We start from the raw sequence: 114,813 nt of genomic DNA on the forward strand, positions 1-114,813 counted from the left end.
CCGAATCGAAGTACATCGCGCTCGACGCCGACTGGCAGGCCAGCGACGCGCTGGGCATCAAGGTCCAGGCCGGCACCACCCGCGGCCGCGGCCAGAGCCCGACCCAGGACGTGATCGAGACCGGCGTGGCCGGCAACGCCGGCGCCAGCTGGCAGATGCACGGTCTGGGCCACCCGATCGACTGGTCGCTGGGCGGCGACAACACCAGCGGCACGCACCTGCCGCAGTTCGGCTGGATCTTCGGCGGCCAGGCAATCGACGTGCGCGACGACGAGGACTGGTTCTCTGCCGATGGCGAGCTCTACGTCGGCCGCGTGCTGTCGTCGCTGGACTTCGGTGTGCGCCACGCCGAACACGAACGCCGCAACGACCGTCAGATCGGCCAGGGCCCGAACTGGGCCAGCGACTGGCAGAACTTCGACGCCTACCCGGCGCCGGGCGGGCATTTCCCCGGCGATTTCGGCAACGGCATCGGAGGCAGCGTGCCCGGCGGCATCTGGTACTACACGCCCCAGCAGCTGGCCGAGCTCAACGCCAACTTCGCCAACCGCGATCCGGTGGGCCGCTTCGACTTCTCCGGTGTCTACGGCGTCAAGGAACGCGTGCGCGCCGCATACGTGCAGGCCAACTTCGAAGGCGATCGCTGGAGCGGCAACATCGGCCTGCGCTACGTCAAGACCGATACCGACGTGAGCTACAACCAGTCGGTGGCCTCGCCCGACGATGTCCCCGGCGCGATCACCGGCTCGGACTTCGGTGCCTACCTGCCAGTGCGCGACGAGAACAACTACAGCAAGCTGCTGCCGAGCCTGAACCTCAAGCTCGACATCACCGACGATGTGGTCGCGCGCTTCGCGGCCTCGCGCACGATGACCCGTCCGGACTTCTCGGCGCTGTCGGGCACGCTGGCGCTCGACGACCTGACCCACACCGGCAGCGGCGGCAACCCCTACCTGTCGCCGATCGTCTCGACCAATCTCGATCTGTCGCTGGAGTGGTACTTCGCGCCGCGCGCGCTGCTCGCCGCCAGCCTGTTCCGGATGGACCTGGACGACTACGTCAACTTCGGTACCACCACGATCCAGTACAAGGACCAGGCGGCCAGCGTCGAGGCCGGCCGGGACGTGTACGCCGACTACCTGGTCTCGATGCCGATCAACAGCAACGGCAAGGTCAAGGGCGTGGAGCTGACGTACGAGCAGCCGATCGGCGAGCACTTCGGCGTGGCAGCCAACTACACCTACGCCGACGGCTATGCCGAAGGCGGCCGCCCGCTCAACGGCACGTCCGAGAACACCTACAACCTGTCGGGCTACTTCGAGAACGAGCGCTTCAACGCACGCGTGAGCTACACCTTCCGCGATGCGTTCTACGCCGGCGTCAGCCGCACCGACGCGTTCTTCCAGGACGACTTCGGCACGCTGTCGGCCTCGCTCGGCTTCAAGGCCAGCGACTGGCTCACCGTCACGCTCGAGGGCCTCAACCTCAACAATCCCGACCACAAGTACTACACGCAGACCACCGCCGGTTACCTGCCGTACGCGTTCTACTCCAACGGCCGGCAGTACTACCTCAACTTCCGCTTCAAGTTCTGAGCGCGCAGGCGCGCCGCGTCCAGCTCTGGGGCACGGCGCGCCCGCATCGCCTGCGGGCCGATCGGTCCGCACCGGCGGCGCCGCGTTCGTGCGGCGCCGCGCATTTGTGATGGAATACCGCGTATGCCTGTTCGCTTGATTCCGCGCCTGCCCGCCGTGGCGCTCGGCCTGGCCGCTGCCACCTTGCTCGCAGCCTGCGCCCCGCGCCCGCAACGGCCGCATGAAGTCGTCGTGGCCCCGGCCCTGATTCCCGCGCCTGCCCGGCTCGTCGCCGGCGACGGCGGTTTCGATCTCGATGCGGCGACGCCGCTGTACGCCGACGGCCTGGCCGGGCAACAGGCGGCGCACCGGTTCGCCGCACTGGCCGCTGCCTCCAACGGCCTGCGCCTGGCGGCGCCGAGGGCCGGCGGCCCGACGCCCGGCGCGATCGCGTTCGTGCGCGATCCGGCGGTCTCGTCCGAGGCGCCCGAAGGCTATGCGCTGGAGATCGCGCCGAGCGGCATCGTGGTGCGCGCCGCCGATGCACGCGGCCTGTTCCACGGCGCGACGACGCTGTGGCAACTCGTCGCGCAAGCGCAGGGCGAGGCGATGACGCTGCCGGTGCTGCGCATCGAGGACGCTCCGCGCTTTGGCTGGCGCGGGCTCATGCTCGATTCGGCGCGGCATTTCCAGAGCGTCGACGAGATCAAGCGCGTGCTCGACGCGATGGCGATGCACAAGCTCAACGTCTTCCACTGGCACCTGACCGACGACCAGGGCTGGCGCATCGAGATCAAGCGCTATCCGCGACTGACCGAGATCGGCGGTTGCCGCATTCCGGCCGGCGATGGCGGCATCGATCCTGCGACCGGCGCGCCGGTGCCCTACTGCGGCTACTACACCCAGGACCAGATCCGCGAGATCGTCGCCTATGCTGCGGCGCTGCACATCGAGGTCGTGCCGGAGATCAACGGCCCCGGGCACGCACAGGCCGCGGTCTCGGCCTATCCCGAGCTCGGTGTGCTCGACACACCGGTGCCGGTGCTCGCCGAATGGGGCGTCAACCGCACGCTGTTCAATGTCGAGGAATCGACCTTCACGTTTCTGGAAAACGTACTGGCCGAGGTGGTCGACCTGTTCCCGGGCCGCTACGTGCACGTGGGCGGCGATGAAGCGGTCAAGGACCAGTGGCAGGCCTCGCCGCGGGTGCAACAGCGCATGCGCGAACTCGGCGTGCGCGACGAGGCGCAGTTGCAGAGCCATTTCATCGGCCGGATGGAACGCTACCTGTCCACGCACGGCCGGCGCCTGATCGGCTGGGACGAGATCCTCGAGGGCGGCCTGCCGCCGGAGGCGACGGTGATGTCGTGGCGCGGGATCGAGGGCGGCATCGCCGCTGCCGCGCTCGGCCACGACGTGGTCATGAGCCCGGTCTCGGACCTGTACCTGGACTACCTGCAGACCGACGCGCCGGGCGAGCCGCCGGGCCGGCCGTCGATGGTCACGCTCGAGCAGGTCTACACGTTCGAACCGGTGCCCGCCGCGCTGCCGGCCGCACAACGCCATCACATCCTCGGCGTGCAGGCGAACATGTGGACCGAGCACACACGCAGCTTCGCGCGCCTGCAACACCATCTGTTCCCGCGCATGGCGGCACTGGCCGAGACCGCCTGGTCGCCGGTGGAGGCGCGCGACTACGCCGATTTCCTGGCGCGCCTGCCGGTACAACTGCGGCGTTACCGGGCGCTGGACATCGCCTACGCGCAAACGCCGTTCCAGGCGCTGGCGACGATCGACGGCGACCGCCGCGATGGCAGCGCGCGGGTGACGTTGCGCAATCCGCTCGGCTACCCGATCCACTACACCCTCAATGGCCGCGTGCCCCATGCCGGCTCGCCGCGCTACACCGCGCCGCTCGATCTGCGCCTGCCGGTGCAGCTGCGCGCGGCCGCGTTCGCCGCCGACGGCACGCCACTGGCGCCGGCCACGACCCATGCCGTCGATGCGACCTCGCTGCTGACCCGCCGCAACGCCGAGCTGGCGGTCTGCCCCGACGTCGGGCGCCTGCTGCTGCGGCTCGAGGACGATGGCCCGCTGACCGGCGAGCGCGCGATCTTCAACGTGACGATCTTCCACCCCTGCTGGCTGTGGCCGGCGGCGGACCTGGGCGACATCGACCGGTTGACGGTCCGCGCCGGGCGCATGCCCTACGCGTTCCAGTTGGCCCACGACGAGCCGCAGCGCACCTTCCTGCCGGCACGCAGCGCGCACGGCGAGCTGCAGGTGCAGGGCGAGGGCTGCGCCGGTCCGGTGCTGGCGACGGTGCCGCTGCCGGCCGCGCCCGATGCCGACGGGTTCGTCAGCCTCGACGTGCCGCTCGACACCGCCGCGCTGGCCTCGCGGCGTGCGACCGACCTGTGCCTGCGCTTCACCGGCGACACCCGGCCGACGATGTGGGTCGTCGACGCGGTCACGCTGCAACCGCGCTGAGATGCGCGGCGGGCGCTGGCCTACCGGCGCCCGCCGTCGATGCGCAGCAGCAGGTCGCGCAATGGCGTGAGCCGGGTCGCCAGGCCCGCGATCACGCCCAGCGTATTGGCCAGCGCATCGGCCGGGTCCTGCATGCGGGTCTGGGTCAGCGCGCCTTGCGCGAATTCCAGACCGATCCCCAGCAGCACCAGACCCAGGCCGGCGCCGAGCAGCGAGGGCCAGCGCGCGTAGAGCTGGACCGCGGCCGCGGCCAGCGCCGCGTAGGCCAGAAAATGGCCGAGCTTGTCGCCATCGGGCACATCGGGCATCGGCACCGAGGGCACCAGCGACAGCACCACGACCGTCGCGATCGCCGCGATCCACAGCCCGCACCACAGCGCCGGCCGGCGCAGCGGTTTGAGCGCGCTGCCTCGCGCGCGCGGCCCCGCGGCGCGGCTCACAGCCGGTGGCTCAGATCGCCGACGAGGAAGGCGTGTTCGAAGTCGACATCGCGGGCAAAGCCGATCGCCTGGAACGCCTCGCCCATACCGCCGGGCAGGGTCAGCTTCTTGACCTGCTGGCGTAGGGCATAGCGGGCGGCCTCGTCGGCGGCCTGCGCCTCGTGCGCGGCCAGGCGCGCATCCAGGCGGTTGCCCAGCAGCAGCGAGGCCTGGGTGCAGTAGCCGGCGAATTCGAAGCCGGCCCCGGTGCCCGCCTCGGCCAACGCGGTGAAGTCGACCGAGGCGGTCAGGTCCTGCAGCCCCGGCAGCGCGAACACATCCGGCGACACCCGGTGACGGTGGAAAGCGCGCAGGGTGCCGTCGCTGCGGTCGTCGCGGTAGTACTCACTGCGCGGGTAGCCGTAGTCGACGAACAGCATCGCGCCGCGTCGCAGGCCGCCGGCCACTGCCTGCACCCAGTAGGGCAACTGCGGCAGCAGTTCGGAGCGGTAGCCGTCTGGCAGCGGCGCGCCGCGCTGGCGCTCGATGTGCCGCACCGCCGGCGTGAGCAAGGCATCGGCCGGGCGCAGCGTGGTCGCAAAGCCGCCATCGTCGGCGACGACGACGTACTCCTCGTGCACCTCGCCGCCCTGCACCGCGAACCGCGGCGTGGGCAGCGCATCGACGACCTCGTTGGCGAACAGCACGCCGTTCCAGTCATCGGGCATCGGGCCATCGAGCCAATGCACGCGTGCGAACAGTGCGTCCGGCAGCCGCGCGGCCAGATGCGTGCGCTGGCGCTCGCGCAGGTCCGCGCTGGGCTCGAGGATCGCGTAGCGGGCCGGCACCGCGTCGAGCGCGGCCAGGTGCGCGAGCGCATCGGCGGCGAACGCGCCGCTGCCGCCACCGACCTCCAGCATCTGGGCGTCGCCGCCGATCTCGCGCAGCACCGGCGCGATCGCCTCGGCGATGCATTCGGCGAACAGACTGCCGAGCTCGGGCGCGGTGACGAAGTCGCCGGCCGCGCCGAACTTGGTCGCACCGGCGCTGTAGTAGCCCAGGCCCGGCGCGTACAACGCCAGTTCCATGAACTTCCAGAACGGGATCGCGCCGCCGGCTTCGGCGATCAGCGTGCGAATCGCCGCGCGCAGGCGTTCGCTGTGGGCAAGGGCATCGTCGGAGATAGGGGGAGCGGACATGAGTGGGGCTTGGCGGTCACAATGCACAGCATACCGAGCCTGCTGCACGCGGGCTGTCAGGAGCCCGCATGGACACCCCACGCCCCGTCGTGCTGATCACCGGTGCCGCGCGCCGCCTCGGCGCCGCGATCGCCCGTCATCTGCACGGCCATGGCCACGACGTCGCGCTGCATTGCCACGCCTCGCGCGCCGATGCCGACGCGCTGGCGGCCACGCTCGACGCCGAGCGCCCGGGCAGCGCCGCCGTGCTGCAGGCCGACCTGGCCGATGCCGACGCCACCGCCGCGCTCGTCGCCGCGACGGTGGCCCGATTCGGCCGGCTCGATGCCTTGGTCAACAACGCCGCAGCCTTTACGCCAGCGCCGCTGGAGGACAGCGACGCGGCCGCATTCGATGCGCTGATGGCCGTCAACGCCCGCGCGCCGTTCCTGCTCGCACGCGCCGCCGCGCCGCACTTGCGCCGCGCCAGCGGCGCGATCGTCAACATCATCGACCTCTATGCCGAACGCCCGCGTGCCGACCTGGTCGCCTATGCGGCGTCGAAGGCGGCGCTGCTCGGGCTGACCCGTGGCCTGGCAGTCGCGCTGGCGCCGCAGGTGCGGGTCAACGCGGTGGCGCCGGGCGCGATCCTGTGGCCGGAGGACGGCGGCGATCCCGAGGTGCGGGCGCGCATTCTCGAGGCGACCCCACTGCGCCGGCAGGGCCGGGTCGAGGACATCGCCGAGGCGGTCGGCTGGCTGCTGCGCAGCGCCGGCTTCAGCACCGGTGAGGTGCTCCACGTCGACGGCGGCCGCATGCTGTGAGCCGGCCCGGCCTGCGCACGCTGCTGTCGGTGTTGCTGGGTGCAGCGGCCTGGCTGCTGGCGGGCCTGGCCATGGCGGCGCCGCTGGTCGCGCTCGATGGCCGCTGGCAGGCCACGGACGCCCCCCAGGCGCAGGCATTCGATCCGCAACGCGGCCTGACCCTGCCGCGCACAGACGGGGCCCACACGGTGCAGTTGTGGCCACGCGACGGCCGCTGGCCGACCGGCCCCTGGGTGCTGGAGGTGCGACAGGCGGCGCTGCAGCACGTGACCCTGGACTGGCCGCCGGGCCAGTCGCAGACCCGCGCGCAGACGATCCACGTACCGGGGCAATGGCCGGGGCACGGCCGCCTGGGCTTCCACATCATGTCGCCGCCGCCCGACGGCGCCCCGCTGACGCTGCGCGTCGACGCGCATGGCAGCATGCCCGGCACACTGCTGTGGTCGGTGGTCTCGGACAGCGACTACCTGCAACGCGACGCGCGCTGGCTTGCGGTCGCCAGTGCGTGCCTGGCGACAATGCTGACGATGGCGGTGATGGCGGTGTTCTTCGCCTGGCGCCTGCGCGATGCGACATTCGCGTTCTATGCGGTCTATGTGGTGGCGTTCGCCCTGGTGATGGCGCTACAGACCGGCTACACGGTGCATCCGCTCGGCCAGCAGTGGCTGGGCGAGGCCACCCGCTTCTGGGGGCGGCTGGCGACTGCGACCGCGATCGTCGCCGCGATCCTGTTCCTCGACCGCTTCGCCGACCTGCCACGCCTGCTGCCGCGCGGCCGGCGCTGGCTGCGCGGGTATGCCGCGGTGGTCGCGTTGTGCGCAGTGCCGGCGTTGCTGCCGCTGCCCGCGCTCGAGGCGCTCGGCCGCACACTGATCAACCCGCTGCTGGCGCTGGGCGCGCCGCTGTTGCTGGGCGCCGCCGCACTCGCCGCGCGCCGCGGCTCGCGGTTGGCCGGCGTGTTCCTGATCGGCTGGACGCCGCTGCTGCTGGTCACCGCGCTGTCGAGCCTTGGGCTTGGCGAGCGGATCGGCATCGCCTGGGACGACGGCCTGGCGGCGCTGGCGACTGGCGCGTTCGAAGCGCTGGTGCTGGCACTGGGCCTGGCCGAGCGCAGCGCGGGATTGCGCGGCGAGCGCGACCTGGCGTTGCAGGAGGCGCATACCGACGGCCTGACCGGCCTGCTCAACCGGCGCAGCTGGGACTTGCGCTTGCAGGCGCTGCTGAGTGCGACGCCCGGCCCGCTGACGGTGATGTTCCTGGATCTGGATCACTTCAAGCGCATCAACGATGCGCTGGGCCATTCGGCCGGCGACCGCTGCCTGCGCGAAGTCGCGCGCGTGTTGCGGCTCGAACTCGACCCGGCCTGGCCGGTCGCGCGCTACGGCGGCGAGGAGTTCGTCGTCGCCCTGCCCGGCGTCGATGTCGCGACCGCACTGCAGGTGGCCGAGCGCATCCGCACGCGCTTTGCGACCGCGCTGACCGACTTCGACACGTTGCGCCCGACGGTCAGCATCGGCGTGGCCGCTCGCCAGACCGGCGACGATGCCGACACCCTGCTGCGACGGGCCGACCATGCGCTGTATCAGGCCAAGCAGGCCGGCCGCGACCGCGTGCAATTGGCACGCTGAGCGGGGACGCTACGGCGCCGTGTCGCCATCGCACTCGACCAGCTCGGCCAGCGGGTGCGCCGCCACACAGGCGCGCACCGCGGCCTGCAACGCCGGCAGACCGGCGAACAGCGACGGCTCGGCGAACGCACGGCGCACCGCGGCCTCGAGGCCGTCGAGATCGCGCAGCCACAGCGCCGCGCCGGCGTGCTGCAAGCGCGCGGCATGGTCGAACTGGTCGTAGTCCTGCGGGCAGACGATCGCCGGGCGTGCCTCGGCCAGACAGCGATAGAGGATGCCGGCACCGCCGTGATGCACGACGAGGTCGTAACGTCCGACCCAGCGCGCATAGTCGACATGGGCGAGCCGCTGGTAGTTGCCGCTGTGTTCGTGATGGCCGGCCGTGACATCGCCGTCGGTGAAATGGAATTCCAGCTCGGGCATCGCCGCGGCCAGCGCGCGCACCCGCGCATCGAACGCGTTCTTGGCCCAGCGCAGATGCGTGCCGAGGGTCACCAGCACATGCCGGCGTCCGGCGACGAACACCGGCGCCGCACGCGGTGGCAGCCACGGCGTGTCGCGGCCACTGACCGGCAACCGCGGCCCGACGAAGCGCAGCGCCGCCGGCCAGGTACACGGGAACTCCAGCGCCGCGACCCCGAGCGCCAGAATCCGCTCGGGCGAGTAGACCGCTTCGCTGCCGTCGCCGCGATACAGCTGCGGCAGACCGAGCGCGCGCATCCGCCTGCGATGCAGCCAGTGCACGCCGCGCTTGAAGCCACGCACCGCCCGGCGCGCCAGCGCCTGCCGAAGTCGCGCGCCGGCATGGGCCGCCGGCATCAGCCCACCCATGTAGGCCGGCGGCCCGTCGGGGGTCTCGATCACACACGGCGACGGCAGGCTGGTCCACCAGCGGATGCCCAGCGCCTGCGCGACGGTGCCGGCGACCGGCACGGTGAAATCGGCGATCACCAGCTCCGGCGGTGCTTGCGCGTATGCCGCGCGCAGCGCCTGCGCAAAGCGCGCCATGACCCCGAGCGCATCGCGCAGCTGGCGATGCATGCGCAGCGGATGGTTGCGCACCGCATGGCGCGGGTCGGAGATCGCATCGAGCACGCGCTCGGCGTCGGCATCGAGCAATGGCACGCCGGCCAGCCCGGCGCGTGCGACCTGCGCCATCGCCGACGGCGTCGACAGCACTCGCACCGCGTGTCGCGGCGCGAGCTCGCGCGCGATCGCCAGGATCGGATGCAGATGACCGCTGTAGGGCGGCGCGATCAGGTCGATGCGCATGGTGTCGCCGCGACGAAGTCCGCGCACAGCGCCCGCACCTCGGCGCTGCGCAGGTAGTCGAGATGGCCGCCGCCGACCGGCAGCGCGGGCCCGCGCCAGCCCAGGCGCGAGATCCAGTCGCCGCGGCCGCGCACGCACAGCAGCCGGGCCACGTCCGGCGCCCGCCGTGCCACCGGCCCATAGGCGAACACGTGCAGCCGTGCGGCGAGCCCCGCCGGCAACCGCAGGTTGGCCAGCAGTTCGAGCCCGCAACTGCCGGCCAGCACCACCACCGCGCCGCCACCGTCCAGCGCCGCGGCCACTGCCGCGCCATGGCGCCGGGCGAACGCAGGGCGACGCGCCCCGAGGTAGTCGCCGGCATTGCGCAGCGCGGCCAGCGGTAGCCACACCGGGGCGTGGCCGGCACGCGACGCCGCGTAAGGAAAATTGCACGCGAGCAGGTCGCGACCCGGTCCGCGCAGCGCATCGAGAAAGGCCGCCTGCTGCGGGCTGAGTGCGCAGCACGCCGGATCGCTGCGGCCGGTCAGGAACGCGATGCGCACGCCCCCGCCGGTGGCCTCAGGCGGCATGGAAGCGGCCATCGGCCTGTACCCGGTAGCGTCGGCTGCGCCAGCGCACCGTCCGCACGCAGGCGGCATGCAGCAGGTGCAGCGGCTGCAACAGTTCGGCCAGCAGCGACAACAGCGGCCGCGACGCAGACGCGACACCGAGCGCGCGCTGCAATGCCCACGGCGCCCAGGCCCGCAGCGCAAGCACACCCGCAACCGCCCCAGCACCCGCCAAGTCGGGGCGCCAGGCCAGCGCCATGAGCATCGCCCACAGCAACAGCGGCGGCAGCCCGTGCAGCAGCACGATCGCCGCCCGTGTGCGCGGCGGCTGGCGGCGCAGCAGCAAGGTGGCGAACAGCATCCAGCGATGCATCTGCCGCACGTAGTGCGCTGCACCGTCGAGGCTGGTGCGCACCGAAACCGGCGCGATCGTCTGCGCGATGCGGCCGCCGTGCGCGCGGACGTGATCGGCCATCGCCAGGTCGTCGGCCAGCGCGTGGCGCAGCGGCGAAAAGCCGCCGATCGCGCGCAGGCGCTCGGTGCGCAGCGCGTAACACATGCCGTTGATCGACACCGGCGGCGCCCAGGCCAACGGCGCGAGATAGGTCAGTGCGGCGTTGTCGTTGACGAAGCGTGCGAGCAGGCGGCCGGGCCAGCACTCGCCATCGTCGCGGTAGCCGGGCAGCGCGGTCGCCAGGTCGGCCGTATCGAGCGCGGCGACCAGGCGTGCGAGCGCATCGGCCGACAGTGTGGCGTCATCGTCGAGCACCAGACAGACCGGCGCCTCGACCTGCGGCAACGCCGCTTCGAGCTTGAAGGTCTTGGGATTGCAGCCATCGGGCGCCGGCGGCAACACCCACATGTCGATCGCAGCGCCCGGATGCGCTGCGCGCACGGCGGCGACCGCCGCATGTGCGTGTGCATCGTCGGCATCGAGCAGCCAGTGGAAGCGCGCCTGCGGCAACGCGCGCAGGGTCTCGTCGAGCACCTCGCCCAGCCGGGGGTCGCCGCCGAGGATCGGCTGCAGTACGGCAACGTCCTGCATCCGCCGCGCCGACGGGGGCACCGGACATGCGCGCTGGCGCCGCAGCTCGCGCCCGGCGCTGGCGCTACGCAGCGCCAGCAGCAGGGCGTAGGCGCACGCGCAGACGACCGTGGCGCTCACTGCATCCACTGCGCGCGCTGCCAGGCGACGAAGGCCTCGATGCCCTCGGTCAACGACACGCTCGGCGGCCCCAGGTCGGCGAGCATGCGCGCTGGATCGAAGGTCTTGGAATAGGCGAACACACCGACGCCGAAGCGTGTGATCGGCGGTTCGTCGCGCAGCCGCAGGCCACGCCACAGCCATTCGGCCACGGTGGCCGCACGCAGCGCTGTGCCGATGCGCACGCGCCGCGTCGGCGGTGGCAGGTCCAACCGTGCCAGCACGTCGAGCAACAGCGCCTGCAGGTCCACCGGCTCGGCGTTGGTCAGGTTGTAGCTCTGCGCCGGACGCGGCATCGTCGCGATCCGCAGCAGGTAGTCCGACAGCGTATCGATCTGCACCAGGTCGCCAATCACCGGTCGATCCTGGCCGACGAACCGTGGCAGCGCACCGCGCCGGGCCGCCTCGAGGATGCGCGGAAACAGCACCGTGTCACCGACGCCGAACACCGCGCGCGGCCGCACCACGACATGCTCGCCGGGATAGGCGCGCACCAGTTGCTCGCCGGCGTATTTCGTCTGCGCGTAGCGGTTGACGAAGTCCGGCCCGATCGGGCTGTCCTCGCGCAGGCCGAGTTGATGGGCCTCGCGATAGAACACCGAACTCGAGGACAGATAGATCAGCCGCGGCAAGCCGTGGCGCTTGCAGAACGCGATGACGTGCGCGGTCGCGTCGATGTTCTGCGCCTGGTATTGCGCACGCGTGCCCCAGGGCGAGGACCGCGCGGCGGCATGGATCACCACGTCCGGACGGAACGGCAGGTCGAACGGCCGGCTCAGGTCGCAGCGTACATAGCCCGGCAGGTCGGTGGCGCGGCGCCCGGTTCCCCACAGCGTCAGGTCGTCGCGCGCGGCGTGACGGCGCAGGAAGGCGCCGCCGACAAAGCCCGACGCACCGGTCACCAGGATGCGCATGCGCCAGCCTCCGGTCGGGGCGCAGACGTCTGCGCGCGGTAATGGTCCAGGCTCGCCTGGCAGTGCGAGGGCACGATCGCCACGTCCGGCGCCTCGCGTGCCAGCGTGTGCAACCGTGCGAGCGTATGCGTGTAGGCCCGCCAGTCGTGGGTCACCAGCCGCGCCGGCCATGCCGGCAACCGGCGCTCGCGGAACGCCAGATGCGACCAGCAGGCATCGGCGCACAGCAGCACCGCGCGGTCATGCGCATCGCGCAGGCACAGGCCGAGCTGCCGCGGCGCATGGCCCGGCAGCGCGACCGCGAACAGGCTGCCGTCGCCGAACAGGTCGTGCCCCTCGCCCAGCGCCTGCCAGGGCGCGGGCAGCGGCCTGGCGATGGCGTCGTCGGCATGGTGCCGGCGCGCATCGAAGTCCGGCGGCAGCAGGGCCGGCAGCCAGCCGTTGCGCAGCCCGCGCAGCCGGGGCATCGCGCGCAGGGTGTCCAGGTCCTCGCGCATGCACACGAAGCGGGCATTGGGCAGGTCGCGCAGGCCGGCGATGTGGTCGGCGTGGAAATGCGAGATCAGGCACCAGCGGATGTCGGCCGGGCGCAGCCCATGCGCGGCGAGCTGCGTCTCCAGCTGCTGCTCGGCCGGCAGCGCGACCGGCGTGGCCCAGCGGTAGAGGCGCTCGGGCAGCCGCGCGGTCGCATCCAGGAACCGCGGCGCGTAGCCGGTGTCGTAAAGAATCGCGCCCTCACGTGGATGCACGATCAGCGCGACCATCGACGGAAACGCGATGCTGGCCCAGCGCCCGCCGGCGAGCGTCACCCGCTCGCAGTGCCGGCACTGCCCGACGTCGAACAGGGTCAGAGCGAGACGCACGTCAGTACCGCAGCACCGCGCCGGCCAGCGACAGCCCGGCGCCGGTGCCCAGCAGCAGACAGGTCTGGCCGCGCTGCAGCCGGCCCTCCACGATCGCGTGGTGCAACGCATGCGGCAGCGAGGCCGCGACCTGGTTGCCGTGCTCGGCGAGGATCCGCACCACGCGCGCTTCGGGCAGCCGCAACGCACGCACGATCCGGTCCAGGCCGCCGCCGGAGGCCTGGTGCGGCACGACGCAGTCGATCGCGTCCAGGCCGACGCCGGCCGATGCCAGCAGGCGTTCGAGCAGGCGCGGCAACCGGCGCCCCGCCAACCGGAACGTTGCCGGGCCGTCCATCTCGAAGCGGTAGACATCCGGGTCGATGTCGCGATGCGTCGGATCGCCGGGCGCGATGCGCGTGCCGCCGCCGCGGATCCGGCAGGCGTCGGCGCTGTCGGCATAGGTCTCCATCCGCCAGGCCAGCAGCGCCGAGTCCTCGCCCGGCGCCGCGGCGCCCAGCACCAGCGCGGCGGCGCCGTCACCGAACAGTGGCGCGGTCAGCGGGTCGTCGGCGCGCAGTCCACGCGAGGGCAGCTCGCTGGCCACGACCAGCACCCGGCGGTAGCGGCCGCTGGCGATGCCGGCCGCAACCAGGTCCAGCGCGACCAGAAAGCCCAGGCAGGTCGCGTTGACATCGAAGGCCGGGATGCCCGAATCGCCGAGGCCGAGCGCGCGCTGGACCAGTGCCGCCTGGCACGGAATCGGCTGCTCCATGACCGCGCAGGTGGAGACGATTGCGTCCAGCGCATCGCCACCGATGCCGGCCGCCGACAGCGCCGCCTGCGCGGCGCGCGCGGCCATCCACGATGCGGTCTCGCCCGTGTCGGCAACGCCGCGCCAGGCCACGCCGGTCGCCGCCTCGCTGGTGCCGGGCGCCAGACCGAGCTGCGTGTCGAAGTCGCTGGACGGCAGCCGCCGCGCCGGGTGATGACAGCCGCTGCCCAGGATCCGCAGTGCGGGACCTGCGGCCTGCATCAGGCCGGGCATGCGGACAGCGCGTCGATGCGCGCGAACGCTGTGTCGTGGTCGGGATGGGCGGCCCACAGCTGCGCGAGCGTGCGGCCATCGACCGGGTGGCGCAGGTCGGGCGCGATCTCGGCCAGCGGCTTGAGCACAAAGGCATGGCGCAGTTCGTCGCGCGGGATGCGCAGGTTCCCGGCGCCGGTCAGTACCCGATCGTCGTAGAGCACGATGTCGATGTCCAGCGTGCGGTCGCTGTAGCGCGGGCCACTGCGATCGCGCCCGTGCGCATCTTCGAGCGCGTGCAGCCAGGCGTTGAGGGCGTCGGGCAGCAGGTCGGTCTCGATGGTCGCGGCCGCATTGAGGAAATCGGCGCCGTCGTAGCCCACCGCCGGAAAGCGGTAGGTCTGCGAGACGACGAGCGCGGGAAAGCGGGCGCGCAGCGCGTCCACTGCGGCGCGCAAGTGACGCTCGGGATCGAGGTTGCTGCCGAGGCTCAGGCAGGCGATGGCCATGGTGCGCTCCTGTGGGGAGCACCATGATCGCGCATCGTCCGCCCGCGGTCAGCGGGCGCGGGCATCCTCCAGCCCCGGCGCCGCACGCGCCGGGCCGCCGGCGGCACTCGACCCGCCCTGCAGGCGCACGTCCATCGGCGCGTCGCTGCGGGCCTGGAACACCCGCAGGTCGAACTCGGGCAGGATCGCCAGCAGGTGGTCGAAGATGTCCGACTGGATGCCCTCGTAGACGGCCCAGCGGGTGTCGGCGGTGAAGCAGTAGATCTCCAGCGGCAGGCCGGTCTCGGTGGGCTGGAGCTGGCGCACCAGCAAAGTCAGCTCCTGATTGATGCCGGCATGGTGGCGCAGGTAGTGCTCGACGTAGGCGCGGAAGGTGCCCAGGTTGGTGACCCGGCGGTGGTTCACCGGCTCGGCGCCGCGCGCGGCCAATGCGGTGTTCCAGTCCGACAGTTCCTGGTCCTTGCGGTCGAGATAGGCGTCGAGCAGCACGAAACGGCGGAAGCGCGCGATCTCGTCGGCCGCCAGGAACCGCACGCTGCGCTGGTCGAGATACAGCGCGCGCTTGATCCGGCGCCCACCGCCCTCCGACATCGGCCGCCAGTTCTTGAACGCGTCGCTGACCAGCTTCTTGGTCGGCACCGTGGTCACGGTGCGGTCCCAGTTGCGCACCGTGATGGTGTGCAGGGCGATGTCGATCACGTCGCCGTCGGCATTCTGGCTCGGCATCTCGATCCAGTCGCCGATGCGCACACGACCGTCGTTGCTGATCTGCACGCTGGCCACCAGCGACAGAATGGTGTCCTGGAAGATCAGCATCAGCACCGCGGTCATCGCGCCCAGGCCGGTGACGATGTGCAGGAACTTCGCACCGATCAGCGTGGCGATCACCGAGATGCCGACCAGCACGAACATCACGATCTTGGCGACCTGCAGGTAGCCCTTGATCGGCTTGTTGTGCGCGTCGGGGCGGCGCTCGTAGTTGCGGTTGACCACGTCGAGCGCGCGCGAGATGGCCAGCGCGATCGTCACCACGACGAAAATCTGGCACAGCCGCTCGACGATCAACACCAGTTGCGGCGGCAGGTCGGGCACGACCGCGATGCCGGCCGAGATCACCAGTGCCGGCACGATGTTGGCCAGCCGCGGGATCACGCGCAGGCGTACCTGCCGGTCGTGCTGCGCGCCACCCAGCGACGTGCGCTGCAATACGCTGCCCAGGCCGCGCAGCAGGATGCGCTTGGTGATGAAGTTCGCCAGCCATGCCAGCAAGCACAGAGCAGCCAGCACGATCGCGCTGTAGGCCCAGGGGTAGGGTGCCAGCAGGTCGCTGAGTCGTTCGAGATGGGGCTGCATCGTGCGGGAATCTCCTGTTGCGGCCGCATGGCTGCGGCGGCGCCAGGACCCGCGGATCAGTCCTGGCGACTGCGTTCGATGATCACGCCGACCGCGCGTGCACCACGCACCGCACCCGGCTTGCTGAGCTTCAATCGTACCCAACCGACATTGAACTCATCGATCACGAGCGCCGCGCAGCGCTCGGCCAGCGTTTCGACCAGGCCGAATTCCGACGCCCCAACGTAGTCGATCAGCCGTTTGCTGACGGCCTTGTAATCGAGCGTGCGCGCGATGTCGTCGCTCGCTGCAGGCACGCGGTTGTCGAACGCCATCTCGACATCGAACACCAGCGGCTGGCGGATGCGCCGCTCCCAGTCGTAGATGCCGATCAGCGCCTCGATCTCGAGGCCTTCGATGAAGACTTTGTCCATGGGGCGGGTGGAGTGATCCGTGGGATGGGAAGAAGTGAAGCGCAACAGCGGGCGACAGCTTAGCGAGTGTCGCGTCGCTGGGGCGCGACGCGCGCCGTCATCCCAAGTCTCGCATCACCATCACGAAGCAAGGCGCGCCAACGGCGGCAGCTGCGCCATGTCCCACCTCGGCACCACGCGCACCGCCGCGTCGCCGTGCTGGCCGGCCTGCAGACGCAAAGCGCCGGCGAAGGCGATCATCGCGCCGTTGTCGGTGCACAGCGCAGGGCGCGGGAAGCACACCCGACCGCCACGACGCGTGGCGTCGGCCTGCAGCTTCTCGCGCAGCCGCAGGTTCGCGCCGACGCCGCCGGCGACCACCAGCGTGGTGCATCCGGTCGCGTCGAGCGCGCGCGCGCATTTGATCGCCAGGGTATCGACGACCGCATCCTCGAAGCCACGCGCGATGTCGGCGCGGGTCGACGCACTGCGATCGCTGTTCTGCCAGGCCAGCAGCACCTGGGTCTTCAGGCCGCTGAAACTGAAGTCCAGGCCAGGCCGGTCGGTCATCGGCCGCGAGAAACGGAATGCGCCGGGCGTGCCGGTCTGCGCCAGCGCGGCCAACTGCGGGCCACCGGGATACGGCAGACCCATCAGCTTGGCGGTCTTGTCGAAGGCCTCGCCCGCGGCGTCGTCCAGGGTCTCGCCAAGCAGCCGGTAGGCGCCGATCGCATCGACCGCGACCAACTGCGTATGCCCGCCCGAGACCAGCAGCGCGACGAACGGCGGCGCCGGGGCGTCGTCCTCCATCAGCGGCGCCAACAGATGACCTTCCATGTGGTGCACGCCGATCGCCGGCACGTCGAGCGCCCAGGCCAGCGCGCGGGCGACACCCGCACCGACCAGCAGCGCGCCCACCAGACCGGGGCCGGCGGTGTAGGCAACGCCGTCGAGCGCCTCGACCTCGAGCCCGGCCTCGGCCAGGGTCTGGCGGATCAGCGGCAACAGCTTGCGCACATGGTCGCGGCTGGCCAGCTCCGGCACGACGCCGCCGTACTGCGCATGCAGCGCGATCTGGCTGTAGACCGCATGCGCACGCAGCCCGGCGGCACCGCCCAGGGCGGTGTCGTAGACGGCGACGCCGGTCTCGTCGCAGGAGGTTTCGATGCCGAGGACGTTCATGGGGCGCAGGACTGCCGGGAAGCGGACGGAGGACGCAGGCGCCTCGCAGCGCCCGTCGGGGCGGCTTGCGTCAGCTGCCGTGTCCTGGCTATGATACGCGGCTCGCCGGGAGCAGACCCTCGGCAGACCCGAATTCGTCAGATTCGATCCGGCCTTCGACGGTCGGGTGCCCAGATCCCCGGAGATTCCATGCCTAGCGTCAAAGTCCGCGAAAACGAGCCCTTCGAGTTTGCGCTGCGCCGTTTCAAGCGCACCTGCGAGAAGGCCGGCGTGCTCGCCGAAACCCGCAAGCGCGAGTTCTACGAGAAGCCGACCCAGGAGCGCAAGCGCAAGGCCGCTGCGGCCGTGAAGCGTCAGGCGCGTCGCGTCTCGCGCGACGTCACCAAGCGCCAGCGCCTGTACTGATCGACCCGCGTCGGGCACTGCCTGGCGCGATCGTGTACTGACGCAAGAGCCGGCCGCGCGCATGCGCTGCCGGCTTTTTGTCGTCCCTCGTTCCCGGACCTGACCGCACACGGCAGGCGCCGGCACCCGTCGCAGGGCAACCCTGCCCGTTCGTCACCGAAGAACCGCCATGACCCTCAAACAGCAACTCACCGAAGACATGAAGGCCGCGATGAAGGGCGGCGACAAGCACAGCCTGGGCGTGATCCGCCTGGTCAACGCCGCGATCAAGCAGCGCGAAGTCGACGAACGCATCGAGCTCGACGATGCCGCGGTGCTCGCCGTGCTGGAGAAGATGGTCAAGCAGCGCAAGGATTCGGTGACCCAGTACGCGGGCGCCGGACGCGAGGACCTGGCTCAGATCGAGCGCGACGAGATCGCGGTCATCGAGCGCTACCTGCCCGAGAAGCTCGGCGAGGCCGAGATCGTGGCGGCGATCGAGGCAGCAAAGGCCCAGACCGGCGCCAGCAGCCCGGCCGACATCGGCAAGCTGATGGGCGTGCTCAAGCCGCAGCTGGCCGGCAAGGCCGACATGGGCGAGGTCTCGCGCCTGGTCAAGCAGTCGCTGGGCTAAAGGCCGGTCGGCGGGCCGCCAACGGCTCCGCCCCCCCGCGCCATGCGCGTCGACCTCCCCCGCGTGCGGGAGAGGTGAGCTGTCTTGCCTTTCGCGTTCGCGGCGACACGCGCCTGCTCCCTCCCCCGCTTGCGGGGGAGGGTTGGGTGGGGGCGAACCGCCAAGCCCCCCACCCTCACCCGACGCGCTGTGCGCGCCGACCTCCCGCGCGCGCAGGGGAGGTGATCCGTCGCGCTTTCGTGTTTCGCGGCGATGCGCATCTGCTTCCCCCGCCTGCGCGGGGCATTGCGCCCTTCACGGGTGGAGGGCTGGGGTGGGGGCGGATGCTCGCGACCGACCCCGCCCGCGTCAGCGGCGCTGCAGCCAGGTCGTCGGATTGACCGGCTTGCCGTTCTGGCGCAATTCGAAGTACAGGCCGCTGCGGCCTTGGCCGCCGGAGTTGCCGACGCTGGCGATGGTGTCGCCGCGCTTCACCGCATCGCCGGTCTTGCGCAGCAGGGCATCGTTGTGTGCGTACAGGCTCATGTAGCCGTTGCCGTGGTCGACGATCAGCAGCATGCCGTAGCCGGTCATCCATTCGGCGAACACCACCGTGCCGTCGGCGACCGCCTTGACTGGGGTGCCTGCAGCCGCGCCGATCAGTACGCCGTTGCTGCTGCTGCCGTCGGGCAGTCTGCCGCCGAAGGCGGTCAGCAGCGCGCCGCTGATCGGCCAGCCCAGGCCGCCGACCTGCGGCGCCGGGGCGCGGGCGACCTGCGGCCGTGGCCGGGACGGCGCACGGGTGCCGCTCCCGCTCTGCCGGGCCTCCCGCGCCTCGCGCTCGCGCGCCGCGGCGGCCGCCGCGCGCCGCTCGGCCTCGGCCCGGCGTGCGGCCGCGCGCAGCTGCGCCAGCACGCGCTCGAGCGCGCGGGCGTCCTGGCCCAGGGCCTTTTCGCGGGCACTGCGATCGTTGAACTTCGCATCCAGCCCTTTGACCGCGTCGGCGCGCTTGCTGCGATCGGCCTCGACCTGCGCCAGCCGTGCCCGCTGCTCGGCGTGCGCGGCTTCGAGCGCGGCGCGGCGATCCTGGATTGCCGCCTCCATGCCGTCGAGCTCGGTCATTTCGGCCCGCAGCTCGGCGATGCGCTCGCTGCGCTGCTGCTGCAGGTAGCGGTGATAGACCAGTAGGCGGCCGGCGTCGGCGACCCGGTCCTGCGCCAGCATCAGCTTGAGCGCGGCCTCGTCGCCGATGGTGTAGGCCGCCCGCAGCAACGTCGCCAACTCGGCGCGACGCTGCTCGACGGTGGCGATGAGGGTCTGGCGGCGCGCCTGCAGGCGCTCGAGCTCGGCCTGCTCGGCCGCGAGCTTGATCCGGGTCTCGCGCAGCGCGGTGGTCGATGCCGCAACCTGTTCGTCGGCCTGGCGCAGCTCGCGTGCGGCGGCGCCGCGCTGGCCCTCGAGGCGACGGCGCTCGGCGGCAACGTCACGCAGCTCCTTGCGCACCCGCTCCAGGCGGCGTTCGGTCTCGCGACTGTTCTGGGCCGCGACCTCGAGCACCGGCAGCGCCGCGGCCAGCAGCGCGGTCAGCAGCAGCGCGGCGCCGGTCGCAGTCGCCCTGCCGGTCATGCTCAGCCGTCGGCCTGCAGCAGGCTGCGGCCGGTCATCTCGGCCGGCACCGGCAGGCCGAGCAGGTCGAGGATCGTCGGCGCCAGGTCGCGTAGCGCCCCGCCTCGGCGCAGCGGGCCGGGCCGGCTGCCGACGTAGACCAGATCGACCGGACCAACCGTGTGCGCGGTATGCGGCTCGCCGGTCTCGGGGTCGCGCATCATCTCGACGTTGCCGTGGTCGGCGGTGACCAGCAGCTCGCCGCCCTTCGCACGCACGATCTCGACGATCTCGCCGACCGCGCGGTCGACGGTCTCCACCGCCTTGATCGCCGCCTCGAGCACGCCGGTGTGCCCGACCATGTCGGGGTTGGCGAAGTTGCAGATCACGACATCGAAGCGGTCGTCGCGCACCGCCTGCACCAGTTGCGCGCAGACCTCGGGCGCGCTCATTTCCGGCTGCAGATCGTAGGTCGCAACCTTGGGGCTGGGCACCAGGATGCGGTCCTCGCCGGGGAACGGCGCCTCGCGGCCGCCGCTGAGGAAGAACGTGACGTGCGCGTACTTCTCGGTTTCGGCGATGCGCAACTGGGTCAGCCCCTGGGCGCCAAGCACTTCGCCCAGCGTGTTGGGCAGGTCGTCGGGCGCGAAGGCCAGCGGCGCGGGCAGCCGCGCGTCGTACTCGGTCAGGCAGACGAAGCGCGACAGCGCTGGGCGCCGCGCCTGGAACCCGGCGAAGGCCGGGTCGACGAACGCCGCGGTGAGCTGGCGGGCGCGGTCGGCGCGGAAGTTCATGAACACCACGGCATCGCCGTCAGCCATCGGCACCGCGCCGTCGATGACGGTCGGACGCACGAACTCGTCGTTCTCGTCGCGCGCATAGGCAGCCTGCAGGGCTGCGACTGCGTCGGGCGCGCGGTACGGCGAGGCCGCTTCGACGATCGCGTCCCAGGCCTGGCGCACGCGCTCCCAGCGCTGGTCGCGGTCCATCGCGTAGTAGCGGCCCGACACGCTGGCCACGTGCGCGTTGCCCAAGGCTGCGCAGCGCTCGTGCAGCGCGCGCAGGCTCGGTTCGGCCGAACGCGGCGGCATGTCGCGCCCATCGGTGAACGCGTGCACGGCCACGCGCGCCACGCCGCGGCGATGCGCCAGTTCGAGCATTGCGAACAGGTGCGCCTCGTGGCTGTGGACGCCGCCGGGCGAGAGCAGGCCCATCACGTGCAGCGTGCCGCCGTTGGCGCGCACCGCGTCGCAGGCCGCGCCCAACTCGGCGTTGGCGAAGAAGCTGCCGTCCTCGATCGCGGCATCGATGCGGGTCAGGTCCTGATAGACGACCCGGCCGGCACCGATGTTCATGTGGCCGACCTCCGAGTTGCCCATCTGCCCGTCCGGCAGGCCGACGTGGCGACCCTCGGTATGGATCAACGTGCTCGGATGCGCGGCGAGCAGACCGCGCCAGGTCGGAATGTTCGCGAGCGCGAGCGCGTTGTCGCGCGGGTCTTCGCGGTGTCCCCAGCCGTCGAGGATCAGCAGGACGACGGGGCGCGGACGGGAGGCGGGAGTGGCATGCGGCACGACGAACGGCCCAGTGACCAAAGACAGATGCGATTGTACCGACACGACGGCAAGCTACGGTCGACGGCGGGCTCCGCCCGCTCCGCCCTTCCTCGAGGTTCGCCATGTCCGCTGCCCGTCCGCACCGCCCCGTCCGCGCATTGCTCGCGTTCGCCCTCGCCCTGTCTGCCGGCGCCGCCTGTGCCCAGGCCGACGTCTCGAAGGTCAACGGCGGGATCACCGCCGAAGCCGGCCAGTCCTACGGCGACCTGTCGACAGTCAACGGCGGCATCCGCATCGGCGACGGCGTCCGCGCCAAGGACGTGGAGACCGTCAACGGCGGCATCCGCGGCGACGACGACATCCAGGCCGGCACCGTGGAGACCGTCAACGGTGGCATCACCCTGGGCGCGCGGGCGCGCACCCGCAGCCTGACCACCGTCAACGGCGGTGTCCGGCTGGGGCAGGACGCGCAGATCGCCGGCAGTATCGAGAGCGTCAGCGGTGGTGTGTTCGTCGATCGCGGCGGACGGGTCGACGGCAACGTGGTCACCGTCAACGGCGCGATCGGCCTGGTCGGCACCGAGGTGACCGGCGACGTGAAGACGGTCAATGGCGATGTCACCATCGGCGCCGCCTCGAAGGTGCGCGGCGGTCTGACGGTCGACAAGCCGTCCTCGAACTGGTTCCCGGTCACGATCAACCGCCGCAGCCCGCGGGTGATCATCGGCCCCAATGCGGTGATCGAAGGCCCGCTGACGTTCAAGCGCGAAGTCACGCTGTACGTCCACAGCAGCGCGCGCACCGGCCCGATCAGCGGCGCCACCGCGATCGCTTACGACGGCGCGCAGGCCCCGAAGGACTGAACGGGCCGGCGCGCATCGGCAGCTGAACGACCGTATAGTGCGGCGTCCACAGCTTGCAGGAGTGATCACCGGATGCGCAGACCCCACTTGATGCTGGCCCTGCCGGCCGCGCTCGTACTCGCGGCATGCGGCGCCCAGGACAAGGCGGCCGACACCGCAGCGACGTCCCCCACGTCCGACGCCGCGCACACGTTCTCGCCCGAGATCACCGGTGCGGACTTCGGCGAACTGGTCAAGACGCTGGCCTCCGATGAATTCGAGGGCCGCGCGCCGGGCACTGTCGGCGAAGAGCGCACGGTCGAGTACATCAGCGCCCAGTTCCAGCGCATCGGCCTGCAGCCGGGCGGCGACAACGACAGCTGGTACCAGACCGTGCCGATGGTCGAGACCACGGCCGACGAGTCGACCGTGCTCAAGCTCACCACCGCCAAGGGCGCGCGCGACCTGGCATTCGGCCGCGACATGGTGCTGGGCACGCGCACCGGCAAGCCGCAGATCGAAGTCGCCGACAGCGAACTGGTCTTTGTCGGCTACGGCGTCGACGCGCCCGAGCAGAACTGGAACGACTACGCCGGCCTCGACGTCAAGGGCAAGACTGTCGTCATCCTGGTCAACGATCCGGGCTTCCACGCCCAGGATGCGTCGCTGTTCGAAGGCGAGCGCATGACCTACTACGGCCGCTGGACCTACAAGTTCGAGGAAGCCGCACGCAAGGGCGCGGCCGCGGCGCTGATCGTGCACGACACCGCCGGCGCGTCCTACGGCTGGGACGTGGTCAAGAACTCGTGGTCGGGCGCGCAGTTCGACCTGCGCCCGCAGGACGATCCCGAGCCGCGCCTGCCCGCGCAGGGCTGGATCACCGGCGACGTCGCCCGCGCCCTGTTCGCCGACGCCGGCCTCGACCTCGACGCGCAGATCCAGGCCGCCAACCAGCGCGGCTTCAAGCCGGTGCCGCTCAATGCCAAGGTCTCTTTCGACCTCAAGAGCACGGTGGCCGAGAAGAGCTCGCGCAACGTCGTGGGCATCCTGCCCGGCACGCAAGCGCCGGACGAGGCGATCCTCTACCTCGCCCACTGGGACCACCTGGGCAAGCACGAGGGCGGGCAGTCCGATAACGGCGAGGACACGATCTACAACGGTGCGATCGACAACGCCACCGGCGTGGCCGGCATCATCGAGATCGCCGAGAAGTTCGCCACCGCCGAGCCCAAGCCGAAGCGCTCGCTGGTGTTTCTGGCGGTCACGCTCGAGGAATCGGGCCTGCTGGGCAGCAAGTACTACGTCGCCCAGCCGAGCATCGACCTGGCGCAGACGGTCGGCGTGATCAACCTCGATGCGATGAGCGTCGCCGGCCCCTCGCGCGACTTCGTGGTCACCGGCAAGGGCAGCTCGGAACTGGAGGACATCCTGCAGACCTACGCCGGCCAGCAGAACCGCACGCTGGTCGAGGAAGGCAATCCGGCCGGCGGTTACTACTTCCGCTCCGACCACTTCAACTTCGCCAAGGCCGGCGTGCCCGCGCTCTATGCCAAGGGCGGCAACGACCTGATCGAAGGCGGCACCGCCGCCGGCAAGGCAGCCAGCGACGACTACGCCACGCGCTATCACCAGCCCGGAGACGAGTACAACCCGGACTGGAACCTGGACGGGGTCGTGCAGGATCTCGAGGCGCTGTACGGCGTCGGCCGCACGCTCGCCGACGGCGACCGCTGGCCGAACTGGTACGACGGCAATCCGTTCAAGGCCGCACGCGACGCGGCGCGCGGCCAGGCCGGCACGCCGTAACCGTGGAGGCCGGTCGGACAGGCCGGCCATTGCGACACCTTATGAAGGGCGGCGGCGACGCCGCCCTTCGTGTTGGCGAGGACCGCCCGATGCCCGCCCCCATCACCCCGCAGATCGAACTGCCATCCGCCCGGATGGGGCCCGCAGACACGTCCGATCGCGCCGGTGATGCCGCTGCGCTGCCCGATCTGGCGCTGTTCGACTTCGACGGCACGATCACGACACGCGAGACCTTTCCCGACCTGCTCGTTGCCGCAACGCCACGTTGGCGACTGATCGCCGGGCGCGTGCTGTTGGCGCCGATCGTGATCGCCTACCGCCTGGGCCTGCTGTCGGGCAGCCGAACGCGCGCAGCACTCGTGCGCTACGCCTTCTCCGGATTGCCAGCCGCGCGTGTCGCCGCGGCCGGCGCAATGCTGGCGGCCACGCGCTTGCCCGCGCTGGTGCGCCCGCAGATGCAGGCACGGATCGACTGGCACCGGGCCCGCGGCGATACCGTGGTCGTGGTCTCGGGCAATCTCGACGTCCTGCTGACGCCCTGGTGCGCAGCCCAGGGCGTGGCCCTGCTGTGCTCGAGACTCGAACAGCTCGACGGCCGGCTCACCGGCCGCTACGCGGGCGCGCAATGCGCTGGCGACGAGAAGGCCCGACGGGTGCGCGATGCGTATCCGCGTCAGGCATTCGCGCAGGTCTACGCCTACGGCGACACCGACGAGGACCTCGCGCTGCTGCGCATCGCCGACCATGCGACCTGGCGCGGCGCGCCTTGGTGCGCGACGACGTAGACCGACCGGAGTGCAGGATCCACGGCGGGCCTTTCTGCGCAGCAAGGCCGGATCTGGCGCTTCACGATCAACGGCGGCGGCGTCGCGTCCTGGAGCGATGGCCTCGCGACCCGGCATTTCGGTTGCGCGGCCCGCGAGTGCGCATCGCTCGTGCTCATGCCGAGCGACGACACGGCGCCGGACTGATGACGCGACGCCACGCCTCGCGCGCAGCGCTCCCCGGGTGTCTATGTGCCCGGAGAGCATCCGGCGACGCGCTCAGAACCGCCATGCCCAGTTGAGCTGCGCGCCGAAGGCAGACGTGCCGCCACCGCGCTGTCCCTGCGCGGCGATGGACAGGCGCGCATTGGGCGCGGTGCTCACCGCCACGCCGACATCGACCAGTCCGCTGTTGCGGGCCAGTGGCGCGCCATCAATGGCGAACGCATCGCCACCGACGACGAACGCATGCCGTCCGGTCGGCGCCAGATCGCCGTCCGCGTGCTGCCAGGCGATGCCGCCGAACAGCGTCGCGTTGTCGACTGCGCCCACTGACAGCGGGCGACGCAGGCGCACGCCCAACGTGGCAGACGCGTGCTCGTCCTTGCGCTCGGCGATGCGCAACGCGGTCGCGTCCCCGGTCTCGACCGCCGCATCGGTGTCCAGGCACCGGTAGGCCAGCGTCAACGACGGCGTCAGCGCGAGCCGCCCCAGCGACACGGCCCAGCCGGCCTGCAGGAACGCGGCGGTCGCGCTGGCGTCGTAGCGCGATTCCACCGACTGCCCCATGCGCGGTCCGAGCGCGCCCTCGCGCCGCATCTTCACGCGGTAGTCTGCGTAGGTGACCCCGCCCGACAGTGACGCCGGCCCGATGTCGGAGGCCGCATACAGGCCGACGTGGTTGCCGTCGACATCGGCATGCGACGCCAGCGCCGGCATCCGCATCCGCTGTGCGTCGTGGCCGCCGGCGACGCCGACCAGCCAGCGTCCGGCGCTCCAGTCCACGCCGGCCTGCAGTCCTTGCCGGGTCGTGCGCACCTCCGACGCGTTGCCGTCGCCATCGGTGCGTTGCGATAGTCCGCCGCCGCCGGTCCACACGGTGGCGCCGGCCTCGCGCGTCTCCGCCAGCCGGCCTTCGAGCCGCTGACCGATGCCCGACCGCAGGAAGCGATCCTCGAGCAATTGCCCGCGCAGGCCGGCATGGGCTTCGCCCGACAGGTGGCCGAACGCCTGGCGCGCGCCGTCGGCATCGAACAACAGCAGCGTGTTGTACAACGCCAGCGCCTGACCCTGCTGCGGCAGGCCGTTGAGCGCGATCGCGGTGGCGTACTGGTTGGCCGTCTGTGCCACGCGTTGGAACACCTGCGGGGGCGGATTCGGTCCGACCGGACCGGGACCGGGACCGGGACCGGGCTCAGGTTCGGGCTCGGGCTCGGGTTCCGGCTCGGGGCCCGCGTCGTCGAGCAATGCGATCGACAACCCGACCTGCCCCGCCGTGGCGTAGTCCAGCGTCGTGGTCAGAAACGCCGATTGCGAGGCCGACGTGCCGAACCGGCCGTCCACGCCGCCGGCCGCGTCCAGGATCGTGTAGCGCTGCCCGTTCTGGTAGCTCGTCGCCGGGTCCAGCGCGGTCACCTCGACCGTGCCACCTTCCAGCGTCGCCTTGCCCGCGACCGTCAGCCGGTCGCTGCCGCCGTCGCCGGCGATGTCCACCGCATAGATCGCGCCATCCGCGAACAGCAGGTCCCCGCCAGCGGCCAGCGTGCCGAATGCGCCACGCCCGCCGGGCGCCAGCGTGCCGCCGGCGAGCACCCGCACACCGCCGACCGGCGCGGTCCCGGTGTGGGTCTGGCCGGCCTCGACGACCAGATCGTCCGGCCCCTCGCTCCGGATGCCGATGCGCAGTCCGATCTCGCGCGGCAGATGCTCGAGCGCGACGTCGAGAAATGCCGATTCGGTCAGAGCACGGGCGAAGCTGCCTTCGATCGCCGCGTCCGTGCTGAGGATCGTGTAACGCTGCCCGTCCTGGTAACTGGTCGCCGGATCCAGCGCGGTCACCAGCACGTCGACTCCCGCACCGATCACGGCGCCACCGGGCAGGCCCGGCAGCGTCGAACCCAGCGGATCGTCGGCCGTGACCACGATCCGGTCGCTGCGCCCGTCGCCGGCGATGTCCACCGCGTACACCGCCCCGTCGTCGAAAAGCAGCCGGCCGATCACGTCCAGCGTGCCCAACGGACTGTCGGCGTCGCCAGGCGAGATGCCGGCGCCGGTGCGGACCCGCGTCGTGCCGACGGTCCCGTCACCGGCCAGCCAGCCCGCCTGCACCTCGACGCGGCTGGAATAGCTCGACCCGAACCCGAGCGCGGCATGGTTGCGGCCGGTGTGCCCGCCAACGACCAGCGTGCCGTCCTCGATCAGGTACGAGGAGACCTCCGGCCCGTACACCGCGTCGTCGTTGGCGTCGCTGGTGTTGACGTCGCCGCGCAGCACCAGCGTGCTGCCGCCCGCGACGCGGACGCCGACCCGCCCGGTCGATCCCGAGGCGATCGGCGCGAACGCGGACAGGTCGCCGGTCAGGATCGTGGTGCCGGCGAAGCTGTTGATCGCGCCGACCCCGACGATGGCGTTGCCGAAGGTGTAGGCAGCGTCGGTATGGTTGAAGTTGATCTGTGCGTTGCCGCCGGCGTTGGCCTGGAAACGGACCGCGGTCTGCGGATCGAGCCGGCCGGCAGCCATGGCGGCGCCCGGGGTCGGCACGTCGTTGGTGCCGACACTGTCGATGGCGCCGCCGATGTTGAGGAACGACGCCAGGGGGCGGGCCGGCGCGGTGTGGCCGACCAGCACGATGCCGTCGGCGGCGGAGACCGTGGCGCCGTCGGCGATGGTCACCGAGCCCTCGCGGACCAGGATGCCGGCGGCGCTCTCGAACCGGGACCCCTCGCCTGCGATATGCAGGCCAACCCGGTGCGGGGTGTCGAAGCTGCCAGCGATCTCGATCGAGCCGGTCTCGACCACGCCGCCCTCCTCGACCTCGACCGCGCCGCCTAGATCCAGGTGGCCGGCGTTGGTCCAGCGCGCGCCGGACCCGGCGACCCGGACCGTCGGCAGGCGGTCGGCCGGGGCGTTGCCCCACAGGTTGGCGGTGTCGCTTTCGAGCAGGCTGCCATCGAGCACCTGCATGCGCCCGCCGCCATATCCCATGACCACGCCCATCGCGAACTCACCGGTCTGCAGCCGCGAGCCGGCACCGGTCACCGTGGCCTCGCCGTTCAGCCCGACCTGGAACAGGCCACGTCGACGGTCGGGGGTGATCGTGGAGGCCTGGGCGCCGTCCTCGATGCGCAGCACGCCGTGGGTCCCCTGCCCGCTGGTCCCGGCGAGGCCGACGCTGATGGCGTTGAAGGCCTCGATGCCGGCATCGGGCCCGGAGACAATCAGACGTGCCGTGCCGCTGCCGAACACGCCGCCGACATCGATCCGGCCGCGCCAGTACAGCTGCGGCGTGCCCGGAGCGACCGTCGCGCGCAGCCAGCCGTCGCCGACCACGCGGACGTCGACGTCTCCGTCGCCGCCGATCCGCACGTCGCGGTCCAGCCACTCGACCGGTGCATCGACGACGGTGTCCTCCACGTAGTCCACGCGGGTCTGCGCCGCCAGCGGCCCGGCCAGCAGCGCCGCGGACAGCAGCCCGACGCCGGTCCCCGCGATGCGCACCGGGCGCCCCGCGCGCCGTGCGCCTCCCCGGTGCATGCGGGCGCACTCGGGCGCGACCTGCACCACGCCGAGTTCGCGGTTGAATACGAGACGGTAGATCCTGTTCATGACGGCTCCTGACTTCGCTTGCTTCGCACCGATGGAGGTCGCGTCCATGCGATCGGACGGACCAGACCACAGGAGCCTAGCCAGCGCAGCCAATCGCCCGTGGTACCTTTTGGTAACGGATCGGTAACGCCGCTCCATCGGGGGTCCGGATGCGCGGACACTGCGGTCGACCGGGGTCGGGGCGGCGCACAAGCGATTGATCCGTCCGGGATTTCCAGCTCAGGGAGAGCACCGCACATGCACGACGCCGCCCGTCCCGACGGTGACCGTTACGACTTCCTCTATCGCTTCGGTCACGCCGAGTTCGACGAGGCGAGCTTCCGCTTGCACGTCCACGGACAACCGGTGGAGGTCGAGCGCAGAGCCCTGGAGGTCCTGGTCTACCTGCTCCGCCATGCCGGCGAGGTCGTCACCAAGGACGAGCTGCTGGCCGAGGTCTGGGCGGGCCGGGTGACGGTCGACAAGGTCCTGCCCAACGCGATCAACAAGCTGCGCAAGGCGCTCGACCCCGACACCGCAGCCTTGCTGCTCACCCAGCCCCGCGTCGGCTACCAACTCACCGGGGTGCGCGAGCGCACGGTCGTGCGCAGCCGCACCGCGACCTCGACGCTGGGCCTGCAGGCCGGCGACCCGGTGCCGATGCGGCCCAACTTCCGTTTCGAACGCTGCCTGGGCGGCACCCAGGGCAACGAGGTGTGGCTCGCCGTCCACGTCAAGACCGGCGAGCGCCGGGTCTTCAAGTACGCGCAGGACGGGCGTCGGCTGCATGGCCTCAAGCGCGAGGCAGCGCTGGCCCGGGTCCTGCAACTGGAACTCGAACTCGGCCAGACCGCTGGCCTCGCCCGCCTCCACGACTGGAACTTCGCCGGTCCGCCGTTCTTCCTGGAGTCCGCGTGGGGCGGCCGCACGTTGCGCGAATGGTCGATCGACCACATCGCCGACACCCCGCGATCCGATCGGCTGACCATGTTCCTGCAGATCGCGCGGACGGTCGACGCCGCCCACCGCGTCGGCGTGCTGCACCGGGACCTCAAGCCGGCCAACCTCCTGGTCGACCGCGATCCGGTCACAGGCTGGCGATTGCGTGTCGTGGATTTCGGCAGCGGCGGGTTGCTCGATCCGGCGCGCCTGGATGCGCTGGGTATCACCCGGCACGACCTGCAGGCCGCGGGCGCGCTCGATCCGGCAGGCACCTCCGGCAGCGCGTGGTATCTCCCGCCGGAAGTGGTCGCCGGCCGCCCGCAGACGATCCAGAGCGATGTCTACGCGCTCGGCCTGATCCTGTACCAGATGCTGGCCGGCGACGTCGGGCGTCCGCTGGCGCCGGGCTGGGAACGCGACATCGACGATCCGTTGCTGCGCGAGGACATCACCGCGGCCACGCACTCCGATCCGGCACACCGGCTGACGACGGTCTCCGAGCTCGTCGAGCGCCTGCAGACGCTCGACACCCGCCACCGGCAACGCAATCAGGACCGGCGGGCCGCCGAGCAACTGGCCGGGGCGGAGCGGGAGCTGGCACGTCGCAGCGCTCGGCGGCCCTATCTCGTCGCGCTCGTCGCATTGCTGGGCGGTGGCCTGTTGACCACTGGCTGGCTGCTGCACGACGCGCGGCAGGCCCGCGAGGAAGCCCGGACGGAGCTGCAGACCGTCAAGGCGCTCAACGACTTCATCAACCAGGACCTCATCGGCCAGGCCAACCCCGCGATCAACGGGCGACGCGCCGAGGCGACCGTCCGCGACGTGCTGGTCGCCGCACGCGACCGCGTCGGCGACCGGTTCGACGCACACCCCCGGGTCGCGGCACGCATCCACAGCACCCTGTCGGGCCTGTTCGGCAGCATCGAGATGCTCGACCTGGCCGAGCAGGAAGCCCGCCAGGCGCTGGCGATCCAGGAGCGCACCGAAGGTGCCCGGGAGGCCGGCACCCTGCGCGCCCGGGCCACGCTCGTGCGGCAGCTGAGCCGGCTCGGCCGGCATGCGGAGGTCGATGCGGAACTGGCCCGCCTGGCGACCGACGACCGCAGCCGGGCCTCGCCGCAGCAGGCGCTCTACTTCGCGCTGGCGCAGGGCATGGCCCTGGTGAACCGGGGCGACATCCCCGGCGGCATTCCCTACCTGGAACAGGCGGTGGCGCTGTATCCGGAGGCCGAACCGGACGATGCCGCCAGCATCGATGCGTTGCGCATCGATCTGGCCCAGGTCTACACCCGCAACGGCCAGGAAGATGCCGCCGATGCGCTGATGCTCCGCCTCATCGACGAGTTGCAGCGGCGCGACCCGGCCCGTCCGCTGCAGCTTGCGATGGCCCGTCAGGTCCTGGGCGACGTACGCACGCGACAAGGGCGTTATGCCGACGCCGAACGCCTACTCGAGCAGGCCGCGCCCGTGCTGCTGGGCACGATGGGCGAGCACAGCGTCAACGCGATGATGCTGGCGACCAGTCGCTCGCTGCTAGCGCGCAAGCGCATGGATTGGCCGCGCGCGATCGCGCAGAGCGAGCGCTATCTCGCCGCGGCGCGTACGCGGCTGGGGGAGGCGCACGTGATGACGCTGGGCGCCCATGGCCATCTCGGCCAGACGCTGTACCTGGCGGGCGACCTGACGCGCGCGCGCGACGAACTGCGCCTCTCGCACACGGGGCTGACCGCCCAGTTGCCGCTGTCGACGCCGCTGGTCCGGACCAACGCCCTGTGGTACCTGATGACCCTGGCCGCGCTGGGCGACTGGGACGCGACCGCCTCGCTGCTGGGCGAGCTGGACGCCCACCGCCCCGATGGGGACGAGGACGATGCCGACCGGTATCTCGTCTCGGGTGCGCGCGGGATGCTGGCCGCCGCGCGCGGCCGGACAGCCGATGCGGCTGCGCTGCTGACGCCGGCGGTCGCCGGACTGGGCGACGAGGACCCCGAGGTCCGGGCCGCGGTGCGGGACCGGTTTGCGCGGACGCTGTCCGCGCTGCCGCAGCGGTAAGCGGGGCGACCGCGCGACGCCGCGCCGATCAGCCGACCAACCGCACCCGCGCGAAGTTGCGCTTGCCGACCTGCAGCACGCCCTCGAAGCCGGGCGTGAGCACCAGACCAGCATCTTCGACGACGGCGCCGTCGACCTTGACCGCGCGCTCCTTGAGCTTGCGGTTGGCTTCCGAGTTGCTCGGCGTGATGCCGGCGGCGGTCAGCAGCGCGGCGATGCGCAGGCCCTCGGTGGGCACTGCGACATCCTGCAATGGCAACGCGGTCACATCGCCCTCGCCGGTCACCGCGGCATGCCAGCCGGCGATCGCGGTCTGCGCTGCGTCGGCGTCGTGGAAGCGCGTGGCGAGTTCGCGCGCCAGTCGCAGCTTCACGTCACGCGGGTTCAGCGCGCCGGCGTCGACGTCGGCCTTGAGCGCCGCGGCTTCGTCGATGCCGATCTCCAGGCTCAGCAATTCGATCCAGTTCCACATCAGCGCGTCGCCGATCTTCATCGTCTTGTTGACGATGTCGATCGCCGGATCGGTCACGCCGATGTAGTTACCCAGCGACTTGGACATCTTGGCCACACCGTCCAGGCCGACCAGCAGCGGCATCGTCAACACGACCTGCGGTGCCTGGCCGTGGTGTTCCTGCAGCGCGCGCCCCATCAGCAGGTTGAACTTCTGGTCGGTGCCGCCGCATTCGACGTCGGCGTGCAGCGCGACCGAGTCGTAGCCCTGCACCAGCGGATAGAGAAACTCGTGGATCGCGATCGGTTGCTGGCCGGCGTAGCGCTTGGCGAAGTCGTCGCGCTCGAGCATGCGCGCCACCGTATGCGTGGAGGCCAGCCGGATCATGTCGGCCGCGCCCATCGCACCGAACCACTCGGAGTTGAAGCGCACTTCGGTGCGCTCGGCATCGAGCACCTTGAACACCTGCGCCTTGTAGGTCTCGGCATTCGCCAGCACGTCCTCGCGCGAGAGCGCCTTGCGCGTGGCGCTCTTGCCCGACGGGTCGCCGATCATCCCGGTGAAGTCGCCGATCAGGAAGATCACCGTGTGGCCCAGGTCCTGGAACTGGCGCATCTTGTTGAGCAGCACCGTATGGCCCAGATGCAGGTCGGGCGCGGTCGGGTCGAAGCCGGCCTTGATGCGCAACGGACGACCGAGGGCGAGCCGGGCCTGCAGGTCGTCGCGCTTGAGGATTTCGTCGCTGCCGCGTGCGATCAGGTCGAGGGCGGAGGTCTGGGACATCGGGGGAGGCGTCTCTGGGAAAGACACGCCGCGTATTCACGATGTGAATGCGCACGCCACGGGCGTTAACGTGTCGTTATCTGGTGAATGGAAGAAAAATTCCTGCGCCGTCAGTCATTTGACGCATGGAGCTCACATCTCTATGTTACCGCGCTGACACGTCTTTCACGCACCGGGATCCGCCACGATGACGACACCCGTCCCGCCGCAGGCCGACGCCCATCACCAGCGCGTGCTCCATGACAACCTGCAGGCGGCAGCGCGGAATACGGCGCAGGAAGGCAATGCGCGCGGCATCCGGCTGTATCCGGGCCGCTGGACGCGACGCGACTGGGCCCATGCCAGTCTGTTTGCGACACTCGGCGCTCTGGTTGTCGCCCTGGTCCCCGGGTTTTCGCATGCGATGCGCGATGGCGACGACGACGGCCACCAATTGGTCACGATGTCCCTGGCGCTGCCGCCCCTGACCGCGCAGCAGCGCAGCGCGCAGCAGCAGCACGACAACTGGCAGCTGGTCACCGTCGCCCAGGGCCAGACGCTGGGCTCGATCTTCTCCGAGCTCGACCTGCCGGCCGCGACGATGCACCGCATCCTCGAACTGCCCGACGCCAAGGCCAAGCTCACGCGCATGCGCCCGGGCACCGAGCTGGGCTTCGACATCGCGGCCGACGGCAGCCTGCAGAAGCTGCGCTACGACCGCAGCGATACCGAGCGCGTCGAACTGACGCTCGCCGGCGATGCGGTCCAGGAACAGGTCATCGAGCGCCCGGTCGAGATCCGCAACGTGGTCATCAGCGGCCAGGTCGGCCGCTCGCTGTTCCACTCGGCACGCCGGCTGGGCCTGTCGGGCGCGAACATCAACACGCTGACCGACGAAGTCTTCAAGTACGACATCGATTTCAACACCGACGTCACCCAGAACGACCGCTTCAGTGTCGTCGTCGAGCAGGTCTGGCGCGAGGGTGAACTGATCCGCAGCGGCCCGGTGCAGGCGGCGGTGTTCACCGCCAAGGGCAAGCCGTTCTCCGCGTTCCGCTTCGAGCACGACGGCAAGGCCGAGTACTACAACGCCGAAGGCCGCCCGCTGAAGAAGAGCTTCATCCGCATGCCGATCCAGTACGCGCGGCTGAGCTCGCGCTTCGGCAGCCGGCGCCACCCGGTGCTGGGCACGATGCGCATGCACAAGGGCGTGGATTACGCCGCCGCCACCGGCACCCCGATCATGGCCGCCGGCGATGCCCGCGTGCAGTTCAAGGGCACCCAGCGCGGCTACGGCAACGTCGTGATCCTCGATCACGGCCGCGGCCACACCACGCTCTACGCCCACATGTCGCGCTTCGGCAATGTCCGCCAGGGCCAGCGCGTCTCGCAGGGCACGGTGATCGGCTATGTCGGCTCCACGGGCCTGGCGACCGGTCCGCACCTGCACTACGAGTTCCGCGTCAACGGCCAGCACCGCAACCCGCTGCAGCACACGATGCCCGAGCCCGACCCGCTGAGCGGCACGGCGCTGGCGCAGTTCCGCCAGCAGACCGGCCCGGCGCTCGCGCGCATCCGCGAAGTCGAGGACATCATCTACGCCGACGTGCCGGCGCGTCCCGACCCCGAGCGCGCCGACCGCCAGGTCGCCAGCGCCGACGCCGGCCGCAGCCCCCGCGGTTGATTCCACGCCCGGCTCCGGCCGGGCGTTTCGCATGTCCCAAGCTCCTGCGCGCGCGCCCATGCCCGACCTGTTCCTCGGCCTGATCTCGGGCACCAGCGCCGACGGCATCGATGCAGCCATCGTCGGCTTCGAGACCGACACCGCAGGTGGGCTGCAGGCCGATCTGCGCCTGGGCCGCACCTACCCCTGGCCCGACGACCTGCGCACGCAACTGGTGGCGCTGGGCCAGCAGGCCGCGCCGTTGACCCTCGACGCGCTGGGCGAGCTCGACAGCCGGATCGCCGAGGGCTTCGCGCAGGCCGCGAACCGGGTGCTGGCCGAGGCCGGGCTGACGGCTGCGGACATCGCGGCGATCGGCTCGCACGGCCAGACACTCCGCCATCGCCCACAGGGGCGCCATGGCGACGGGCAACACGGGTTCACGCTGCAGCTCGGCGATCCCTCTCGCATCGCCGAGCGCACCGGCATTCGCACCGTGGCCGACTTCCGCCGCCGCGATGTCGCTGCCGGCGGTCACGGCGCCCCGCTGCTGCCGGCGCTGCACGCCGCGCTGCTGCACGCGCCCGGCGAGGACCGGGCGGTACTCAACCTGGGCGGCATCGCCAATCTCACCCTGCTGCCGGCCGACGGCGCCGCAGTGCGCGGCTTCGACACCGGTCCGGCCAACGGGCTGATGGACGCCTGGTGCCTGCGGCACACCGGCCAGCCGTTCGACCGCGGCGGTGCCCTGGCGACCGCCGGCCAAGTCGATCCGACACTGCTGGCGCGGCTGCGTGCGGCGCCCTGGTTCGCGCTGCCGCCGCCCAAGTCCTCGGGCCGCGACCAGTTCCATCTGGACTGGGTCGAGACCGCACTGACCGGCGCCGAGGCCCCGGCCGACGTGCAGGCGACGTTGCTGGCGCTGAGCGCGACGACGATCGCCGATGCGCTGCGCGCCACCCAGCCGAGCACCGTTCGCCTGATCGCCTGCGGCGGCGGCGTGCACAACCCGGCGCTGATGGCGGCAGTGGCCGATGCCCTGCCCGGCATCGCCGTGGTGTCAAGCGCGGCGCACGGGCTCGACCCCGATCACGTCGAGGCCATGGGCTTTGCGTGGCTGGCCCGGCAGACCGTGCTCGGGCTGCCGGGGAATCTACCGTCGGTGACCGGCGCCGCCGGCCCCCGGGTGCTCGGCGGCATCTACCCGGCCTGAGCGGCCGGGCGCGCGCCTCAGGCGGATGCGTCGGGCGAGGCGCCCAGCACCGCGAACGCGGCCTGCCGCTCGGCCTCGGTCAGGTCGATGCGCTGCAGCCCGGCATCGAGCAGCAGGGCCGGCCCGCCGGACGCAGGACGCAGCGCCAGCGCCTGGGTGTCGCCGTCCGGGGTGTCGACCAGCAACGGCGCCTCACGCTTGCCGAAGCGGACGTTCTGCTTGCCTGCGGCGCGGCCGGGCAGCTTGCCATAGGCGTAGGTCACGACCGTGCCGCCGAACGAGGACTGCGCAGCCTTGACCTCGACCGGCTCAGGCGTCCAGCGCTGCGGCAGCTGCGCGGCGCGGTTGATGCGGCCGTTGCGCACCCAGGTGACGATCGCCACGACGCCCAGGCCGGCAAAGATCCCGAACAGCACCAGGAAGAACGCCACGCGGTTCCAGAAGCGCTCCAGGCCGATGCTCAGCGCCGCCTTCGACGGGTCGTCCGCGGCGACCACCAGGCTCGCCGCGTAGTCGCCGCGCGAGAACGACAGGAACATCAGCGAGATGTGCTTCTCGTAGTCGACGCCATCGACGCGGTAGGCGACATCGGCTTCGCAATCGGTGAACACCGCCTTGCGCGTCGTGCAGCGGCCATCGCGCAGATTGTAGTCCTCGAGCTCGAGCGGATTGGCGCGGATCTGCATGTCCTGCAGCAGCCCGGGCGCCTGCCACCAGGCGATCGCGCCGGCGACCAGGAACATCAACAGGGCAAGCAGTGGGCCGCCGCCCATACCGACGGCCTTGCGGGTGAAGCGCAGATCACGCTGCGGCAGCAGCGCCTGGAGATTCGACATGAGGGTGTCCTGGGGGGAGCAGGGGAAGGGTACGATCCGCGCGGCCGCATGGCGGGCGCCGGCCGGCACTGACAGCCACAGGCAGGCGACGGCCATACCGCGCGGGGGCGCTATATTGCCGCATTCATGAAAACGCTTCCAGCGCTCGCAGGCAGGCACATTCCCAAGGCCCGTCAGCCCACGCGCTGCCAGTCCATACCACCGCCAGTCAGCCCACCCGCGCCCGGCAGCCACGGCAGCAGCCAGTGGTCGACCAGCAGGAACGCGAACAGCGCCATCAGGTACACCACCGAGTAATTGAACATCCGCATCGCGAAGAACTCGTCCGGCGGATCGAGCAGCCGCCAGGCGTACCAGAGGAACACCAGGCCGAGCACGACCGCCCCACCCAGGTAGAACAGTCCGCTCATGCCGATCGCCACCGGCAGCAGGGTGACCACCACCAGCAGTACCGTGTAGATCAGGATCTGCCAGCGTGTGTAGGCCACGCCGTGGGTCACCGGCAGCATCGGCACCAGCGCGCGGGCGTAATCCTCGCGGCGGAAGATCGCCAGCGCCCAGAAGTGCGGCGGCGTCCACACGAACACGATCAGCACCAGCAGCAGCGCGTGCGCCCAGTCCCACTGCCCGGTCATGCCGGTCACCGCGGCCCAGCCCAGCAGCGGTGGCGCGGCGCCGGCGATGCCGCCGATGACGATGTTCTGCGGCGTCGCGCGCTTGAGAAAGCCGGTGTAGATCACCGCGTAGCCGATCAGCGAGGCGAAGGTCAGCACCGCGGTCAGCGTGTTGACCAGCAGAATCAAGATCGCCATCGACAACGCGCCGAGCACCAGCGCGAACGCGAGCACCTGACCCGGCCGCAGCGCCCCGGTCGCCAGCGGGCGATGCGCGGTGCGCGCCATGACCTTGTCGATGCGCTGATCGATCAGATGATTGATTGCCGCCGCCGACGCCGCCGCCAACCAGATGCCGAGCAGGCCGAACACGCTCTCGCGTGCCGGCGGCAGGCCCGGGACGGCGAGAAACATGCCCACCAGCGCGGTGAACACGATTAGCGCGACCACCCGCGGCTTGGTCAGCGTCCAGTACTCGCGTGCCTTGCTGCCGGCCATGTCAGTCGGGCCGCCGCAGCCGCGCCAGCAACGAAACCAGCACGAACAGCAGCAGCGCGGCGCCGCCGTTGTGCAGCACCGCGACCCACAGCGGCAGCGCGAGCTTGACGTTGAGGATGCCCAGCAGCACCTGCGCCAGCGTCAGCGCGCCCAGCGCCGCCGCCCACCCGCGCAGGCCGGGCGTGCGCGACAGGCGCACGACGAAGGCCAGCAGCGTGACGAACACGACCACCGCCATCGCGCGGTGCGCCAACTGGATCGCGATGCGCGCCGCGCCGTCGAGCACGCCGCCCTCGTAGTCGACGCCGACGCCGCGCCACAGCACGAAGCCTTCGCCAAAATCGCCCTGCGGCCACCACTGGCCGACGCACTTGGGGAAATCCCCGTAGTGATGGACCGCGGTCGTCCACCCACCGGCGCCACAGGCGAGCGCGGCGTAGTTGGCACTGACCCAGCCGCCGAGCGCGATCTGCACGCCGACCACCGCGATCGCCACGAGTGTCCAGCGCCGCAACGTGTGCGCCTGCGCCAGCACGATCGGCTGCATCGTCGCCCGCCAGGCCATCCACAGCAGCAGCGAGAACGTCAGCATGCCGCCGAGCAGGTGGCCCATGACGATCACCGGCTTGAGCAGCAAGGTCACCGTCCACTTGCCCAGCAGCGCCTGGAAGATCACCACCGCCAGCGTCAGCACCGCCGCGCGCGCCAGGTCGACGTTTGACCAGCGCAGCGCCGCGAACAGCAGCAGCGCCTCGCCGAGCCCGGCGACCGCGAGCGCGGCCATCGTCTCGCCGCGCATGTACAGCGGGATCGCCAGCGCGACCAGCAGCGCCGCGCCGATCACCTGCACCAGCCCCAGACGCCGACGGCGCACCGCCAGCAACGCCAGGCCGAGCACGAACACGCCCAGCGTCGCCGCCAGGTGGCGGTGGACCTGCTCGCGCCAGGCCTTGTGGGTCTCGAACGGCCGGATCGCGCTCGCGGCGTGGTCGCTGACATCGGTGGCGGCCTGCGGCCAGGTCGCGCGTCCGTAGCAGGTCGGCCAGTCCGGGCAGCTGAGCCCGGCATCGGACAGCCGCACGAATGCGCCGAACACGATCACGCACAGCGTCAGCGCCGCCGCGAACCAGGCGATGCGGTGGAAGTGGCGGTGGACGGCCGGGCGGTAGGGCGTGGCGTTCGAGGGCGGGCTGTGGGTCATCAGCGGAGTCTGAGCAGCTTGGCCATGTCCGCACGCAGATGGCCCGGATCGAAGCCGGGAGCGTAGCGCAGGATCACGAACCCGTTGGGGTCCACGACATAGGCCGGGACGCCATTGTCCGCTTCGCCGGCGCCGCCGTCGACGCGGGGCAATGTCGCACGCAGGCCGGGGTCGGCTTGCAACTCGCGCCACGCCGTGTTGCGCACCGCACCTTCGGGCACCGGGCCCAGCCACAGGATATCGACGTGGTCGGCATTGCGACCGAACAGCTGCCACACCAGGTCGAGCTCGCGCGACAGCGCGACACAGGCTTCCCTGCACTCCGCGGGCGGCGCGACCAGGATCCGCCAGCGGCGTTCCACCGGCTGCCAGGCGTAAGCGCTGCCATCGACCAGCCGCGGCGTGCGTGCGCGCAGATCGGCCGGCGGGTCGAGCAGCTCGCCGTGGTTCTGCATGCCGGCCGGCCGCCAGCCCGAGAAGCGCAGCGCGCCGGCGACGACCGCGCTGCCCAGAAACAGCACCACGATCAGCACCAGCAGCAGGCGGTTGCGGTCGCGCTGCGCGCGCGGGACGGACGATGTCATCGGCGGGACTTCCGGAAGGTGAGCACCAGGGCGGTGACCAGCACGGTCAACGCCAGGCCGAACCACTGGACGGCGTAGCCCAGGTGTTTTTCGGGCGGCAAGGTGTTGGGCAGGATCTCAAGATCGCGACCATAGCCGACCGGCAGCGCAGGATCGAGCCGCAGTACGCGCGGCGGCAGCACCGGCAAGCCGGCGGCCGAGGCGATCGCCTGGGCATCGAACCGGGTCATCAGCCAGGCTGGCCCCGGTCCGATCGCAGGCCCCAGCGCCAGCCCGGCCGACGGCGGCGGCGCGAGCAGGCCCTGCAGGTCCAAGCTCGGCCCGATCAGCCCATCACCGGCCAGCACCTCAGCCGACGGCATCCGTGCGGTGCGGTCGACGATCGGCACCCAACCCAGGTCGACCAAGAGCGGCGTCGTGCCGTCGTCGGGCGCGAACAGGCGGTAGACGCGCAAGCCCGGACGACCGTCATGGATCTGGTTGTCGAGCACGAACGCCGGCGTGTCGACGAAGCGCCCGCGCCCGGCCGCCCAGTCGTAGTCGCGCTGGCGATGCGGGTCCGCGGCCTGCGCCAACGGCACCGCCTGGCGTTCGGTCAGGGTCTGCTCGACGGCCTCGAGCATCGCCCGCTTGTCGTGCATCCGGCCCAGCTGCCACTGACCGAGCCCGGCGAACGCCAGCGCCAACAGCACCGCCGCCGTCCATCCGACGATGCGCCCGCTGCGCCGACTCACGCGCTGCCGCCCGCGGACTGCAATAATCCGCTCATACCCCTGGTGCCACGGAGTCCGTGATGGTCATGAACGAGTCGCTCAAGCTGCTGCTGATCATCGGCTTCGTCCTTCTGATCCTGTGGAACCTCGGCGCCGGCCTGTACTACATGCTCAACGACAAGGGCCGCAGCAACCGGACCGTGAATGCCCTGACCCGCCGCATCGGGCTGTCGGTGGCGCTGATCGCGCTGGTGCTGCTGGCGATCTGGATGGGGTGGATCAAGCCGCACGGCGTCTACGGCTGATACCAAGCCCGATCATCGGTCATTGCCGATGGCAGATAGGGGATCGGCCAACGGCGGGCGAGCATGCCGCCCACTGTCTCCGATCACGACTCGCCCCTCTTCCTCGTCTGCATCGTCCTCAGACGACGTAGACGAACAGGAACAGGATCAGCCACACCACATCGACGAAGTGCCAGTACCAGGCCACCGCCTCGAAGGCGAAGTGGTTCTCGCTGGTGAAGTGGCCACGGAAACAGCGCAGCCAGATCACGATCAGCATGATCGTGCCCAGCGTGACGTGGGCCCCGTGGAAGCCGGTGAGCATGAAGAACGTCGAGCCGTAGATCCCCGAACCCAGCGTCAGGTTGAGGTCGCGATAGGCGTGGACGTATTCCTCGATCTGGAAGAACAGGAACACGCAGCCCAGTGCGATCGTCGCGCCCAGGAACACCAGCAACCGGGTGCGATGCGCGGCGCGCAGCGCGTGGTGGGCGATCGTGATCGTGACGCCCGACGCCAGCAGGATCAGCGTGTTGATCAGCGGCAGGCCCCAGGCCGGGATGGTCTGGAACACCCCGCCCACGCCGCCCGGGCCGGCAGTCGGCCACGCGGCGCTGTAGCCGTCCCACAGCACCGAGTTGGTCATCGCACCCGAGCCCTCGCCGCCCAGCCACGGCAACGCCAGCGTGCGGGCGTAGAACAGGGCGCCGAAGAACGCGGCGAAGAACATGATCTCCGAGAAGATGAACCACACCATCCCCATCCGGAACGACACGTCGACCTGCTTGTTGTAGTAGCCCGACACCGACTCGAGCACGACGTCGGCGAACCACTTGAACAGGATCAGCGCCAGGCCGGCGATGCCGACGAAGAACGTCGTGCGGCCCCAACTGGCCTCGTTGAACCAGCTGGCCAGACCCAGCATCGTCACGAACAGCGCGACCGACGCAAACAGCGGCCACTTGCTGTCGTGCGGCACGAAGTAGACGTTGGGATCCTGGTGTTCGGTCTTCACGTGGGCCATGGCGGTATCCGGGTGGCGGCGCGGTATCGAAAGGTGGAGCGGAACGCTTACGGCGATGCGGCCAGACGCGCGTCGCGCGGCGGAGCAGCATCGGCGATCAGCCGCGAGGTCAGCACATCGTTCTTGAAGAACGTGTACGACAGCGTGACCGTGTTGACGTCCCGCGGCAGCGAGGGATCGATGATGAAGCGGACCGGCATGTCGCGGGTTTCGCCGGCCTGGAGCGTCTGTGCGGTGAAGCAGAAGCACTCGGTCTTCTGGAAGAAACCCGAGGCCCGCGCCGGTGCGACCGACGGCGTGGCGCTGCCGACGATCGGGTGCGTGCTGTCGTTGTGCGCGTAGTACGTAGTCTCGTACTGCTCGCCGACACGCACGCGCATGCGGGTCTGATTGGGCCGGAACGACCAGGGCAAGTGCGAGTTGACGCTGGCGTCGAACTCCACCGTCACCCAGCGGTCTTCCACGCCCCCGGCCGACTGCGCGGGCGCGGCGACCGCGCTGTTCTCCAGGCGGATGCCGAACACCTTCTCGCAGGCGATGCGGTAGAGCGGCACCAGCGAGAAGGTGAACGCGAACGCGGCGACCGAGACCGCCACCAGCTTGCCGATCCCCAGCGAACGCCGCGCGCTCATGCCAGCAACACGCCGCGCAGGATGAAGCCGGCATAGATGCACAGCGCGACCACCGCGATCGTCAGCGCCGTGCGTCGCGCGCGGCGGCGACGGGCGGCCAGGTCATCGTGGGCATCGGGCGTGGGCATCGCGGCGCGCAGCTCCATGGCCTCAGTGGCTGATGTCGTCGTGCGCGAGGTCGCCGGGCTTGAGCACCGGCGGCTTGGCGAAGGTGTGGTGCGGCGCCGGCGACGGCACGGTCCACTCCAGGCCCTTGGCGCCTTCCCACGACCGCGCGGCCGCGGGTGCGCCGCGCAGCTTGGAGTGCAGCAGGATCGCGAACATCAGGAACGGCGTGGCGAACATGCCGAACGCGCCGATCGAGCTGATCAGGTTCCAGTCCGCGAACACGACGTTGTAGTCGGGGATGCGGCGCGGCATGCCGGCCAGGCCCAGGAAGTGCTGCGGGAAGAACAGCAGATTGACGAACACGATGGTCCACCAGAAGTGCACCTTCGCCCAGAACTCGCTGTACATCCGCCCGGTCCACTTCGGCCACCAGTAATAGGTGGCCGCGATGATCGAGAACAGCGCGCCGGTGACCAGCACGTAGTGGAAGTGCGCGACCACGAAATAGGTGTCGTGGTACTGGAAGTCGGCCGGCACGATCGCCAGCATCAGGCCCGAGAACCCGCCGATGGTGAACAGGATCACGAACGCGACCGCCCACAGCATCGGCGCCTCGAATGTCAGCGAGCCGCGCCACATCGTCGAGACCCAGTTGAACACCTTCACGCCGGTCGGGATCGAGATCAGCATCGTGGCGAACATGAAGTAGATCTCGCCGCCCAGCGGCATGCCCACGGTGAACATGTGGTGGGCCCAGACGATGAAGCTCAGGAACGCGATCGCGGCCGTCGCATAGACCATCGCCTGGTAGCCGAACAGCGGCTTGCGGCTGAAGGTCGGGATGATCTCACTGACGATGCCGAACGCCGGCAGGATCATGATGTAGACCTCGGGATGCCCGAAGAACCAGAAGATGTGCTGGTACATCACCGGATCGCCACCGCCGGCGGCGTTGAAGAACGAGGTCATGAAGAACTTGTCGGTCAACAGCATCGTGACCGCACCGGCGAGCACCGGCATCACCGCGATCAGCAGGAATGCGGTGATCAGCCAGGCCCAGCAGAAGATCGGCATCTTCAGCAGGTCCACGCCCGGCGCGCGCATGTTGAGGATCGTGGCGATGACGTTGATCGCCCCCATGATCGAGCTGATGCCCATCATGTGGATCGCGAAGATCGTCAGCGACACGCTGTTGCCGCCCTGCAGCGACAGCGGCGGATAGAGCGTCCAGCCGCCGGCCGGGCCGCCGCCGGGCATGAACAGCGTCATCAGCAGCAGCGTGAACGCGAACGGCAGGATCCAGAACGACCAGTTGTTCATGCGCGGCAGCGCCATGTCCGGCGCGCCGATCTGCAGCGGGATCATCCAGTTCGCCAGGCCGACGAACGCGGGCATGACGCCGCCGAAGATCATCACCAGCGCATGCATGGTGGTCATCTGGTTGAAGAACACTGGGCTGACGTGCTGCAGACCCGGTGAGGCGAGCTCGGTGCGGATGATCACGCTCATGCCCGCGCCGATGATGAACATCACAAAGGAGAACAGCAGGTACAGCGTGCCGATGTCCTTGTGGTTGGTGGAGAAGAACCAGCGCTGGACGAAGCCCTGTCGATGGGCGTGATCGTCGTGGTGCGCGTCGGCAGTGGCGGTGTGCGTCGTCGACATGGCATTGAACCTCGAGCGATCAGCCGGCCGCGGGTGCGGCGGGGGCGGAAGGGGTCTGTGCGGCGGCCGCGTCAACGGCCTCCGCATCGGCCTGGGCCGGCGCGGGCGCAGGATCGGCGGCGGGCGGCGCGTTGCGCGCCTTCTCGGCGGCCAGCCAGCTGTCGAACTCGGCGCGCGGCACCGCACGCACGACGATCGGCATGAAGGCGTGGTCCTTGCCGCACAGTTCGGCGCACTGGCCGCGGTACACGCCCGGCTCGAGGATCTCGGTCCAGGCCTCGTTGACGATGCCCGGGATCGCATCCTGCTTCCAGCCCAGCGCCGGCACCCACCAGGAGTGGATCACGTCGTCGGCAGTGACCACAAAACGGACCTTGGTGTCGGTCGGCAGCACCAGCGCATTGTCGACGTCGAGCAGGTAATGGCCGTGGGCGTCGAGCTCGGCACGCGTGGTGCCGCGGTTCTGCCGCAGCCGGTCGCTCTCGCGGTCCAGGCGGCTGGTCAGGGTCACGTCCTCGCCCATGTACTCGTACTTCCACATCCACTGCACGCCGGTGACCTTGACCGTCATCTCGGCATCGCGGGTGTCGTACATGGCGATGAGCTTGCGCGTGGCCGGCACCGCCATGATGACCAGCAGCACGATCGGCACCACCGTCCAGATGATCTCGGCGGTGGTGTTGTGGGTGAACTGCGCCGCGACCGCGCCGCGCGACTTGCGGAAACGGAACATCGCGACCGCCATCGCGCCGAACACCAGCACGCCGATGCCCACGCAGATCCACAGCGCAAGCATGTGCGCGTCGTAGGCGTGCTGGGACGAGGCGGTGACGCCGCGCCCCATGTTCAGCTGCCACGGCTTGGGATCGGCGGACTGCGCCCATGCACTCGCGGACAGCGCCATCGTGGCGAGCCCGCACATCCACAGCTTGAAACGACCGGCTTGCTTCACATCGAACCCCAATGCCTGAGCTGGCGTTGTCTGGCGGGAACGCGTCCGTCCTCGCCCGGCCCAAGGGGCACCGGAACGACTGCGCAGGAGCGGCGGCGTACTGCGATAACCAATGAATGTTAGCTGTCCGCGTTCACCTGCGGCAACCCGTCGCAGTCTGCGCACCCTGACCGGCTCGCCCGCTGGTGTCGCCATCACGGCGTGCTGCAGCGCAGCACTTTCCGGCCCGCGCCGATCGCGGCAGGTGCGCCGCTGGCAAACCGTCATGCGGCCCAGCCCCGCTTGCGGCCAACAGGACATTAATATGAATACGCCACCTCCCCCGCGCGCGGGGGAGGTCGATGCCGCAGGCATCGGGTGGGGGCACGGCCGCCCGAGACGCGTTTCCCAGCTGCCATCGCACGCCGTCCCACCCGGCCTATCATGCGGCGGGCGCGCGCCCTAGAATTCAGCTTCTGTTCCTGCCGGTGCGCCTCTTGAACGCCAGCCCGTCCCCCGCCTTCGCGGCGGCTCCTCTCCCGCCGCTGCGCGCGGCGATCACCGACGCCTGGACGCGCGATGAGACCCTGCATGTGCGCGAACTGCTCGCGCAGGCGCGGCAGCCGGACGCCGACCGTGCCGCGATCCAGGCCACCGCTGCCGACCTGGTCCGCCGGGTGCGCCTGCGCGCCCAGGACCGCGGCGCGATCGAGGCCTTCATGCAGCAGTACGACCTCGGCAGCGAGGAAGGCGTGCTGCTGATGTGCGTGGCCGAGGCGCTGCTGCGCATTCCCGACCAGGACACCGCCGACAAGCTGATCCGCGACAAGCTCGGCGAAGCGGACTGGAAGAAGCACATGGGCCAGTCGGACTCGGTGCTGGTCAACGCCTCGACCTGGGGCCTGATGCTGACCGGCCGGCTGGTCGACCTGGCCGACGAGACCAAGCGCAACGTCCACGGCGCGTTCAAGCGGCTGGTCGGGCGCGTCGGCGAGCCGGTGATCCGGCTGGCGGTGCGCCAGGCGATGCGGATCATGGGCCACCAGTTCGTCATGGGACGCACCATCGGCGAAGCGCTGACGCGCTCACGCAAGGGCGCCAATGCCGCCTACCGCTACTCGTTCGACATGCTCGGCGAGGCGGCCCTGACCCAGCGCGACGCCGACCGTTATCTGAAGGCCTACCAGGACGCGATCGACGCGATCGGCCGCTCCGGCCGCTTCAGCGACGAGATCGCCGCGCCGTCGATCTCGGTCAAGCTCTCGGCCCTGCATCCGCGCTACGAGCACGCCAAGCACGCGCGCGTGCTGGCCGAGCTGGCGCCGCGGCTGGCCGACCTGGCGCAGCGCGCGAAGGGCTATCGCATCGGCCTGACCGTCGACGCGGAAGAGAGCGATCGCCTGGAGCTGTCGCTGGATGTCATCGAAGCCGCGCTGCGCACGCCGTCGCTGGCCGGCTGGGAGGGCTTTGGCATCGTCGTGCAGGCCTACCAGAAGCGCGCGCCGTTCGTGATCGACTGGATCGCCGCGCTCGCCCGCGATCTGGGCCGACGCATCCCGGTGCGCCTGGTCAAGGGCGCGTACTGGGACAGCGAGGTCAAGCGCGCCCAGGTCGAGGGCCATCCGGGCTACCCGGTATTCACGCGCAAGCCCAATACCGACGTCAGCTACCAGGCCAACGCGCGCCGCCTGCTGTCGGCGACCGACGCGATCTACCCGATGTTCGCCACCCACAACGCGCAGACCATCGCCGCGGTGCATCGTCTGGCCAGCACGCTGCTGGGCCCGCGCGCTGCCGGCACGCCGCACCGCTTCGAGTTCCAGAAGCTGCACGGCATGGGCGACGACCTCTACGCCGAAGTCATTCCGGCCGACCGCCTCGATGTGCCATGCCGGGTGTACGCACCAGTCGGCTCGCACGAGGACCTGTTGCCGTACCTGGTGCGTCGCCTGCTCGAGAACGGCGCCAACTCCAGCTTCGTCAACCGGATCAGCGACGAAGACGTCGCGATCGACGATCTGATCCGCGATCCGGTCGAGGTCGTCACCGGTTTCGCGTCCATTCCCCACCCCCGCATTCCGCTGCCGGTCGATCTCTACCGCAGCCAGTCCTTCGACAGGAGCAACTCCATGGGCGTCAACCTCGCCAACGACGCGCAGCTCGCCACGCTCGCCGAGCAGATCCGCAGCGCGCCGACGTCGTGGTCGGCGACGCCGCTGGTGCCCGGTGCCACGGCAACCGGTGCCAAGACCGAGGTCACCAACCCTGCCGACCGCCGCGTGCGCGTGGGCGAGTGGATCGCCGCCGACACCGCCACGGTCGAGCGCGCGCTGGCCAACGCGGTCGCCGCGCAACCCGGCTGGGACGCCACGCCGGTCGCCTCGCGCGCGGCGATCCTCGAACACGCCGCCGACCTGCTCGAGCAGCGCATGCCGCAGTTCATCGCGCTGTGCACCCGAGAGGCCGGCAAGACGATTCCCGACGGTGTCGCCGAAGTCCGCGAGGCGGTCGATTTCCTGCGCTACTACGCCGGCCAGGCGCGCACGGCGTTCGTGCCCGAAGCCCTGCCCGGCCCGACCGGCGAGTCGAACGCGCTGCAGCTGGCGGGCCGCGGCGTGTTCGTGTGCATCAGCCCCTGGAACTTCCCGCTGGCGATCTTCGCCGGCCAGATCGCGGCCGCACTGGCGGCCGGCAACAGCGTGATTGCCAAGCCCGCCGAGCAGACCACCCTGGTCGGCTTCGAGGCGGTGAAGTTGCTGCACGAAGCCGGCATCCCGAAGGACGTACTGCAGTACCTGCCCGGCGACGGCGCCACCGTCGGCGCGGCGCTGACCTCCGACCCGCGCGTGGCCGGCGTCGCCTTCACCGGCTCGACCGACACCGCGCGTGCGATCAACCGCGCGCTGGCCGCGCGCGATGCCGCGATCGGCGTGCTGATCGCCGAGACCGGCGGCCAGAACGCACTGATCGCCGACTCCTCAGCGCTGCCCGAGCAACTGGTCAAGGACGCGCTGGCCTCGGCGTTCACCTCCGCCGGCCAGCGCTGCTCGGCCGCGCGCGTGCTGTATGTGCAGGACGACATCGCCGACAAGGTGATCGGCATGATCGCCGGCGCCATGAAGGAACTGACCGTCGGCGACCCGGCACTGCTGTCGACGGATGTCGGCCCGGTGATCGACACCGATGCCAAGTGCCTGCTCGATGAGCATGCCGCGCGCATGCAGGGCGCCGCCAAGCCGATCGCCGAGGCCCGGCTCGGGCCCGGCACCGAACACGGCACGTTCTTCGCCCCGCGCGCCTGGGAACTGCAGTCGCTGTCCCAGCTCACCCGCGAGAACTTCGGCCCCGCACTGCACGTGATCCGCTGGAAGGGCGACCAGCTCGACGCAGTCGTCGACGCGATCAACGCGACCGGCTTCGGCCTGACGCTGGGCATCCACTCGCGCATCGACGAGACCGTGGAGCGGATCATCCAACGCGCGAAGGTCGGCAACATCTACGTCAACCGCAACCAGATCGGCGCCGTCGTCGGCGTGCAGCCATTCGGCGGCCAAGGCAAGTCGGGCACCGGCCCCAAGGCCGGCGGCCCGCACTACCTGCCGCGCTTTGCAACCGAGAAGACCGTCACCATCAACACCACCGCCGCCGGCGGCAACGCCTCCCTACTGACGTTGGGTGAGTAGCCGCTGCTTGCGCGGCATGCCGCGCGCGGCTGCGAACGCCCGCCATGCTTTGGCGGGCCGGAACGAGTGAGCGCGTTGACGAAGCATTGCTTCGTGCGCGAACGAACGCCCGCCGCGCTGCGGCGGGCCGGATGAGTCGCCGCTGCTTGCGCGGCATGCCGCGCGCGGCGACGAACACCCGCCATGCTTTGGCGGGCCGGAACGAGTAACTGCTAACCATCCCCGCGCAACTCACCTCCCCCGCTCGCGGGGGAGGTCGGCACGCGTAGCGGGCCGGGTGGGGGCACGGGCCAGCGCGCAAAAGCGCCCCCATCCCAGCCTTCCACCCGTAAAGGGCGCAATGCCCCGTAAACGGGGGAAGGAGCGAAGCGGCACCGCGCACGCGTCACCTCCCCCGCTCGCGGGGGGAGGTCGGCACGCGTAGCGGGCCGGGTGGGGGCACGGGCCGTCACGCACAAGCGCCCCCATCCCAACCTTCCCCCGTAACACGGGGGAAGGGGCAGAGCAGCAGAGCGCCGACCTCCCCCGCTCGCGGGGGAGGTCGGCGCGCGTAGCGGGCCGGGTGGGGGCACGGGCCGTCGCGCACAAGCACCCCATCCCAACCTTCCATTCGGCAAGGGCGCAATGCCCCGTGACACGGGGAAGGAGCGAAGGCAGCGCAGCGCGCGTGTCACCTTCCCTGCAACGCGAGGGAAGGCGCCAGGCACGATCACCGCGCGGGGTCGCCCCCCCGCTCCGCCGCAGAAAACGGCAGCACTGTATGCAAGCCACGCGCCTGTAGACGCTCCAAGACCCCCGCGACCATCTCGACGTTGCGGCCGTGGCGCGCGCCCTCGTGCAGCAGCACGATCGCGCCCGGCACCAGATCGGCATCGATGCGTGCGACGACCTTCGTCGTGTCGCGCTCCACTGCGTCGAAACCGCGCGCGCTCCAGGCCACGCGCGCCAGGCCGGCGTCGCGCAAGGGGCCATGCACGAACGGGTTGCTGTGGCCGACCACCGACCGAAACCACACCGGCGCCCGCCCGGCGATTGTCGTCAACGTGCGCTGGCAATCCGCGATTTCGCGGCGCATCTGCCTCGGCCCCAATGCCCAGAACCGGGCCTGCGGGTGCCGCTGGGTGTGGTTGCCGATGTCGTGGCCACGCGCGACGATCTCCCGCACCAAGTCCGGACGCGTGGCCGCGCGTTCGCCCACGAGGAAGAACGTCGCCCGCGCCGCGTGCGCATCGAGCAGGTCGAGCAGCGGTCGAGTGTCGTCCGAGGGGCCGTCATCGATGGTCAGCCAGACCCCGGTCTCGCCTTCCGGCAGGTGCCGGAGCACTGGCCCGTACAGCCGTGAGCCGGGCGCCAGCACGCCCCACAGGCACAGGCCGTGGCTCGCCAACAGCAGCGGCAACCCGACCTGCCAGCCCCATTGCCACCACATCCACGCGACCAGCGCCTGGGAGGCGAGCAACAGCGGCAGCCACAGGTGCGGGCGACGGGGCGGACGATGCGGCGACATGGCGCGCATCATGCCATCGCACCCGCGGCGCATCGCAGCATTCCGCCAGCGCGACCACCGGTCGCGGGCTTGCGTTGGTGGCCCCGCGCTACCATGTCGGTCTTCCCGCCTGTTCCAGGATGTTCTGCCATGTCCCTCGATCCCGCCCTCCGCACCCGCATCGAGACCCTGCTGCAGGGCAACCGCGCCGTGCTGTTCATGAAGGGCTCGCCGATGGCGCCGCAGTGCGGCTTCTCGGCCAAGGCCGTGTCCGCGCTTGACGCGGTCGGCGTCGACTATGCCCACGTCAACGTGCTGGAAGACGGCGAGATCCGCGAAGGCATCAAGGTCTATGGCGAATGGCCGACGATCCCGCAGCTCTATGTCGACGGCGAACTGGTCGGCGGTAGCGACATCATCGAGCAGATGGCCGGCAGCGGCGAACTGCACGGGCTGTTCGGCGTCGAGGCCCCCGATCGCACGCCGCCGACGATCGCAATCACGCTGGCCGCGCGCGAGATGATCGCCAAGGCGCTGGCCGATGCCGGCGGCGACTACGCGCTGCAGATCGACATCGACCGCAACTTCCGCGCCCGCCTGCAGTTGGCACCGCGCAACCCGTCGGCGATCGTCAGCGACGTGGCCGGCTTGCTGGTGCAGTTCGACCTGGCCAGCGCGCGCCGCGCCGAAGGCCTGACGATCGATTTCGCCGACGACATCCGCGGCCGCGGCCTGGTCATCGACAACCCGAACGCGCCCAAGACGGTCCAGGAGATCGCGCCGACCGAAGCCGACGACCGGATTGCCGCCGGCAAGCTCACGCTGGTCGATGTCCGGCCGCCGGAAGAGCGCGCCACGGCCTCGGTCTCGCGCCCGTTCGAGGTCCTCGACGGCGACGGCATCCAGCGGCTGCAGTCGCTGCCCAAGGACACCCCGCTGGCCTTCCTGTGCCACCGCGGCGGACGCAGCCTCCAGGCCGCCGAGCACTTCCGCAACCAGGGTTTCACCCACGTCTATAACGTCACCGGCGGCATCGACGCCTGGAGCGACAGCGTCGACGGCGGCGTGCCGAAGTACTGATCCCGCGGCACCGCGCGCCGGGTGGCGGCATGGGCCTGTCGCGCACAAGCGCCCCATCCCAACCTTCCACCCGTGAAGGGCGCAATGCCCCGCAACGCGGGGGAAGGAGCAGGACACATCGCGCGGACAGTACCTCCTCCGCATCGCGGGGGAGGTCGACGCCGCAGGCGTCGGGTGGGGGCATGGGCCTGTCGCGCAGAAGCGCCCCCATCCCAACCTTCCCCCGCAACGCGGGGGAAGGAGCAGGACGCGTCACGCGGGCAGTACCTCCTCCGCATCGCGGGGAAGGAGCAGAACGCATCGCGCGAGCAGTACCTCCTCCGCATCGCGGGGGCGGTTGGCACGCATCGCGCGCCGGGTGTGGGCATGGGCCGCCACCTGGGGCACGCACTCAAGTTCGCCGCCGCACGGCCGATATCGCTTGCGATCAGTCGCAGTCCGCCGCGCCCCCCGGTGCGTGACGACCCCGGTTGCCTTTCGATGACGTGGCCTCCATGCGGAAACCGTCCAATCCGTCCGATTCCCTCGTGCGTCCGACCGGCGCGCGCGGGCGTGAGGGCGCGATCGGCTCGGAGGCGCTGGTGGCGCTGTTCGCCCAGGCCCACGAGCCGCATGCGCTGCTGATCGCCTTCGCCGACGGCGTCGCCGGGCTCCACGACGAACTCGGCAGCCTCGGCCAGTACCTGCAATCGGCCTGCGCCAATGGCGACTGGCCGGCCTATGGCCGCGCGATGCGGCAGCTGATCGACAAGTACATCCGCTTCGTCGATCTCGATACGCCCGCGCTGTCGGCTACCGACCCGTCGGCCCGCCTGCGCGACCTGCTGCGCCAGACGCTCGGGATCGCCCTCGCGGCGCTGCTGCGCAACGAACCGGCGCTGTCGGAAGAGGCACTCGCGCTGGCCAAAGCCTTCCGCGCCACCGAAGCCGGCGCAGCCGATCTCGACCGCCTGTCGCTGCGGCTCACCGACCTGTGCCGCCGGATCGATGTGCATGCCGAGGCCGCCGAGGAACAGGTCGCGCTGCTGATCGGCCTGTTCGACCTGTTGCTCGAGAACATCGGCGAACTGCTCGACGAGAAGAGCTGGCTGCATGGCCAGCTGACGCAGATCCGCGGCCTGCTCGCCGGGCCGCTGGACCGCGGCGCGATCGAGGAGGCGCGCGCGGAACTACGCGAGGTGATCTATCGGCAGGGCGTGCTCAAACAGGGCATCGAGGCGTCCAAGGTCGCGATGAAGACGATGATGTCGACGTTCGTCGAGCGCCTGGACGGCATGGCCATGCACACCGGCGAGTACCAGGACCGGCTGGCCGGGCATGCGCAACGGATCCGCGAGGCGCGCAGCATTGCCGGCCTCAACACCGTCCTTGACCAGGTCCTCGACGACACCGGCCGGATCCAGGCACAGGCGCTGCGCGCGCGCGACGACCTCATCGCCGCGCGGCGCGAGGTCGAGCAGAGCGAGAAGCGCATCCACCTGCTCGAGCAGAAGCTGCGCGACGCCGCCGGCCTGGCGCGCGAGGACGAGCTCACCTCCTGCCTGAACCGGCGCGGCTTCGACGAGGCGTTCGAGCGTGAAGCGCTGCGCGCACGCGAGGACCGGCCACTGTGCATGGCGCTGGTGGACCTCGACGACTTCCGCCGCCTCAACGCCACCCACGGCCATCTGGGCGGCGATGCCGCGCTGCGCCACTTCGTCGACGTCGCCCGCCTCACCCTGCGCGACAGCGATGTCCTGGGGCGCTTCGGCGGCGAGGAGTTCGTGATCCTGATGCCGGCCACGACCCTCGCCCATGCCCTCGCCGCGCTGGCGCGCCTGCGCACGGTGCTCGCGCATCGGCCGGTCGTCCACGACGAGACCCGCATCGTCATCACCTTCAGCGCCGGTGTCGCCCTGCGCCGCCCGGGCGAAACGCTCGAGTCGCTGCTCAAGCGCGCCGACCTGGCGATGTACAGCGCCAAGCGCGCCGGCAAGGACCGCGCGATGGCCGCGCAGGTCTGAGCGGCGCCCGCCGCGGCGGGTCGGGAGGCTACACTCCCGCGGTCGCGTCGAAGGATGTCGCATGCTGCCGGGCTGGATCCTGCTGCTGGTGTCGCTGGGCTACGCCGCGCTGCTGTTCGCGGTGGCGTGGTATGGCGACCGGCGGCCGCTGTATCCGCAGCGGCCCTGGCTGCGCCCGCTGGTCTACAGCCTGGCGCTGGCGGTGTACTGCTCGTCGTGGACCTTCTACGGCGCGGTCGGCACCGCCGCGCGTCAGGGCATCGGCTATCTGCCGATCTACCTCGGCCCGCTGCTTCTATTGCTGTTTGGCTGGCGCATCCTCGAGCGCCTGGCGCTGATCGCGCAGTCGCAGAACACCGTCTCGATCGCCGACTTCATCGCCTCGCGCTACGGCCGCTCGCAGCGGCTGGCGGCAATGGTCGCGGGCATCGCGCTGGTGGCCGCGGTGCCGTACCTGGCGCTGCAGTACAAGGCGGTGGCGATCAGCCTGGGCGTGCTCGGCGGCCCCGATGAAGCCGTCACACCGTTCGGCGACCCGGCGTTCTACGTCGCGGTGCTGATGGCCCTGTTCGCGATCCTGTTCGGCACCCGCAAGGTCGACGCGACCGAGCACCGCCCGGGCCTGATGCTGGCCGTCGCGCTCGAATCGCTGATCAAGCTGCTGGCGCTGGTCGCCGTCGGTCTGTTCGCGACGCTGTGGCTGGGCGCACGCGACCTGCACATGGTCGAGGCCACGCGTGCCCTGATCGACAACGCGCCACCCAGCGGCTTCGTGGCCCAGAGCCTGCTCGCGTTCGCGGCGCTGATCTGCCTGCCGCGCCAGTTCCACGTGGCGGTGGTCGAATGCGGCGACGTGCGCGACATCCGCCGCGCGCGCTGGCTGTTCGGCGGCTACCTGGTGATCGTCTGCCTGATGGTGCTGCCGATCGCCAGCGCCGGTGTCGCGTTGTTCGGGCGCGACGGCCCGGTCGCCCCCGATAGCTTCGTGCTGGCGCTGCCGATGGCCGAGAACGCCGACGTGATCGCGCTGTTCGCCTACATCGGCGGGTTCTCGGCGGCGACCGGCATGGTCATCGTCTCGTCGGTCGCGCTGGCGACGATGCTCAGCAACGACCTGGTGATGCCGCTGCTGCTGCGCCGCGGCTACGCCGAACGCCACGGCGGCAACGTCGGCTCGACCGTGCTGTGGATCCGCCGGGTGGCGATCGTCGCGCTGGCCGCACTGGCCTACGGCTACTACCGGGTCAGCGGCTCGGACACCACGCTGGCGGCCTATGGACTGATGTCGTTCGCCGCGGTTGCCCAGTTCGCGCCGGCGCTGATCGGCGGCCTGTACTGGCGTGGGGCCAGCCGGCGCGGGGTCGAGGCCGGGCTGCTGCTGGGCTTCGCGATCTGGAGCTACACGCTGATGCTGCCAGCGCTGACCGAGTCGGGCTGGATCCAGCCGCAATGGCTCGACGCCGGGCCGTTCGGCATCGCCTGGCTGCGACCGCGCGCCTTGTTCGGGCTCGCCGGCTGGGACCCGCTGACCCATGGCACGTTCTGGTCGCTGCTGGGCAACGTCGGCGCATTGCTGCTGGTGTCGGCGCGTTGGCGGCCCTCGCTCGACGAGCGCCTGCGCGCCGCGCCCTTCCTCGACCCGTATGCCGAACGGCGTGCACTCGCCTCCGAGGACTGGAGCGGCAACATCAGCGTCGGCGACCTGCTGACCCTGATCGGCCGCATCGTCGGCGACCGCACCGCACGGCGCGCCTTCGACGAGTACGCGCAGACCCAGGCGCGGCCACTGGTGCTCAACGCCTCGGCCGACCGGACCTGGCTGCAGTTCACCGAACGCCAGCTCGCCGCTGCGGTCGGCGCGTCTTCGGCGCGCCTGCTGATGACCAGCGCGCTCAAGGGCTCGGGCATGGAGGTCGACGAGGTCGTCGCGATGCTCGACGAGGCCGGCCAGGAACTGCGCTTCAACCGCGAGGTGCTGTCCTCGACGCTGGAGAACATCGACCACGGCGTGAGCGTGGTCGACCGCACCATGCGCCTGGTGGCGTGGAACCGCAGCTACCAACGCCTGTTCGGCTATCCCGACAACATGCTCTACGTCGGCCGCCCGGTCGCCGACCTGATCCGCTACAACGCCGAACGCGGCGAACTGGGACCGCGGGACGCGATCGACATCCAGACCGAGGTCGACAAGCGCATCGCCTACATGCGCGCCGGCTCGCCGCATGTCTCCGAACGCGTGCTCGGCAACGGCCAGGTCATCGAACTGCGCGGCCAGCCGCTGCCAGGCGGCGGCTATGCGACCAGCTACAGCGACGTCACCGACTACAAGCGCGCCGAACGCGAGCTGCGCGAGATCAACGAGACGCTCGAACAGCGCGTGGCCGAGCGCACCCGCGAGGCCGAGGCCGCGCAGGAATCACGCTCGCGCTTCCTGACCGCGGTCAGCCACGACGTGCTGCAACCGCTCAACGCCGCGCGGCTGTTCACCTCCGCGCTGCGCGAAACCCCCGACCCGGGCGAACAACGCCACCTGGCCGAGCGCATCGACACCTCGCTGCGCGCGGCCGAGGAACTGCTCGACGGCCTGCTCGACGTCTCCCGGCTCGACGCCGGCGCGCTCAAGCCGGAGATCGTCGACTTCGACGTCGCCGAACTGCTGCGCCAGCTCGCCGGCCAGTACGCGCCGATGGCCAAGGCGCGCGGCCTGGACATCCGTCTGCACGCGCCGCCCACGCCGGTGCGCAGCGACCGCCGCCTGCTGCGCCGGGTGCTGCAGAACTTCCTGGCCAATGCGCTGCGCTACACCCGCAGCGGCCGCATCGTGCTGGCGGCGCGTCGGCGCGGCGACGATGTCGCACTGCAGGTCTGGGACACCGGACCGGGCATCCCCGAACACCACATGAGCCAGATCTACGACGAGTTCCACCGCTACGAGCACAGCTTCGACTGGGACGGCCGCGGGCTCGGCCTGGGCCTGTCGATCTGCCAGCGCATCTCCCGGCTGCTGGGTCACACCCTCGATGCCCGCGCGATGGTCGGCCGCGGCAGCATGTTCTCGATCACCGTCCCGCGCAGCGCATCGGCGGCGATTGTCGCAGCGCCGCCGCCCACACCACTGCGCGACGAATCGCTGCGCGGCCTGCGCGTGCTGTGTGTGGACAACGACGACGACATTCTCGCCGGCATGCGCGCCCTGCTGCGGCGCTGGGATGCGGTGCCGCTGTGCGCTAAGACCATCGACGAGGCGATCGCGGCGATGGACGAGGAACCCGACGTGCTGCTCGTCGACTTCCACCTGCACGACCGGCTCGACGGCCTCGACACCCTCGACGCACTGCGCGGCATGGCGCCGGAGACGCCCGGTGCCCTGCTGACCGCCGACGGCAGCGACGCGCTCAAGCAGACCGCCCGCATCCGTGGCTACCGGGTGCTCACCAAGCCGGTCAAACCGGCGTCCATGCGCGCCTTCCTCGCTGCCCAGCGCAGTGCGATGACCGCCCGCCGCGCCCGCGCCGAAGGCCGGCTCGTGTAGGACGGCCGCGCACCTGCGCCGGACCAGATCGCGACGACCGGCCGATGCGTTGCGTGCCACCTGGACCGCCTGACGCCCGCCGCGCTCGCGCCCACTGCCGGCGGTCGTCGCCTGCCCGCCCTGTGCGGCGGACGCCCGCGCATGACGATTCCCTAACGCCCCCCGTTGCTAGGCTGCAGCCTTTCGCAACGCAGACGCCGCATGAGCACACGCTACCTGATCCGTATCCCCGACGCCGGCAAGGCCCGCGCCTCGGGCGCCTATGCCCTGCAGTCGCAAGGCCCCGAAGGCATCGCCGCCGAACTCCAGGACGCCCTGCGCGGCGACGCGCTCTTTTCCCGCTGGCGCGCCGACCAGCCCGATCCCGACGAGGTCGACCCGTCGCTGGGCATCACCGACGCCAACGCGCGCGTGGTCGGCGAGCAGCGCGACCTGGACATCGACCTGACCGTCGACACCTCGATCTCGAGCACCGTCCTCAAGCACCGCCTGCGCCTGCTGGCCGGCAGCGCCTGGGAACTGCGCGACGTCCGCGCGGCCTGAAGCCGGGCCCCCACCCGGCGCGCAAAGCGCGCCGACCTCCCCCGCAAGCGGGGGAGGTGACTCACGCATGCTGTCTGTTATGCGTGTAGGGAGGTGATTCACGCTCGCTGCCTGTTATCCGCGTGGGAGGCGATTCACGCCCGTTGTCTGCTATTCGCATGGGGGAGGTGATTCAGGCGCGCTGTCTCTTATACGCGTGGTACGTCTCTTCTTCGCGTGCGGAGCAGTGCCTGCTGACCACTCGGGCTGATTACGCCCTCCCGCTCGCAGCGGCGCACGCCCTCCCCCGCTTGCGGGGGAGGGTTGGGGTGGGGGGTAGCCGCTCACGCCGATTCACTCCCCTTCTGGAGCCCATTGCCCCTGCTCTTCACCGTCATCGACGCCACTAGCAGCCTCGCCTCACCCCTCACGCAGCGCCTGTGCAATCCATAACCACACACCTTCTGGATTGCCCAGAACGTCGTGATTCCAGAGCCGCAGCACCCGGTACCCGTGCGTCCGCAGGAAGGCATCGCGCGCAGCATCGGACATCGAGTCGGCATGCTGCCCACCGTCGACCTCGATCACCAACCGATGGGCCAAGCAGACAAAATCGACGACGTACGGGCCGATCGGATGCTGACGGCGAAAGCGTGCGCCGGCGATCTGACGCATGCGCAGATGACGCCACAGCGCACGCTCGGCATCGGTCATCGCCCGCCGAAGCCGGCGCGCCAGTTCCCGTTTCGCACCCTGCCGCATCGATGCACTCCCAGATGCAGGAATGCGAGCATGGTGGTTGTCACAGCGGTTTATGATCGGGACTGTCCGCAATGGCGAGTCGGGTCATACCTCGTCGCCCCCACCCGGCGCGCTGCGCGCGCCGACCTCCCCCGCAAGCGGGGGAGGTGACCGAAATGGCACGCCTGGAGACAGCACACCACTTTCTGTCTTTTCAGCGCCGACTTTCAGCCCGCCAACCGGGTCAGCGGCGGCAGTGCGTAGTGCGCGGCGATGCCGATGAAGACCGTCATGCCGACCCAGTGGTTGTGCAGAAACGCGCGGAAGCAGGGCCCGCGTTCGCGACTGCGTGCGATCGAGAACTCCCACAGCACCAGCCCCACCGCGGCGGCCAGCGCCAGCCAATAGTTCGGGCCTAGCCCTGCCAGGTGACCGGCGATCGCGAGTGCGGCGAACGTCGCCGTGTAGAGCAGGGCCTGCGCCAGCAGATCGAAGCGCCCGAACAGGATGGCAGTCGAGCGCGCGCCCGCACGGATGTCGTCCTCGCGATCGACCATCGCGTACCAGGTGTCGTACGCGGTCGCCCAGAAGATATTGGCGACGAACAACACCCAGCCCACCACCGGCACCGTGCCTTGCACGGCTGCGAAGGCCATCGGGATTGCCCAGCCGAACGACAGGCCCAAGTACACCTGCGGCAGGTGCGTGTAACGCTTGAGGTAGGGGTAGCTGGCGGCGAGCACGACACCGACGAAGCTCATCAGTACCGTCAGCCGGTTCATCGTCAGCACCAGCGCGAACGCGACCAGCATCAGCCCCGCGAACAACCACAGCGCCTCGCGCCCCCGCACGGCCCCGCTCGCCAGCGGACGATCCTTGGTGCGCTCGACGTGAGGGTCGAGCCAGCGGTCGGCATAGTCGTTGATCACACAGCCGGCCGAGCGCGTCAGCCAGACACCGGCGCTGAACACAGCGAGCGTCCAGAGTGGCGGCACCCCCTCTGCAGCGATCCACAACGCCCACCAGGTCGGCCACAGCAACAGCAACCACCCGATCGGACGGTCGCCACGGACCAGCTTCCAGTACAGCGCCAGTCGCTGGCGCCAAGCAGGCGTGCTCGGAGAGGTGGAAAGCGATACGGGCATGACGGGCGACAGATTAGCCGTGGGGACATAGCAGGGCCAAGTGTTTCGGCGCGTGTCGCGCTGCTGACACCGTGCGCCCCAATCCCACCCTTCCACCCGTGAAGGGCGCAATGCCCCGCGATGCGAGCAAAGCCGCAGCTCGCGCACGTCACCTCCCCCGCCTGCGGGGGAGGTCGATGCCGCAGGCATTGGGTGGGGCACGGGGGCCTGGCGAACTTTACCCCCATCCCAACCTTCCGCCCGTAAAGGGCGCAATGCCCCGCATGCGGGGGAAGGAGCAAAAAACGGCAGTCCGTGAAGGGCCCAATGCCTCGCGATGCGAGGAAGGAGCAAAGCCGCAGCTCGCGCGTCACCTCCCCCGCCTGCGGGGGAGGTCGATGCCGCAGGCATCGGGTGGGGGCACGGGGGCCTTGCGAACTTTACCCCCATCCCAACCTTCCGCCCGTAAAGGGCGCAATGCCCCGCATGCGGGGGAAGGAGCAAAAAACGGCAGTCCGTGAAGGGCGCAATGCCCGCACGCGGAGGAGGGAACAAAGACGCTGCCCGCGCACGTCACCTTCCCCCGCACGCGGGGGAAGGAGCAAAAGCGCGAGCGCCGCGCGAGATCAGGCCTTGTCGGCCTTGTACTCGTAGTAGCCGTAGCTGTAGTAGCCCGTGGCGCGCTTTTCGACTGCGTTGAAGATCACGCCCTTGACCTGCACGCCGTTCTGCTCGAAGCGCTTCTTGGTCAGCAGGATCTCCTTGGGCTGGTTCACGCCGAAGCGCGTCACCAACAGGCTCGAGCCGGCATGGCGGGCGATCAGCGCGGCGTCGGTGACGGCCAGGATCGGCGGGGTGTCGACGATCACCAGGTCGTACTGCGTCGACAACGCCTCCAGCAACTGACCGAAGCGCGGATGCATCAGCAGTTCCGACGGGTTCGGCGGAATATCGCCGCGCACCATGTAGTGCATGTTCTCCACACCATCGGTCGTGTGGATCGCATCGGCCGCTTCGAGCTTGCCGCCGAGGACATCGGACAGGCCGCCGGTTTGCGTGACGCCCAGCACCTTGTGCAGGGTGCCCTTGCGCATGTCCGCGTCGATCACCAGCACGCGCTGGCCGGCCTGGGCGATCACCGCAGCCAGGTTCGCCGACACGAAGGTCTTGCCCACCGCCGGGCGCGGACCCGAGATCGCCAGGATGTTGTTCTTGGCCTCGAGCATCGCGAAATGCAGGCTGGTGCGCAGGCTGCGGATCGCTTCGATCGCCAGGTCTGCGGGTGCATTGACCGCGAGCAGGTGCTGGCGCTTGTCGAAGCCCGGATCCCGGCGCACGCGTCCCTTGCGGTTGCGCAGCCGATCCATGATCAGCAGATCGCGCGACTCGCTGAGCGGGATGGAGGCGTAGACCGGCAGCCCGAGTTCCTCGATCTGCGCAGGATCCTCGATGCCGGCATGCAACGCACGCTGCAGGAACACCAGGCCCACCGCGAGGAAGCCGCCCAGGAACGTGCCGATCAACACGATCAACGGCTTGCGCGGCTTCACCGGCCGCTGGGTATCGACGACCGCGGGATCCACGATCCGCACGTTGCCCACGGTGCCGGCACGCGCGACATCGAGCTGCTGTGCCTGATTGAGCAGGCCGGTATAGAGTTCGTTGCTGACCTGCAGGTCGCGGGTCAGCGTCAGCAGTTCCTGCTGGGTGTCTGGCAATTCGCCGACCTGCTTCTGGAAGCCGGCCTTGCGTGCTTCCAGCTCGCCGATCTGCTTGAGCAGCGCGCGGTAGGCCGGGTGCTCGCGCGTGAAGCTGCGATCCATCTCGGCCTGTTGCAGGCGCAGCTGCTGGATGCTGGTCTCGACCGCCACTTCCTGTTGCAGCAGACCCTGGGTCTGCATCGTGATGTCGACCGAATTCGCGCGCGTCTGATACTCGTTCATCGCCTTCTGCGCCGCCTCCACCTGGAGACGCACGGTCGGCAACTGTTCGCGCACGAACTCCAGCTGCGCACCGGCTTCGGCGGAGTTGCGCTCGACATTCTGACGCACGTAGGCCGACGCGACCGCCTGCAGGAAGGTCTCGGCGAACTGCGCATCGGGATGCTCGAACGACAGCTGCAGAATGCCGGATTCGCGCCCTTGCTCGGACGCGTTGACGTCCTGCTGGTAGCCGGACACAACATCGAGCCGACGCAGTTTGGTCACCTCGAACCGTGTGCCCGGATTGGCGCGCAACGCCGCCACCTGCAACCTGACGCCGCCGCCTTCGGCATCGGTGCCAACGGTGCCTTCAAGCAACAACTGGTCGTCCGGCCCGAACAGGCTGAAACGCGAAGCGTCGTCGCCCACACGCAACGTCAGCGGCTGGTTCTCCCAGATCGCCGGCACCGTCATGCCGACGATCTCGACATGCTCGCCGCCCCAGCCATAGCGCGACAGTCCGAACCACGGTGAAGCCACCGCATCAGGCGTCTCGGGCGAGAACCGGCGCGCGAGAAAACCGCCGATCAACGGGAAGCGCGCCGGTTCGATGACCACATCGGCCTGCGTGCTGTCGACCGCATCGCCGATGACCGTACGCGAGGTGATCAGCGCGACTTCCGTCGTCGCTGCCGCCGACGTGACGCCCCCCCCCAGCGACGACAGATCCGGCAGGCCCGGAATGCTGGGCGCCTTCGACTCCACCTGCACCATCGCGCGCGCCTGATAGATCGGCGTCGCCAGCAGCGCGTACGCCACGCTGACCACGAAGAACGCCGCCGTGATCCCGATGATCCACCACTTGCGGTCGATTAACAGGCCCACGAGTTCGCGCAGGTCGATCTCGTCCTCGTCCTTGGCGGACACTCCAGTTTCCTTGCTCATGCAGTGGCTCTGACTTCTATAGATGGGGGCGCTATGCGCGGAATGCGGCTGACCGGTATGGCCCAAAAGCGCTAGCGGAGATAGCGCTGCCAGGCGGCGACCGACTCGTCGACCAGGCCTAGTACATGTTCGAACGCGGGGCGTTGTTGTCGATAGGGATCCGGAATCTCGCGTTCGCCGATCCACTTGCCCAGCAACATCACCTTGCCGCTGGCCTGCGGCACCTCACGGGCAATCCGCGCCTGGTGGGCCCGCTCCATCACCAGCACCAGGTCGGCATCGGCAAGCAGGGCGGGCGTGAGTTGGCGGGCGCGATGTTGATCGGTGTCGAGGCCCCGCTCCTGCAACAGCAGGCCTGCGGTCGGGTCGATCGGACGATCGACCAGCGCCTGCAATCCCGCCGACGAGACAGCGATGCCAGAGGTCCCGAGCACCGATCGCAACACGATCTCCGCGGTGGGGCTGCGGCAGATGTTGCCGATGCACACGAACAGGACCTTCCGAAACACCTGGACGTACTCCACTCCCGGACGCCGCCGGGGGCGGACACAAGCGCGTAGTCTAGCAAGCTCACCCCTCGTGAACTGTGATCAACCCATTCAGGCTTGTTGAGACCGCGTCAGCAAGCGCTCCAAGCGTGAGAATGCGCCTTGACATGAACGGCTTGCGGCCTATAGCCTCGCATCAGCCTGGACGCATACCGTCCTTCAACACGCTCGGAGCTCCCCCATGAACACGACCCTTCGCCTGATCGGCACCATCGCCCTGGCCGGCCTGTCCGGCATCGCCTTTGCTGCACCGCAGGCGCAGGGCACGGCGGCCTCCAACAACGACGCGACGCAGGACAGCGGCATTCCTGGCGGCACCGGCAACGCAGTCGGCACCGGCCTGACCACTGGCGCAACCGTCGGCATCGTGGCCGGCGTGGTGGCCTTGGCAGCGGTGGCGATGGACAACAACGGCGACAGCGAAGGCGAGTTCACTGGCGGTGATGGCGGTGGCGACGGCGGCGGCGGCACCGGCGGTACGGGTGGTACCGGCGGCACGGGCGGCACCGGCACCGGCGGCTGATCGAGCTTCCGCACCTCGCGGTCATACCGATAGATCGACCCCGCCGGTGAACACCGGCGGGGTTTTTTATGGACGGCACCTCCCTGGCCGCCCACCGTTGTCAGGAGAGTTTCGTCCATGCGCGTATCGCTGCGCCCGCTCATCGCCCTTGTCGCCGTCTCCGCCCTCTCGGGCTGCATCTGGAGCCCGGGCCAGCACCTGCGCCCCGGCAGCGCCAACGATGAGGGCATCCGCACCGTCGGCAACGACCAGCTCGACCTGATCCCGATCACGCCCAAGCTGATCGCGATGGAGCGTGCCACCCAGCAGACGACCGGCGGCCTGCCGACTGCGCTGGTCGAGTACCAGCCGTCCGCCTACACCATCGGCGTCGGCGATGTGCTCTACATCACGGTCTGGGACCATCCCGAGCTCACGGTGCCCGCGGGCGCGCAGCAGCAGCTCAACGCCGCCGGGCGCCACGTGCAGACCGACGGCACGCTGTTCTATCCCTATATCGGCAAGGTCCAGGCCGCCGGCCGCACGCCGGCCGAATTGCGCGCAGACATCGCCGGCAAGTTGGCGCGCTATATCGAGTCGCCGCAGGTCGATGTCTCAGTCCTGACATATGGCAGTCAGCGCGCCTGGGTCACCGGCGCGACCGCCAACTCCACCGCCGTGCCGCTGACGATGACGCCAATGACGCTCAACGACGCGATCAGCCAGGCGGGCATCAACCCCACGGTCGCCGACCTCTCGGGCGTGCGCCTGACCCGCGACGGCATCAGCTATACGATCGACCTGGACCGCCAGTCGGGCGATGCGATCTATCTGAAGGCGGGCGATCACCTGTACATCCCGTTCCTCGACGCGAAGGAAGTCTTCGTGGTCGGCGAGGTGACGCAGCCCGGCGCACAGAGCTTCCGCACCGGCAGCATCAGCCTCAGCCAGGCACTGGGCCGCGCCCGTGGCCTGCTGCAGACCACCTCCAACGGCAACGCGGTGTATGTGATTCGTGGCGCGCGCGGTCTCGAGCCCGACGCCCCGCCGTCCGTGGTCTACCAACTCGAAGCCAAGTCCCCGGCGGCATTCGCAGTGGCCAGCCAGTTCCAACTGCAGCCCGGCGACGTGGTCTTCGTCGGTGCCGCCGGCATCACCCGCTGGAACCGCTTCATCGCCCAGTTGATTCCTTTCTCCGGCCTGATCCGCAACGCTGCTGGCACCAGCAACGACCTGGAGTGATGGCGTCGAAATGATGGCCCAACTCTCCGCCGCGTCCACCATGCGGGCGCTGGCAGCGCTTTGCCTCGTTCTGTTCCTCTCGGTTCTGGCCGGTTGCAGCGGCCTGAGCCGCGGCAGTCTGGACGCCGCCCGTCTTGCGGTCTTTGGCGCCAAGCTCGAGATCACGCCGGAACAGGTGGCGGCCAATCCCTACGCCCAGATGCTGGTGCAGGGCGATGACTTCGAAGCGCTGATGGTGCTGGGCAACGACGATGCCGGCCGCAGCGCCTGGTACAGCCCCGACCGCAGGATCGTGTTCCTGCGCGACGGTCTGCTGGCCGGGACTGTCGGACTGGCGCAGGATGCCAGCGACATCCGCCTGGTCGGTGACAACCCGTTCTCGCGGCTGGCGGCCTTGCAAGGCACATCGCCCACGCTGCGGCGCTATGACTGGATGCCAGGCTATCGCCACGGCGCGATGGTCGAGGGCGAACTACGGCGCATGGGCCCCGAGCAGGTGGAGATTCTCGGCACGATGCACACGCTGGTGCGCTTCGACGAAGCGCTACGCGGTGCCGGTGTCGATGCGACCAACCAGTATTGGGTGGAGCCGCAGACCGGCTTCATCCGCAAGAGCCGGCAGCTCGTCGCGCCCGGCCTGAGCGTGGAACTGGTGCAACTCAAGCCGTACCGGCCAGGAGGCACGCGATGACGCGGCTACCGCTATGCCTGGCCCTGCTCGCGGCAAGCGTCGCGCAGGCCGAGTCCGGAACGCTGCAGGTCCGGGTCGACGGCGCCGTGCAACAGCCGGCCGAGTACCAGGTTCCGACCGGGACTCGTTTGGCTGACGTCCTGCTGGCCGCAATGCCGACCCAGGCGGCCTACACCACCGCCGCGGCATTGCTGCGCCCATCTGAGCGCGAAGCACAGACCCGGCTCAAGGCCGGTGTGCTGCACGACCTGCAAGCCGTGCAAGCGGCTGCCAATGTGCAGCCGTCGACGGCCACCACCGCAGCGCGACTGGAAGCCGAACTCGCTGAGCTGCCGGTCACGGGGCGCGTCCGCAACGCACTCGACGCCCGCGTCGTCGAGGTTCGGCCTGAGGCCAATCTGGTCCTGCAGCCCGGCGACCGGATCACGTATCCAACGCGCCCCGCAGACGTGCGCGTCACAGGCGCCGTCGTCGCCTCTTGCACCCTGCCGCACGTGCCACTGCGCGATGCACTCGACTATCTGCGCGACTGCCCGACCGCAGGCGCCGACCGCGACCTGCTGTTCGCGGTGCAGCCTGATGGCACGGTCCAGATACTCGGCATCGCCGCCTGGAACCGTAGCCCCAGGCAGGCGCTGGCTCCGGGCGCGACCCTCTATGTCCCGCTGCCCGAGCGCGATCTGCGTCGCGCGGGGGCGCAAGACCTCAACCGCGAACTCGCGGCGTTCCTGGCGACACAGCCGATCCTCCCCTTGCCCGCCAACGCGCCGGACACTTCGAATACGGACCTTGCACCATGACCGCCCGCCATCGCCGCCGCCCCGTCCACCTGGCACCGGGGCTGCTGGCCCTGGCGATCGCCGGCAGCCTGCACGCGCAGGAATCCGCGCATGACCTGGTCACCCAGAGCGACTGGGGCGGCGCCGGCCTGCTGCAGACCCCAACGGCGCGCATGGAAGCCGAGGGCCAATTCAGCCTGAGCGCCAGCTACACCGCGCCCTATGCGCGATACAACCTGTCGATGCAGCCGCTCCCTTGGCTTGAGGGGACGTTCCGCTACATCAACATCAATACCGTGCGCTACGGCGTGCCATCGCTCAGCGGAGACCAGCACTACAAGGACAAGTCGATCGACCTCAAGCTGCGCCTTTGGCAGGAAAGCCGATATCTCCCTGAAGTTGCGCTTGGCTTCCGCGACCTTGGCGGCACCGGCCTGTTCTCCAGCGAGTACCTAGTGGCAAGCAAGCGTTTCGGCACCATCGATGCCAGCCTCGGTCTTGCGACGGGCTACATGGGAAATCGTGGCGACTTCGCCAACCCGCTTCGACTGATCGACGACCGCTTCGAAACCCGCCCTGGCTTGGGGACACCGGGCGACGTCGGCGCCGAATCCATCTTTCGTGGACCAATCGGGATTTTCGGTGGCATCACTTGGCAGACGCCGCTCGACCAGTTGCTGCTCAAGGTCGAGTTCGACGGCAATGACTACAAGAACGAAGCGAGGCCCCGCGCCACACCCATCGAGATCGAACAGAGCTCGCCAATCAACGTCGGCTTGGTCTACCGCCCGAGCCCGAACCTGCAACTGACGGCGGGCCTGGAGCGCGGCAACACGGCTGTCATCGGCCTGACGCTGACGACCAACCTGGCGACGACACGCAGCAATGCCCCGATCATGGATCGCCCCGCCCTGCCGCTACGGCGTCACAGCGATCCAGATAGCAGCGCCCCGGCGGTCGCCGTAACGTCGGCGCTCAGCCCGAATGAAGCAACCGGTGCCGCCCCCGACTGGGCTGGCATCGCCGCCGACCTCAACCAGGAAGCCGGCATCCGCGTCTCGCGCATCACGCGCCGAGACCACGAGGTCATCATCCACGGCAGCCACAACCGCTATTTCTATCCGGCCCAGGGCATCGGCCGCGGCGCGCGCGTGCTCGACAACGCGCTCGGCGATGACGTCACGTGGTTCACCTTTGCACACGAGCGTGCCGGCACCCCCATTGCCGAGACCAGCGTCGAGCGGCAGGCGTTCGCCGACTATGTCGACCGGCGGATCGATCTGCCTGCATTCGCCCGCAAGGTGGAACTCGCACCGCCCGCGCAACAGCGCCGCGAGGAGGTCTACGAGGCCCCGTTCCGCCGCCTGCGCGGCAGCATCGCGCCTGGATACAAGCAGATCCTGGGCGGCCCCGACGGCTTCATCCTGTACCAACTCTCGGCCGACTTCAGCGGCAGCTACTGGTTCTCGCGTAACACGTGGCTGTCGGGCATGGTCAGCGTGGACATCGCCAACAACTTCGACAAGTTCCGCTACGACGCGCCGACACGCCTGCCGCGCGTGCGCACGTGGCAGCGTCAGTACATGACCACGTCCGACGTGACCGTGCCCAACCTGCAGCTGACGACCGTGCACCAACTGGGACGCGACTGGTACGGCATGGCCTACGCCGGCTACCTGGAGTCGATGTACGGCGGCGTCGGCGGCGAAGTGCTGTACCGCCCCTTCGGCGAGCAGTGGGCGATAGGCGCGGACATCAACCAGGTGCGCCAGCGCGACTTCGACCAACACGCAGGTTTCCGCGACTACGAGATCACCACCGGCCACATCACCGGCTACTACACCTTCGGGCGCACACGTCGGCTGCAGGCCAATGTCAGCGTCGGCAAGTACCTGGCCGGCGATATCGGCACGACGGTCAACCTGACCCGCCGTTTCAACAACGGCGTGACCATGGGCGCCTACGCGACCAAGACCAACATCTCCTCGCGCACCTTCGGCGAGGGCAGCTTCGACAAGGGCATCTACTTCTCGATCCCGATGGACTTCGTGTTGCCCCGCCCCAGCCGCGCACGCGCCGAGATCATGTGGCAGCCACTGTTCCGCGACGGCGGCGCCAAGCTGTTCCGGACTTACGGCCTGTACCCGATGACCGGCGAGCGGAGCGGCGAACTGCTCTTCGACAACCTGGAGTGGATCGACCGCTGATCCCGCGTTCTACCAACGAAACAGTTATCGTATTCAGCATTATCTTCAAGGAGCACAGGGGCGTCTTCACGAGACGCGAACACCCAATGGCCTACTTTTCACGGCTGCCAAAAGGTCACCCCTGTCAAGAAACGTCACTTCTTGACGCAGATCAGCAAATATCGATTGCTGCAGGGCACCATCTATGAGAAATTTCTCACAGGTGGTGAGCCCGCGTGAGTTCCGTGCGTGCGCCCGCGACCGCGTAGCAGGACAGCGGCGTCTGGCCGCGATTGGATCAACGATCACCGTACACAGGGTGAAGCCGGGGGTGCCTTCAGGGAAGGGCCCGGTCCGGCTCTGTGCTCGATGAAGGAGTCGGGCATGTTCTTCGCACCCAGCCGGCCGCAGGCCGAAGGGGACTGGCGTATCGCAAGCAAGCTCACTGCCTTCTTGTCTTGGGGATTGCGGGCCCTGGATCTGGTGGCGCTGGTGGCGGCTGGCTTTCTGGCCTACTGGCTTCGATTCGACACCTTCGCGATGCCCCTGGACTATGTCCGCAACCTGGCGCGCGTGCTCCTGTTTGCCATTCTAGTGCTCAACGGCTCCACGCTTTACCGTAGTTGGCGGGGGCGCGGTGTCGTGCGCGAAGGTAGCCAGCTGCTAGGACTGTGGACGCTGGTGTTCGCCGCCAGCATTCTCTATACCGTCGCCTTCAAGCTCAGCGACGATTTTTCGCGGCTGTGGTGGGCCACCTGGTTTGCCCTGACGGTCGTTTCGACCGCGGTGTTGCGTGTCGGGGTGCGCACGCTGGCCGACAGGCTGCGTGCGCGTGGTGTCGACCGTCGAACCGCGGTCATCGTGGGCGGCGGGCGCGATGCACGGCGCCTGGCCGATCAACTCTCGGCGCAACCCTGGCTGGGCCTGCAGGTGCGCGGCTGGTTCGCGCCTTCCACCTCCCGGCAACGGCTCGATGGGCTGCCTCTACTGGGCAGTGTGGATGCGCTGGAGCACTACGTTCGACGTCTGCATATCGACCAGGTCTGGATCGCGCTGCCGATGAGCGCTGAGTCCGAGATCAAGGACGTGCTGCATCGTCTGCGGCACTCGACCGCGGACATCAAGCTGGTGCCCGACCTGTTCGGCATGCAGATGCTCAACCATTCGGTGGAGCAGATGGCTGGCGTGCCGATCATCAACTTGCGCAGCAGCCCACTGCGAGGCGATGCCTACGTCCTGAAGGCCGTTGAAGACCACGTGCTGGCGTTCCTGATTCTGCTGTTGATCTCGCCACTGATGCTGGCTATCGCGCTCGGCGTCAAACTCTCCTCGCCCGGCCCGGTGTTCTTCCGCCAGCGGCGGCATGGCCTCAATGGCCGCGCGATCAAAGTACTGAAATTCCGCAGCATGCGCGTCCATGCCGAGGCCTCCGGCAAGGTAACCCAGGCGCGAAAAGGCGACCCGCGCGTCACGCCCTTCGGCGCCTTCTTGCGCCGCACCAGCCTGGATGAATTGCCGCAGTTCATCAATGTGCTGATGGGCGACATGTCCATCGTGGGCCCACGGCCACATGCCATCGCCCACAACCATGAGTTCATGGACCAGGTGGACGATTACATGCAGCGCCACCGCGTCAAGCCCGGCATCACGGGGTGGGCGCAGGTCAACGGCCTGCGCGGCGAAACCGACACCCTCGATAAGATGGCCCGCCGCGTCGAACACGACCTGTACTACTTGCAGAACTGGTCGCTGGCCTTCGACTTGAGAATCATCGTGATGACCATCTTCAAAGGCTTCATCGGCCGCAACGCTTACTGAGGTCTCCCGTCCTCGCGGTCTCTTCGCTTCCTCCCCCGCCCGCAGTCGCTCCTTTCCCGCCTGCGGATCCCCCTTCCCCCGCCTGCGGGGGAAGTCGGCCCGAAGGGCCGGATGGGGGCGCTTCACGCTCTTCACCTGACCCCTCCAACTTCAATCGTCCAACCAGCCCACCGCCCATGAAAATCGCCATCGCCGGTACTGGCTACGTCGGCCTCTCCAACGCTCTCCTCCTGGCCCAGCACCACACCGTGGTTGCGCTGGACATCGACGCCGCCAAGGTCGAGATGCTCAATCGCCGTGAGTCGCCCTTGGACGACGCCGAGATCCGCGAGTACCTGGGCAAGCCGGAGCTGGATTTCACCGCGACGACCGACCCCCACCAGGCCTACGCGAGTGCCGACTACGTGGTCATCGCGACCCCGACCGACTACGACACGACCTCGAACTACTTCAATACCGGCTCGGTCGAAAGCGTCATTGCCCAGGTAAAGCAGATCAACCCCACCGCGGTGATGGTGGTCAAATCCACCGTACCGGTGGGCTTCACCGCGAAGGCCCGCGCCCAGTTCGGTACCGACAACATCCTGTTCTCGCCCGAGTTCCTGCGCGAGGGCCGCGCCCTTTACGACAACCTGCACCCCAGCCGGATCATCGTTGGTGAACGATCCGAGCGCGCCACCGTCTTCGCCCGTCTGCTGCAGGAAGGTGCAATCAAACAAGACGTGCCGGTGCTGTTCACCGATGCGACCGAGGCCGAGGCGATCAAGCTGTTCGCCAACACCTATCTCGCGATGCGGGTTGCGTACTTCAACGAGTTGGATACCTACGCCTGCACGCATGGCCTGGACACCCGCCAGATCATCGAAGGCGTGAGCCTGGATCCCCGCATCGGCAGCCACTACAACAACCCTTCGTTCGGTTACGGCGGCTATTGCCTGCCGAAAGACACGAAGCAGCTGCTCGCCAACTACAGCGACGTGCCCCAGAACCTGATCCACGCGATCGTGGAAGCCAACCGGACTCGGAAGGACTTCATCGCCGAGGACATTGTTCGCCGGTCACCAAAAGTTGTCGGCATCTATCGGCTTGTGATGAAGTCGGGGTCGGACAACTTTCGGGCTTCAGCGATTCAGGGAATCATGAAACGCATCAAAGGCAAGGGCGTCGAGGTGATTTTGTACGAGCCTGCCTTGGCAACCGATAACTTCTATAGTTCCCAAGTGCTAAAGGACCTCGCGGAGTTTAAGCGGCGCTCTGATGTCATCGTCGCCAATAGATTGACGCACGAGATTGAGGACGTCTCCGAGCGCGTCTACAGCCGCGACTTGTTTGGCGCAGACTAAAACCAGTGCAAGCAACAAACGAAAACCTAAGAGCCAAGGCAGTTCGTGGCGGCGCCATAAGCATGACAGCGCAGGTAGCGGTCATCTTGATACAGATGGCCTCCATAGTCATTCTCTCCAGAATACTTCGCCCGGAAGATTTCGGTGTTATCGCAATGATCTTAGCGATAACTGCTTTCGTTGGTTTGTTCCGAGACATGGGGCTTTCCACAGCATCCATCCAGAAAACCGATCTCACTCGCGAGCAAGCAAGTGCCTTGTTCTGGTTCAACCTACTGGTTGGCGGCGTGTTAATGATGCTAGTGATGGCGCTGGCACCCATCATCGCTTGGTTCTACAAGCGCCCAGAATTGACACAGGTCTGCATTGCCATCTCGACAACCTTCATTATTGCCAGTGCTGGCGCGCAACACGCCGCACTTCTCCAGAGAGAATTAAGATTCAAGCCAAAGGCAATCGCCGATGTATGCGGAGCCGTCGTTAACCTTCTTGTATCAATTCTACTCGCACTAAAAGGGATGAGATTCTGGGCACTCGCCTGGGGCACCGTCTTCGGAGCCTTGACGACGACACTATTATATCTCCTGTTATCTGGATTCAAGCCCGTTCGCCCGCAAGCTGCCACAGGACTTCGACAAATATTCGGTTTCGGCGCCAATGTAACTGCATTCGAACTTCTCAACTACTTCAGCAGAAACCTCGACAGTATCCTGATCGGAAAGCTCTGGGGTGCGGAGCAACTCGGTTTTTACAGCCGAGCGTATCAGATGATGATGCTGCCCATCACTAGCCTGCGAACCCCGATCAATGCAGTCGCGTTCCCTGTTCTCTCACGGCTTCAGCACGACCAAGTGGGGTTCAGACGATACTATTGTCGAATTGCATCGCTGCTCGCTTTTCTCTCCATGCCGATGATGGGCTTCCTAACGGTAAAATCTGAGCAAGTTGTGGAAATTGCGCTTGGTAGAGAATGGATAGAGGTAGCACCGGTATTCGCTCTACTCGGAGTCACGGGTTTCATACAACCTGTCGCATCGTTGCGAGGACTAGTGCTCTTAAGTCTTGGCAAATCGAGACGCTACTTGGCATGGGGCGGCATTAACGCGATTACGGTGACAATTGCATTCTGCATCGGAATTCGCTGGGGCAACATCGGGATCGCATGGGCCTATCTGATAGTGAACTATGCACTTATCTACCCATCACTGCTATTTATCTTTAACCAGACTCCATTGCGTCCGCGTGACTTCTTCGACTCCATCAAGCTCCCTTTCCTCGCTTCAGTCGTCGCGATCATCATAGTCTTTTTCTGGCCGAGCCGCTGGAAAACCGATCAGATGATCACACAGACGATCATCGACGCCACAGTTTTCGCTGCAGCATTCCTCGGAACCTATGCAGTCTCAAAGATTGGGCGCGACACGATTGCCGGCTATCTTCGACTTTTATCAACCTTGAAACCAAATTTGACGCTGAGCAAATAATGAGTGCACTCATCAGTAGAGCTAAGGCCGCAATCAAGACTATCCTTGGACCAGTCGATTCAATGATGGCGAATGTTGGTGCCTCAAGCTCCCGAATGGCAGGAATCTATTGGCTCGTGCGCGGCGGATTCGGCCGAGAACAGCAAGCTGTACTTGCTGGCAAGAAGATGTACCGCGCATCCCTCTCAGATCCAACTATCAATACGAGCCTGTTGCGAAGAAATACTCATCGCATTGAGAAGGGTATGCTGATGAGACCTCGGCGAGTGCCATTCGGGCTTACTTATATAGAAGAGACCGTACATGCGTTTCACAGGGCAGTGAGCGCGGGCATCGAGCCGAACGAACTGGCCTGGGCACGGGATGTGCTTCTTGAGTACATGGCCATCACTCCATCACACCCGCAAGTTGATCCGCTTCGAGAGATCGTGCTTGATGCAAGCGAAAAGGTTGGCGCTCAGAATAATCTTAAGCGCGTTCCCTATCATCGTGATACCGATTTCGCGCCCAGCTTTAACATTCACGACTTCATAGCACTGGCAAAACACCGGCGTTCGGTGAGATGGTACGCATCCACACCGATACCCCGTGAAATGATCGCGTTAGCCGTTGAGGCCGCAACCTACTCCCCGACGGCGTGCAATCGTCAACCTTATGAGTTCAGGATTTTTGATTCTCCCGAGCTTGTATCAGAAATAATAAGGGTTCCTGGCGGAACTGCCGGCTTCAACGATCAAGTCCCAGCTGTTGCAGTGATCGTAGGAAAACTCAGAAATTACTTCGGACAACACGACCGACACGCGATATACACAGATGCCTCGCTGGCGATAATGTCATTTGTTTATGCACTGGAGCTTCAAGGCATTGGCTCGTGCTGTATCAACTGGCCCGACATTGAAGAGCGCGAACAAAGAATGGGCAACTTGCTACGGCTTGAGGCCGACGAACGGCCTGTCATGCTGGTCTCATTCGGCTGGCCAGACAAGAGTAGCATGGTCGCATACTCGGAAAAGAAGCCGGCCTCCAAGCTCTGCCGCTTCAATCATGAGCCTGCCCAAGCAACTCACGCGCTCAGAGACGGACGCTAGAACGGCCGGGCATTGATAGACAACAGACCTAGAACTATTTCAAGGCATAGGATAATGAATCTCGAAATACGAGGCACAAACTCCCTCAACAAAGGAGCACTGATGATGCTCCTCGTAGCCCTGCAGGAAACTCGGCACTGGAACGTGGAGAGGTATGTCGTAACTCCAAACCGAGCCTTTCCTTATGGTGATCGGCACACTTACGGGCTTTATCAGAAAATCTGGTTTGAACGCAGGGGCATGCAGAAACTCGGTTATGTAATGGACCGACTGATTCCGCAACCACTAAAACGAGCGTATGGCTTGGTAGCCGATCGCGAGATCGACGTAGTTCTGGATGCGTCTGGCTTTGCGTACAGCGACCAGTGGGGCCCCTTCTACCCCGGCTTTACAGCCAAGAGTTCCGAGGTATGGAAGCGCAGGGGCTGTAAGTTCATCCTTCTTCCACAAGCTTTTGGCCCATTTAGGAACCCAAAGGTAGCCCACTCCATGCGACAGGTCTTCAATAATGCAACCGCCATCTATGCAAGGGATCGGCAGTCGCAGAATCATGTTAGGTCCATTTATGCTGGAGAGGTAAGAGTATCTCCTGACTTCACAAACCTTCTTGACCCAAGGGAGGGCAGGTCGGATCTACTAGTCGCTCCTGTTGCGATCATTCCTAACGCAAGAATGATCGACAAAGTTAAAGATGGAGCCAGCGGGTATCTTGATTTCCTCGCCAGCGTCTCTAGAAATCTTGGCCCCGACAAGGCGTTCTTCCTCATCCATGAAGGAGTTGACGATCTGCGCGTCGCCGAACGTGTCAATAGCGGTTTGGCGCAGCCGTTGAAGATTGTTTCACACGAAGATCCGCTTGTCCTAAAGTGGATCTTGTCCAAATGCGAGATGGTGGTCGGATCCCGTTTCCATGCGTTGATTAGTGCGCTATCCCAGGGTGTGCCTACTTACGCCTGCGGATGGAGTCATAAGTACGAGGAACTCTTCTCAGACTACGAGGTCCCTGAATGCTTGATAGATCTTTCCAATCCAGGTTTGAGCGCAAACTTGATTTCTGACGCCTATCACAGCAACGGACTCCACGAAATTCGAGTCAAACTATCAGACACGAAGCTCCAAATGAAGAGAAAGTCCATCCAGCTGTGGCAAGAGATCACTACCCTGGTTCGCTAAGAGAGCACGGTCCGCAATCGAAATGAATAGCTCCCGCCGCACCAGAGTATGCTTGGTCAACACTCTTTACCCTCCGTTTAAAGTCGGAGGTGCTGAGAGATCGGTTGAGCTGCTCGCCCAGGAACTTTGCCGCAAGGGAATGGAAACCCATGTGATCACCCTTCATTCTGGTGCCCACGTAGAGCATCAGGAAGTCGAGGGAGTGCGAGTACACCGCCTACCTCTGAAGAACAGCTACTGGCCCTTTAGCGGGGCTAGCGAGAGCGCTTTCCAGAAGCTTGTTTGGCACTTGCGCGACGCAGAGAACTCGGAGATGAGGCGCTGCTTCAGCGAGCTAATAGATCAAATTTCTCCGGACGTGGTGCACACCAATAATCTAGCTGGATTCTCAGTTTCCGTTTGGCGAGAGTGCGCATCCAGACGCTTGCCCGTTGTTCACACGGCACGTGACTACTACTTGCTTCATCCAAACTCGAAGCTGTTCAATGGAAGAGGCATTCAGAATGAGTTCTCTATCTCAGCTCGTCTTTGGTCGTATCCAAAGAAGCTTGCATCCACTCACGTAAGAGCGTTTGTGGGGATCAGCAAGTATGTAGTTGATATTCACCGCGCTCGCGGCTTCTTCGAGAATGCAAGCGCGGAAGTTATACACAACTCGGTTGAACGCATAGTTGGCAGATCCGCCAACACGCAGCGAACTGGAAGAATCGGATTTATAGGCAGGCTAGACGAGTCGAAAGGTATCGAGTCGATTCTTGAAGCCATGAGGTCAATGCCCTCCCGACAGCTGTTGGTCGCAGGAGAAGGGAGATCAGACTACGTCGCACAATTACATAGAAAATCGCCATCGAACGTCGAGTTTCTAGGTAGAAGATCGCCAGATGATTTTTTTAAAGAAATTGACTTATTGCTGGTCCCATCACTATGGGCAGAGCCATTAGGCAGGGTTGTTTTGGAAGCATACTCTTTTGGCGTGCCCGTAGTGGCAGCCAAGATCGGGGGACTGAAGGATATTGTTCCGCAGAACTGCGGGCGGCTATTTGAACCAGGGGCTATGACCTCCATCATTGATTGTATTGAAGATGCATTGGTGAACATTGAATCACTCAGCCAGGCATGCACGCAGTTCGCTCATAGCTTTACGTCTTCGAAAATCGCAGACAGCTACATCAAAACTTACAAGAAAGCAATTGGCGAAGATAACCTTAAGAATTCCAATGAGGCTAGAATTTTTTGAATAGTTCAACTTCTAGACTGCATAGGTTCCTATTTGCTGCTTTTGTTACGAGCGCTATTTTCCAAGCAGCGGCTGTTTACAATTTTTCTTCTTCTGGGGTCGAGTTCTATCTTAGTCCTTTTCTGGCTTTACAGCTTCTTGCTTCACTATGCCTCGTAATTTTTATCGCAGTCGGGAATGGCCGCCCCACCATGAAGCTCGGCGGAAGCGCCGCCCCACTCCTTTCTATTTTTCTCTTAACGGCCCTTTCGATCTTCATGGCTCCAGTTCTGCCCGTTATCTTTGACGGGATCGGTGTCTATAGCGCGAGAGGGGGAATAGATAGCCAGCATAATAATCTCACTCCTCTGCGCGTCACACCCTCTATCTTTATACAGCCTGCGTATTTGCTGCTATCTCTATTTTGCTTCTTGTTCTTTTCATTGAATACGAAAGACAAACTCAGACATCATATCGCGCATAGGTGGATAAGCATTGGCGCCATACTGGTACTTCTATTCGGCGCGTGGCGGCTAGCGTCATTGCTTTCAGGCATCTACTTTCCTTCCGAGATACTCTACTCGTCCGGAATTAAAGCCGAGAATGTTGATCAGACGATTAATGGCATCTACAGAGTAAGCTCCACATTCACCGAGGTGTCATATCTCGGTGTATATCTGGTCTCCGCTTTAGCGTATTTTCTTCGCTACGCATATGCAACAAAAAGCTTGATGTCATTGCTGATTTCCGCGGCAATCACGCTCCTCATTGCCATAACAACCTCTTCAACAGCGTATCTTAGCGCGGCTGTTCTCATAGCCTGTTTTTTGGCATTCGTCGTCGTTAAGGAGATAGGCAAAGGACGGTTATCGAAGAGAACACTTGCTACGCTCTCTTTATCTTTGCTAGCAGCCTTTATCATGGTTCTTTACTTTTCGGACAACACTATCGTAAGGTCTGTAGTAGACCTTTCCATAACCACTAAGGCTTCTAGCGGCTCAGCAACTCATAGAGGCGCTGCCGATATCAGAGCACTTCAGATCGTTTACGAGACCTTTGGGCTTGGCGTAGGCCTAGGCGCAAATAGGCCATCTAGCCTTATCACGTCGATTGTTAGCAATCTTGGAATTATTGGCCTTACGTTGTTCTTAACCTTTGTATATCAGATCCTGAAGGTCACTGCCCGAGTAGCGAACGCCCTTCCTGCGAGCGAATCTTCGCATCGAGCTGTGTTGTTGGCAGCTCGTTGGGGCTTCTTCTTCTGTTTTGTATCTATGGCTATCGCTGTACCAGATCTATCATTTCCAATCTTCTGGTTATGGGCCATAACGATGACTTATGTTGCTGGATCGCTTCGCGCGGATACAGGTCAGTAGATCAAAATCATGCGGCCGTTCTTTCAGAGATTCTCATCTGATTTGTTCTATATTTTTCACTCTTCAACCATAAACTGCACGGCCGAACTTCGATGAACACTGCAGAGCGATTTCTCAGGCTTTCAAGGACGCGATTATTTGGCACCATTGGATACTCGCTCTTGAAAGCAATAGGGATAGAGTTTCCGCGTTCAGTTAAGATTGGACAAGGCGTCCGCCTTCCTCACTGGGCTGTTGGCTTAGTGGTTCACGGCAAGACTGTGTTGGGCGATAGAGTAACTTTGTACCAAGGCGTCACTTTGGGTCGCGCCGATCTTTATCGACCTGACAGCTCCAACGCCAACGAAGGCATAGAGATAGGCGATGACGTGCGGATCTGCGCCGGCGCCAAGATCCTATTTAAATCAGGAAAGAAGCTTACTATTGGAAACGGCGCAATCATTGGCGCCAATTCTGTCGTTCTAACGAGCGTCGGAGATAACGAAGTCTGGGCCGGATCGCCTGCGCGCTTCATCAAGGCCACCGGGATTGGGCAGTTATAATGAAACTAGTTCTGAACTACTCAATGATAGGATCGCGGCCTACCGGCCTTGGAGTTTATGCGTCGAATCTGACGGACATCACCAATCTATTTAGGTCCAGGATCATATCCTCTGACGGCTCTCTCCTCGGCTCCGATGGCTCCATAGCCTCGCCGAAGAACATAGTGCTTGGCTCCGGACGAATGGCCGCAATTTTTAGACAACTTTGGCTTCGTGGACTGAAGGTCGATCCTGCCGACCTTGTTTACTCGCCGACTCATCATGCGATCAGACACAAGAAGCAGATCATTACAATTCATGACCTAATATCCCTCAGGTTTCCTCGACAGCATTATTCGCAGTACCTTTACTTCAAGTATAAAATTCCTCAGATACTTAAGGATTGCGTGGCTGTTTTCACGGTCAGCCAGGCCACTCGGCATGACATATCTAGGACTTATAATTATCCGATAGATCGAATTCATGTTGTCCCAAATTCGATCAACCCTTCTTCACTGGCGATTGATGAAGCAACTGAACCGCAACCATATTTACTTATGGTAGGAGCCAGATATTCGCATAAGAATGTTGAAGAAGTAATTGCGAATGCCGATCTCTGGAAGTCCCATTACAAACTGATTGTCACTTCATGTGGCGGGAAGTATAGGAGCCATCTTGAGGACATGGTCTCCACTTCCAATCTGAAAGGAAGCGTGGATTTTCTTGACTATATCGACAGAGATTCTTTGATAAAGCTGTATAGAGACTGCACGGCTCTTATTTACCCGTCAAAATGGGAGGGCTTCGGGATTCCGCCGCTTGAGTCTTTGGCTTGCGGAAGACCCGTTATTGTATCCGACATACCCGCTCATCGAGAGGTGTTAGACGACAGCGCCTTCTTTGTACGGCTTGGTGACAGAGCGAGCTGGAAGAAAGCCTTCATATCTATCGAGAGCGGCGACGCAGTCTCAGAGAAGCTAAATCTAGGCAAGACGAGGCTTTCTGTATACACAAAATCAAATGCACTCTTGGCTTTGGAGAGCGCACTTCTGCAGGTAGCACCAGATCTTGAGAGACCATAAGCATGGATCGCTACTCAATCACTGCTTGATTACTGCCTCCGCTCTGCTTGCTCATTGTTATATGCCGAAGTAGTACCTAACTGCATCTCTTATATGGATCCTTACAGTTTTCTTCTTGAGTACGTCCGCCAGCCCTCCGGCGCTTGATCGTAAGCCATCGGCATGAACCTCAAGATCTCTCATCAAGTAAGAGTTTTTCCCATACTTCTTGCACCTACGTCCATACTCGACGTCTGCCATGAAAACAAAGAATCTTTCATCAAATCCGCTCGTTACCTGCCAAGCGTCCCTGGGAACAGCAAGGAATGAGGATTGCAACCAGTCGACTGACAGTGGAGAAGCCGTGGGCTCATAGCACGCCGGATAGCTCTGCATGTAATCGTCGACAGCCCACCCGAGCAACTTTCGTAGTGAAGGAATGCGTTTTCCTGCAATCGCAGCGATGGTTGGGTACTTCCTTGCGACGGGCTCGTAGCTCCCATCTGGATTCTTCTGAGCGACTCCAATGCAACCCACGTCGTGCAAGGTGCCCGCGCGCATTGCTAGTTTCTCAAAAAGATCTATCTCTCTTACCTCAATATCAGGATTTAGAAAAACCACGTAATCCCACTCACCCGAAGCGCCGATATTGCACGCTCTGCTGTACCCTAGGTTACTTGGAAAATGCTTGATATCAACCGGAAAACCATAAGCCTTTCCTGCCAGTCGTGACAGCTCAAACTCCGGAGAGTTGTCTATGAGCGAGACGCTATTGGGCGAAAGCGTTTGAGCGTCTAGTTGATCCAGCAAAACCTCGACCGATCCAGACTTCATGTAGTTGACAATGACAACCTTGTAGTTCACCTGACTATCCAAGCTTGAATTTTCGGCAATCATTATAGTTTTTTTGATAGCAAATTACGCTATCCATTTTATTTTGTTTACTTTGAGAGATGTTGTATGCCCACTTGGCTCGTCACCGGCGGCGCCGGTTTCATCGGCGGTAACTTCGTGCTCGAGGCGGTCCGCCTGGGCGTGCGCGTGGTCAACCTTGATGCGTTGACCTACGCGGGCAACCTGCAGACCCTGGCCTCGCTGGAAGGCAACCCCGACCACGTCTTCGTGCGTGGCGACATTGGCGATCGGGCCCTGGTCTCCCGGCTGTTGGCCGAGCACCGGCCCGATGCGGTGCTCAACTTCGCGGCCGAGAGCCACGTCGACCGCTCGATCGACGGCCCGGCCGCGTTCATCGACACCAATGTCGTCGGGACCCTGGGGCTGCTCGAGGCCGTGCGCGATTACTGGAAAGGTCTCGACGGCGACGCCAAGGCAGCCTTCCGTTTCCTGCATGTGTCGACCGACGAGGTCTACGGCACACTCGGCGAGACCGGCAAGTTCACCGAGACCACGCCGTATGCGCCGAACTCGCCGTACTCGGCCTCCAAGGCGGCGTCCGACCATTTAGTGCGCGCGTTCCACCACACCTACGGCCTGCCGACGCTGACCACCAACTGCTCCAACAACTACGGGCCCTACCATTTTCCCGAGAAGCTCATCCCGCTGGTGATCGCCAAGGCACTGGCCGGCGAGCCGCTGCCGGTCTACGGCGACGGCCAGCAGGTGCGTGACTGGCTGTTTGTGACCGATCACTGCGAGGCGATCCGCACGGTGCTCGAGAAGGGCCGGGTTGGCGAGACCTACAACGTCGGTGGCGACTCGGAGCGCCGGAACCTCGAGGTCGTCGAGACCATCTGCCGACTGCTCGACGCGTGCCGTCCCCGCGAGGATGGCCAGCCGCGCAGCAGCCAGATCACGTTCGTCGCCGACCGGCCGGGCCATGACCGGCGCTACGCGATCGATGCCTCCAAGTTGCAGAACGAATTGGGCTGGACGCCGCGCCACACCTTCGAGAGTGGCATTGCCGAGACCGTCGACTGGTACCTGGACAACCAGGACTGGGTGCGCGGCATCCTCGATGGCAGCTACCGGTTGGAGCGGATGGGAGCAGGGGCATGACCCAGCGCAAGGGCATCATCCTGGCCGGCGGATCGGGCACCCGCCTCTATCCGATCACCAAGGGCGTCAGCAAGCAGCTGCTCCCGGTCTACGACAAGCCGATGATCTACTACCCGCTCAGCGTGCTGATGCTGGCGGGCATCCGCGAGGTGCTGATCATCAACACCCCGCATGAGCAGGCGCTGTTCCAGGCGCTGCTCGGCGACGGGTCGCAGTGGGGCATGGATATCCAGTATGCGGTGCAGCCGAGCCCTGATGGTCTGGCGCAGGCGTACCTGATCGGGCGCGAGTTCGTCGGTGGCAAGCCGAGCTGCCTGGTGCTGGGCGACAACATCTTCCATGGCCATGGCCTGACCGACACGCTTCGGCGGGCGGACGCGCGCGGCGACGGCGCCACGGTCTTCGGCTACTGGGTCAACGATCCCGAGCGCTACGGCGTGGCCGCGTTCGATGCCGATGGCAAGGTCGTCGACATCGCCGAGAAACCCGAGCAGCCGCGTTCCAACTACGCCGTGACCGGCCTGTACTTCTACGACGGCCGGGCCAGCGACTATGCCGCCGAACTCGAGCCTTCGCCGCGCGGCGAACTGGAGATCACCGACCTCAATCGGCGCTATCTCGACGACGGCGCGCTGTATCTCGAACAGCTCGGCCGCGGCTACGCCTGGCTCGACACCGGCACGCACCAGTCGCTGCACGAAGCCTCCAACTTCATCCAGACCATCCAGGACCGACAGGGCCTGCAGGTGTGCTGCCCGGAGGAGATCGCCTTCGGGCAGGGCTGGATCGATGCCGAGCAGCTGGAACAACTTGCTGCACCACTGATTAAAAATGGCTATGGCCAGTACTTGCACCAATTGGCATTGCGCGGGAGTGTCGTATGAAGATCCAGACGACGCGGTTGCCAGGTTGTGTGATTATTGAGCCCGCTGTGTTCGGCGATGCGCGCGGCTTTTTCTTCGAAAGCTGGAACGCAGAACGCTTCGGCCAGCATGGCTTACCAACCAAGTTCGCTCAGAGCAATGTCTCGTCGTCGTCGAAGGGCGTGCTGCGCGGCTTGCATTACCAGTGGCCACGGCCCCAGGGGAAGTTGGTCAGTGTCCTTGAGGGCGAGGTCTTTGACGTCGCTGTAGACATTCGTCGGGATTCGCCAACATTTGGCCAGTGGGCCGGTGTGCGGCTGAGCGCAGAGAACAAGCGACAGTTCTGGATCCCGGAAGGGTATGCGCATGGCTTCCTTGGGCTGACTGATCGCGTGGTCTTTACCTATATGTGCACGGATGTATGGGTGAAGGAGTTTGATTCGGGCATCCGCTGGAACGATCCCCAGTTCGGTATCGAGTGGCCGATCGATGCGCCGCTACTATCAGATAAGGACGCTCAGGCACCGCTGCTTGCGGACATTCCTGCAGATCGCCTGCCGGTCTTCGTGTCGTGATAGCGCTTGTCTTTGGCGCCAATGGCCAAGTTGGTCAAGAGTTGCTGCGCTCGCTCGCTCCGCTCGGCGAGGTGCAGGGCACGACGCGCAGTGGCACACTCGCCGACGGTGCGCCATGCCTGCAGGCGGACTTTGCCGACGCGGAAGCCGTTGTGGCGCTGCTCGATATCGTGAGGCCGGATCGGGTGATCAACGCCGCAGCGTACACCGCCGTCGACAAGGCCGAGAGCGAATCTGCGGCCGCGTTTGCCGCCAATGCGAGCACGCCAGGCGCGATCGCACGCTGGTGCGCCGCACACGACGTGCCGTTGGTGCACTACTCGACCGATTATGTATTCGACGGCCAAGGCACGCGCCCGTACCGGCCGGACGACGCCACCGCACCGCTGGGCGTCTACGGGGCCAGTAAGTTGGCCGGCGAGGACGCGATCCGAGCTGCTCGCGGGCAGCACCTGATCCTGCGCACAGCCTGGGTCTATGCAGCGCACGGCCACAACTTCCTGCGCACGATGCTGCGCGTGGGCGCCGAGCGCGACGTGCTGCGCGTGGTCGCCGACCAGGTCGGCACGCCCACGCCGGCGGCGCTAATCGCCGACGTCACCGCGCGGTTGCTGCAGGACGGCGGAGATCAGCGCGGGACTTGGCACCTGACTGCGCGCGGCGAGACGAGCTGGCACGGCTTCGCCGAGGCGATTTTCGAAGGTGCGCTCGCACGTGGACTGGTCGCACGCGCGCCGAAGGTCGAGCCAATTACGACCGCCGACTATCCGACTCCTGCAAAGCGCCCGGCCTACTCGCGTCTGGATACCGGCACGCTGGAGCGCGACTTCGGCGTCGTGCTGCCCGAGTGGAAGCGTGCGCTGGGTGGCGTACTCGAATCCATGACGACGGCCCGCCCCTGAAGCAATCAACTCCCCAGATGTGACACGAAGACACTCTCCATGATTCCAGTCATTCTTTCCGGCGGTTCGGGCACACGCCTGTGGCCCCTTTCAAGAGAAGCGTATCCCAAGCAGTTTCTCTCTTTGACAGGTGAGGCCACAATGCTTCAGGCCACTTGGGAGCGGATCGCGCCGTTCGCCGAAGCCGGCCCCATCGTGGTCAGTAATGAAGATCATCGCTTCATGGTGGCTGAGCAACTTCGCGAAGTTGGCGTCTCCCCTTCCGCGATCTTGCTCGAACCTGCGGGGCGAAACACCGCGCCAGCCATTGCGGCTGCAGCATTTGAGGCGAGTCGTGGCGGCGCTGATCCGTTACTGCTCGTATTGCCGTCAGACCATGTGATTCGCGATGCCGCGGCATTTCGCACTGCCGTCCAGAACGCAGCTACCGCCGCGGAGGCGGGCAAGCTGGTCACCTTCGGGATCGTGCCGACGACGGCTGAGACCGGATATGGCTATATCCGCGCAGTTGCCGGTGATGGCGTCCGTGCAGTTAAGCAGTTCGTCGAGAAGCCAGATGCGGCGACTGCAGAAGGCTACGTATCTTCTGGCGATTACTTCTGGAACAGCGGCATGTTTCTGTTCCGGGCGTCCCGCTATCTGGAGGAGCTCGGACGTCACGCACCCGCCATGCTGGAAGCTGTCAGAACAGCGTACGACAGGGCTCGCAGGGACGAGGACTTTATCCGTCTGGAGAAGGAATCGTTTTCTGCCTGTCCTGCGGACTCGATCGACTATGCGGTCATGGAGAAGACCGATGATGCTGCAGTGCTGCCAATCTCCGTCGGTTGGAACGATGTCGGCAGCTGGTCTGCCCTTTGGGAGGTGGCTGATCAGGACGATGACGGCAATGCGCACCATGGCGACGTGATCGCGTTGGACTGCCGCAACACGTTGGCCTGGGGCGATGGCAGGCTGGTGACGTTGCTTGGGCTAAGCGATGTCGTCGTCGTCGATACCGACGACACGCTGCTCGTGGCGCACCGCGAGAAGGTACAGCAGGTCAAGGATATCGTGGCTCGCTTGAAGCAAGAAGGCCGCACGCAGACCGCGCTGCATCGCAAGGTCTACCGGCCCTGGGGCGCCTACGACTCGATCGATAACGGCGAGCGGTTTCAGGTCAAGCGCATCACGGTCAAGCCGGGTGCCGCGCTGAGTCTGCAGATGCACCATCATCGCGCGGAGCACTGGATCGTCGTCAGTGGAACCGCGAAGGTTACTTGCGGGGACAAGACTGTGTTGCTGTCCGAGAACCAAAGCACCTATATCCCACTGGGCGTGACACATCGCTTGGAGAACCCGGGCAAGCTGCCGCTCGAGCTCATCGAAGTGCAGTCGGGAAGTTATCTTGGCGAGGACGACATCGTTCGCTTCGAGGATGTCTACGGACGAGGCTAAGCTTTCCATCCATCAGCGGTGCCTCGATCAATCGTCGAGGCACCGCTGGCGCCATCTACGACCCACCCTCATCAGAGTTCCCCTACGCAAGAACGCGGGGTTTCCTGACGCCGAAGCGCTTGACCCGCAACGCCTCCCCATCGCAAACTCGGCGGCAAGGAGCGTAGAAACTCCTCTTACAGCGGTACCCACCTCCGTCAAACCGGTGGGTTTTTTGTGTCCGTGCACTTGCGGGCGCAGACCGACGCGATGCCTGCGTCGGGAGGGCGGCTAATACAACACCCTTCGGGGGAATACGCCCGCCGACTGTAAGCGGTTTCTAACCTCCCGACTTCCCGTCCGCCGTTTCGCGGTGGGCGGGCCCCTTCGATGGAGTGAGGAGGTTGAGATGTCGTACCAAGCAGCGAACGACCGCGCCCTGCCGGGCTATTTCCTGACCGAGCCGGGGCAAGTGCGGCTCAAGCAACTGCACGACCATATGGTGTTCCTGTCGCGGCTGGCGCAGCCGCGCACGCTGGACGAGGAACGGGAGGGCGTGCCCGATGTGCGCAAAGGGGAGCTGGCGACCTGCCTGGGATTGCTGGCCGAGCAGGCGGAGCGGGTGCTGGCGGCGATTTCGGATGCAGAGCGACGGCCGGGGGTGGCGGGCGCTTATGGGTTGGCTGAGGGTGAGGCGGGCCCCCTCCCCAGCCCTCCCCCGCGCGCGGGGGAGGGAGCAGGTCATGGCGCGAGTGAGAGAGCAGGTCATGGCGCGGGGGAAAAAGCGGGTCATGACAAGGGTGAGTGCGCGGATCATGACGACGGAGAGGACGCGGATCATGACGTGTGGGAGGCAGAAGGTTCCGGCGGGGACGATGGGGACGGCGACGATGAGGACGTCGGGCACGGCGAGCGGTTCGTCTATGGCATGACGCTCGACCAGATGGATGCGCTGGACCGGTTGGTGCAGACGCTCACGGCGCATGGCGACGTGATCGCATCCGGCAACGACGATTTGGCCGACGACACCCTGCCGGCCTTGGGGATGGCGATCATCGACGGCACGGACGCGTTGCGGGCGATCCTGGAGCAGTTGGACGACCAGCGGCTCACACCGGGACGTCGTCAACGAAGCGGCGTGCGGGAAGCACGGCCGGCTTATGGCGCTGTCTCGCCACGGCCTTTGGGTGCCTCCCTGCACTGATCGGCGACACGGCCGGGCATGCGCGCCACCGCATGCCCGGCTTTCGCGGCTTGGCGATCGGCCCGGTGTGCTCGTAGATCACTCGCGTGCCATCCCTTGCGTATGCGAACCCCGTTGCCGGCCCTTCGTCCTGGGCGCCGCGTGCTTGGCGTGTGGTGCCTGCTTGCCACGGAAAATTCCGATGTCTTCTCTTGCGTTGGTTGTCCTGTGTTGCCCCATCGCTCGCTTGGAGCACGTGTCATGAGCGAAGACTTGCCACGCTATGTGCCGTTCGAGCGTCGCCCCGACGATGTTCACAAGACCCCATTGCCTGATACGGCACCGGCCTTCGAGAGTTGGACGTGTCGGGAGCGGTCCGAGCCCACGCCGTATCGGGTGTTGGGCGCCGCTCAAGATCACGCCGATCCGGTGAGGCCACGTCGTGCGCGTCGCCCCAGACGCTGCACGGTCGGGTCTGGCCACTATGCGACGCGCGATCGCCATCGGGGCGACGATGAAGTCCCCATGTTGCGTCTGCGGGGCCTGTGGTTGGAGGCACTGGGCTTTACCGTCGGACGCCGGGTGCGGGTCACGACTGGGGCGGGTGTGGTGATGCTGTCGGTGGAGGGAGCGGAGGGTTCCTAGGAAGCGCCGCCCCCACCCGACACGCGTTGCGTGTCGACCTCCCCCGCGTGCGGGGGAGGTGGCGATGTCAGCGCAATCTGTCTTTGGCGGTGGAGGCGCTCCCCCGCGTGTGGGGAGGCGCTGATGTCAGTGCAATCTGTCTTTGCCGGTGAGGCGCTGGCTGGCGCGGTCAGCTCAGCCCCGCCAATGCCGGCGCGACTGCGGCTTCTCCGCACCCGACAACGCGACGCCGGCCTTTGCAAACCAGCGTTCGGTGTCGGGCCGCGGCATCGCATGCGTGGTGACGAGCGCGAGCGTGCCCGCCAGGCCGGCTGCGACAACAATGCCCGGCAGATCGAGCGCCAAGCGGCGTAACAGGTACAGGGTGGCCAGACTCGCGCCCAGGCCCAGTGCAAGACCGGCGATCACTTCACTGGGCGGATGCGCGCCGATCGGCACGCGCGACCAGGCCACCAAGGCTGCAAGCCCGGCGCCGACAAGCGTCGCCGTGAAGCGCAGCGCGCGTTGCTGCGGCGGCACGAGCAATGCGAACAGCACCGGCCACAGAAGCCAGGCCAGGACGGCGTGGCCGCTGAAACAGGTGAGGTCCCAGCGCCGGATGCCCGTGCCCCAACCGTAGAAGGCGATCTTGCTGCCGGCGACCAGCGCCAGGCTGGCGGCGACGATACTGGCCCATCGCAGCAATTCAGTCCCTGACAGTCTCGGGGCGGCGGGCCGGACGCGCAGCCACACTGCCAGCGCAACCAGCAGCGGCACGACGAGCACGGCGTCGCCGAGCAGGGTCAGGGCTTTCCAGGGCATGGGGATCCGGGTGGGGGCCGGGCGCGGATGCGCAGAGTGCAATCGATTGTAGGGAGTCGGGATGGCGGGGGGCTGAAGGGGGCGATACCTGGGGGACGGGCATGCCCCCTCCCCAGCCCTCCCCCGCGCGCGGGGGAGGGAGTGCGCGCTCAAGGGCTGGATACGCCGGCCCTGGCGCCCTCCCCGCGTTCGGGGGAGCGAGCGGAGCGCCGACGCCGGGCGCGTCATGAGGACCCGCCGCTTCGTCGGCGTCGACGCGGGCGGTGTGGGCGGCGGGTGCATTGTGGGCGCCGGTTTGAGCTACAATCCTCGGCCGCCTTCCTCCGCTTCGCGGTGGTCGGCCGGACAACGCGCCTGTAGCTCAGCCGGATAGAGTAGTGGCTTCCGAAGCCATTGGTCGGGGGTTCGAATCCCTCCAGGCGCGCCATTTTTGGACCGACGGATTCGAGCGCGGATACGCGCAGAAGCCAGGTCCACGACGCTGTCGTCCATCGCGCGCCGGGAGAACGGCGGGGCATGGGCCCCGCCGCGCAGATTACTTCTTGCTTCCCTTCTTATCCGGTGCCTGCGACAGCGCGGATCCTGCCGCTGTCTTCGCGTCCTTGCTGCTGCCTTTGTTCTTCAGCGTGTTGGAGGCCGCAGTCGCAGCCTTGGGGCTGGTCTTCTCGTTCTTCGCCATGCTGGTGATTCCCGGGATGCCGGCGGCTACCGGCCGTTGGATCCTGCGCCCCATCGTGCTGCTGCGCCAGCCCGACTGCGGCTGACGACGCGGGCCCGTCGGTGCTGCCTGGATCGTCTTGACGCTCTTCGAAACGACGTCATAGCAGGCTCAACTCTCGCCCGACGCGCTCGCGAAGCAGAAGGAGCGCGTACAGTCTGCCAGCGCCGCGCACGCGCGCCTTCCGGGGGAATCGATGATGGAGTTGAAGCACAAGCTCTTGCTGGGCTTCATGGCGCTCTTCGGGCTGGTCTGGCTGGCGTACGAGATCCGGCCCAAGCCGGTGTCGAGCACCCGGACGCCGCAGATGTTCGAGGTGCTGTCGTCGAATTTCGAATCGCGCTTGTACGTGGACCTGCGCAACCTCGACACCGGCCGTGTCCACCGTCTCGTCTATGCCGGCAAGCGCTGCTACGGGTCGTCGGTCCGCGTGGGCAGCCGCTGGGAGCTTCCGGCGGTCACCGATCAGTACAAGGACGGCTCGCTGCGTTACAGGGTCGACGCGCGTTCGCTGTGTCGCCGCTGAGACGGCGCGCAGACGCCCGCTGATCCTGTGCGGGCATGCGCTTGGACAACGCCAGACTGCGCCGCATGATGTCGCCCTCTGGCGATCGGCGAACGCCTTCGCATGCAGCGCCCGCTGACGCGGCCTTCGGCCTCGGCGCGGGCGTCGCCGCCTGCGCCGCTGGATGGACTCAGCGGGTCGCCGGGGTTGCCGCCGGGGGCTCGGACGGCGGGACCGTCGGGGTCCAGGGCTTCTTGAGCTCGGCCAACGCTGCGGCGATCGGGGCGTCGCCCGGCAGGGCTTCGCCACCGGTGCTGCCGTCCTCTTCGTCGCCGCGCAGGTGACCGGGCAGCGCGGCCTCGGTGTACGCGCTGGCCGCGCGCGGGGCGTCGGCGTCGGTGCTGGCGTTCTCGGGGCGCAACACGACATCCGGGTCGATGCCGCGGGCCTGGATCGAGCGGCCGCTGGGGGTGAAGTAGCGCGCGGTGGTGAGCTTGACCGAGTCGCCATTGTCGAGCGGCAGCACGGTCTGCACGGAGCCCTTGCCGAAGGTGCGGCTGCCGACGACACGCGCGCGGCCGTTGTCGCGCAGTGCGCCGGCCAGCACTTCCGAGGCGCTGGCCGATCCCACATCGACGAGCACGACGACCGGGGCCCCGTTGAGGATGTCGCCGGGGGTGGCGCTGAACTGTGCGTCGCTGATCGGGATGCGGCCGCGGGTGCTGACGATGTCGCCGCTGTCGAGCAGGTCGTCGGCGATCTGCACCGCCGAGGTCAGCAGGCCGCCCGGGTTGCTGCGCAGGTCGATGACCAGACCGCGCAGGCGCCCGCCGCTCTGGCTGGCGAGTTCGCCGACGGTGCGGCTGAAGGCGGCTGCGGTATCGACCTGGAACTGACTCACGCGCACGTAGCCATAGCCCGGTTCGAGCATCCGGCCGCGGACACTGACCACGCGAATGGTCTCGCGTTGGACGCGGATCTCCAGCGGCGTGCGTTCGCCATCGCGCAGCACGCCGAGCACCACGGCGGTGCCCGATGCGCCGCGCAGCGGGCCATGGCCTTCGTTGTCGGCCGGCGTGAGCGCCCGACCATCGACGCTGACGATGACGTCGCCGGCGCGGATGCCGGCCTTCTCAGCCGGCGTGCCGTCGATCGGGGCGATCACCCGCATGCTGCCGTCGGGCAGGTACATCACTTCCACGCCGATGCCCTCGTAGGCGCCGGTGGTGCCTTCGTCGAAGGCCTCGGCCGCGTCCTTTTCCATGTAGACGCTGTGCGGGTCGAGGTCGAGCAGCAAGCCGCGGATGGCCGAGGCCATCAGCTTGCGGTCCTCGACCGGCTCGACATAGGCCTGGCGCACCGCGTTGAAGACGCCGACGTAGCGACGGATCTCTTCGAGTGGCACGCGATTGGAAGCGTGTTCGATCGCGTCCGGGTCGTCGCTGGCGGCGACCTCGCGGGCCGCCTGGGCGTCGTCGGGGGCCTCGTCGTCAGCCGGTGCCGGCGTTGCATCCTGCGCCTCGTCCTGTGGCGCGGGCTGCTCGGCGGGCGCGTCCTGGGCCGGGGCCGCATCTGCGGGGGACGGCGCGGTCTCCTGCGCGAACGCCGCGGGCGACAGCAGCAACGACAGGGCCAGCGTCAGGGAACGAACGCGCATGCAGAACTCCGGGCAACGAAAACAGGCTGCGCGCAGGCAGCGCGCGGCCAATGATTATGCGGCGCGGTCGCGTGAATGGGGTGCCTGCCCGGCCGGCGATTCAGGTCCGCGCGGCTTCGTGCCGACGGGCCTAGCGGGCCGGATGCTCGGCGAACGGGCGGTGCGTGCCGTCGTTGGCGACCAATTCGACGGTGTAGGCCTGGCTGCGGCCATCGGGCATCTCCATGCCGGGCGAGCCCATCGGCATGCCCGGCGCCGCGATGCCGCGCGCGTCGGGGCGCTCGGCCAGCAGCCGGCGGACGTCGGCGGCGGGCACGTGGCCTTCGACGAAGTAGCCGTCGATCTCGGCGGTGTGGCAGGACGCCATCGCGTCGGGCACGCCCAGGCGCGTCTTGACCGTGGCGAGGTCCTCGACATCGATGGTCTCGACCTCGAAGCCATCGCGCTGCATGTGCTCGACCCACTTGCCGCAGCAGCCGCAGGTCGCGGTCTTGTGCACGCGCATGCGCGGCAGGACCTGGGTGTCGGCGGCCTGCGCGACCGGCGTCGCGCCTGCCTCCGCAGCCGGCGCGGCGGCGGTGTCGGCCGCTGCGGGTGTCGCTGCGCCAGTGCAGGCGGCGACGGGCAGCAGCAACAGCGTCAGAGCGAGAGGGTGGATGCGCATGTTCGGACTCCGGGAATCGGTCACAGGACAGCCCGATTATGCGCGAGCGCCCCTACCCCGGCCCTCCCCCACGTTGCGGGGGAGGGAGATGAGCGGCGCGACCTGTGCGTGCAGCGCGGCCCGCGCGTGCGTAGCGCAGACGTGTCACCTTCTCCGCAGCGCGGCGGAGGTCGATGCCGGAAGGCATCGGGTGGGGGCTGGGGGTTGTCGCGAACAGCGCCCCCTCCCCGGCCCTCCCCCGCGTTGCGGGGGAGGGAGATGAGCGGCGCGACCTGTGCGATCGATGCGACCCGCGCGTGCGTAGCGCAGACGGGTCACCTTCTCCGCAGCGCGGCGGAGGTCGATGCCGTAAGGCATCGGGTGGGGGCTGGGCTTGTCGCAAACAGCGCCCCCACCCCAGCCCTCCCCCGCGATGCGGGGGAGGGAGATGAGCGGCGCGACCTGCGCGAGAGGCGCGACCCAAGTGCGTCGCGCAGACGGGTCACCTCCTCCGCAGCGCGGGGGAGGTCGATGCCGTAAGGCATCGGGTGGGGGCTGGGGGTTGTCGCGAACAGCGCCCCCTCCCCGGCCCTCCTCCGCGTTGTGGGGGAGGGAGATGAGCGGCGCGACCTGTGCGTGCAGCGCGGCCCGCGCGTGCGGAGCGCAGACGGGTCGCCTCCTCCGCAGCGCGGGGGAGGTCGATGCCGCAGGCATCGGGTGGGGGCTGGGGGTTGTCGCGAACAGCGCTCCCTCCCCGGCCCTCCCCCGCGATGCGGGGGAGGGAGATGAGTGGCGCGACCTGTGCGAGCGATGCGACCCGCGCGTGCGTAGCGCAGACGGGTCACCTTCTCCGCAGCGCGGGGAGGTCGATGCCGCAGGCATCGGGTGGGAGCTGGGGATTGTCGCGAACAGCGCCCCCACCCTAGCCCTCCCCCGCGATGCGGGGGAGGGAGATGAGTGGCGCGACCTGCATGCGCAGCGCGACCAGAGTGCAGCGCAGACGGGGCACCTCCTCCGCAGCGCGGGGGAGGTCGATGCCGCAGGCATCGGGTGGGGGCTGGGGCTTGTCGCGAACAGCGCCCCCACCCCGGCCCTCCCCCGCGTTGCGGGGGAGGGAGAGGAGCGGCGCGACTTGTGAGCGGCGCGACCTCCACGCGTGGTGCAGACGGGCAAACTCCCCCGCGATGCGGGGGAGGAGACGGGATCAGCGGCCCTTGCGGGCGTTGTCGTTCGCCTTGCCGACCGCGCTCTGGACCTTGCCTGCGGTCTTCTGCGCCTTGCCGGCCACTTCCTTGCCGGTATTGCCGGTGACCTTGCCGACCACTTCCTTCGCGGTGCCCTTGACCTGGTTCTTCATGCCTTCGCTGCGGTTCTTGTCCACGACAGCCTCCTCGCGCCTGCAGGATTGCAGGCTGCGAGGGGATATGCGCCTGTCGCCGCCACGCGGAGGTGAAGAAACACAGCCTCGTTACAGAATCGGCATGCCGCCGGTCACTGCATAGCGCCCGCCGGTCATGTAGCTGGCTTCGTCGGACGCCAGCAGCACGTAGATCGGGGCACACTCGGCCGGTTGCCCGGGTCGCTTGAGCGGGGCCTGGCTGCCGAACTCGGCGACGGCATCGGGCGGCAGTGTCGAGGGGATCAGCGGGGTCCAGATCGGGCCGGGCGCGACGGAGTTGACGCGAATGCCCTTGTCGGCGAGTAGTTGCGCCAGGCCCGCGGTGAAGTTGGCGATCGCCCCCTTGGTCGTCGCATACGGCAGCAACGTCGGGTTGGGCTTATCGGAGTTGATCGAGCTGGTGTTGATGATCGACGCGCCGGGCTTCATGTGCGGCACTGCGGCCTTGCACAGGTGGAACATCGCGCTGACGTTGACCTGGAAGGTGTAGTCCCACTTGTCGTCGGGGATCTCGTCGAGTGATTCGTAGGTCATCTGGTAGGCGGCATTGTTGACCAGGACGTCGACGCGGCCGAAGGCCTCGACTGCTTTGCGCACGATCGCGCGACAATGTGCGGGATCGGCGATGTCGCCGGGGACCAGTTCGCAGCGCCGGCCTGCGGCTTCGACCAGGCGCTGGGTCTCCTGCGCATCTTCGTCCTCGCTCAGGTAGCTCACCAGCACGTCCGCCCCTTCGCGTGCGTAGGCCAGCGCGACCGCACGGCCGATGCCGCTGTCGCCGCCGGTAATGATCGCGATCTTGTCCTGCAGCCGCCCACTGCCGCGATAGCTGTTCTCGCCGTGATCTGCAGGTGGATCGAGCTTGCGCTCGACACCGGGCACGGCCTGCTGCTGTGCGGGCTGATTCATCGTCTGGTCTCCATGTCGGGGGAAGGCGCCACGCTAGGCGCGTGCGCGTGGCGCGCCGGTGATTGCAATGACATCTGCGCGCATGGGCTTGCAGGGATTGCATGGCGATTCGCGACATCGCGCTTACGACTTTTCGACACGATCCTAAGATTTGCATTGGTCTAATCCGCGCCCGTTCCCGGATGTGATGGGGACGCGAAGGGCGAGGTGGCGTGGCTGCCGGCACTGTCCGGCGGCGCGGCATCGCGCCTGCGGTCAGGCGGACATGCGCACCTCGACGATCCACGATCACAGAGGGCTCCGCAGCACGATGACGTTTGCCGTCCATTCCCACCCCCGCCGGCTGGCCCTGGCCACGCTGGCCACCGCCATCCTTGCCACGCCTGTCTTCGCACAGACCGCAGCGCCCGATGCCGAGCCGCCGGCCGACGAGGTGGAGAACCTCGACGCGGTCCAGGTGCGCGGCGTGCGCGCCAGTGTCGCCGGCGCACTCGACGCCAAGCGCGGCGCGGCGCAGATCACCGATTCGATCGTCGCCGAAGATATCGGCAAGCTGCCCGACAACAGCGTCGCGGCGGCGATGCAGCGCATCACTGGCGTGCAGGTCCAGCGCGGCGGCGCGGAAGTGGGCACGGTGCTGGTGCGCGGGCTGCCGAACGTGGTCACCACGCTCAATGGCCGCAACATCTTCACCACCACCGGGCGCGGCGTTGCGCTGGCCGACATCCCGGCCGACCAGCTGCAGCAGGTCGATGTCTACAAGACCAGCGGCGCGGAGCAGATCGAAGGCGGCATCGCCGGTGCGGTCGACATCCGCCTGCGCCGCCCGTTCGACCTCGACGAGGACAGCACGCTCGCCGGCAGTATCTCGACGCTGTATGCCGACCAGGCGCGCGAGACCGCGACCAACGGCAGCCTGACCGGCAGCCGCCAGTGGGAGACCGGGGCCGGCCGCCTGGGTGTGCTCGGTGCGGTGTCATACCAGGAGACGCCGTATCTGGAGTCCAACACCTTCCACGGCACCTACGACCGCGTCGACGACCCGCTCGATCCGTCGCGGCAGCTGCTGGTGCCGTTCAATGCCGGCAACCTGCAGGCGCAGGGCTTTCGCCGGCGCAAGGCCGCGAACGTCGCGTTCCAGTGGGCGCCCAACGACAACACCGAGCTGTGGGCCGACGGCTTCTACGTCGGCTATCGCAACACGCCGCGGGTCAACTACTGGATGCCGTTCCCCGGCTCGCTGACGCCGGACAACACCGACGCACTGGCGACCCAGCCCGGCAACGACATCCTGCAGCGGGTCGAACTGCGCAATAGCGATGTGCTGTCGAGCACCCAGGCGCACCAGAACAGTTCCGACACCTGGCAGGCGGCGATCGGCGGCAGTTGGAAGGGCGAGCGGCTGAAGCTGTCGAGCGAGCTGGCCTACACCTACAGCGAATCGGACAACCGCTCGATGGTGCTCGACATCATGACCACCGTGCCGCGGTTGACCATCGACAGCAGCCGCGGCGTTCCGTTCAGCTCGGCCACGAACGCCGACGGCAGCACCTACGATGTCACCGATCCTGAGGCCTGGCGCCTGAGCCAGTACTACGACAGCTGGAGCCGGCAGGAGGGCGACGAGTGGGCGTGGCGCGCCGATGCCAACTTCGCCTTCGACGGCGGCATCGTCAGTTCGCTTGACGCCGGCGTGCGGCTGGCGCGGCGCAACGCCTCCAACATCGGTGGCGACCCGGGCGCGCGCGACAACCTCAGCGGCGCGCCGATCCGGATGTCCGACATCCCGGGCCTGGCGCAGGTCACGCCCGGCAACATCCTCGACGGCGACCGCGAGGTCGGGGTGGATCGCTGGCTGGGCGCCAACCGCGACTTCCTGCTCGGTCACACCGCACTCATCCGCCAGGCGATGGGCCACGGCCCCGACCGGCCGCCTGCGAATCCGGCGGTGCAGTTCGACAACCGCGAGGACAACCACGCCGCCTACCTGCAGGCCAACTACGGGTTTGCGCTCGGCGCGATCCCGGTCGATGGCCGGATCGGCGTGCGCCATGTGCGGCTGGAAAGCGAGCTCAAGGGCACCTCGCTCGTCGACGGCGTCGAGACGCCGGTGCAGACCACGCGCGCGCGCAACGAATGGCTGCCGAGCTTCAGCGCGAACCTGTCGCTGCGCGAGGACCTGATGCTGCGCCTGTCGCACAGCCAGTCGATCACCCTGCCCCACTTCGCCGACCTCAATCCGCAGTTGGCGCTGTTCGATTCCACCGACACGCTGCCTGCGCGCGGCAGCGGCGGCAATCCGGATCTGGCGCCGGTGGAATCGAAGAACCTCGACGCGTCACTGGAGTGGTACTTCCAGGACAACGCGCTGCTGTCGTTGGCCGCGTTCCACCGCGATGTCGACGGCTATGTGCAGATCTACGCCGAGGACGAGACGATCGACGGCACCACGTACCAGATCACCCGCCCGCGCAACACCGGCAGCGGCACGCTGCGCGGTGTGGAGATCGGCTATACGCAGTTCTACGACTTCCTGCCTGGCGCCTGGTCGGGCCTGGGCACGCAGTTGAACGCGACGTGGATCGATGCGGAGGCCGAGTCGCCTGACGGGGTGATGCAGCCGCTGGCGAACGTGTCCAGGCGCGCCTGGAACGCGGTGCTGATGTACGAGTACGACGCATTTTCCGCGCGCTTGGCCTACAACTGGCGCGACGACTACGCGGTGAGCTTCAGCGCCTCGGGCGATCAGCCCAACGAGGTCTTCCACGGCCCGGAGGAATGGCTGGATCTTGCGCTCAACTACGCAATGGATGAGAACGTCACCGTATTCCTGGAGGCGACCAACCTGCTGGGCAGCAAGACCCACAACTACTTCGGCAGCCCGCAGTTCCTGCGCGACCGCGCCTCGCCCGAACGCAGTTACATGCTCGGTATCCGCTTCCGGCTGTGATGCCCCCGCCGCGCCGTTCCGCGTATCCGCGGGACGGCGCGGTGTTGGACCCAGTCGGTGGGCAGCGCTGCCGTCCAACTTGCGCACTTAGAGGTACTTCGACACCTCGGCCATTCCGATGTCACTTGCACGGCGGAATGCGGTCGCCACGTCGTCGCAGTCCTTGGCGGACACGTCGAACGCCTCGAACACGGTTCGCCACGTCCTGACGGTACCCACCACGGTGTCGATCAACTGGGCTGCCCGTGCCCGGGTCAGCCCGAAGTTCCCATAGCCGGCCATTGCATTGTCCAGGGTCGCCCTTCGGCCGTTCGGACCCACCCCAAGGTGCAAGGTCCGCTCCGTTCCGACCTGCGGTTTGGGCACCACGTCGTACAGGGGGCTCAGATTCCACGCGCCGTCGTCATGCACGAATGCGTGGTTTCGCAGGTGGTCATCGTCGTTGGAGACCAGAATATTGAAGACCATCCGCGAGAACAGCTCTTCGCGCTGGGCGGTCACTTGGCCCTCGGCCCCCCATTGCTCGATCACCCTGACGATCTGGGCGTAGCTGGCATCCGGGGAGTCCTGTTCCGTCAGGCCCAGCATCGTGAGCGCACTGACCATATGTTTGCGGCTCATTCCATCAGCGACCGGGGTGCGGTCGAAGCGCTCGATCAGCATCACCTGCCGGCCGTCGGCCAGAGTCTGCAGTTCGGTCCTGGGCACAGACAGTCCCGCCCGACGTGCCAGCTCCAGCGTGGCGCGCTCGACGCTGGGCACGTTGAAGCGGTCCCGGATGGACGGGAACTTGGCAATCCACTCGATGCCTTGGTGGAGCACAGTGGCCTTCGGACGTGCGCCACCCAGCGACGGCGCACCGGCAAAATAGTTCGCAAGGTGTGCCGGTACTGGCAGACCTTCCTCAACCCGTTCCGATGCATCGACCAGATACTGCAGGTCGATGGTTGACGGCAGGCGCGGGTGATGTGGCGGGCTGTCCACTGCCGCGCGCACATCCAACGCACCCACCCGATTGCTGCCGGCCTCCAGCATGTAGACCGACTCGGGCAGGCTGTTGGCGGGGACTTCCAGACGGTTCTCAATCACGCGCCGCCCCCAGTCGTCGGGGGTGGCATCGCGCAATGCCCCGAACAGTGCCAAGCCATTCACAGGCAGCAGGCGCTCGCCGGCGCGCTCCAGTGGTAACGAAACCGGATCCACAGCAATCGCATGCGGCTGACGACGGGCCACGTAGCGTGTGCCGTACTGGAACTGAGACGCTTGCAACTCCGGCCCCAGCTCGGTCAGATCGAGCAGGCCGGCCGGCACCGCAGTCACCTCACCGGGGAGGTACGCAAACACATAGGGCATGATCGACCTCGGCTTAGAAGTCCAGGTCAGAAGGCTTGCTACGGATCGGCCGCTTGGTCTTTGTGCCCTCCAAGATGGCCTCGGACACGGGGTCCCGCAGCTGGTCGAGCTTTGACAGCAGTCCCAGACGTTCAAAGGCGGAAAGCCAAGTGCCCAGGGCGATGTTGAGGCCCCCCTGCTCGAGGCGGTTCATGGTTGCAGGGCTCACTCTGGCGCGTTCGGCCAGACTCTCCTGGGTCCATCCGCGTGCCAGACGGGCATTCTTGACCATCGCGCCCAGATGCTTGGCCGTTTTCTGGGTTGCCAGGGTGGCGTAGTCGGCAATGTTCCGGCGCATATCTTTCATAAATGACAGGAAAGTCGGTGAATCCTAGCATTTATGACAGAAGAGAGCGGTTGACTGGACACTCTGCAACGGTCACAGGGCGTCCTCGACTCAGGACAGGGGTCGCCCCGCGCTACCCTAGCTTTCATAAATGACAGGAAATGCGTGATTCCTGTCATTTATGAAATATTTCATGGAGGTGAATACGTAGCCGGGTCCGATGTCCGTCACTTCCTGGCTGACCAGTGTTCGCGTCCACGACCACCGCATCCCATGGTGGCCATGGCTACCACGCAGCAGTGCCGGACCAAGAGGTGGCCGTGAGGGGCGACCACAACGCCTCTGTCCTGGCCGGATATGCAACGCCATCGGGGAACAGCTTTAGAGCTGTGTCATGAATTTGGCCCATCCTCGCATCGAGTGGGCATCCGCGTTTTCCCGATGCCCTCCGGATAGCGCCAAGCCACGGACAGACCCAGAATCTGGCCATACAGGTCGACATCTCTTATGCGGAGAAGTCGACGCGACCCACCCAGAATGGCGAAGCGCCACTTGTCCGGCCATGACGATCCAGATCTCCAACGCAGCGGCAAGGCGGCTGTTTCTCGCGCGGCAAGGGCTTGCCGCGCCGCCGGGTCGGGCGTTGTCCAAGTCGGGCCTGCTGCAGCTCATCACCGATCTGGGCTTCGTGCAGGTGGACAGCATCGGCACGGTGGAGCGTGCCCACCACCAGATCCTGTTCTCGCGCAACCAGACCTACCGGCGCGGCGATCTGACGACGCTGCTGGAACAGGAGCACGCGCTGTTCGAGCACTGGACGCATGACGCCTCGATCCTGCCGACTGCGTTCTACCCGTACTGGAAGCATCGTTTCCGCCGCCGCGAGCCGATCATCCGCGAGCGCTGGCGCAAGTGGTATGGGGACGGCTTCGACGCGGCGTTCGAAGACACGCTGGCGCACATCGAGGCCCATGGCCCGGTGCTGGCGCGGGACTTGAAAGAGGCCGGGCACGCGTCCGGCGGTTGGTGGAACTGGCATCCGTCCAAGACCGCGCTCGAGTATCTCTGGCACACCGGCAAGCTCGCGATCGCTGGCCGCGTGAACTTCCAGAAGGTCTACGACCTGGCCGAACGGGTGATTCCTGCCGACTGCTACGAACGCGAGGTCGACCAGGCGCAGTTCGTCGACTGGGCGTGCCGGGAGGCCTTGACGCGGCTGGGCTTCGCGACACATGGCGAGATCGCCGCGTTCTTCGACCTGGTGTCGCCACAGGAGGCCAGGGACTGGATCGCACGCCATCGCGATGCGCTGTGCGAGGTGTCGCTGGTGTCCAGCGATGGCGAGCGCGCGCGTCCGTCCTATGCCTTCGCTGACTTCGCCGCCGAGTTGCGGGACGTGCCCGAGCCGCCCGCCCGCGTCCGGGTGTTGAGCCCGTTCGATCCGCTGCTGCGCGACCGCAAGCGCACCGAACGGCTGTTCGGCTTCCACTACCGCATCGAGGTCTTCGTGCCCGAGCCCAAGCGGCAGTACGGTTACTACGTCTTCCCGCTCCTGGAGGGCGACCGCCTGATCGGCCGGATCGATATGAAGGCCGAACGCAAGGGCGGCACGCTGGATGTGCGTCGGTTGTGGCTCGAGCCCGGCGTCCGGGCCTCGGCCGGACGCCTCGACAAGCTCGACGCGGAACTGGCGCGACTGGCGAAGTTCACTGGCGTGGAGCACGTGCGTTACCTCAAAAGCTGGCACAAGGCGCGCTGAGGCTTTTGCGTGGCGGCGCTGGCATGGCCGGGACGCCGCCACGCGCACTGCACGCCTGGCGGGCTAGCGTGGCGCTTTGAAGACGGGATGCCGCGCATGCGCCTGCTGGCCGGTTGCGAGATCGTGGTCGAGGCCGAAGACGACTGCGCGGTGGTCGCGATGCTGCGGCCGCGCAGCGGTGATGCCCAGTGGCTGGTCAGCGAACGCTACACCTTCGAGCCGGATGTCCGTCCGACCGAGCACGTCGATCCGTTCGGCAATCTGTGCCAGCGCCTGATCGTCCCCCGGGGCCGCATGCGGCTGCGGACCGAGCTCGAAGTCGAGACCGAGCGTACGCTTGCCGTCGCACCATGGGCGCTGCCCACGCCGGCCTCGCTGCTGGCCGATGCGACCCTGCAGTACCTGCTGCCCAGCCGCTACTGCCCCTCCGACCGCGCGTTCGAGCAGGCCCAGGCCATTGTCGATGCTGCATCGCCTGGCACCGGCCATGTCGGCGCAATCGTGGCGTGGATCCGTCGCCATATCGCCTATCGCTACGGGGTCAGTGATGCCTGCACCGATGCGCTCGACACGATGGCGCAAGGCGCGGGGGTGTGCCGCGACTTCGCCCATGTCGGGATCATGCTCTGCCGCAGCCTGCGGATTCCCGCACGCATGGTCGTGGGCTATCTGCACGGGCTCGAACCGATGGATCTGCATGCCTGGTTCGAGGCCTACCTGGACGGACGCTGGTACACCTTCGACGCCACCCAGGACGCGCCGCGTGGCGGCCGCATCGTGGTCGCGTATGGCCGCGACGCAGCCGATGTCGCCTTCCTGACCAACTACGGCTGGCTACGAACGGTCGAGATGCAGGTCTGGGTCGGCGAGAAGACCTGAGCGCGATGGCGATGCGACACTGCCCGCACCCGCTGTCGCGGAAGACCGCCATGTCGCGCGTTCCTCTTGCAACTCGCTCCGCCGCCTGCCTGCTGTCCGCATTGCTGGCCGCCTGCACGTCCACCGGCCCCATGACGGCTGCGGAGCCTGCGCAGTCCCCGGGCGCCCGACCCGCACCGATCACGCCGGATGTCGGCTGGCCGCGGACCTTCGCCGCGGTGCAGGCCGCCTGGCTGTTCGAGGACCAGAAGACCTTCGCCGACGCGGTGCCGCGGCGCGATCCGGCGCAGATCGAGGCGGCCTTCGCCGCCGCCCACGCCCGCCCGGACTTCGACCTGCGTGCGTTCGTGGACGCCCACTTCGTGCTGCCCGCACCGCCCCCGGGCACGCAGGTCGACCGGCAGCCGACGCTGCGCGCGCATATCGATGCGCTGTGGCCGCGGCTTACCCGACCGCGCCCCGCACCACTGCCGCACGACAGTCTGCTGCCGCTGCCGCATGCCTATGTGGTGCCGGGCGGGCGCTTCCGCGAGATCTACTACTGGGACTCGTACTTCACGATGCGCGGCCTGGTCGAGAGCGGCCAGACCACGGCGTCGCGCGCCATGCTCGACAACTTCGCGCAGTTGATCGATGACTGGGGCCACGTGCCCAACGGCAACCGCAGCTATTACCTCAGCCGTTCGCAGCCGCCGTTCTTCTCGCACATGGTCGCGCTCGAGGCACGCGACGATCCTGCGTCGGCGGTGCGCTATCTGCCGCAGCTGCGCCGCGAGCATGCGTACTGGATGGACGGCGCCGAACGGCTTGCGCCTGGCGAGGCGGCGCGGCGTGTCGTGCGTCTGGCCGATGGGCGCTTGCTCAACCGCTACTGGGACGATCGCGAGGTGCCGCGACCCGAGTCGTTCGAGCAGGACCGCCAGACCGCGGCCGCGGCCACGTCACGGCCGGCGGCCGAGGTCTGGCGCGACCTGCGCGCCGGCGCCGAGAGCGGCTGGGACTACTCCAGCCGCTGGCTCGACGACCCGACGCGGCTGGACACGATCCGCACCACGACGATCGTGCCGGTGGATCTCAACAGTCTGCTGCATCACCTGGAGTCGACGATCACCAAAGCCTGCGAACAAGTACGGGATGCGGACTGTGCGCAGCGCTATACGACCATGGCCGACGCGCGCGCCGAGGCGATCGCAAGGCATCTGTGGCATGCCGATGGCTACTACGCCGACTACGATCTGCGCACGAGGCAGCCGCGCGCGCAACTGACCGCTGCCGCGCTGTTTGCGCTGCATGCGGGCATCGCCTCGCCCGAGCGCGCACGCCGCACCGCCGAGGCGGTGCGTCGGCAATTGCTGCGCCCGGGCGGCCTGGTCACCACCGCAGTCGACACCGGCCAGCAGTGGGATGCGCCCAATGTCTGGGCACCGCTGCAATGGATCGCGGTCGACGGCCTGCGCCGATATGGCGAGCACGCGCTCGCGCGCGACATCGCGCGTGGCTTCATCGGCAATGTGCAAACGGTGTTCGACCGCGAGCGCAAGCTGGTGGAAAAGTACGACGCCGATGGCGCGCTGCAGGGCGGGGGCGGCGGCGAGTACCCGCTGCAGGAACGCTTCGGTTGGTCGAACGGCGTCACGCTCGCACTGCTGGCGCTGTATCCCGAGCTCGAGCGCATCCCGGCCGAGGCCGATTGACGCCTGCGTCAGCGGTCAGCCGCGCGTGCCGCCGCCGCGAAAGGACAACCGGGGTGCAGGGCGACGCCGTTCTTGCGGGCGCGGAAGGCCTGCGAGGCGGCGTACGCCGAGCGCCGCAGGCGCATCAACTCGCCCAGCGGGCGATGCGCTTCCAGCCCGTGCCACGGACTGAAGCCCACCCCGGTGTCGATGGCCGCACTGCGCTCGGGCGTCCACGCCGGCTGCGGCGGTGCGATGACGCGGGCCACGGTGCGAAACGGGCTGCGCACCTCGTCCCAGCGCGCGGTGGCATCGTCGACCGGCATCTCCTCGAGCGAGGTGCACAGCTGCGCGCGCAGTTCCCATTCGCCGCCCTGTGCGGCGAAAAACGCGATCACAGCCTCGCGCAATGCGTCGTCATCGGACAGGTCGAGCCGCACGTCGGTGAGGGCGCGCAGCGAGGTCGACACCGGCACCAGTTGCAGCTTGGCGATGTGGTCGCCGTGGCGCAGCGGCAGTTGGGTGAAGAACGTCTCGCCGAGGATGTGATGCGGTGGCTCGCCGCCCATCGCCTTGAGCGTGACGCTCTCCCCGCCCATCGCCTCCAGGCCCCGCTCGGTGCCACGCAGGATTGCCGAGATCAGCGTCTTGGTTCGGTCCATGCGGTCGGTGGTCTTGGCCAGCAGCTTGAGGCTGCGCAGGAACGCGCGTCCATTGGGGGCGTTGAACTGCGGGCCGTTGACCAGGATGACGTCCTGCGCGCCCGGGCCATCGCTGCCATCGAGACGGGGGCCGGGCACGTCGCAGATCCGAAGTGCGATGCCGCGTGGCGTCGAGACGCGGTCGGCGAGCAGGTCGCCGGGCGTGGTCGACAGCCGCATCACCGCAGGGTGGCGGCCCGGGCGCGCGAACAGGCCCTGCGCCAGTTCGGGCGACAATCCCGCCGGCACCTCGACGACGGCCGACAGCAGGCCATGGCTCTTGGCGTGCACCGCGCGCAGGCCCTGCCCCTCGTCTTCCCAGGTCTTGCTCGAGATCGACAGCAAGACCTCGTCGAGTTCGGCCGCCAGCGCCGCCTCGTCGGGCACGGGCTGTGCGAGCGCTGGGTCGTAGCGCTGGAATGCCGCTGGGCTGGCAATGGACATCGGCGCTCCTGATTTATCGAGGTCGTCGTGCGGCATGGACACCGTCAGCGCGCGAGGAAATCCAGCAGCGCGCGGTTGAACGCATCGGCGTGACTGACGTTGAGACCGTGCGGCGCGTCGGGCACCACGACCAGCGCACTGCCGGGGATCGCCGCGTGGGTCCGCTGGCCGGAGCCTTCGAACGGCACCGTCGCATCGCCATCGCCATGCAGCACGAGCACCGGCACGGTGATCGCCTTCAGGTCGCTGCGGAAATCGGTCGTCGCAAACGCTTCCATGCATCCCAGCGCTGCGGTCTGGTCGGATTGACGCGCCAGCGCGATCGCTTCCTGGCGCTGCGCCTCGTCGACCTTGAGCGTGCCATCGACACTGAAGAACTGGGTCGTGAACGCGTCGAAGAACGCGTCGCGATCGCGTTCGAGACCGGCCCGCATATCGTCGGCCTTCTCCTGTGGCAGCGGGCCCTCGGGGTTGTCCTCGGTCTTGAGCAAATATGGCGGTACTGCGGCGGCGAACACCGCACTGTGCACGCGCGCCTGACCATGGCGGGCGAGGTAGCGGGCGACTTCGCCGCCGCCCATCGAGAAGCCGACGAGCGTGACCTCGCGCAGATCCAGATCCTCGAGCACGCCCGCCAGGTCGTCGGCGAGGGTGTCGTAGGTGTAGCCGTCGTCCGGCTTGTCGGAGCGCCCGAAGCCGCGACGGTCGTAGGCGATCACGCGATAGCCCGCCGCCTGCAGCGGGCCGACCTGCGCCTGCCACGAGGCCGCCGACAACGGCCAGCCATGAATCAGCACGACCGGGCGACCGTGACCGCCCGAGTCCTCGACATGGAGATGGACACGGGATGAAGACAACGCAGTGGTCATGGCGAGACTCGACATCGGGGAAGGAACGCCATGCTGCGCACGCGCACCCGATGCGGACGTGAAGCCGCGGCCGCCCGTTGCCCATCACCTGCGGGCGTGCAGATCGCGTCATCGCCTTGCACGCAAGTCACAGCGCTTTGATCGGCGCGCTCCTAGCCTGCGGATGTCTTCCCCCCCCTCGGAGTCCGTCCCATGAGTACGATTTCTCCGGTGACCGGCGAGGTGTCCGACAGCAAGGTCGCCGCGATCTTCGACAGCGAGCACACCGCCCGGCGCGTCGCCCAGCAACTGCAGGCCGAACGCGGTTTCAAGGCCTCGCAGGTCAAGGTGGTCACCCGCCACGACCGCCAGCCAGGCCGCAAGCTCGAGCCCGAGAACCGCGGCATCCTGCGCACCTTGATCATCGCGCACTACAAGCTGGGCCTGGCGGGGCTGGCGATCGGCGCAGTCCTGTTCGGCGTGCTGTATGCGGCCAGCGTGCCGGCGGTGATCAATTCGCCATGGTTCGCCGGCGGCCTGATCATCGGCTACGGCGGTGTGTTCGGGTTGATGGTCGGTGGCCTGGTGACCTTGCGCCCCGACCATGATCCCTACCTGTTCAAGGTGCGCGAGGCACTGGCCGAAGGCCGTGCGGCGGTGGTGGTACACGCATTCGATGCCGCCGAGCGCGATCGTGCCAGCGAGGCACTGTCGAGCGCCAGCGGCGAGACCATCCGCACGCTGTGACGCATGGCCGCACCGACGGCTGCGATCAGGCCTCGGCCGGAACGCCCTGCGTTTCGGCGAGGTCGCTCGCCAGCCGGCGCGCGATCTGCGGATGCTCGTTGTAGAAAGCGGCATTGCCTGCGAGCTCGCGCCAGATCTCGGCATGGGTGATCAGCCGCGCCGCGTGTTGCGTGACCTCCGCGATCTGACGCGGTGCAGGCGCAGTCCGCGCCATCGCCAGTTCGAGCAGATGCAGCAGCGCGCGCGACTGCGCCACGCAGATCTCCGCCTCGCGCAAGGCGAGTTGACCCAGCGTCTGCATGCGGCCTGCATCGAGCGTGGCCACGCGGGCGTCGGCAAGCACCGCGTCGGGCGTGCCTGCGACGAGATCGAGGAGCCGTCGCAACGGCCCCTGGGTGGATGCGCAGCGCGCGATGTCGTCGATGCGCGTTCCGCGACGCGCGGGATGGCGGGCTTCGTCCATGGTCGCTCTCCTTGAGATCGCCGCTGGCACGCGGCGCGCCGTGCCCGCATGTCGCGCTTGGGCGCAGCGGCATGCGAGCAGCCATACTCAAACTACGTTTAACGTAGTATCGGAGTCAAGCGACGTTTCGGAAGCTTCCCGACGCCGAAGTCCGGGATGCATGACAAGCGTGGCTGCCAAGGAACCCCTGCCTGTCTTCAGCCGTCGGTTGCGCGAGGCGCGCACCGCGGTGGGCCTCTCGCAGCGCACGCTGGGGATCGAGGCCGGGCTCGACGATTTCGTCGCCAGCACCCGGGTCAACCGCTACGAGACCGGCGTGCACCAACCCGATCTGCAGACCTTTCGCCGCATGGCCGAGGTGCTCGACCTGCCGGTGGCGTACTTCTATGCCGACGACGATGCACTTGCCGGCTTGATCGCCGAGCACCATCGCCGTGGTCGCACGTCGCCGCGCTGAACGCGCGTCACGCCGCAGGACAGCCTGACGTCTGCACGCGCGGCCTGCGACACCAGGCTGCAGCCCTTGCAGACGCGCCGCTGCATGGTTCACGCATCGCCGATGTGTGCATTCGCACAATCGCCTGCATCCCCCTACCTCCCTGCGCTCGCGCGCACGGACGCCTGTTCGAGGACGCAATCGATGAACAACAGTTTCACTCTGGAGTACGACATGAGCCTGCGCCTGTGGGTACTGCGGCAGGATGGCTCGGGGCGCCTGGTGGCCTCGTTCCTCAGCCGCCAGAGCGCCACCGAAGGCTCGACGTTGCGCGATCTCATCGGCCCGAACGCACGTCTGCGGATCCGCAATGCCGACGGCAGCTATCAGGATGGACTTGCTGACAGGCTCGCCCCTGCGCTGTCGACATCGCCGACCACGCGTGCCGCATCGTCGCTGCCCCTGGCGCGCTGAGCCGCGCACGACACGACGCAGGCAAGATCCGCAACGCACATGGGCGCCCAACGGCGCCCATGTGTCCAATCCATCGAGGCGGACCGGGCAACGCCCGGTCCGCCATCCGACTTTAGAACGCGTATTCGGCGGTCAGACCCAGCAGCGCGGTCGAGCGCTTGGGACCTTCGAACTTCACACCGGTGACCGGATCGCGCAAGTCGCCGGACTTGGCGCGGAAGTAGTCGTAGTGCAGACCGACGCTGAAGTTCTCGGTGGCGTTCCAGCCCGTGCCGACACCGGCGTACCAGCTGTTGCGGCCATCGCGGCCGCCGCTTTCCAGACCCAGATCCTGACCGACGTCGTTGTAGTAGCGCGAGTTGTTGTCCGAGGCGCGAAAGAAGCCGCCACGCGCACCCACGTACCACTCCGGCGTGATGTTCAGACGCGCGTTACCACCGGCGATCCAGCCGCGCAGCGCATTGGTGTCTTCGCGCTGGTTGACGCTGTCGTCGCGGAACGCGTTCTTGACCACCAGGTTGCCCAGGTCGGTATAGCCGCCTTCCACGCCCAGGCCGAAGTTCTGCGCCAGCTTCCAGCGATAGCCACCGACCAGGCCGTAACCGGTCTTGCGGCCGTCGCGGCTCTCGAACACGTTGAAATCGCCGGTACCGAAACGACCGGCCGTGCCACCGTCCGTACGACCGACGTTACCGGCGATAAAGGCATTGCCCTGGCCGACCTGCAGGTCGGGGCGATAGGTATCGCCGCCCAGGCTCTGGGCGAATGCGGACGGGGCACACAGGGCGGCGGCGATTGCGGCGGGAATCAGGACAGTTTTCATCGGGGGCATTTCCTTCTTTTTCTTGGATACGCAGCGCGCGCATCCGTGGACATACGGGGTTGGGGGTGGCCCCGTGGGGCGCAGTAGAGACGCTCTTGCCTGAAGCGCGCGCAAATGTTCACACCGGCTCGACGCGATCACGCGGTTCGCATTCAAGTCAGGTTTACGCGAATGAGGAACCTGCGAGCGCGGGCACGAACGCACGATGATTGCAAGCTGGGGTCACCCCGATGGATGCAGGGCGCGTCGGCTACGATGCCTGCCCCCTCTTTCGGTGTTTGCCGTGGCTCACCTCTTCGGTCCGTTGTTGACCCACGACACTGCCGACGCGCTCAGAGCAGCACGCGATGCCGGCATGCCGACGTGGACCGGTTCGCTGGATCTGGACCGCAGCACCGCCACCGCGACGCTACATGCCACGCACTGGACGTGGCAGGGCGCGGACTATCCCTGGCCCGGGGCGTTGCGCGAGCGCACCGTGTACCGCTACGACGACGAGGCCTGGGTCGCCATCTCGCGTTACGGCCGTGCCTTGATCAAGCTCGTGCCCACGCCGTGGGGGCCACCGACGTTCGAGATCGACGGCATCAAGATGCTGCCCACCGCGCAGGCATCGCCACTGGACGATGCCCGCCGCAAGGTCGCCCTGGTCGCCCCGCAAGGGGCGCGCGTGCTCGACACCTGCGGTGGCCTGGGTTATTTCGCCGCGTGCTGCCTGGACGCGGGCGCGGCGCATGTGCATTCGTTCGAAAAGAACGCCGACGTGCTGTGGCTGCGCACCTGCAATCCGTGGTCGCCCGATCCCGATGTCGCGCCATGGCAGGGACGCCTGTCGCTGGTCCATGCCGATGTCGTGACGGCCATCGCCGACCTGGCCGATGCGTCGGTGGATGCCATCCTGCACGACCCACCCCGCTTCGGCATCGCCGGCGAGCTGTACGCGCGGACGTTCTACGATCAACTGGCCCGCGTGCTGCGGCGCGGCGGCCGACTGTTCCACTACACAGGCAGCCCGAATCGCCTCACCAGCGGACGCGATGTGCCGCGCGAGGTCACGCGCCGGCTCGAAGCGGCAGGCTTTCGCGCGGCCCCCGCGCTCGACGGCGTGCTCGCGACGCGACGCTAAGCGGCCGCTGTGCGGCGGTCGTATGCCGACGCAGGCTGTCTGCCCACGCGGACTGCGCGTTCGTCGCGCGGCGGTTTCGCTAGTTGCGCCACCAGGCGCTCGTGGCCTGCGGCGCGCTCAGGTCCACGCGCTCGCCCATGCGCGGCGTCGCCAGCGTGACCCCGCGCTCGGCGGCGATCGCCATCACACGCTCGAACGGCTCGTCCCAGTCGTGCATCGCCAGATCGAAGGTGCCGTTGTGCACCGGCAGCAGCACGCGCGCGCCCAGGTCGAGATGCGCCTGCACCGTCTGCTCGGGCTGCATGTGCACGAAGGCCCAGCGTCGGTCGTAGGCACCGGTCTCGACCATCGCCACGTCGAACGGTCCGAAACGCTGGCCGATCTCCGCGAATCCGTCGAAATAGCCGGTGTCGCCGCTGAAGAACAGCCGCAGGCCCGGGTCGCCGTCGGCCGCGCGGTCCTCAATCACCCACGAGGCCCATAGCGTGCGGTCGCTGTCGAACGGCCCGCGACCGGAGAAGTGCTGGGCCGGCGTGGCGGTGAAGCGCAGGTCGCCGATCGTGGTGCCCTGCCACCAGTCGAACTGCTGCACCTGGGCTGCCGGCACGCCCCACGCGATCAGACGGTCGCCCACGCCCAGGGGCGTCAGGAACACCGCCGCACGGTCGGCCAATGCGCGCACGGTGTCGCGGTCGAGATGGTCGTAGTGATCGTGCGACAGCAGCACGCCGCGCAGCGGCGGCAGCGCGTCGAGCGCGATCGGCGGGGCGTGGAAGCGCTTGGGCCCCATCCATTGCACCGGCGAGGCACGCTCGGAGAACACCGGGTCGGTCAGCCAGAAACCGCCGCGGAGCTTGAGCAGCACGGTCGAGTGGCCCAGCCGCCAGGCGCTGCGGTCCGGCGCGGCCTCGAGGTCGGCCGGAGTCAGCGGCGAGACCGCAGGCGCATGGGCCGGCACGGTGGTGGCCGGTTTCTCGAACAGCATCTCCCACATCAACCGAACGGTCTTGGCCGCCCCGATCGGCGGTCGCGGCACTGGATTGCGGAAGCGGCCGGCCTCGGCCTGCGGCGATGTTGCGTAGTCGGCGATGGGACGCGTGGTCCGGAAGTACGACAGCAGGCAGGCGCTCACGATGCAGGCTCCAAGGACGGAGAGGACGATGACAGCGGTGCGCCGTCGACGACGCGCGGGTCGTGCGGGCGAAGGCGTCGGGGCGGCGGGCATTGCGGGATTCCACAGAAACTACACGGTGCAGTGTAGTTATCGCAGACTGAATGTAAACCCTTCGGTGTAGAATTGCGCGATGGACCGCGACCCGCCCCTCGCCCGGCTCACCGATCGCAAGCACGCGGCGATCCTGGAGGCGGCGGTGGCCGAGTTCCGCGCCGCCGGCTTTGAGGCGACCAGCATGGACCGCATCGCCAGTCGCGCCGGCGTCTCCAAACGCACCGTCTACAACCACTTTCCCGGCAAGGACGCGCTGTTCCTGCGCATTCTCGAGTCGATGCTCGAGCGCGGCGTCTGCGGGCCGGACCTCGCCTACCGCGCCGATCGCCCGCTGCGCCCCCAACTGCTCGAGCTGGTGCGCCAGAAGCTGCGGCTGCTCCACGACCCGGAGTTCGTGGACCTGGCACGCGTGGCCATCGCCGCAGGCATCCACTCGCCCGCACTGGCGCGCGACCTGCTCTCCCGCCTGGGCGATCGCGAGGAAGGGGTGTCGGTCTGGATCCGGGCCGCGGCCGCCGACGGCCGGCTGCGGACGGACGACCCGGCATTCGCGTCGATGCAGCTGCAGGGCCTGGTCAAAAGCTTCGCGCTGTGGCCGCAGTTGTCGATGGGCCAGCCGCCGCTGTCGGCGGCGCAACAGACGCGCGTGGCCGAATCGGCGGTCGACATGTTCCTGGCCTACTACGGCTGAGCGACGCCGGCGCGCCCACCTGCGCGCCGGATCAGGCCGTGGATGTAGGCCATCTTCTCCAGCACTGGCGGCGCGATCGCGAACGGGTACAGATCGGGCTGGCCCATCGCGCGGTTGAGGCTGTTGACTGCATAGGTCAGCGGCAACCAGGCGTCGATCAGCCGTTGCAGGTCGGCCACGTGATGGGGGTCGAAGGTGATCTCGGTCTCCATCGTCGCGCTCTCGGCGATGTCGGGCGCGATGCGGATGCCGAACGCGGCGGCCATCTCCAGCGTGTCGACGATGTGCAGGTAATGCGCCCAGGTCTCGGCCCAGTCCTCCCAGGGGTGCATCGTCGCGTAGCAGCTGACATGACTGTCCTGCCAGTTCGCGGGCGCGCCGTTCGCGTAGTAGCGCTGCAGCGCCTGGCCGTAATCCTGCCGATCGTCGCCGAACAGCGCGCGGCAGCGGGCGAGCTCGGCCTGCCCGGCGTCGCGCACCAGCCGGTCCCAATAGTAGTGGCCGATCTCGTGACGGAAATGCCCCAGCAGGGTGCGATAGAGCTCGCCCATCGACACCCGCGCCGCCTCCCGGCGGGCGTCGTCGGCCTCCGACAGTGCGATGGTGATGTGGCCGTTGTCGTGCCCGGTCATCACCCGTGGCCCGTCCGGCGGGTCGGCCAGGAAATCGAACGACAGCGGCTCGGGATCGCCGCTGCCGACGGTCGGTGTGGGCAGGCGCAAGCGCAGCAGGCTGTAGAACAGCCGGCGCTTGGCGACCTCGATCCGCCGCCAGGCCTGCAGCCGGTCGTCATCGGACAGGTCCGGGATGGTGCGGTTGTGGCGACAGGCGCGGCAGTAGTTTTCGGCATCGTCGACAGGCAGCAGCCAGTTGCAGGCCGAATGCGTGGCGTTGGCGCAGAACCGGTAACGCAGCCCCGTGGGCGCGGCCTGCAGCCGCCAGGCCGCGCCATCAGGCATCAGCGCGCCCAGCGTCACCTGCTCGGGCACGAACCCCAGCCGCGCGCCGCAGCGCAGGCACTCGGTGTTCTCGAAATACAGCACCTGCTCGCAACGGTCGCACTTGAACAACTGCATGGACGGGATTCCAGTGGGCTCACGCCACTGCGTCGAGTTCGGTCCAGACCTGGATCGACACCGTGCGCAGCGGTCGGTAGCTGGTGAGAAAGGCGACGTCGGCCGCGTCGCGTCCATGCGCGATCACCACCCGGCCGCCGCGCGGCGTCGCCTGGGTGGCATCGAAGGTATGCCAGGCGTCGCCCAGGTAGGCCTCGAACCAGGCGTGCATGTCCATCGGCTTGAGGTCGTGCAGCCAGCCCACGACCATCCGCGCTGGAATGTCGAGTGCGCGGCACAAGGTCATGCCGACATGCGCAAAGTCGCGGCAGACACCGGCGCCTTGCGCCAGCGTGTCCTGGGCATCGGTGCTGGCGTCGCTGACGCCGTAGCGATAGGCGAGATGATCGTGGATCCAGCGCCGGATCGCCTCGACCTGGGCATGGCCCGGCGCGGCGTCGCCGACGATCTCCAGTGCGCGCGCGTACATGGCCGCGCGGTCGGACGGACAGTAGCGGCTGGGCAGCAGGAACTGCAGTGTCGAGGCCGGCAGATCGGCCGGCGCGACCGCCGGCGCCTCGGGCATCGCATCGGGGTCGGGCGCGGCGACCGCGCGCGTCTGCAAACGGATGCGGGTCAGTCCAGGCGGCAGCGTGAAGCGCTGGCAGCGGTTGCCGAAGCCGTCGAGATACTCGTCGAAGCCCAAGGCCGGATCGAAGCCTGCGCGGTCGTTGACGTGCCAGCGCGCGCGGCCGGTCCTGGGCCGCAGCATCGCGATGACGGGGGCGGCGACATCGGTCTCGATCGCGAGTTCGCAGCCTGCGCGGACGTGCATGCGGGGGAACTCGTTTCGACGGTGCGCCAGCCTAGGGGCGTGGATGTGCAGTGGCCGTGCAGGCCCGCGGCACGCTAACGGCACGTTGCCCTGGGTTGGATAGGATGCGCGCTCCACACTCGGACCTCGCCCGCATGCAACGACGTTCGTTCCTGCACGGCGGCCTGGCGGCCCTCTGCGCGGCCGCTCTGCCGACCTCGGTTTTGGCCGCCCTGCGCATGGGCGCACCGGCCCCGTTCGACTTCGCCGCGCTCAAGGGACGCGCCCGCGCACTGGCCGGTCAGGCGTACACCGCGCGGCCGGCCGCACTGCCCCAGCCGGTCGCCGCGCTCGACTGGGACGCCTACCAGGCGCTGCAGTTCCGCCAGGACCATGCGCTGTGGCACGAGGACGACACCCGTTACCTGGCCCAGTTCTTTCACCTCGGCCTGTTCTTCAAGCGGCCGGTCCGCATGCACGCGCTGGCCGAGGGCCAGGCGCGCGAGATCGCCTACGACCCGGCGATGTTCGACTACGGCGCTTCGGGCCTGGATGGCGCCGCGTTGCCGACCGACCTGGGCTTCGCCGGTTTCCGGCTCAATCGGCGCAGCGATCCCAAGCGCGACTTCGCCGCATTCCTGGGCGCCAGCTACTTCCGCGCGGTCGGCGCGAGCGGTCAGTACGGCCTGTCGGCGCGTGGCCTGGCCGTGGATACGGGCCTGCCGCGACCGGAGGAGTTTCCCGACTTCACCGACTTCTGGCTCGAGCGCCCTGCACCCGACAGCGACACCGTGGTCGTCTACGCCCTGCTCGATTCGCCTTCGGTCGCCGGCGCCTACCGGTTCGCGATCACCCCGGGCGAGCCGCTGGTGATGGAGGTCGACTGCGCGCTGTACCCGCGCACCGCGATCGAGCGCCTGGGCATCGCGCCGGCGACCAGCATGTACCAGACCGGCGAGAACGACCGCCGCATGGCCTGGGACTGGCGCCCGGAGATCCACGACAGCGACGGCCTGGCGCTGCACACCGGCAGCGGCGAGCGGCTGTGGCGTCCGCTGGGCAATCCGCGCGCGCTGCGATTCAACGCCTTCGCCGACGACAACCCGCGCGGCTTCGGCCTGCTGCAGCGCGACCGCAACTTCGACCACTACCAGGACGACGGCGTCTTCTACGAGCGTCGGCCCTCGCTGTGGGTCGAACCGCGCGACGGTTGGGGGCGCGGCGAGGTGCAACTGGTCGAGATCCCGACGGTCGATGAGACCTTCGACAACGTGGTCGCGTTCTGGCATCCGGCCCAGCCGGTCGAGCCCGGTCGCGAGTTGCTGTTCGGCTACCGGCTGTTCTGGGGCGAGGTGATGCCCGCGCGTCCGCCGTTGGCGACCTGCATCGCCACGCGTACGGGCCTGGGCGGCCGCATCGGCTTCGCGCGCAAGGCCTGGTCGCAGCGCTTCGCGGTCGACTTCGCCGGCGGCGCGCTCGCGGCGCTGGCCGGGCGCAATGCCACGGTCGAGCCGGTGCTGCAGACCACCGCCGGCCAGTTGGAAACGGTCTCGGCCCGCCCGCTGCACGCGGTCGAAGGCTATCGGGTGATGTTCGACATCGTCCCGCCCGGGCCGGGCACCGAGCAGTTGGACCTGCGGCTGTTCCTGCGCGATCCCGCGACCGGCAATGCGCTGAGCGAAACCTGGCTGTACCAGTGGAACCCGCCCCCGCCGGACGCGCGGCAGGTCTACTAGCGCATTGCGCCTGCCTCGCCGTCACCGCGACCGCACGGCGCACGCATGACGGCGGGCGGACCGGGTCCGCCCGCCGCAGCCCTCAGGGGCAGGGATAGAGCGTGAAGCCGTGCGCCCCGCCGGCATCGCCCCAGGTCTGGACCGAGCCGTCGCATTCGATCCGGCCACCGCCGATCGCGTTGCCGGCCGCGTCGTAACGCGTCCATTCCGCCCACTCCACGCCCAGGATCGGCCAGCGCGCGGCGGCGCTGCCCACCACCACGATCCCCAGCACCAGCGACACCATCGCCGCGATCACGCGTCCACGTCTGCTCATCGTGCTTGTCTCCAGTCCGTCGGAAGGATCCCCCGACGCCAGCCTAGTGGCCTGCGGGGCCGGCGAATCGGGCGTCGGTCACAGCGCGCGATGGGGCCGCGTTCAGCCCTCGGCATCCTGCGGCAACGCCAGACGCCGCAAGCGGGGCGAACGGCTCAGCGGCGTCGGCAGCAGATAGTCGCCCTGCATCAGCGGCAGGGCGAGCCGGGTGAAACGCACCTCCAGATCGACGCCGGCGCGGCGCCAGGCTTCCCAGACCAGCCGGGTGCAGTAGGTGCCGGCCGGATCGGCCATGCGGAAGCGGGTGCCGCGCTGGCCCAGCGCCTCGCCGACCGCAGCGGCGCGCAGGGCATCGGGGGCATCGACGCGATAGACCGCATAGTCGCGGCTGCGCACCGGGTCGAGGAAGAAGCTCAGGGCATCGACGACCACGCCGTCGGCGCGCCCAGGCACTTCGGAGGGCGTCGCATGCACGACCTGCCAGGTGCCGGGACGCCCGACCAGCATGCCGACGTGGCTGAATTGCCCGCCGTCGATCGCCAGCACCATCGCGCTGACCGACTCGGTCCCGCGTCGAAACACCAGATCGCCGGCCTGCGCCTCGGCCGGCAGCGCCGGGCCGCCGGCCAGACAGACGCTGGCCGCGCACAACGCCAGCAGCGCGCACCACCAGCGCCACATCGTCTCGTCCTCAGCGCAGACGGATCTTCCACTTGCCGTCGTCGCGGACCATGTGGTGCGTCTCGGTCAGGTCCTTGCCGTTGTCGAAGA

General features: G+C 67.7%; 99 protein-coding genes and 1 tRNA gene (2 of these 100 cut by a window edge). 51 read left to right on the top strand and 49 right to left on the bottom strand.

Going from position 1 to position 114,813, the window contains the following annotated elements; all coding sequences use genetic code 11:
- Positions 1-1,595: the 3' portion of a TonB-dependent receptor gene (locus FHW73_RS13380; RefSeq protein WP_183427244.1), read on the top strand. It extends 1,114 nt beyond the left edge of the window; only the last 1,595 of its 2,709 coding nucleotides appear in the window; its start codon lies beyond the left edge, outside the window; the stop codon is at positions 1,593-1,595.
- 123 nt (positions 1,596-1,718) lie between these two features.
- Positions 1,719-4,064 (top strand): family 20 glycosylhydrolase, encoded by a 2,346-nt coding sequence (locus FHW73_RS13385; RefSeq protein WP_183427245.1) that lies wholly within the window; start codon positions 1,719-1,721, stop codon positions 4,062-4,064.
- A gap of 20 nt (positions 4,065-4,084) precedes the next feature.
- On the opposite strand, the gene FHW73_RS13390 is transcribed toward FHW73_RS13385, so the two are convergent.
- Both FHW73_RS13390 and FHW73_RS13395 read right to left on the bottom strand, forming a co-directional pair.
- Positions 4,085-4,504, bottom strand: coding sequence for a VanZ family protein (locus FHW73_RS13390; protein ID WP_183427246.1), 420 nt, complete (start codon positions 4,502-4,504; stop codon positions 4,085-4,087).
- Positions 4,501-5,682, bottom strand: coding sequence for an SAM-dependent methyltransferase (locus FHW73_RS13395; RefSeq protein ID WP_183427247.1), 1,182 nt, complete (start codon positions 5,680-5,682; stop codon positions 4,501-4,503). Before FHW73_RS13395 ends, FHW73_RS13390 begins: the two co-directional genes overlap by 4 nt.
- Before the next feature lie 68 nt (positions 5,683-5,750).
- On the opposite strand from FHW73_RS13395, the gene FHW73_RS13400 reads away from it, so the two are divergent.
- Positions 5,751-6,485: a pteridine reductase gene (locus tag FHW73_RS13400; protein WP_183427248.1), complete on the top strand. Its 735-nt coding sequence runs from the start codon at positions 5,751-5,753 to the stop codon at positions 6,483-6,485.
- The gene (locus FHW73_RS13405) at positions 6,482-8,113 is read left to right on the top strand and encodes a diguanylate cyclase (protein ID WP_183427249.1); all 1,632 of its coding nucleotides are present in this window, start codon (positions 6,482-6,484) and stop codon (positions 8,111-8,113) included. The genes FHW73_RS13400 and FHW73_RS13405 overlap by 4 nt, the downstream gene beginning before the upstream one ends.
- 9 nt (positions 8,114-8,122) lie before the next feature.
- Here the strand turns inward: FHW73_RS13405 and FHW73_RS13410 are convergent, their stop codons facing one another.
- The 10 genes from FHW73_RS13410 to tsaD form a co-directional block, all read right to left on the bottom strand.
- On the bottom strand, positions 8,123-9,385 hold the full coding sequence (locus FHW73_RS13410; RefSeq protein WP_183427250.1) for a glycosyltransferase: 1,263 nt from the start codon (positions 9,383-9,385) through the stop codon (positions 8,123-8,125).
- A complete protein-coding gene (locus FHW73_RS13415) occupies positions 9,370-9,966 on the bottom strand; it encodes a hypothetical protein (protein ID WP_183427251.1) in 597 nt (198 codons plus the stop codon). The genes FHW73_RS13410 and FHW73_RS13415 overlap by 16 nt, the downstream gene beginning before the upstream one ends.
- Complete coding sequence (locus FHW73_RS13420; RefSeq protein WP_345776186.1) at positions 9,944-11,098, bottom strand: glycosyltransferase; 1,155 nt, start codon at positions 11,096-11,098, stop codon at positions 9,944-9,946. The genes FHW73_RS13415 and FHW73_RS13420 overlap by 23 nt, the downstream gene beginning before the upstream one ends.
- The gene (locus FHW73_RS13425) at positions 11,095-12,051 is read right to left on the bottom strand and encodes an NAD(P)-dependent oxidoreductase (RefSeq protein WP_183427252.1); all 957 of its coding nucleotides are present in this window, start codon (positions 12,049-12,051) and stop codon (positions 11,095-11,097) included. The genes FHW73_RS13420 and FHW73_RS13425 overlap by 4 nt, the downstream gene beginning before the upstream one ends.
- On the bottom strand, positions 12,036-12,914 hold the full coding sequence (locus FHW73_RS13430; RefSeq protein WP_345776187.1) for an MBL fold metallo-hydrolase: 879 nt from the start codon (positions 12,912-12,914) through the stop codon (positions 12,036-12,038). Before FHW73_RS13430 ends, FHW73_RS13425 begins: the two co-directional genes overlap by 16 nt.
- 1 nt (position 12,915) lies before the next feature.
- Complete coding sequence (locus FHW73_RS13435; RefSeq protein WP_183427254.1) at positions 12,916-13,941, bottom strand: 3-oxoacyl-[acyl-carrier-protein] synthase III C-terminal domain-containing protein; 1,026 nt, start codon at positions 13,939-13,941, stop codon at positions 12,916-12,918.
- A complete protein-coding gene (gene folK / locus FHW73_RS13440; protein WP_183427255.1) occupies positions 13,929-14,429 on the bottom strand; it encodes a 2-amino-4-hydroxy-6-hydroxymethyldihydropteridine diphosphokinase in 501 nt (166 codons plus the stop codon). Before folK ends, FHW73_RS13435 begins: the two co-directional genes overlap by 13 nt.
- A gap of 48 nt (positions 14,430-14,477) precedes the next feature.
- Positions 14,478-15,782, bottom strand: a complete 1,305-nt coding sequence (locus FHW73_RS13445; protein WP_183427256.1) for a mechanosensitive ion channel family protein — start codon at positions 15,780-15,782, stop codon at positions 14,478-14,480.
- A gap of 56 nt (positions 15,783-15,838) precedes the next feature.
- Positions 15,839-16,195 carry a dihydroneopterin aldolase gene (gene folB, locus FHW73_RS13450; protein WP_183427257.1) on the bottom strand — a complete coding sequence of 119 codons (357 nt, stop codon included), beginning with the start codon at positions 16,193-16,195 and terminating at the stop codon, positions 15,839-15,841.
- 120 nt (positions 16,196-16,315) lie between these two features.
- Positions 16,316-17,356, bottom strand: coding sequence for a tRNA (adenosine(37)-N6)-threonylcarbamoyltransferase complex transferase subunit TsaD (gene tsaD, locus FHW73_RS13455; protein WP_183427258.1), 1,041 nt, complete (start codon positions 17,354-17,356; stop codon positions 16,316-16,318).
- Between the two features lie 189 nt (positions 17,357-17,545).
- On the opposite strand from tsaD, the gene rpsU reads away from it, so the two are divergent.
- A complete protein-coding gene (rpsU, locus tag FHW73_RS13460) occupies positions 17,546-17,761 on the top strand; it encodes a 30S ribosomal protein S21 (protein ID WP_047138278.1) in 216 nt (71 codons plus the stop codon).
- Between the two features lie 169 nt (positions 17,762-17,930).
- Positions 17,931-18,374, top strand: coding sequence for a GatB/YqeY domain-containing protein (locus tag FHW73_RS13465; RefSeq protein ID WP_183427259.1), 444 nt, complete (start codon positions 17,931-17,933; stop codon positions 18,372-18,374).
- A 348-nt stretch (positions 18,375-18,722) separates the two neighbouring features.
- On the opposite strand, the gene FHW73_RS13470 is transcribed toward FHW73_RS13465, so the two are convergent.
- Positions 18,723-19,979, bottom strand: coding sequence for a peptidoglycan DD-metalloendopeptidase family protein (locus tag FHW73_RS13470; RefSeq protein WP_183427260.1), 1,257 nt, complete (start codon positions 19,977-19,979; stop codon positions 18,723-18,725).
- Positions 19,980-19,981: 2 nt separating this feature from the next.
- Positions 19,982-21,532: a 2,3-bisphosphoglycerate-independent phosphoglycerate mutase gene (gene gpmI / locus FHW73_RS13475; protein WP_183427355.1), complete on the bottom strand. Its 1,551-nt coding sequence runs from the start codon at positions 21,530-21,532 to the stop codon at positions 19,982-19,984.
- 104 nt (positions 21,533-21,636) lie between these two features.
- Here gpmI and FHW73_RS13480 point away from each other — a divergent pair, with 104 nt between their 5' ends.
- The 3 genes from FHW73_RS13480 to FHW73_RS13490 all read left to right on the top strand — a co-directional run bounded on the left by FHW73_RS13480 (position 21,637) and on the right by FHW73_RS13490 (position 24,947).
- A complete protein-coding gene (locus tag FHW73_RS13480) occupies positions 21,637-22,377 on the top strand; it encodes a hypothetical protein (protein ID WP_183427261.1) in 741 nt (246 codons plus the stop codon).
- Positions 22,378-22,449: 72 nt separating this feature from the next.
- On the top strand, positions 22,450-24,162 hold the full coding sequence (locus tag FHW73_RS13485) for a M28 family metallopeptidase (protein ID WP_183427262.1): 1,713 nt from the start codon (positions 22,450-22,452) through the stop codon (positions 24,160-24,162).
- 89 nt (positions 24,163-24,251) lie between these two features.
- Positions 24,252-24,947, top strand: a complete 696-nt coding sequence (locus tag FHW73_RS13490) for an HAD-IB family hydrolase (protein ID WP_255492988.1) — start codon at positions 24,252-24,254, stop codon at positions 24,945-24,947.
- Positions 24,948-25,205: 258 nt separating this feature from the next.
- On the opposite strand, the gene FHW73_RS13495 is transcribed toward FHW73_RS13490, so the two are convergent.
- The gene (locus FHW73_RS13495) at positions 25,206-28,751 is read right to left on the bottom strand and encodes an autotransporter domain-containing protein (RefSeq protein ID WP_183427263.1); all 3,546 of its coding nucleotides are present in this window, start codon (positions 28,749-28,751) and stop codon (positions 25,206-25,208) included.
- 237 nt (positions 28,752-28,988) lie between these two features.
- On the opposite strand from FHW73_RS13495, the gene FHW73_RS13500 reads away from it, so the two are divergent.
- Positions 28,989-31,724 (top strand): winged helix-turn-helix domain-containing protein, encoded by a 2,736-nt coding sequence (locus FHW73_RS13500; RefSeq protein WP_183427264.1) that lies wholly within the window; start codon positions 28,989-28,991, stop codon positions 31,722-31,724.
- Positions 31,725-31,752: 28 nt separating this feature from the next.
- Here the strand turns inward: FHW73_RS13500 and tyrS are convergent, their stop codons facing one another.
- Entirely contained in the window at positions 31,753-32,958 is a 1,206-nt protein-coding gene (gene tyrS / locus FHW73_RS13505; protein WP_183427265.1) for a tyrosine--tRNA ligase, read from the bottom strand.
- 187 nt (positions 32,959-33,145) lie between these two features.
- Between tyrS and FHW73_RS13510 the strand changes: the two genes are divergently transcribed.
- Together FHW73_RS13510 and FHW73_RS13515 are read left to right on the top strand one after the other, a co-directional pair.
- Entirely contained in the window at positions 33,146-34,621 is a 1,476-nt protein-coding gene (locus tag FHW73_RS13510) for a peptidoglycan DD-metalloendopeptidase family protein (RefSeq protein ID WP_183427266.1), read from the top strand.
- Between the two features lie 31 nt (positions 34,622-34,652).
- Positions 34,653-35,813: an anhydro-N-acetylmuramic acid kinase gene (locus tag FHW73_RS13515; protein ID WP_255492989.1), complete on the top strand. Its 1,161-nt coding sequence runs from the start codon at positions 34,653-34,655 to the stop codon at positions 35,811-35,813.
- A gap of 17 nt (positions 35,814-35,830) precedes the next feature.
- Here the strand turns inward: FHW73_RS13515 and FHW73_RS13520 are convergent, their stop codons facing one another.
- The 5 genes from FHW73_RS13520 to FHW73_RS13540 all read right to left on the bottom strand — a co-directional run bounded on the left by FHW73_RS13520 (position 35,831) and on the right by FHW73_RS13540 (position 40,280).
- A complete protein-coding gene (locus tag FHW73_RS13520) occupies positions 35,831-36,649 on the bottom strand; it encodes a hypothetical protein (RefSeq protein WP_183427267.1) in 819 nt (272 codons plus the stop codon).
- Positions 36,650-36,822: 173 nt separating this feature from the next.
- Positions 36,823-37,761 (bottom strand): heme o synthase, encoded by a 939-nt coding sequence (gene cyoE, locus FHW73_RS13525; protein ID WP_183427268.1) that lies wholly within the window; start codon positions 37,759-37,761, stop codon positions 36,823-36,825.
- A gap of 1 nt (position 37,762) precedes the next feature.
- The gene (locus tag FHW73_RS13530; RefSeq protein WP_183427269.1) at positions 37,763-38,962 is read right to left on the bottom strand and encodes a COX15/CtaA family protein; all 1,200 of its coding nucleotides are present in this window, start codon (positions 38,960-38,962) and stop codon (positions 37,763-37,765) included.
- Positions 38,962-39,546 carry a hypothetical protein gene (locus FHW73_RS13535; RefSeq protein WP_183427270.1) on the bottom strand — a complete coding sequence of 195 codons (585 nt, stop codon included), beginning with the start codon at positions 39,544-39,546 and terminating at the stop codon, positions 38,962-38,964. The genes FHW73_RS13530 and FHW73_RS13535 overlap by 1 nt, the downstream gene beginning before the upstream one ends.
- Positions 39,543-40,280 carry an SURF1 family protein gene (locus FHW73_RS13540; RefSeq protein ID WP_183427271.1) on the bottom strand — a complete coding sequence of 246 codons (738 nt, stop codon included), beginning with the start codon at positions 40,278-40,280 and terminating at the stop codon, positions 39,543-39,545. Before FHW73_RS13540 ends, FHW73_RS13535 begins: the two co-directional genes overlap by 4 nt.
- A gap of 65 nt (positions 40,281-40,345) precedes the next feature.
- On the opposite strand from FHW73_RS13540, the gene FHW73_RS13545 reads away from it, so the two are divergent.
- The gene (locus FHW73_RS13545) at positions 40,346-40,564 is read left to right on the top strand and encodes a twin transmembrane helix small protein (RefSeq protein WP_183427272.1); all 219 of its coding nucleotides are present in this window, start codon (positions 40,346-40,348) and stop codon (positions 40,562-40,564) included.
- A 118-nt stretch (positions 40,565-40,682) separates the two neighbouring features.
- On the opposite strand, the gene FHW73_RS13550 is transcribed toward FHW73_RS13545, so the two are convergent.
- Genes FHW73_RS13550 through coxB form a run of 5 tightly spaced genes read right to left on the bottom strand, consistent with a single transcriptional unit; the run spans position 40,683 to position 44,894 of the window.
- On the bottom strand, positions 40,683-41,567 hold the full coding sequence (locus FHW73_RS13550; RefSeq protein WP_183427273.1) for a cytochrome c oxidase subunit 3: 885 nt from the start codon (positions 41,565-41,567) through the stop codon (positions 40,683-40,685).
- A 47-nt stretch (positions 41,568-41,614) separates the two neighbouring features.
- Positions 41,615-42,199, bottom strand: a complete 585-nt coding sequence (locus FHW73_RS13555) for a cytochrome c oxidase assembly protein (RefSeq protein WP_183427274.1) — start codon at positions 42,197-42,199, stop codon at positions 41,615-41,617.
- Entirely contained in the window at positions 42,196-42,345 is a 150-nt protein-coding gene (locus FHW73_RS13560) for a hypothetical protein (RefSeq protein ID WP_183427366.1), read from the bottom strand. The genes FHW73_RS13555 and FHW73_RS13560 overlap by 4 nt, the downstream gene beginning before the upstream one ends.
- Before the next feature lie 4 nt (positions 42,346-42,349).
- Positions 42,350-43,972 (bottom strand): cytochrome c oxidase subunit I, encoded by a 1,623-nt coding sequence (gene ctaD / locus FHW73_RS13565; RefSeq protein ID WP_183427275.1) that lies wholly within the window; start codon positions 43,970-43,972, stop codon positions 42,350-42,352.
- 19 nt (positions 43,973-43,991) lie between these two features.
- Positions 43,992-44,894: a cytochrome c oxidase subunit II gene (gene coxB / locus FHW73_RS13570; protein WP_183427358.1), complete on the bottom strand. Its 903-nt coding sequence runs from the start codon at positions 44,892-44,894 to the stop codon at positions 43,992-43,994.
- Between the two features lie 506 nt (positions 44,895-45,400).
- Between coxB and putA the strand changes: the two genes are divergently transcribed.
- On the top strand, positions 45,401-48,586 hold the full coding sequence (gene putA, locus FHW73_RS13575) for a bifunctional proline dehydrogenase/L-glutamate gamma-semialdehyde dehydrogenase PutA (protein WP_255492990.1): 3,186 nt from the start codon (positions 45,401-45,403) through the stop codon (positions 48,584-48,586).
- Positions 48,587-49,295: 709 nt separating this feature from the next.
- Here the strand turns inward: putA and FHW73_RS13580 are convergent.
- Positions 49,296-50,093: a polysaccharide deacetylase family protein gene (locus FHW73_RS13580; protein WP_255492991.1), complete on the bottom strand. Its 798-nt coding sequence runs from the start codon at positions 50,091-50,093 to the stop codon at positions 49,296-49,298.
- Between the two features lie 129 nt (positions 50,094-50,222).
- Here FHW73_RS13580 and grxD point away from each other — a divergent pair, with 129 nt between their 5' ends.
- From grxD to FHW73_RS13600, 4 genes are all read left to right on the top strand, one after another.
- On the top strand, positions 50,223-51,152 hold the full coding sequence (gene grxD / locus FHW73_RS13585) for a Grx4 family monothiol glutaredoxin (protein WP_183427277.1): 930 nt from the start codon (positions 50,223-50,225) through the stop codon (positions 51,150-51,152).
- Between the two features lie 527 nt (positions 51,153-51,679).
- The gene (locus FHW73_RS17575) at positions 51,680-53,155 is read left to right on the top strand and encodes a GGDEF domain-containing protein (protein ID WP_183427278.1); all 1,476 of its coding nucleotides are present in this window, start codon (positions 51,680-51,682) and stop codon (positions 53,153-53,155) included.
- Between the two features lie 61 nt (positions 53,156-53,216).
- Positions 53,217-56,687 carry a PAS domain-containing hybrid sensor histidine kinase/response regulator gene (locus FHW73_RS13595; RefSeq protein WP_183427279.1) on the top strand — a complete coding sequence of 1,157 codons (3,471 nt, stop codon included), beginning with the start codon at positions 53,217-53,219 and terminating at the stop codon, positions 56,685-56,687.
- Positions 56,688-56,888: 201 nt separating this feature from the next.
- Complete coding sequence (locus FHW73_RS13600) at positions 56,889-57,230, top strand: hypothetical protein (RefSeq protein WP_183427280.1); 342 nt, start codon at positions 56,889-56,891, stop codon at positions 57,228-57,230.
- Positions 57,231-57,629: 399 nt separating this feature from the next.
- Here FHW73_RS13600 and FHW73_RS13605 read toward each other — a convergent pair whose 3' ends face one another.
- The 4 genes from FHW73_RS13605 to FHW73_RS13620 all read right to left on the bottom strand — a co-directional run bounded on the left by FHW73_RS13605 (position 57,630) and on the right by FHW73_RS13620 (position 62,450).
- Positions 57,630-57,971, bottom strand: a complete 342-nt coding sequence (locus FHW73_RS13605; RefSeq protein WP_183427281.1) for an endonuclease domain-containing protein — start codon at positions 57,969-57,971, stop codon at positions 57,630-57,632.
- A 206-nt stretch (positions 57,972-58,177) separates the two neighbouring features.
- Positions 58,178-59,095: a 4-hydroxybenzoate octaprenyltransferase gene (gene ubiA, locus FHW73_RS13610; RefSeq protein ID WP_183427282.1), complete on the bottom strand. Its 918-nt coding sequence runs from the start codon at positions 59,093-59,095 to the stop codon at positions 58,178-58,180.
- A 605-nt stretch (positions 59,096-59,700) separates the two neighbouring features.
- Positions 59,701-61,941, bottom strand: a complete 2,241-nt coding sequence (locus FHW73_RS13615) for a polysaccharide biosynthesis tyrosine autokinase (RefSeq protein ID WP_183427283.1) — start codon at positions 61,939-61,941, stop codon at positions 59,701-59,703.
- Between the two features lie 71 nt (positions 61,942-62,012).
- Complete coding sequence (locus FHW73_RS13620) at positions 62,013-62,450, bottom strand: low molecular weight protein-tyrosine-phosphatase (RefSeq protein WP_183427360.1); 438 nt, start codon at positions 62,448-62,450, stop codon at positions 62,013-62,015.
- 220 nt (positions 62,451-62,670) lie between these two features.
- Between FHW73_RS13620 and FHW73_RS13625 the strand changes: the two genes are divergently transcribed.
- The 14 genes from FHW73_RS13625 (at position 62,671) to FHW73_RS13690 (ending at position 78,990) form a co-directional block, all read left to right on the top strand.
- Positions 62,671-63,012 carry a hypothetical protein gene (locus FHW73_RS13625; RefSeq protein WP_183427284.1) on the top strand — a complete coding sequence of 114 codons (342 nt, stop codon included), beginning with the start codon at positions 62,671-62,673 and terminating at the stop codon, positions 63,010-63,012.
- A gap of 117 nt (positions 63,013-63,129) precedes the next feature.
- On the top strand, positions 63,130-64,233 hold the full coding sequence (locus FHW73_RS13630) for a polysaccharide biosynthesis/export family protein (RefSeq protein ID WP_183427285.1): 1,104 nt from the start codon (positions 63,130-63,132) through the stop codon (positions 64,231-64,233).
- 13 nt (positions 64,234-64,246) lie between these two features.
- The gene (locus FHW73_RS13635) at positions 64,247-64,924 is read left to right on the top strand and encodes a YjbF family lipoprotein (protein ID WP_255492992.1); all 678 of its coding nucleotides are present in this window, start codon (positions 64,247-64,249) and stop codon (positions 64,922-64,924) included.
- On the top strand, positions 64,921-65,724 hold the full coding sequence (locus FHW73_RS13640; RefSeq protein WP_183427286.1) for a capsule biosynthesis GfcC family protein: 804 nt from the start codon (positions 64,921-64,923) through the stop codon (positions 65,722-65,724). Before FHW73_RS13635 ends, FHW73_RS13640 begins: the two co-directional genes overlap by 4 nt.
- Positions 65,721-67,910: a YjbH domain-containing protein gene (locus FHW73_RS13645; RefSeq protein ID WP_183427287.1), complete on the top strand. Its 2,190-nt coding sequence runs from the start codon at positions 65,721-65,723 to the stop codon at positions 67,908-67,910. Before FHW73_RS13640 ends, FHW73_RS13645 begins: the two co-directional genes overlap by 4 nt.
- A gap of 363 nt (positions 67,911-68,273) precedes the next feature.
- Positions 68,274-69,707 (top strand): undecaprenyl-phosphate glucose phosphotransferase, encoded by a 1,434-nt coding sequence (locus FHW73_RS13650; protein ID WP_183427288.1) that lies wholly within the window; start codon positions 68,274-68,276, stop codon positions 69,705-69,707.
- A gap of 176 nt (positions 69,708-69,883) precedes the next feature.
- Positions 69,884-71,050: a nucleotide sugar dehydrogenase gene (locus tag FHW73_RS13655; RefSeq protein ID WP_183427289.1), complete on the top strand. Its 1,167-nt coding sequence runs from the start codon at positions 69,884-69,886 to the stop codon at positions 71,048-71,050.
- A gap of 5 nt (positions 71,051-71,055) precedes the next feature.
- On the top strand, positions 71,056-72,534 hold the full coding sequence (locus FHW73_RS13660) for a lipopolysaccharide biosynthesis protein (protein WP_345776188.1): 1,479 nt from the start codon (positions 71,056-71,058) through the stop codon (positions 72,532-72,534).
- On the top strand, positions 72,534-73,622 hold the full coding sequence (locus FHW73_RS13665; protein WP_183427291.1) for a nitroreductase family protein: 1,089 nt from the start codon (positions 72,534-72,536) through the stop codon (positions 73,620-73,622). The genes FHW73_RS13660 and FHW73_RS13665 overlap by 1 nt, the downstream gene beginning before the upstream one ends.
- 102 nt (positions 73,623-73,724) lie before the next feature.
- Entirely contained in the window at positions 73,725-74,795 is a 1,071-nt protein-coding gene (locus tag FHW73_RS13670) for a polysaccharide pyruvyl transferase family protein (protein ID WP_183427292.1), read from the top strand.
- Positions 74,796-74,847: 52 nt separating this feature from the next.
- Positions 74,848-76,032 (top strand): glycosyltransferase family 4 protein, encoded by a 1,185-nt coding sequence (locus FHW73_RS13675; RefSeq protein ID WP_183427293.1) that lies wholly within the window; start codon positions 74,848-74,850, stop codon positions 76,030-76,032.
- Between the two features lie 191 nt (positions 76,033-76,223).
- Positions 76,224-77,387 (top strand): hypothetical protein, encoded by a 1,164-nt coding sequence (locus FHW73_RS13680; RefSeq protein WP_183427294.1) that lies wholly within the window; start codon positions 76,224-76,226, stop codon positions 77,385-77,387.
- Between the two features lie 92 nt (positions 77,388-77,479).
- A complete protein-coding gene (locus FHW73_RS13685; RefSeq protein WP_183427295.1) occupies positions 77,480-77,929 on the top strand; it encodes a DapH/DapD/GlmU-related protein in 450 nt (149 codons plus the stop codon).
- The gene (locus FHW73_RS13690) at positions 77,929-78,990 is read left to right on the top strand and encodes a glycosyltransferase family 1 protein (RefSeq protein WP_183427296.1); all 1,062 of its coding nucleotides are present in this window, start codon (positions 77,929-77,931) and stop codon (positions 78,988-78,990) included. The genes FHW73_RS13685 and FHW73_RS13690 overlap by 1 nt, the downstream gene beginning before the upstream one ends.
- Before the next feature lie 57 nt (positions 78,991-79,047).
- Here the strand turns inward: FHW73_RS13690 and FHW73_RS13695 are convergent, their stop codons facing one another.
- Positions 79,048-79,833 carry a glycosyltransferase family 2 protein gene (locus FHW73_RS13695; protein WP_183427297.1) on the bottom strand — a complete coding sequence of 262 codons (786 nt, stop codon included), beginning with the start codon at positions 79,831-79,833 and terminating at the stop codon, positions 79,048-79,050.
- 96 nt (positions 79,834-79,929) lie between these two features.
- Here FHW73_RS13695 and rfbB point away from each other — a divergent pair, with 96 nt between their 5' ends.
- From rfbB to FHW73_RS13725, 6 genes are all read left to right on the top strand, one after another.
- Positions 79,930-80,985 carry a dTDP-glucose 4,6-dehydratase gene (gene rfbB, locus FHW73_RS13700; RefSeq protein ID WP_183427298.1) on the top strand — a complete coding sequence of 352 codons (1,056 nt, stop codon included), beginning with the start codon at positions 79,930-79,932 and terminating at the stop codon, positions 80,983-80,985.
- Positions 80,982-81,869, top strand: coding sequence for a glucose-1-phosphate thymidylyltransferase RfbA (rfbA, locus tag FHW73_RS13705; protein WP_183427299.1), 888 nt, complete (start codon positions 80,982-80,984; stop codon positions 81,867-81,869). The genes rfbB and rfbA overlap by 4 nt, the downstream gene beginning before the upstream one ends.
- The gene (rfbC, locus tag FHW73_RS13710) at positions 81,866-82,423 is read left to right on the top strand and encodes a dTDP-4-dehydrorhamnose 3,5-epimerase (protein WP_183427300.1); all 558 of its coding nucleotides are present in this window, start codon (positions 81,866-81,868) and stop codon (positions 82,421-82,423) included. Before rfbA ends, rfbC begins: the two co-directional genes overlap by 4 nt.
- Positions 82,420-83,325 (top strand): dTDP-4-dehydrorhamnose reductase, encoded by a 906-nt coding sequence (gene rfbD, locus FHW73_RS13715; RefSeq protein WP_183427301.1) that lies wholly within the window; start codon positions 82,420-82,422, stop codon positions 83,323-83,325. Before rfbC ends, rfbD begins: the two co-directional genes overlap by 4 nt.
- Before the next feature lie 39 nt (positions 83,326-83,364).
- Positions 83,365-84,762 (top strand): mannose-1-phosphate guanylyltransferase/mannose-6-phosphate isomerase, encoded by a 1,398-nt coding sequence (locus tag FHW73_RS13720; RefSeq protein WP_183427302.1) that lies wholly within the window; start codon positions 83,365-83,367, stop codon positions 84,760-84,762.
- Between the two features lie 388 nt (positions 84,763-85,150).
- Positions 85,151-85,945 carry a hypothetical protein gene (locus tag FHW73_RS13725; protein WP_183427303.1) on the top strand — a complete coding sequence of 265 codons (795 nt, stop codon included), beginning with the start codon at positions 85,151-85,153 and terminating at the stop codon, positions 85,943-85,945.
- A 798-nt stretch (positions 85,946-86,743) separates the two neighbouring features.
- Here the strand turns inward: FHW73_RS13725 and FHW73_RS13735 are convergent.
- Entirely contained in the window at positions 86,744-87,334 is a 591-nt protein-coding gene (locus tag FHW73_RS13735) for a phosphatase PAP2 family protein (RefSeq protein ID WP_183427305.1), read from the bottom strand.
- A 386-nt stretch (positions 87,335-87,720) separates the two neighbouring features.
- Between FHW73_RS13735 and FHW73_RS13740 the strand changes: the two genes are divergently transcribed.
- From FHW73_RS13740 to FHW73_RS13750, 3 genes are all read left to right on the top strand, one after another.
- Positions 87,721-87,797: transfer RNA gene (locus tag FHW73_RS13740), tRNA-Arg, on the top strand.
- A gap of 175 nt (positions 87,798-87,972) precedes the next feature.
- On the top strand, positions 87,973-88,134 hold the full coding sequence (locus FHW73_RS13745; RefSeq protein WP_183427306.1) for a hypothetical protein: 162 nt from the start codon (positions 87,973-87,975) through the stop codon (positions 88,132-88,134).
- A 153-nt stretch (positions 88,135-88,287) separates the two neighbouring features.
- Positions 88,288-88,614 (top strand): hypothetical protein, encoded by a 327-nt coding sequence (locus FHW73_RS13750; protein ID WP_221187560.1) that lies wholly within the window; start codon positions 88,288-88,290, stop codon positions 88,612-88,614.
- 169 nt (positions 88,615-88,783) lie between these two features.
- On the opposite strand, the gene FHW73_RS13755 is transcribed toward FHW73_RS13750, so the two are convergent.
- From FHW73_RS13755 to FHW73_RS13770, 4 genes are all read right to left on the bottom strand, one after another.
- Positions 88,784-90,250, bottom strand: a complete 1,467-nt coding sequence (locus tag FHW73_RS13755; RefSeq protein WP_183427308.1) for a S41 family peptidase — start codon at positions 90,248-90,250, stop codon at positions 88,784-88,786.
- A 130-nt stretch (positions 90,251-90,380) separates the two neighbouring features.
- Positions 90,381-90,914, bottom strand: a complete 534-nt coding sequence (locus FHW73_RS13760; RefSeq protein WP_255492996.1) for a DUF411 domain-containing protein — start codon at positions 90,912-90,914, stop codon at positions 90,381-90,383.
- A 1,183-nt stretch (positions 90,915-92,097) separates the two neighbouring features.
- Positions 92,098-92,274 carry a CsbD family protein gene (locus FHW73_RS13765; protein WP_183427309.1) on the bottom strand — a complete coding sequence of 59 codons (177 nt, stop codon included), beginning with the start codon at positions 92,272-92,274 and terminating at the stop codon, positions 92,098-92,100.
- 87 nt (positions 92,275-92,361) lie between these two features.
- Positions 92,362-93,201 (bottom strand): SDR family oxidoreductase, encoded by an 840-nt coding sequence (locus tag FHW73_RS13770; RefSeq protein WP_183427310.1) that lies wholly within the window; start codon positions 93,199-93,201, stop codon positions 92,362-92,364.
- A 310-nt stretch (positions 93,202-93,511) separates the two neighbouring features.
- Here FHW73_RS13770 and FHW73_RS13775 point away from each other — a divergent pair, with 310 nt between their 5' ends.
- Entirely contained in the window at positions 93,512-96,151 is a 2,640-nt protein-coding gene (locus FHW73_RS13775; RefSeq protein WP_183427311.1) for a TonB-dependent receptor, read from the top strand.
- A gap of 87 nt (positions 96,152-96,238) precedes the next feature.
- Here the strand turns inward: FHW73_RS13775 and FHW73_RS13780 are convergent, their stop codons facing one another.
- On the bottom strand, positions 96,239-97,504 hold the full coding sequence (locus FHW73_RS13780; protein WP_183427312.1) for a HipA domain-containing protein: 1,266 nt from the start codon (positions 97,502-97,504) through the stop codon (positions 96,239-96,241).
- 13 nt (positions 97,505-97,517) lie between these two features.
- A complete protein-coding gene (locus FHW73_RS13785) occupies positions 97,518-97,850 on the bottom strand; it encodes a helix-turn-helix transcriptional regulator (protein ID WP_221187561.1) in 333 nt (110 codons plus the stop codon).
- Between the two features lie 541 nt (positions 97,851-98,391).
- Here FHW73_RS13785 and FHW73_RS13790 point away from each other — a divergent pair.
- From FHW73_RS13790 to treA, 3 genes are all read left to right on the top strand, one after another.
- The gene (locus FHW73_RS13790) at positions 98,392-99,588 is read left to right on the top strand and encodes a winged helix-turn-helix domain-containing protein (protein WP_183427314.1); all 1,197 of its coding nucleotides are present in this window, start codon (positions 98,392-98,394) and stop codon (positions 99,586-99,588) included.
- 87 nt (positions 99,589-99,675) lie between these two features.
- Positions 99,676-100,467, top strand: a complete 792-nt coding sequence (locus FHW73_RS13795) for a transglutaminase family protein (RefSeq protein ID WP_221187562.1) — start codon at positions 99,676-99,678, stop codon at positions 100,465-100,467.
- Positions 100,468-100,517: 50 nt separating this feature from the next.
- Entirely contained in the window at positions 100,518-102,161 is a 1,644-nt protein-coding gene (gene treA, locus FHW73_RS13800; RefSeq protein ID WP_183427315.1) for an alpha,alpha-trehalase TreA, read from the top strand.
- An 8-nt stretch (positions 102,162-102,169) separates the two neighbouring features.
- Here treA and FHW73_RS13805 read toward each other — a convergent pair whose 3' ends face one another.
- Entirely contained in the window at positions 102,170-103,285 is a 1,116-nt protein-coding gene (locus FHW73_RS13805; RefSeq protein ID WP_183427316.1) for a catalase family protein, read from the bottom strand.
- Positions 103,286-103,329: 44 nt separating this feature from the next.
- Complete coding sequence (locus tag FHW73_RS13810) at positions 103,330-104,142, bottom strand: alpha/beta hydrolase (protein WP_305067770.1); 813 nt, start codon at positions 104,140-104,142, stop codon at positions 103,330-103,332.
- Positions 104,143-104,346: 204 nt separating this feature from the next.
- Between FHW73_RS13810 and FHW73_RS13815 the strand changes: the two genes are divergently transcribed.
- The gene (locus FHW73_RS13815; RefSeq protein WP_183427318.1) at positions 104,347-104,880 is read left to right on the top strand and encodes a riboflavin biosynthesis protein RibA; all 534 of its coding nucleotides are present in this window, start codon (positions 104,347-104,349) and stop codon (positions 104,878-104,880) included.
- Positions 104,881-104,905: 25 nt separating this feature from the next.
- Here the strand turns inward: FHW73_RS13815 and FHW73_RS13820 are convergent, their stop codons facing one another.
- Positions 104,906-105,343: a hypothetical protein gene (locus FHW73_RS13820; RefSeq protein WP_183427319.1), complete on the bottom strand. Its 438-nt coding sequence runs from the start codon at positions 105,341-105,343 to the stop codon at positions 104,906-104,908.
- Between the two features lie 160 nt (positions 105,344-105,503).
- On the opposite strand from FHW73_RS13820, the gene FHW73_RS13825 reads away from it, so the two are divergent.
- Both FHW73_RS13825 and FHW73_RS13830 read left to right on the top strand, forming a co-directional pair.
- Positions 105,504-105,800 (top strand): helix-turn-helix transcriptional regulator, encoded by a 297-nt coding sequence (locus FHW73_RS13825; RefSeq protein WP_183427320.1) that lies wholly within the window; start codon positions 105,504-105,506, stop codon positions 105,798-105,800.
- Between the two features lie 183 nt (positions 105,801-105,983).
- Positions 105,984-106,253, top strand: a complete 270-nt coding sequence (locus FHW73_RS13830; protein WP_183427321.1) for a hypothetical protein — start codon at positions 105,984-105,986, stop codon at positions 106,251-106,253.
- A gap of 112 nt (positions 106,254-106,365) precedes the next feature.
- On the opposite strand, the gene FHW73_RS13835 is transcribed toward FHW73_RS13830, so the two are convergent.
- A complete protein-coding gene (locus FHW73_RS13835; RefSeq protein WP_183427322.1) occupies positions 106,366-107,076 on the bottom strand; it encodes an outer membrane beta-barrel protein in 711 nt (236 codons plus the stop codon).
- A gap of 283 nt (positions 107,077-107,359) precedes the next feature.
- On the opposite strand from FHW73_RS13835, the gene FHW73_RS13840 reads away from it, so the two are divergent.
- Entirely contained in the window at positions 107,360-108,202 is an 843-nt protein-coding gene (locus FHW73_RS13840) for an SAM-dependent methyltransferase (protein WP_183427323.1), read from the top strand.
- Between the two features lie 79 nt (positions 108,203-108,281).
- On the opposite strand, the gene FHW73_RS13845 is transcribed toward FHW73_RS13840, so the two are convergent.
- On the bottom strand, positions 108,282-109,334 hold the full coding sequence (locus FHW73_RS13845; protein WP_345776189.1) for an MBL fold metallo-hydrolase: 1,053 nt from the start codon (positions 109,332-109,334) through the stop codon (positions 108,282-108,284).
- A gap of 172 nt (positions 109,335-109,506) precedes the next feature.
- On the opposite strand from FHW73_RS13845, the gene FHW73_RS13850 reads away from it, so the two are divergent.
- Positions 109,507-110,121 (top strand): TetR/AcrR family transcriptional regulator, encoded by a 615-nt coding sequence (locus tag FHW73_RS13850; protein ID WP_183427325.1) that lies wholly within the window; start codon positions 109,507-109,509, stop codon positions 110,119-110,121.
- Here FHW73_RS13850 and FHW73_RS13855 read toward each other — a convergent pair.
- Positions 110,112-111,197: a putative zinc-binding peptidase gene (locus FHW73_RS13855; protein WP_183427326.1), complete on the bottom strand. Its 1,086-nt coding sequence runs from the start codon at positions 111,195-111,197 to the stop codon at positions 110,112-110,114. The two genes, FHW73_RS13850 and FHW73_RS13855, sit on opposite strands and share 10 nt — an antisense overlap.
- 19 nt (positions 111,198-111,216) lie before the next feature.
- The gene (locus FHW73_RS13860) at positions 111,217-112,011 is read right to left on the bottom strand and encodes a transglutaminase family protein (protein ID WP_183427327.1); all 795 of its coding nucleotides are present in this window, start codon (positions 112,009-112,011) and stop codon (positions 111,217-111,219) included.
- A 134-nt stretch (positions 112,012-112,145) separates the two neighbouring features.
- On the opposite strand from FHW73_RS13860, the gene FHW73_RS13865 reads away from it, so the two are divergent.
- Positions 112,146-113,726: a glucan biosynthesis protein D gene (locus FHW73_RS13865; protein WP_183427328.1), complete on the top strand. Its 1,581-nt coding sequence runs from the start codon at positions 112,146-112,148 to the stop codon at positions 113,724-113,726.
- Between the two features lie 82 nt (positions 113,727-113,808).
- Here the strand turns inward: FHW73_RS13865 and FHW73_RS13870 are convergent, their stop codons facing one another.
- From FHW73_RS13870 to FHW73_RS13880, 3 genes are all read right to left on the bottom strand, one after another.
- Positions 113,809-114,042 (bottom strand): DUF6289 family protein, encoded by a 234-nt coding sequence (locus tag FHW73_RS13870; protein ID WP_183427329.1) that lies wholly within the window; start codon positions 114,040-114,042, stop codon positions 113,809-113,811.
- 102 nt (positions 114,043-114,144) lie between these two features.
- The gene (locus tag FHW73_RS13875; protein WP_183427330.1) at positions 114,145-114,723 is read right to left on the bottom strand and encodes a YiiX/YebB-like N1pC/P60 family cysteine hydrolase; all 579 of its coding nucleotides are present in this window, start codon (positions 114,721-114,723) and stop codon (positions 114,145-114,147) included.
- Between the two features lie 10 nt (positions 114,724-114,733).
- On the bottom strand, positions 114,734-114,813 hold the 3' end of the coding sequence (locus FHW73_RS13880) for a DUF4878 domain-containing protein (RefSeq protein ID WP_183427331.1). Its footprint extends 322 nt past the window's final position; only the last 80 of its 402 coding nucleotides appear in the window; the start codon falls outside the window, past its right edge; it ends in the stop codon at positions 114,734-114,736.

Source organism: Luteimonas sp. RC10 (assembly GCF_014192745.1).
Lineage (GTDB): Bacteria > Pseudomonadota > Gammaproteobacteria > Xanthomonadales > Xanthomonadaceae > Luteimonas.

Excerpts from the sequence above, each read along its gene's own strand:
- FHW73_RS13385 (WP_183427245.1), top strand. The coding sequence starts at position 1,719 with ATGCCTGTTCGCTTGATTCCGCGCCTGCCCGCCGTGGCGCTCGGCCTG.
- FHW73_RS13395 (WP_183427247.1), bottom strand. The coding sequence starts at position 5,682 with ATGTCCGCTCCCCCTATCTCCGACGATGCCCTTGCCCACAGCGAACGC.
- FHW73_RS13400 (WP_183427248.1), top strand. The coding sequence starts at position 5,751 with ATGGACACCCCACGCCCCGTCGTGCTGATCACCGGTGCCGCGCGCCGC.
- FHW73_RS13410 (WP_183427250.1), bottom strand. The coding sequence starts at position 9,385 with ATGCGCATCGACCTGATCGCGCCGCCCTACAGCGGTCATCTGCATCCG.
- FHW73_RS13415 (WP_183427251.1), bottom strand. The coding sequence starts at position 9,966 with ATGGCCGCTTCCATGCCGCCTGAGGCCACCGGCGGGGGCGTGCGCATC.
- FHW73_RS13425 (WP_183427252.1), bottom strand. The coding sequence starts at position 12,051 with ATGCGCATCCTGGTGACCGGTGCGTCGGGCTTTGTCGGCGGCGCCTTC.
- FHW73_RS13435 (WP_183427254.1), bottom strand. The coding sequence starts at position 13,941 with ATGCCCGGCCTGATGCAGGCCGCAGGTCCCGCACTGCGGATCCTGGGC.
- folK (WP_183427255.1), bottom strand. The coding sequence starts at position 14,429 with ATGGCCATCGCCTGCCTGAGCCTCGGCAGCAACCTCGATCCCGAGCGT.
- FHW73_RS13445 (WP_183427256.1), bottom strand. The coding sequence starts at position 15,782 with ATGCAGCCCCATCTCGAACGACTCAGCGACCTGCTGGCACCCTACCCC.
- folB (WP_183427257.1), bottom strand. The coding sequence starts at position 16,195 with ATGGACAAAGTCTTCATCGAAGGCCTCGAGATCGAGGCGCTGATCGGC.
- tsaD (WP_183427258.1), bottom strand. The coding sequence starts at position 17,356 with ATGAACGTCCTCGGCATCGAAACCTCCTGCGACGAGACCGGCGTCGCC.
- rpsU (WP_047138278.1), top strand. The coding sequence starts at position 17,546 with ATGCCTAGCGTCAAAGTCCGCGAAAACGAGCCCTTCGAGTTTGCGCTG.
- FHW73_RS13465 (WP_183427259.1), top strand. The coding sequence starts at position 17,931 with ATGACCCTCAAACAGCAACTCACCGAAGACATGAAGGCCGCGATGAAG.
- FHW73_RS13470 (WP_183427260.1), bottom strand. The coding sequence starts at position 19,979 with ATGACCGGCAGGGCGACTGCGACCGGCGCCGCGCTGCTGCTGACCGCG.
- FHW73_RS13480 (WP_183427261.1), top strand. The coding sequence starts at position 21,637 with ATGTCCGCTGCCCGTCCGCACCGCCCCGTCCGCGCATTGCTCGCGTTC.
- FHW73_RS13485 (WP_183427262.1), top strand. The coding sequence starts at position 22,450 with ATGCGCAGACCCCACTTGATGCTGGCCCTGCCGGCCGCGCTCGTACTC.
- FHW73_RS13490 (WP_255492988.1), top strand. The coding sequence starts at position 24,252 with ATGCCCGCCCCCATCACCCCGCAGATCGAACTGCCATCCGCCCGGATG.
- FHW73_RS13495 (WP_183427263.1), bottom strand. The coding sequence starts at position 28,751 with ATGAACAGGATCTACCGTCTCGTATTCAACCGCGAACTCGGCGTGGTG.
- FHW73_RS13500 (WP_183427264.1), top strand. The coding sequence starts at position 28,989 with ATGCACGACGCCGCCCGTCCCGACGGTGACCGTTACGACTTCCTCTAT.
- tyrS (WP_183427265.1), bottom strand. The coding sequence starts at position 32,958 with ATGTCCCAGACCTCCGCCCTCGACCTGATCGCACGCGGCAGCGACGAA.
- FHW73_RS13510 (WP_183427266.1), top strand. The coding sequence starts at position 33,146 with ATGACGACACCCGTCCCGCCGCAGGCCGACGCCCATCACCAGCGCGTG.
- FHW73_RS13515 (WP_255492989.1), top strand. The coding sequence starts at position 34,653 with ATGTCCCAAGCTCCTGCGCGCGCGCCCATGCCCGACCTGTTCCTCGGC.
- FHW73_RS13520 (WP_183427267.1), bottom strand. The coding sequence starts at position 36,649 with ATGTCGAATCTCCAGGCGCTGCTGCCGCAGCGTGATCTGCGCTTCACC.
- cyoE (WP_183427268.1), bottom strand. The coding sequence starts at position 37,761 with ATGGCCGGCAGCAAGGCACGCGAGTACTGGACGCTGACCAAGCCGCGG.
- FHW73_RS13530 (WP_183427269.1), bottom strand. The coding sequence starts at position 38,962 with ATGACCCACAGCCCGCCCTCGAACGCCACGCCCTACCGCCCGGCCGTC.
- FHW73_RS13535 (WP_183427270.1), bottom strand. The coding sequence starts at position 39,546 with ATGACATCGTCCGTCCCGCGCGCGCAGCGCGACCGCAACCGCCTGCTG.
- FHW73_RS13545 (WP_183427272.1), top strand. The coding sequence starts at position 40,346 with ATGAACGAGTCGCTCAAGCTGCTGCTGATCATCGGCTTCGTCCTTCTG.
- FHW73_RS13550 (WP_183427273.1), bottom strand. The coding sequence starts at position 41,567 with ATGGCCCACGTGAAGACCGAACACCAGGATCCCAACGTCTACTTCGTG.
- FHW73_RS13555 (WP_183427274.1), bottom strand. The coding sequence starts at position 42,199 with ATGAGCGCGCGGCGTTCGCTGGGGATCGGCAAGCTGGTGGCGGTCTCG.
- FHW73_RS13560 (WP_183427366.1), bottom strand. The coding sequence starts at position 42,345 with ATGGAGCTGCGCGCCGCGATGCCCACGCCCGATGCCCACGATGACCTG.
- ctaD (WP_183427275.1), bottom strand. The coding sequence starts at position 43,972 with ATGTCGACGACGCACACCGCCACTGCCGACGCGCACCACGACGATCAC.
- coxB (WP_183427358.1), bottom strand. The coding sequence starts at position 44,894 with ATGTGCGGGCTCGCCACGATGGCGCTGTCCGCGAGTGCATGGGCGCAG.
- FHW73_RS13580 (WP_255492991.1), bottom strand. The coding sequence starts at position 50,093 with ATGTCGCCGCATCGTCCGCCCCGTCGCCCGCACCTGTGGCTGCCGCTG.
- grxD (WP_183427277.1), top strand. The coding sequence starts at position 50,223 with ATGTCCCTCGATCCCGCCCTCCGCACCCGCATCGAGACCCTGCTGCAG.
- FHW73_RS13595 (WP_183427279.1), top strand. The coding sequence starts at position 53,217 with ATGCTGCCGGGCTGGATCCTGCTGCTGGTGTCGCTGGGCTACGCCGCG.
- FHW73_RS13600 (WP_183427280.1), top strand. The coding sequence starts at position 56,889 with ATGAGCACACGCTACCTGATCCGTATCCCCGACGCCGGCAAGGCCCGC.
- FHW73_RS13605 (WP_183427281.1), bottom strand. The coding sequence starts at position 57,971 with ATGCGGCAGGGTGCGAAACGGGAACTGGCGCGCCGGCTTCGGCGGGCG.
- ubiA (WP_183427282.1), bottom strand. The coding sequence starts at position 59,095 with ATGCCCGTATCGCTTTCCACCTCTCCGAGCACGCCTGCTTGGCGCCAG.
- FHW73_RS13615 (WP_183427283.1), bottom strand. The coding sequence starts at position 61,941 with ATGAGCAAGGAAACTGGAGTGTCCGCCAAGGACGAGGACGAGATCGAC.
- FHW73_RS13625 (WP_183427284.1), top strand. The coding sequence starts at position 62,671 with ATGAACACGACCCTTCGCCTGATCGGCACCATCGCCCTGGCCGGCCTG.
- FHW73_RS13630 (WP_183427285.1), top strand. The coding sequence starts at position 63,130 with ATGCGCGTATCGCTGCGCCCGCTCATCGCCCTTGTCGCCGTCTCCGCC.
- FHW73_RS13635 (WP_255492992.1), top strand. The coding sequence starts at position 64,247 with ATGGCCCAACTCTCCGCCGCGTCCACCATGCGGGCGCTGGCAGCGCTT.
- FHW73_RS13640 (WP_183427286.1), top strand. The coding sequence starts at position 64,921 with ATGACGCGGCTACCGCTATGCCTGGCCCTGCTCGCGGCAAGCGTCGCG.
- FHW73_RS13645 (WP_183427287.1), top strand. The coding sequence starts at position 65,721 with ATGACCGCCCGCCATCGCCGCCGCCCCGTCCACCTGGCACCGGGGCTG.
- FHW73_RS13650 (WP_183427288.1), top strand. The coding sequence starts at position 68,274 with ATGTTCTTCGCACCCAGCCGGCCGCAGGCCGAAGGGGACTGGCGTATC.
- FHW73_RS13655 (WP_183427289.1), top strand. The coding sequence starts at position 69,884 with ATGAAAATCGCCATCGCCGGTACTGGCTACGTCGGCCTCTCCAACGCT.
- FHW73_RS13665 (WP_183427291.1), top strand. The coding sequence starts at position 72,534 with ATGAGTGCACTCATCAGTAGAGCTAAGGCCGCAATCAAGACTATCCTT.
- FHW73_RS13670 (WP_183427292.1), top strand. The coding sequence starts at position 73,725 with ATGATGCTCCTCGTAGCCCTGCAGGAAACTCGGCACTGGAACGTGGAG.
- FHW73_RS13680 (WP_183427294.1), top strand. The coding sequence starts at position 76,224 with ATGAAGCTCGGCGGAAGCGCCGCCCCACTCCTTTCTATTTTTCTCTTA.
- FHW73_RS13685 (WP_183427295.1), top strand. The coding sequence starts at position 77,480 with ATGAACACTGCAGAGCGATTTCTCAGGCTTTCAAGGACGCGATTATTT.
- FHW73_RS13690 (WP_183427296.1), top strand. The coding sequence starts at position 77,929 with ATGAAACTAGTTCTGAACTACTCAATGATAGGATCGCGGCCTACCGGC.
- rfbB (WP_183427298.1), top strand. The coding sequence starts at position 79,930 with ATGCCCACTTGGCTCGTCACCGGCGGCGCCGGTTTCATCGGCGGTAAC.
- rfbA (WP_183427299.1), top strand. The coding sequence starts at position 80,982 with ATGACCCAGCGCAAGGGCATCATCCTGGCCGGCGGATCGGGCACCCGC.
- rfbC (WP_183427300.1), top strand. The coding sequence starts at position 81,866 with ATGAAGATCCAGACGACGCGGTTGCCAGGTTGTGTGATTATTGAGCCC.
- FHW73_RS13720 (WP_183427302.1), top strand. The coding sequence starts at position 83,365 with ATGATTCCAGTCATTCTTTCCGGCGGTTCGGGCACACGCCTGTGGCCC.
- FHW73_RS13725 (WP_183427303.1), top strand. The coding sequence starts at position 85,151 with ATGTCGTACCAAGCAGCGAACGACCGCGCCCTGCCGGGCTATTTCCTG.
- FHW73_RS13750 (WP_221187560.1), top strand. The coding sequence starts at position 88,288 with ATGGAGTTGAAGCACAAGCTCTTGCTGGGCTTCATGGCGCTCTTCGGG.
- FHW73_RS13755 (WP_183427308.1), bottom strand. The coding sequence starts at position 90,250 with ATGCGCGTTCGTTCCCTGACGCTGGCCCTGTCGTTGCTGCTGTCGCCC.
- FHW73_RS13760 (WP_255492996.1), bottom strand. The coding sequence starts at position 90,914 with ATGCGCATCCACCCTCTCGCTCTGACGCTGTTGCTGCTGCCCGTCGCC.
- FHW73_RS13770 (WP_183427310.1), bottom strand. The coding sequence starts at position 93,201 with ATGAATCAGCCCGCACAGCAGCAGGCCGTGCCCGGTGTCGAGCGCAAG.
- FHW73_RS13775 (WP_183427311.1), top strand. The coding sequence starts at position 93,512 with ATGACGTTTGCCGTCCATTCCCACCCCCGCCGGCTGGCCCTGGCCACG.
- FHW73_RS13780 (WP_183427312.1), bottom strand. The coding sequence starts at position 97,504 with ATGCCCTATGTGTTTGCGTACCTCCCCGGTGAGGTGACTGCGGTGCCG.
- FHW73_RS13785 (WP_221187561.1), bottom strand. The coding sequence starts at position 97,850 with ATGAAAGATATGCGCCGGAACATTGCCGACTACGCCACCCTGGCAACC.
- FHW73_RS13790 (WP_183427314.1), top strand. The coding sequence starts at position 98,392 with ATGACGATCCAGATCTCCAACGCAGCGGCAAGGCGGCTGTTTCTCGCG.
- FHW73_RS13795 (WP_221187562.1), top strand. The coding sequence starts at position 99,676 with ATGCCGCGCATGCGCCTGCTGGCCGGTTGCGAGATCGTGGTCGAGGCC.
- treA (WP_183427315.1), top strand. The coding sequence starts at position 100,518 with ATGTCGCGCGTTCCTCTTGCAACTCGCTCCGCCGCCTGCCTGCTGTCC.
- FHW73_RS13805 (WP_183427316.1), bottom strand. The coding sequence starts at position 103,285 with ATGTCCATTGCCAGCCCAGCGGCATTCCAGCGCTACGACCCAGCGCTC.
- FHW73_RS13815 (WP_183427318.1), top strand. The coding sequence starts at position 104,347 with ATGAGTACGATTTCTCCGGTGACCGGCGAGGTGTCCGACAGCAAGGTC.
- FHW73_RS13820 (WP_183427319.1), bottom strand. The coding sequence starts at position 105,343 with ATGGACGAAGCCCGCCATCCCGCGCGTCGCGGAACGCGCATCGACGAC.
- FHW73_RS13825 (WP_183427320.1), top strand. The coding sequence starts at position 105,504 with ATGACAAGCGTGGCTGCCAAGGAACCCCTGCCTGTCTTCAGCCGTCGG.
- FHW73_RS13830 (WP_183427321.1), top strand. The coding sequence starts at position 105,984 with ATGAACAACAGTTTCACTCTGGAGTACGACATGAGCCTGCGCCTGTGG.
- FHW73_RS13835 (WP_183427322.1), bottom strand. The coding sequence starts at position 107,076 with ATGAAAACTGTCCTGATTCCCGCCGCAATCGCCGCCGCCCTGTGTGCC.
- FHW73_RS13850 (WP_183427325.1), top strand. The coding sequence starts at position 109,507 with ATGGACCGCGACCCGCCCCTCGCCCGGCTCACCGATCGCAAGCACGCG.
- FHW73_RS13855 (WP_183427326.1), bottom strand. The coding sequence starts at position 111,197 with ATGCAGTTGTTCAAGTGCGACCGTTGCGAGCAGGTGCTGTATTTCGAG.
- FHW73_RS13860 (WP_183427327.1), bottom strand. The coding sequence starts at position 112,011 with ATGCACGTCCGCGCAGGCTGCGAACTCGCGATCGAGACCGATGTCGCC.
- FHW73_RS13865 (WP_183427328.1), top strand. The coding sequence starts at position 112,146 with ATGCAACGACGTTCGTTCCTGCACGGCGGCCTGGCGGCCCTCTGCGCG.
- FHW73_RS13870 (WP_183427329.1), bottom strand. The coding sequence starts at position 114,042 with ATGAGCAGACGTGGACGCGTGATCGCGGCGATGGTGTCGCTGGTGCTG.
- FHW73_RS13875 (WP_183427330.1), bottom strand. The coding sequence starts at position 114,723 with ATGTGGCGCTGGTGGTGCGCGCTGCTGGCGTTGTGCGCGGCCAGCGTC.